Below are 115,343 nucleotides of genomic sequence, written 5' to 3'. Positions count from 1 at the left end.
CCAGCAGGTTAGTTTGGATAGTTGTCTCCCAATCCTGGTCTGTAAGTACGGCAAAGCCTCCACCAGGAGTTTCTGAAGCGCCCAGGTTGTTGATGAGGATATCCAGCCTGCCATATACGGATAAAACCGTTTCAACTACTTTTGCTGTTCCTTCCGGGGAGCTGAGATCCGCAGGAATGAAGTGTAATGACTGATCTGTTTCTTCCGGCCTATTGCGTGCAGTAACGATCACGGTTGCACCGGCCTGTAAGAGCCTCGCTGCAATTGCTTTTCCTGCTCCCCGGGTGCCGCCTGTTACCAGTGCTATTTTACCTGACAGTTCGTTGTTGAAATTAAACTCCTGTTTCATCGTTTTAAATTTTAGCACAAAATTCAGCAGTATAAGCAGCAGGAACAAGTACGGATAAAGGAATGGCAGGGGGATAAATTTATCCCTATTGTCCATTTTGGGACATAGGGTTAATTTTGACCATGTACCAGAAGAAAATACCGTTGAATTTAAATTGCGGTCTTGATCTGACCGGCGAAGTGCTATATGGGAAATGGAAGATACGCTTGCTGTGGTTTATCAACGAAGGGTATAAACGTCCGAGTGAACTGCAGCGTAAAATTCCAGATGCGTCGAGACGGGTGTTGAACGTACAGTTGAACGAACTCGAGGAGCATGAATTGGTATCAAAGGTGATATATCCGCAGACACCACCCAAGGTAGAATATAGCCTGACTGATTTCGGGAAGACATTAATGCCTGTTATTGCCGCATTAGGGCAGTGGGGCGACGTGCACGATGAGCGGCTTCGCAGAGTGATCACGAAGGGCGGAAACGGTGAAAAATGATCCGCAACTGCCTATTCTACGAAGTGCCAGCAAACTCCTGCCACATCAATAATATTCACTTCCTTGCCATAAGGCTGCTGGGTTACGTTGCCAATGCGTATACCAAACCGGTCCGAAAGCTTTTTACCGATCACATAATCCCTGAAGGCCTGCACATTCTCAACCCGTACCGTTAACATATAATTCTCGGCAAACCCCGGTTCATCGTAATCCTGCAAAATAAAGCGGCAGCCGTCCTTCTCGAAACCGGCATAGCCATGCGCTTCAAAGCTGATATTGAAGCCCAGTTCCAGGAATAATTGTTTTGATTGCTCAAAGTCGCTTCCTGAAGGGACGAATGGTTGTAAAGAGAGAAATTTCATGTTCTAAATATAAGATTTATTTGAGGGGATTATTTGTCCGTTTCCGGACGTTAAACGCCCAGCCCTGGACAGTTATACAAAAAACTCATACATAAGTGACGTTATTGCATATTGTTCAGATATGGCAATCTTCTTGTGGAAGCAGTTGCATAATAAAAGCGCTATGAGTCATATTGTCATTCCTATTCCCCCACTCCCGGGTAAGCAGGAGATCACCGTAGAGGTAACCATCAACAACCAGAAGCAGCAGCTGCACTACCGGGTGGAGCTGTTTTACTGGGATGAATGTTCCAATCCCATGGGTCATCGGGCAGATTGTATCAGTGAAATGCTGGCGCATCATGATCCGGAGTGGATGGTGTATTATATCGGGGCGCCAACAGAAAAGTTTGTGCCTATTACGTTTGTGAGCAAGGAGAGCAGGAAGCTGTTGCAGACAACGCGCACCTGAATTTTGGATGGCTTGTCTCATTTAGGTATCTTGTACTTTAACCCAAAAATAGCGCCTGGAAAATGAGACAAGGTATCAACCCGTTTATCTTTTTTGCTGCCGTTTTACTGATAACGCTTGTATCCTGCAAACCCCGGAAAGCAATTGAGCTCAAAGCAGCCATTGTTCAGAAAGAGCGTGTTGCCTTTAATATTCTGCTGGATAAGAACGGTCCGGGGCAGCAGAAACTGGTATCGCTTACAAAGGACGACTTTAAAAGCGCATTGGCTTTTTTAAACCAGGAGGAAAAGGCATTCGATCAACTGATCGGAGAGATCGCAGCATTGCCTGCAAACGGCATTAAACAGGGCAATGAATTGAAAACGGCTGCCCTGGATTATTATAACGCGTTGAAAGCATTGCACCTCTTTGACCGCCAGGAAATTGCTCAGCGGGAACTCAGCACACATACTGAAGGTGAGGCATTACGCGCAGCGCAGGACAGCATCCTCTCATTAAGCCGCCGGAAACAGGATATGTTTAACAAAGTATATGAAAAAGAAGGGGGATTTCACCGGGCACTGGAGAAATTCAGCGCTGTTAATGGTATATAAAATCAGTATATTCGTTATAACTTAAACAGGAAATAACGATATTATATGAAGGCATGTGCATTGTTTATTCTACTGCTATTATTCACGGTAGCTGCTTACTCACAAGCTAACATCAACAATTACAAGTATGTGCTTGTACCCGAAAAATACGATTTCCTGAAGGAAGATAACCAGTATGGCCTGAATATTACCACCAAGCTTTTATTGCAGCAGAAAGGATTTACCGCTTTTATGGATGAAGAGGCGCTGCCGGCAGAATTGCTTGCCAATAAATGCAATGCCCTCAGGGCTGAGGTAGTGCAGAAAAAAGGCTTATTTGTTACTAACCTTACCCTGCTGTTGAAAGACTGCCAGGGCAATGTGATCTTCAAAAGCAAAGAGGGTAAAAGCAGGGAGAAAGAGTTTATGGCGGCCTACAACCTGGCCTTAAGAGACGCCTTTACAACCTTGAACGATACAGAGTACAAATATGACGGCACGGTGTTCACGCAATCGCAACAGGCAACGGTGGCAGCTGCGCCATCGACGGCTCCGCCTGCTGCCGCTACGGCTCCTGCTTCCAGCCCGGTAACAACGCCTGCAGCTGCAACCACTACGGAAAGTGCAGGTACGTTATATGCGCAGGCAACTCCCAATGGATATCAGCTGATTGATACTACCCCTAAAAAAGTGCTAACGCTGCTGAAAACTTCCATGCAGGACTATTTTATAGCAGAGGATGGATCCTCGAATGGTGTTGTTTTCAGGAAGAACGGCGAATGGTATTTTGAGTGTTATAAAGATGGAAAGCTGGTATCGCAAAAGCTGCAGATCAAGTTCTGATGTCATCTTATCAGCAATACACTTCGCTGTTGTTGCAAGCGTTGCTGATTGCGATCTTTATAGATAATTACCCGTGTATAGCATTTACGGACCAGATCCAGCTGATCCAAATAAAAAAGTGAAGCCCTTAGACTTCACTTTTTTTTACTACTGGTGAACCGGATTGGATTCGAACCAATGGCCTGCTGCTTAGAAGGCAGCTGCTCTATCCAGCTGAGCTACCGGTCCTTTTAAATAAATCCCTATATTTATCTTTCATTTTGGGAGTGCAAATTTATAAATTTCCATCAATTAATCAAATTTAAACGTTTTTCTAATATTTTAGCCATGGATGTACAAATAGAAGCCAGTTGGAAAGAAGCACTGAAAGAAGAATTTGAAAAATCCTATTTTGGCGAGATCGCCATGTTCCTGAAACATGAAAAAGCCCTGGGTAAAACCATTTACCCTCCCGGCAATCTGATCTTTAACGCATTCAATACTACCCCATTTGATAAAGTGAAAGTAGTCATCCTCGGACAAGACCCCTACCACGGCCCCAAACAGGCACATGGACTATGCTTTTCCGTACAGGACGATGTACCGCCGCCTCCCTCGCTGATCAATATCTTTAAAGAACTGAAATCCGATCTGGGCCTTCCGACACCTAACAATGGCAACCTTATCAAATGGGCGGAACATGGTGTGCTGCTGCTCAATGCCATCCTTACAGTAAGGGCTTCAGAACCGACCTCTCATAGTAAAATCGGATGGGAAACCTTTACCGACGCAGTCATCCGTAATATATCCGAGAAGAAACAGAACGTGGTATTCCTGCTGTGGGGAAGATTTGCCCAGGATAAGCAGATCCTGATAGACGCTACCAAACATCATGTACTGAAGGCTGCCCACCCCTCTCCTTTCAGCGCCGACAAAGGATTCTTCGGATGCAGACATTTTTCCAAAGCCAATGAACTGCTGGCCAAGGCAGGGATTGAGCCGGTAGACTGGAGCCTGAGCTAACCCGCCTTTAGCGCCTGGCAGTTACCCGATATTAGTAGTAGTTACACGGATATAGCACAAAACATATTAACAAAATATATAAGTATGTCGTAAATTCGTCTTGTTGGTTTAACTGCAAATTGGACACTGCAACCGCAACTATTTTATGAGCTGGTTAAAGAATATTCTTGCCCGTTTATATGCCGTATATGGCTTACTGTTATTCCTCGTCACCCTTTTAATCATGTTTATACCGATGTGGCTCGTGTCACTACTGCCGGAGCCAAAAAGAATGCGCTGGTTCTTTTTACTGGCCAGGGGCTGGATGACGGTGTTTATGCCACTTGTTTTTTGTCCCGTACGCAGAAAGGGATTGCAATATTTTCAGCCTGGAGTGAACTACATTGTTGTCTGCAACCACAACTCCCTCATGGATGTGCCGGTAACCACCCCAGGCGTACCGGGATTAAATAAAACGCTGGCCAAAATTGAAATGTCGAGACTTCCCCTGTTCGGCATGATGTATAAAATAGGCAGCGTGCTGGTAGACCGTAAGCTTGAAGAAAGCCGGCACCAAAGCTATGAAGAGATGAAGGAGGTATTGAACATGGGCATGCATATGGTGCTCTATCCCGAAGGTACCCGTAACAAAACAGACCAACCCCTGAAAGCATTTTATGACGGCGCTTTTTCCCTTGCTATCGATACGCAGCGCCCCATCATGCCCGCAGTGCTGTTCCATACGCGGAAAATATTACCGCCAGGCCGCGTTTTTTATGCTCTGCCCCACCGGATCGACTTTCACTTCCTGCCGCCTGTATCTACCCAGGGCCTCAGCAAAGACGATATGCCAGCCCTGAAGGAAAAGATCTTCAGGATGATGTGGGACTACATTGAAGAACAAAACAGCCTGGCTAGAAATCATAGAACTGCCGCGTTCGGTTAATGCGGAGATCCCTCAGCAATCCTGATTTAGGACTGATAGTAATGCTGAATTGACGATAGGTACCGAAAGGTATCAGGTTGATCGACATCTGCCAGCAGTGCAGGTCACGGGAGATGTACATATTCGTATAGGCGATCTCCCGGTTAACGAAATCGTAACCGCTGTTCAAACCTATTTTCCACTTGGGCGTAAGGCTGAAATCACCATTGAAGTTCACATACTGGTTTAAATTGGTCACTACCCCGCCGGAATCCGGTATGATGGTTTTACTGTAGGTGAAGCTGTAAGAGAGGTCCAGGCGCCAGGGAATATCGAAATCCACGTATTCGCCGGGATTGTTGCGGATCATCTGCAACTGGCGTGCCTGGGCTTCCTGCTGGGCGTCCATATTCTGCTGGTTGAGCATGTCCTGTTGCTGCTGCTCTTTCTCCTTACTCTTCTTATCGCCCGATTGGAAAGAGGTGCTCATCGTGATATTGGCGTTGGTAAGCCGCCCCAGGCTCAGCTTACCTTGTTGCCACACATACTGGTTGTCCAGCCGGTGGCCGCGCGCGTCTACCTGGTAAGGATCCAGTGTACCGCTGGCAGAGATGTTCACTTTCTCAAACAGGTTAGTACGGGCATAGATGGCGAAGGTAGACAGCTTAAAAGAGTCCGCCATCAGGTTGTAGCTGCCGTTGATGCCGAAACCGTCCAGCAGCTTGATCTTCTTCTCCTTGGCAGCAGAAGTGTCCTTCTTCGAGGCCACTTTCATTTCCAGGTTATTATCCAATCCGAACGAGACCAGTCCCGCCTTCCCTTCCGCCGGCACGCCGATGACCGAGCCTTCGAAGTAGGACGCACGGGTTCTGTCTTCCGGACGAAAGCCATATTGCAGGTTGTAGTACGCCGAACTTGCCAGGTCTGGCTGGTAGCTCAATGCGATGGTGGGGCGCATCACGTGGCGGATCGCCTTTATCTTGGAAGTTTTCTTAAACACATACATGCCGTAAAGGGCCGTTGACAGCGAAACGCTGGCGCTGGCCTGGCGGGCGGCGAAATAACCGGTGGTATAGACAGTATCCAGGCCACCAAGGGTATCAGTAGCCGGATTAAATTTCCTGGCGTTCCACTTACGCTCCATCTTCCGGGTATACCAGTATTCTGAATAGCTGATACCCGGCGACAGGGTAAAGCTTCCGATCGGGATAGAAAATGATACCGGGATGGTATGCTGCATACCTGTCTGCAGGCGGTCAAACATCTCCTTTTTCAGGAACATGGTGTCCTTAAAATTCACGCTGTTACGCAGTACCGTACTGTAGGAAACCCCTATTTTCTGGTACCATTTAGGCGTGCCTACCATCTCTTTAGGCTGGAAGGGATAGATGGTGTTCACGTTGAACGACGCATCCGGGAAAGAGATAAAGATATCTTTGGTAGAAAGGTTCTGGTTGTGGTTGAGGCTGACGCTCAGGTTATAGGGCTTGCCCTGCCAGGTTTTGGAAAAACTGATGGACGAACCAATATTATTATTCACGCGCGTATAATAATCAAATACGTTATACGTATTATAAGAGGACGTACCAAAGTTTACGTTAGCGCCGAAATTCACCCCGGGTCGGGCCTTACTGTCCATACTGTGGTTCCAGGTCACCCTGAAGTCACGGGAACGGGTAAACTCTGATTTCACCGCAGGGTCTCCGAAGCGGGTGGTAGCGAAACTGAGGTTAAAGCCGCCGTTATAGCGGTACCTTTTCCGGTAGGTAGGACTGGCCGTGAGGCTCCAGCTGCCGTAAGAATACACATCACCCCTTAGTGTGAGGTCAAAGTACTCCCCCAGTCCTACGTAATACCCTCCCTGTTCCAGGCCCACCCCTTTCTGGGCGTTCACCACGTACTGCGGGGGCAGGATACCGGAGCGTTGGCCATGGGTAATGGGGAAGATGGCAAAAGGGATGAACAAGGGAGTCGGCACGCCTTCTATTTCCAGGTTGGCCGGGCCAGACACCACCAGTTTATCAGGCACCACCTTGATCTTCCGCGCACGGAACTGGAAGTGCGGGGTATCCAGGTTACAGGTGGTATAGCCGTTCTTGAAGCCGAAGATGGTGTTATCGTCCTCCCGTTTGGTTTGCTGGCTGTGTACAAAGCCTTCACCGTACTGGGAGCGGGTGTGATAGATCTTCGCCTTCTGGGTGTTAAAGTTGTATCGCAGGGTATCAGAATCAAAGGCCTGATCGCCATCTTTGAGCTGTGGGCGGCCAAAGGGCTTGCCGCTGGTATCTTTGGCAGTAGTGGCTTCCAGCACGCCGGTGGATTGGGTAAAATTCATCCGCTCCGCGGTAAGGTCTACTGTTTTATATTTGGTATTGGCATTGCCATACAAATAGAAGCGTTTATCGGGGATCACCAGGACGATTGAATCCTTAGCTTTGTAGTTCACGGGGGCGTCCAGGCTGTCTTTAGAAAGCTTTGGCATGGACATGGTATCTACCACGGTGCTATCTGAGGGCTGGGTAGTATCGGCCCGGAGCAGCGAAACGGTATCCGGTCTTTTGCTGGAATCGGGTACAGGGAGGCGTTTCAAAGGGACAGTGTCCTTTTTTACCGGTACCGTATCTGTGAAAATTTTGTTAAAAAAAAGCCTGGAATGTGGCGCAGGGCTGGCAAATGCATCTATAATAAGGAAAAAAGCGGCAAATGTACCTGCCACGAACAGGTACTGTCTTAAAAGCTTTTTATAATTATTTTTGTGGTCAGGGCTCATTGTGTCAAGCGGGCACAAACCTACATGATTTTGCACAAATAATTTTATATAATCATCTGTAAAACGAAAAAGAACTCCGGGTGATACAGGGCCCCGGTTGAATTAAGATATTATTAACTAATCCAATGGAGAATGATCAATTACGAATGATGAACGATGATGATTGGAAGTGGATCATACCCCAACATCTTACCTGGGTTTCACATTTCGCAATTGACTATCCTTAATTGAACATTTGACTAACTAAAGCCCATTAAAATTAGAAACATGCGCTGGAACCGACTTTGGATTTTAGGATGCGGAACGCTATTTATCTGTACCTTTTTTATTCAGGCCAAGAACCTGCCGGGTCCCCGGAAACAGGACAAACCACTGAGAACAATTGTTATTGATGCCGGACATGGAGGCTCCGACGTTGGAGCAAGAGGAGGCTATTCCACCGAAAAGGAGATCACACTCGACGTGGCCATGAAGCTGGGGAAGATCATCGAGGAGAACATGCCCGATGTAAAGGTGGTGTATACACGAAAAGTGGACCGTTTTGATGATCCCCGCCGCAAGGCAGAAATCGCCAATAATGCCCGGGGAGATCTCTTCATTTCCATTCACTGTAACTCTGCGCCTAAAGGCCGTAAGATAACCGGCTACAAAACAGTATACCGTAAAAAAGGCAAACGGAGAATCGCCGTTAAACAACCCATCTACAAATTCTATCCCAGCGAAGCCCAGGGCACCGAGACCTACGTATGGGCCACCAGCAAGAACAACGCTAAGATGGAATCGCTGAAGGAAAGCGCGGTGATGGTGCTGGACGCCAACTCCGAAGAGGCCAAGGAAGTGATGGATGCTGCAGACCCTGAGACCTTTATTATGCTCAATACCCTGCGCAACGCCTTTTTTGACCAGAGCCTTCGTTTATCCACCATGGTGGAAGATGAATTCACGAAAGTGGGCCGCATCAGCCGCGGCGCCCGCCAGCGTAATGAAAAAGGTATCTGGGTGCTGCAGGCTACTGCGATGCCCAGCGTGCTGGTAGAACTGGGCTTCATCAGCAACCCTGACGAAGAAGATTACCTGAACTCCGCCAGTGGCCAGGAAGAAGCCGCAAACTGCATCTATAAAGCTGTAAAACGCTATAAAGAGGAGCTGGAACGCTTCGGCAATTTTAAGGAAGAAGTAGCGCCTGCACCCCAGCCGGTAGTACCTGAACCTACCGTGCAGCCGGTGATAGAAACCGGCTACCGGGAGTCGGCAGCAAGACCTGCAAAGGTATCCTCCAATGTGCGGTACCGGGTGCAGCTGCTGGTAAGCGATAAGAAATACACAACCAAGTCCTCCATTTTTAAAAAACTGGGGGGCTCGGTTGAACAGGAGCAGGTGATCATCAACAGCAAACGATTCAATAAATATATCTGGGGAAATTATAAAACAGAGCCGGAAGCCGGGGCTGCTTTGCGTAAAGCAAAGCGAGTCGGCTTCCGTGATGCTTTCGTCGTTCCATACAAAAATGGCCTGCGCCTGGATGCGCAACTCTGATCCCCGCTAACGTTTCTGACTCCGAATACACCCCGTTTTTCAGACCTCTGCCAACCCCTTCACCTTATCCTAAGCCACCTTTAATATAAATTTAGCTTTTCTACAGAAGGCTGATCCTGATCGTTTTATCTTGTCCGGTACCCGGAAACCCGGTATACAACATGGGGTACCCCGGATTTGGAATTGGTATATCAGATTTTGGATTACTTTTGCACCGAACGTATTCGTATCTCATGCTGAAAGTATCTAATGAAACCAAGGTAGGCATTCTGACCGTTGTAGCTATCACACTCCTGGTGTTGGGCTTTAATCTACTGAAAGGCAAAAGCCTCTTTTCCTCCGATAAAACCATCTATGCCGTATACAAACAGGTAAACGGTCTGCAGCCTGCAAACTTTGTGCTGGTGAATGGCCTGAAGGTGGGCAGCGTATCCAACCTGGATGTCATGGATAACAATGCGGGCAAGATACTCGTAACACTGCGTATAACGAAAAAGAAAGTACGGATCCCGCGTAATTCGGTAGCGCGTATCACCAGCGACCTGCTGGGCATGAAAGCCGTACAGATCGACTTTGGTAACTCCAACGAATATCTGAATGACGGGGATACTGTATATGCTGCCGTAGATGGCTCTATTACAGACGCCCTGAAGGAGCAGCTGAGCCCCCTGGCCAAAAAGCTGGAGACCACCCTTTCTGCGGTAGATTCCGTACTGCTGACCGTTAACGCCCTGTTTGACACCACCACCAAGGGGAACCTGCGCAGCGCTATCGCAAACCTGAACCATACCATGGGCAGCTTTTCGCATACAGCAGCTTCATTGAACGGCATGATGGACCCGAACCGGGGCAATGTACAGGCTACCTTTAACAACCTGGCTTCTATTACTGACAACCTGAAGAAGAACAACGATAAGATATCCGCCATCCTGGACAATGCAGAAAAGACCACCGGCGCACTGGCCAATGGGAAACTGGACTCTTCCCTGCTTGACCTGCAGCAAACCGTTTCCAACCTGAATGGAATGATGGCCAAACTGAACAGCACAGACGGATCCCTGGGATTGCTCATGAACGATAAAAAGGTCTATAACAACCTCCAAAGCTCCCTGGGCAGCCTTAACAAACTGCTGGAAGACCTGCGCGTGAACCCAAAACGTTACGTGCACTTCTCCCTGTTCGGCAAAAAAGATAAAGTAAAGCCCATCCCGTCTGATACGACAGTGGCAGTGAAATAATATCCATAAGAAGAAGATGCAGCATTTAATAAGATATGGGCTTATCCTTGCAGGCATTTGGCTGCTGGGGATCAAACCGGCCATGGCGCAACGAGGAGACAGCTCATCGGTGATACACATCCTGCACGCAGATACCTTGAACAATATTACCCGGGATTCTGTGCAGCTGGCCCGCTTTATAGGACATGCTGCCTTCCGCCAGGGCAACACTACCATCTATTGCGACAGCGCTTTCAAGAACGGCCTGACCAACCAGCTGGACGCCTACGGTCACGTACATATTAACCAGGCAGACAGCGTACAGGTGTATGGCGATTACCTGCATTATGAGGGCAATACCAAAATGGCCACCCTGAACGGTAATGCCCGCCTTACAGATGGTAAAGTGACTATTACCGGCCCCGAGCTGCAATATGACATGAATGCCCGTATAGGTACCTATGAACAGGGCGGTAAGCTGGTGAACGGCGCCAGTGTACTCACCAGCCGGGAAGGCTTTTATTACGCTGACACCAAAGATGTGTACTTCAAGCATGATGTGCTGCTGGTAGATCCGCAATACACACTTACCACAGATACACTGCTGTATAATACCGATACCAAGATAGCCACCATGGTGGCCCCTACCACCATCAATGACGGCAAAACCCTGATGTATACCACCTCCGGTTACTACAATACAGAAACCGGGTATGGCAACTTCGGCAACCGCCCTACGATCGTAGACAGCGCCAGCACCATTACTGCAGACAATATTGAAACAGATAAGACCACCGGATACTCTTATGCTACCGGCAACATGGTATACCGGGATACTGCTAACAAAATGTCGCTGCTGGCCAATTATGGCAAGGTGAACCAGGCCAACAAAACAGTGCTGGCCACGCAGCACCCCTTGCTGATACTGGAAAGAAGCAAAGACACGTTGTACATGGTGGCCGATACCCTGTACTCAGGCATCATCAAACCTGACAGCGCTATCCGCCCGGTAGTGCTCCCCGGCAACGATATGGGCGAAGAGCTTGACACGGTCAGCGTCGAGATGGACACCAGCGCTATCGGAGATACCTTGCGAAAGCAGGTGCCGTTAAGGCCCGGCGACTCAACGCTACGGCGTATGCTGAAACAGGACTCCCTCGCCGTCCCGCCTGTTATGAAACCAGATACCACCAAACCGGCGATCGTCAAACCAGATACCACCGGCCTTGCTAAAGCAGACAGCAGCAAACGCAGGCCTGACAGCCTGAGAGCAGACAGCACCAAACGGGATACCGTTGAAAGACGCTTTATACTGGCCTATCACCATGTAAGGATCTTTTCAGATTCTTTGCAAGGCGTGGCCGATAGTGTGTACTACTCTTCCAGGGACTCTATCTTCCGTTTTTACCGCGACCCGGTGCTGTGGGCCAATAACAACCAGCTGTCAGGAGATACAATCTACCTGTATACCCGTAACCAGCAGGCAGACAAGCTGGTGCTGGAGCCCAATGGTTTGATAGTGAACGAGGCGGATTCGGGCAGGCCGATCTATAACCAGATCAAAGGCAATATCATTACCGGTTATTTTGCCGGACAGGCGATCGACTGGATGCATGTGGATGGTAACGCAGAAAGCATCTATTATGTAAAAGACGATGAAGGAGGTTTTATCAGCGTTAATAAATCATTGAGCGCTGTTATCAATATTCATTTTAACGCCGGTCAGCTTAACAAAGTGGTGTTCATCAAAGATCCGGAAGGCACGATGTATCCATTTACACAACGGCCCAAGGACGAACTGCTGCTGGAAAATTTCCGCTGGGAAATAAAGCGGAAGCCCAAAAGCAAATATGAGCTGATGGGCCGGTAAATAATTAATAATTCATAATTAATAATAGCCAGACGAGTGTTTAGACAGGCACTTGCGTGGTGTTTATTAATTATTAATTATTAATTATTAATTTTAATTATGACGACTGTTGTACGGAAGATCCGCCGGTTCCGGAAAAGACTGTTATCCCCCTTATATGAATTTTTAAGGGATAGCAGGGCGGTAGGTATAGTACTGATTGCCTGTACGGTGCTATCACTGGTGATAGCCAACTCCCCCTATCAACTCCCCTATCTGCATTTCTGGGAAACGGAAGTGCATGTTCCCGAAGAATGGCATTTGCCACATACACTGCTGCACTGGATCAATGATGGCCTGATGGCATTGTTCTTTTTCCTGGTGGGCATGGAAATAAAACGCGAGCTGCTGGTAGGCGAGCTATCGTCTGTCCGCAAATCGATGTTACCTGCGATGGCCGCATTGGGTGGTATGATCTGCCCGGCCCTTATATTTCTCGCCTTTAACATACATACCGGTCACCTGCGCGGATGGGGCATTCCAATGGCGACAGACATTGCTTTTTCACTGGGTATATTGTCATTACTGGGCGATCGCGTACCGGTGAACCTAAAGATCTTCCTGATGGCGCTGGCCATCATTGACGACCTGGGCGCCATACTGACCATTGCTGTTTTTTATACAGAAGAACTGCGGCTGGCTTACCTGCTTGCAGGAGCCGGTGCCCTGGCCTTACTTTTTGTGCTGAACCAGCTCAAGGTACAGCGGCTCATCTTCTATTACATACCCGGGATAGTGCTATGGTACTGTATCTTCAACTCAGGGATCCATGCTACTATTGCAGGGGTACTGGTAGCCTTCTGTATTCCGCTGACCAAAATAGCAGATCTGATCCATAACCTGCACGACCCTGTGAATTTTATTATCATGCCGGTGTTTGCGCTGGCCAATACTGCTATTGTTTTTCCACCGGATATATGGCAGGTGTTTACAGATACCGTGAGCTATGGTATCCTGGCCGGACTGATACTGGGCAAGCCCCTGGGGATCTTCCTGTTCTCTTATATGGCTGTCCGTTTCAAGCTGGCAACCTTACCCCATAAAACCACCTGGGCCCAGCTCACAGCAGCCGGTATCATTGCCGGTATAGGGTTTACCATGTCTATCTTTATTTCTACCCTGGCATATACAGACGCCCGTTTGCAGGTGATCTCAAAAATGTCTGTGATGGCGGCCTCCCTGGTCGCAGGTATAGCAGGCTACCTGTATCTGAGGATGTTGAAACGGGACGTCAAAGTATAAGACTAAAAATTGTACCTTGGCACTGTTATTGTGTTTTATCCTTGTACCACAATGAACAGATACATATTACTCATCATACCGCTGCTGGGATTCGTGCATGAATTGAGCGCACAGACAAAGGGGAATCCGCAGATAGGGATACGGCTTGGTCAGCCATTAGGTGCTACCGCACGTTATTTTTTCGACGATGCCAATGCGGTGGAGGGTATAGCCGGCATATACAATGAAACTTTTACGGTTACGGGCTTGTATGAACGTCATTTCGACCTGTCTGCCCTGACGGTAGCAGGCTTTGCCTGGTATGTAGGCGGTGGCGCACATATGGGCGTGCGTGAGATCCGTGATGAGACAAAGTTCATTGCAGGTTTTGACGGTATAATAGGGTTGGATTACACCTTTCAGACCATCCCACTGAACCTTAGCCTGGACTGGAAGCCCGCAGTGCATTTCAGCACACCGTCTGACCTGGCCTCTTTTGCAGTTTCCGTGAGATATACGCTAAATAAAAAGTAGGAATTATGGGTAAATGCTGAACGGAGCGTTATGTACCTGAAGAAAAAATCAAAACCATAAACAAGAAACCAATGAAACGAGCGGCATTACTTTTAGGCCTGGTTGCCCTGCTGGCAGTTCAGGCGAATGCACAAAAGTTAAGAGGCGGCGGATCTCCTGCCAATTACGAAACAGCGCTTGGCGCCCGTGTGAATCCATGGCTTATCGGCTTTACGATCAAACACTTCATCAAGGGGCCTCATGCAATCGAAGGCATCGCGCATACTAATGTCGACAAACGTGCGAATGCCACATTTACCGGTCTGTATGAATACCATTTCAATTTCATCCCCGAGCATCGTGAATGGGTGATGTATGGTGGCGGCGGCGCACACGTAGGCTTCTATGACCGTCGTGACTGGGACCATGACAGGTATATCAGGGACGGCGACGGTACTTATGTTACTGTTGGTTTGGATGGTATTTTTGGCGTGGAATATACTTTCAAGAACATTCCGCTGAACCTTAGCGCCGACGTTAAACCTTACGTGAACTTCACCGGAGGCCATAACTTCTTTGGGGAAGAGATCGGTGGTCTGTCAGCCAGGTATACGTTTTAGTAGAAAGTAAAGAGCAAAAGATAAAAAAGGATTGCTTCGTAGCGATACGGGGCAATCCTTTTTGTTTTTGCTATTCAGTTTTCCGTATTTTTATATACTACGGATATTATGAAAATATTTTCTGCCACACAGATACGTGAAGCAGATGCTTATACAATCGGGCATGAACCTGTTAGCAGTCTCCAGCTGATGGAGCGGGCGGCGGGCGCCTGTGCCCAATGGCTGATGCGGCACTTTGACCGCTCCCACCCTTTCTATGTTTTCTGCGGCATGGGCAATAACGGCGGCGATGGGCTGGCGATCACCCGCCTGCTACGAAATAACGGCTACCAGGCCACCGCATGTGTATTGCACCACAGTATCCGACCTTCGCCAGACCATACCGCTAACCGGCAAGCCCTTGAACAGGGATACCCCGAAAGCCTGTACGATATTCATGCCGTAGCAGAGCTCCCGGTACTGCCCGGGCATAGTATTATCATAGACGCCATTTTTGGTACCGGGCTTAGCAGGCCTCTTGAGGGCTGGATGGGCGGCATTATCCACCAGCTGAATGATCTGCAGGCGCGGCATACGATTGTAGCTATAGACCTTCCTTCAGGCATGCTGGCAGACGCTTCGTCGGTACGGATGCCGGTAGTGCGGGCCAATCATACCCTGAGCTTCGAAGTATACAAGCTGGCCCTGCTGCTGCCAGAGAATGCCCAGAGCAGCGGCCAGGTACATATACTGCCCATAGGACTGCATCCGGACTATATCAACCACACGCCTACACGGTTTCATGTAACAGACGCTCATATGATGCAGACCATCTACCAGCCGCGCCAGCCCTTTGCCCATAAAGGCACTTATGGCCATGCGCTGCTGATAGCGGGCAGCTATGGTAAAATGGGGGCCGCCGTACTGAGCGCCAGGGCCTGTTTGCATAGCGGAGTAGGTTTGCTGACCTGCCACGTTCCGCAGTGCGGGTACCAGATCATCCAGATCAGCGCGCCCAGCGCCATGTGCATTACTGACCCCGAGGAGGCTTACAGCAGCCATTTCCATGAAGGGCTCACGGCAGGAGGCGGACGACCATATAAAACGATCGGGATAGGTCCGGGCCTCGGCACCACCAAGGCAACGGCCAAAGCGCTGGAGCAGCTGCTGGCGCAGTACCAGCAGCCGATGGTAATAGATGCCGATGCGCTCAATATTATTGCGGAATATCCGTTCCTGTTACAGAGCGTGCCGGCGGGCAGCCTGCTGACGCCTCATCCCAAGGAGTTTGAACGTATCTTTGGTGGCAGTGAGAACGATTTTGAGCGGCTGGAGCTGCTGTCTCAACGGGCGGTGCAGCTGCGTTTGTACATATTGCTAAAGGGCAGGTATACTGCGATTGCCTGTCCGGACGGCTCAATATACTTTAATTCCACCGGCAACCCGGGGATGGCCACTGGCGGCAGCGGAGATGTGCTTACGGGCATATTGACCGGTATGCTGGCCCAGGGCTATACGCCGAAAGCCGCTGTACTGTTGGGCACTTACCTGCACGGGCTCGCCGGCGATATAGCTGCGGCCCGGATGTCGCAGGAGGCAATGACAGCCGAGAGCATCATTGATTGTTTGGGGCCCGCATTCCTGCAATTGTAGGGAAAGATCCAAATCCCCAAAGCTATATTCCAAAGTTCAAAACGGAGGAAAAACCGGTTTCGGGACGGGAAAGCCAGGCCCCGAGGGGAAATTACCGTTTTTCACTTCCTGTTCAGGGGCGGCAAACGGACATAGGAAAATAAGATTGGAAACACTATTTTTGTCAACCTTGTATATTTTAAAATCGCTTATATGAGTATCGTATACCTCGTTCCATGTTTTGGATTAATTGCGTTGCTGTTCACTGCCCTCAGAAGCGCCTGGGTTGTTCGCCAGGATGCCGGTAACGAAAGAATGACAGAAATAGCCAAACACATTGCCGAAGGTGCAATGGCCTTTCTGAAAGCTGAATACAAAATTCTCACCTACTTTGTGATCATTGCTGCACTGTTACTGGGTTTTATGGGAGCCTCCCATGCAAACTCCGACTGGACCATTGCACTTGCTTTCATTATAGGCGCGGTGTTTTCCGCTACTGCGGGCTTTATAGGTATGCGAATAGCCACTAAAGCGAATGTACGTACGGCGCAGGCTGCGCGTACCAGTCTTGCTAAAGCCTTACAGGTATCGTTTACGGGCGGTTCTGTAATGGGTATGGGTGTTGCCGGCCTCGCGGTGCTTGGCCTGGGCAGCCTGTTCATCATTCTCAAAAGCTGGTTTGGCGCTGAAGCCAATACACCGGAGATGATCAGGACCATCGAAGTACTGACCGGCTTTTCACTGGGTGCAGAAAGCATTGCGCTGTTTGCCCGTGTAGGCGGCGGTATCTATACCAAAGCAGCCGACGTAGGCGCTGACCTGGTAGGTAAAGTGGAAGCCGGCATCCCCGAGGATGACCCGCGCAACCCCGCCACCATTGCCGACAACGTAGGCGACAACGTGGGCGACGTAGCTGGTATGGGCGCCGACCTTTTCGGCTCTTATGTGGCTACTGTGCTGGCAACCATGGTATTGGGCAGCGAAATTGTTGCAAACGACAATTTTGGCGGCCTTTCTCCTATTTTGCTGCCGATGATGATTGCCGGAACCGGTATCATCTTTTCCATTATCAGCACCTTCTTCGTACGGATCAGCGAAAACGCCGGTCTTAAAACCGATTCCGTACAAAAAGCGCTGAACATGGGCAACTGGGGCTCCATCATCCTGACGGGTATCGCAGCAGGGATCCTGGTGTATTGGATCTTACCCGACACCAGCATCTACCTGAAGCGCGATTTTATACCGGGTACCACCACCCCGAGAGAAGATGCTATTGCGATCACACGGAACGGCGTACTGGGTGCTATCCTGGTTGGTTTAGCCGTTGGTACGCTGATGAGCATCATCACAGAATATTATACTGCCATGGGTAAAAGGCCCGTGTTATCCATCATCAAGCAATCTTCTACCGGCCACGCAACAAACGTGATCGGAGGCCTTGCAGTAGGCATGGAATCTACGTTCCTCCCTATCCTGGTGCTGGCCGGCGGTATCTATGGCTCTTACGTATGCGCAGGCCTTTACGGCGTAGCCATTGCGGCAGCCGGTATGATGGCCACTACTGCGATGCAGCTGGCCATTGATGCCTTTGGCCCTATTGCAGATAATGCAGGTGGTATTGCCGAAATGAGCGAGCTGCCCAAGGATGTGCGTGAAAAAACCGATATCCTGGATGCCGTGGGTAACACCACAGCGGCCACCGGTAAAGGCTTTGCCATTGCTTCCGCAGCTTTGACCGCCCTGGCGCTGTTTGCAGCCTTTGTAGGGGTAGCCGGGATCCATGGTATCGATATCTATAAGGCGAAAGTATTAGCCGGCCTGTTTGTAGGCGCTATGATACCTTTTGTATTCTCCTCCCTGGCTATCCGCGCGGTAGGTCAGGCAGCTATGAGCATGGTAGAGGAAGTACGCCGCCAGTTCAGGTCCATCCCTGGTATCATGGAAGGCACCGGAAAGCCGGAATATGATAAATGCGTAGCGATTTCCACGGAAGCGTCTATCAAAAAAATGATGCTGCCCGGGGCGATTGCTTTGATATCTCCCCTGCTGATGGGATTCATTTTCGGTCCTGAAGTGCTGGGCGGTTTCCTGGCAGGAGCTACCGTAAGCGGCGTGCTGATGGGTATGTTCCAGAACAATGCCGGCGGTGCATGGGATAATGCAAAGAAATCTTTTGAGAAAGGCGTAGAGATCAACGGCGAAACGTACTATAAGAAATCAGAGCCGCATAAAGCTTCTGTAACCGGCGATACCGTAGGTGATCCTTTTAAAGATACTTCCGGTCCGTCTATGAACATCCTGATCAAACTGATGTCTATTGTGTCACTGGTAATTGCCCCTACCCTGGCAGAAATCCACGGAACAATACAGACTACCGCTAAGAAACAGGAACAGAAAAACGAGCAGGTAAAGCAGATAGCAAAGGCAGAAAAAAAAGCACTGAGCTACTAGCATTTAACTGTTAGTGAAGAAATATATTTTTTTTAGAGCGGTCCCGGTTGCAAGCCGGGACCGCCTCTTTTGGGCAATTCAGCATTTACAGGTATCTTTGACTGTCAGGTAATTTATTACAGAATGGTAAAAAGTAAGTTCGCTATAGCGGTACATATTTTAACGCTGTTAAGCACAAGTGAGGAAGAGTGGACCTCTTCAGAGTACATTGCAGGGTCAATGAATGCCAATCCTGCACTGGTACGGAAAGAGCTGGGCGCCCTGCGGGAGGCCGGACTGGTAGAAAGTAAAGAGGGAAAGAGCGGCGGCAGCAGGCTGCGTAAGCCAGCCTCGCAGATACGGATGGCAGAAGTTTTCCAGGCAGTGAAGGAAGATCATGTGTTTGGGTTCTCTCCTAACCTGCCGAACCCCGAATGCCCGGTGGGAAGAGGGATCAATGACGCGCTGGACGGCTTATTTACAGAGATAGACGAAACGATATTTAATAAGCTGAAGAAGGTAACGCTGGCGGCATTCAGCAAACAGGTGATAGCATTAGGCTGATCAGTTATTTTAATCTTGTCTTACCCGGGCTTACCCCATACTTTTTGCGGAAAGCATTGCAGAAATGCTGCAAAGAAGAATACCCCAGCTCGTCCGCAATTTGTGCCAGCGAATGATCGTGCTGATCTAACAACTTTTGCCTGGCCTGCTCCAGGCGGTAATCATTCAGGTAGCCGAATACGGTGTTATCAAAAACTTTCTTAAAACCAGTTTTCAGTTTGAATTCGTTTAAGCCTGCCTGGCGCGAGAGCTCATGCAGGGAAGGCGGTTGCTGAACGGCGCCGAGCAACAGATCACGGGCATGATAGATCTTTTCACGCTCAGTGGCGGATATATTTACAGCGTTACCATTCCATCCTGCGCGTTCGTACTGCTCACATTGTAAAGCCAGCAGCTCAAATATTTTAGATTGCAGGAATAACTTTTTGATGCCTCCCTGGAACTGGCAGTTGCGGATCTCTGTCAGTATCCTGATCATATCAGTAGTGATGGGCTGATTATGATCTTTATTGAGGAATACAATGCGGTTGCCGGCTACCTGCTCGCCAAAGCGGCTCAGTACATCGCCGTTATTTTCTGCCAGTCCGAGAAAACGTTCTTTTGTAAAGCTGAGGCTTATGATCTCCATTCCCTCCTGCTTCCTGACGGCTGTTTTTTCGAAGAGATTGGGATTATACACCAGATTATGTTCCAGCGATGTATACTGGCAGGCATTCATGCCGGGGAGATGCGCAGTGATATCCCCATGCAGTACAAAAACCTGGGAAACCATGGTGGGCGTATCGGGCATGTCTACCGACATGTGCAGATTCTCGAAGACATTGGCATTGCCATAGGCGATGTGCAGGCCTTCAAAACATAGCTCCCGGAAATTGCCGACGCCAAAGTCGAATGCAAGATCCATTTTTTCGTCTATGATCGTAGGACTGGTTAACTCTTCCGCTGTCCGCATTTTATTCTCACGGAACAATACACGCTGGGAATCGTTGGTAATGACCAGGGCCATAAGAAAATCCGTTTAGTGTAACTTTTAATCCTTTAAATGCAACAGTATTTTTTTGAAACAGGCCACATTTGTACAAAAATATCCCGAAATACTTTAAAAAAAATTAATCATGATCGGAATATTTCGTACTAATATTAACACATTGCAAGATAAGAATAAGGTTATCGGGGAGATCCAGTCCAATTTTAGTGTAATGGCCTGCAGTGTGGATATTGAGGATTGCGACAGGGTTTTGAGGGTGGTAAGTCAGCAGCTGGGGGAAGATGCGATCATTGCATTTGTACAAAGAATGGGTTTTTACTGTGATCTGCTGGATTAAATGCTTGTTGCAACGATTGATATATTCGATGGAGCATTTAACCGGCAACAGGAAGCTGACTGCACTGTTGCCCCATCACTACCCGTAGAAAAGCGCCTTTTCGCCCTATGAAACCCCGGTGAAACTCCTATGAAACACCACCCCCCTATTCTATTCGTAAAAATACGATAAGTGTCTTTTAAGAGGGGCATACCCGCACTTGTTATATCATCAAAAAATTCCTGTGCACTTTAGGGGTGGCTCCATCATCCCCCGTCATATATTCGGAAACAAGAAAATAAAATGGTTTTCCTAAAATAAACTGCCGGTAAAACCGTCTTACAAAGCACATATATATAAATCTTATATGAGAAAACACCTGATTCTGCTGATGTCACTTGGATTTATCCTATTCCAGGTAAAGGCATTAAAAGCACAACAACGATTCACTGTTAGTGGTTATGTGAAAGACCAGCAAAATGGCGAAAGCCTGATCGGTATCTCTGTTTCAAAAGCAGGGACCAGCATTGGAACGGTAACCAATGAATACGGCTTCTATTCGCTTACCCTCCCTGCCGGAGAACATGAACTGCAGTTCTCCTATATCGGGTATACCACACTTAAAAAAGCGGTAACACTCAGCGGTGGCAACCAGCATATTGACATTAAGCTGGAAAAATCCAGCAGTCAGCTGAGTGAAATAGTGGTAAGCGGCAAACAGGAAAGAGCCGTGAACACATTGAACACGAGCATCAACCGCCTGGATATTGCCCAAATGAAGAAGATGCCTACTTTCCTGGGTGAAGTAGACGTACTGCGTGCTATCCAGACGCTTCCCGGCGTAACCACGGTAGGTGAAGGCGCTAACGGCTTTAACGTACGCGGCGGCGCTACCGATGAGAACCTCATCCTGCTGGATGAAGCGCCCTTGTACAATTCTACGCACATGCTGGGCTTCTTCTCCGTATTCAACCCGGACGCAGTAAAAAGCCTGAACCTGATTAAAGGCGGCTTCCCCGCAGAATACGGCGGACGTACCTCTTCTGTACTGGACATCCGTATGAAAGACGGTAACAACCAGAACCTTGGCCTGACGGGCGGTATAGGCAATATCTTCAGCCGCCTTGCAGTAGAAGGTCCTATCAAGAAAGACGAATCCTCCTTTATAGTAGCTGCCCGCAGGTCTTACATAGACGTACTGATGAAGCCATTCCTGAAAGGGGACATGAAAGATACCAAGCTGTATTTCTATGACGTGACTGCAAAGGCCAACTTCAAGCTGAACAAGAACAATACGCTGTTTGTGAGCGGTTATACCGGTCGCGATGTGTTTGGCTTTGGCGGCGATGTAGACATGAACTGGGGCAACACTACCGGTACTGTACGCTGGAACCATGTGTTCACCAACCGCCTGTTCCTGAACCTGACCACCTTTTACAGCAAGTACGATTACAGCCTGAAATTCACCAACAGCTCAGATAAAGAAGTAAACGAGCCTAGCCAGAATTCCAGCTGGACCTCCAACATCATCAACTACGGATTAAAACCGCAGTTCACTTATTATATTAGTTCCAAGAACAGCCTGCACTTTGGTTTACAGGGCATTTACTACACCTTTAAGCCCGGTAAGGGAGAAGGCAACCAGGAAGGCAACCAGAGCCTGGTTGTGCTGAAAGACCAGCACGCATTGGAGTCTGCCGCTTACCTGGATCATGAGTTCAAGCCGAGTGATAAATTCGGTATTCAGTATGGTGTGCGCTTCTCTGCTTACCAGTTGCTTGGCAAAGGCACCGCTTACTACTATGCAGATACAGTGCCTGGTATCCGCAAACGCCTGATCGGCTCACAGGACTATGAGAACAACAAATTGATCAAAGGCTATTATTACTTTGAACCAAGGATCAGCGCGAAATATAGTATCACGCCTAATCACGCAGTAAAAGTGGCTTATGCACGCACTACACAGTTCATGCATCAGCTGTCAAATACGGCCTCTCCCACCCCGCTGGATATATGGACGCCCAGTACCAATAATATAGAACCGCAGCTGGCAGACCAGTATACAGTAGGTTACTTCTACAGTGCGCCCTCCAACCTGTTCGAGCTGTCCGGCGAACTGTTTTACAAAAAGATGGATCACCAGGTGGATTATATTGACAACGCGAACCTTCAGCTGAACCAGTACATAGAAGCAGACCTGCTGCCTTCAGAAGGACGCGCCTGGGGCCTGGAGCTGCTGGCTAAAAAGAAGTAGGCGCCACCACCGGCTGGGTAAGCTATACTTTATCCCGCACTGAGCGCAAAACAACGGGCATCAGCCAGAATGAATGGTTCCTGAACCGTTATGACCGTACACATAACCTGAATGTTGTTGTATCACGTGAATTGTCCAAACGCAACTCTCTTTCCGCCAATTTCGTATATGCGTCAGGCACGCCTGCGACATTCGCAGACAGCCGCCTGGAATACCAGGACTGGGACCTTCCTTACAACAGTACGGATAAACGTAATAACTACCGCTTACCCGCTTTCCACCGCCTGGACCTTTCCTTTACACGTAAAGGCAAACAGCACAAACGCTGGCAGGGTGAATGGGTATTTTCACTGTACAACGTATATGCCCGCAAAAATGCCTATACGATCTACTTCCAGCAGAATGAAGACGACCGTACCAAACGGGAAGCCAAACGCCTGTCCATCATCGGTTCTATCATGCCTGGTATTACGTACAATTTCAAATGGTAATTTAAACTGAAACGGAAAAAAGCAGATACATGAAAAAGATACGCTTCACCATATTACTGGGTATTGTAGTAGCCGGCTTCAGCGCCTGCGAGGACACAATAGACCTGGATGTTCCTAACGGTAAATCCTACCCGGTGCTGGATGCCTGGCTGACAACAGAGAATGGCCCGCAAACCATCAGGTTCACCAACTCGGTAGTTTCTTACACCAACAATACACCGGCAACGGTGATCGCTGATGCAACCATCACAGTACAGGACCTTACTGCAGGCGTTACCTACCCCTTCACTTTCAGCAACGGTGCTTACCGTAATGATCCGGGAGGTGACAAGAGCATAGGCGTGCTGGGACACGTTTACAAACTGACGCTCACATATAACGGTGAAACATTTACAGCCATCGACAGCATCAAGAGAGTGCCGCACATCGATTCTATCTCTTATGAATACAAAACGAAAGAAGACGCGATGAGCAACAAGGAAGGTTACTATGCAAAGCTGCATGCAGCAGACCTTCCAGGTGGTAACGACTACTACTGGATCCGCTCCTACCGTAACGACCGCAATCATAGAAATACGGATGAATATGCCATCAACGGTGCTTTTAACGATGATGTGGCAGATGGCTGGAACTTCATAGACCCGCTCAAAGAAGGTATCACTGATGATGATAAACCTTACCAGCTGAACGAGAAAGTGATTGTAAGGATCGCATCACTGAGCAAGCCCAGTTATTATTTCATTCAGCAGGTAGTAGACCAGCAGGAAAGCTTCGGCCTCTTTGCTAAAGTACTGGAAAATATACGCCCCAATCTTACGAATACTACACCGGGCGGAAAGATCAAGATCTTAGGCTGGTTTGGCACCTCTGCGGTAACCTTCGCAGAAAGAACGATACATTGATGTTGACGATAGAAAACTGAAGTTGTGGCATTGCGGGATAATAACCCCGTAATGCTGCAACAGAAGTTGACACTTCACTTTTAAAAAACTTACACATTTATGAAAAGGATAATTGTAGCGCTGCTGGTGCTGATTACAGCACAGCAGGCCTGGGCGCAGCATGCCGAAATGGAAACGCTTTTCAGCCCGAAAAAAAATGAAACAAAGAAGAGGATCTCCGTAGGTGGATATGGTACGGCTGTCGGAAAATTAACACCCCTGAAAGGCGAACTGGGTGTATTGACCGGGATCGAAGGCGGCGTGCTGCTGAACCATAAACTGATGCTGGGAGCTGCTGGTTACGGGCTGACCAACAACATTGGCGCCCCCCACCCTACCAATCCCAGTGACCGCAAAGAGTACCTGCAATTCTGGTATACCGGTCTGATGGCAGAGTACACACATCATTCAAATAAACTGGTGCATTGGTCTGTTGGCGGCCTGCTGGGCGGCGGCGGTGTAGGTAGAAGGGAAGGTCGCTGGCGCGATGTATGGGATGATAATGATCATGACGGAAATGGCTGGTATGATGGCAGCGGCTTTTTTGTAGCAGAACCTTTTGCCGGCGTTGAAGTAAACCTTACCCACTGGTTACGCATCAATGCAGGAGGCAGCTACCGTTTGGTAGCAGGATCTGATACCCCCGGCATTAAAGACAGTGACCTGAGCGGACCGAGTTTTAAATTTGGCATCAAGGCAGGAAAGTTTTAGGAGTTATCAGTTGCCAGTTGTCAGTTGCGAAAGCGAAGATGATATATGACGCATCCACTGGCAACTGACAACTGTCAACTGTCAGCTTTTTCGTAACTTACAGGTATGTCCCCTAACCTGATACATTATGCCATTCCCGGGTTTGTGCTGCTCCTCCTGGCGGAAGTGATCTTTTCTGCTATTCAAAAAAAGGAATTGTATGAAACGAAAGATGCCGTCAGCAGCATTGCCATGGGGCTGGGGAATGTTTTCTTCGGACTGTTCACGAAGGCCATTATTTTCGGCGTATACAGCTTTGTTTATCAATTCCGTTTCTTTACCCTGGGCTTTGTATGGTGGGCCTGGATCCTGTGCTTCTTTGCGGATGACCTGAGCTACTACTGGTTTCACCGTACCAGTCATTCGGTACGTTTCTTCTGGGCCTCTCACGTGATCCACCACTCTTCCCGTAAATACAACCTCGCCACCGCCTTACGGCAGAACTGGACCGGCAATTTTACCGGCACATTTCTCTTCTGGACCTGGATGCCATTACTGGGCTTCCATCCCGCTATGGTGATGAGCATGCAGGCTATCAGCCTTATTTACCAGTTCTGGATCCATACAGAAGCGATCCACCGCCTGCCCCGATGGGTGGAATGGTTCTTCAATACGCCCTCTCATCACCGGGTACATCACGCGTCAGATATCAAATACCTGGACCGCAACCATGCCGGTGTATTGATTATCTGGGACCGGATGTTCGGCACTTTTACCGCGGAGGAAGAAAGGCCCGTTTACGGCCTCACCAAAAACATCTATACCTATAATCCCCTGCGCATCGCCGTCCACGAGTGGGTGGATATCTGGAAAGATCTCCGGCAGGCCCGTTCCCTGAAAGAAGCCTGGCATTATGTATTCGACGCTCCCGGCTGGAGCCACGACGGCAGCCGCAAGACCACCAAACAGCTGCGTAAAGAGCATCACCTGGACTAAACACCCAGCTCCCGCCATTCATACCGCTAAAAGACCGGTAAACCATTACTTGGAAATTTTATTTTGCCATTACGAAAACTGTCGTACATTTGTTTACGAAGATATTCGTATATTTATTGTAATCATTAGTAATCAAGTAATAATGGGCATATCAGGGAAACATATAAAACCGACCGAAAGTGAGCTGGAGATACTGCGTGTTCTCTGGGGAAAAGGCCCCAGTACGGTAAGGGAAGTGCATGAAATATTAGGACAAAGCAAGGATGCAGGTTATACCACTACCCTTAAGCTCATGCAGATCATGCATGAAAAAGGCTTACTGGAACGTGATACGAGCAACAAAACGCATGTTTATTCGTCTGCCGTATCCCAGGAAAACACCCAGCGCCAGTTACTGGATAAAATGATAGATACTGTATTCAATGGGTCTGCTTCGCAGCTGGTGCTGCAGGCATTGGGTAATCATAAATCCTCGAAAGAAGAACTGGAGAAGATAAAACAGTACCTGGACGAAATTGAAAAACAACAGAAATAATCAGGGATACAGTTAATCCCGGTTGTAAATCATTCTTATCATGGCTGCAACGTTCCTTCCATTCACTACTGACCTCGTAACCGCCCTGGGATGGGCCATCCTGCACTCTTTATGGCAGGCGCTGCTGGTATTCACCTGCCTGCGCATTGTGCTGAAGCTCTGGCCGGATGCTACCTCAAGCACGAAGTACAACCTGTCTTTCTTTTCGCTGGCGGGTATCTTTGGCTGGTTCGTTGCAACGCTTTATAAACAGCTGGAAGCAGTGAAAGCAGCACAGCTTACCGCCGGCCTGCCGGTAGCAGGCGAGCTAAACGCTCCCCTGGTATTGCACGCCCCGGCAGTATACCAGAGCCAGGAGGAACTGAATGTACTTTTTCCCAACCTGGAAATGGCATTCCCAGTGCTGGTAGCACTGTACATAGCCGGCGTAGCTGTTATGTGCATCAAGCTGGCTGCCGACCTGGCACAACTGCAGCAGATCAGGAAAAGGCAGGTGCTGCCTGCCGACAACGCCTGGGAACATTATCTTGACAGGCTCAAGCTGCAGCTGCGTATTCCGCGTAAGGTAAAGCTGCTGATCTCCCAGTACGTACAGGTACCTGTAATGATCGGTTTCCTGAAGCCCGTAATACTGGTGCCTGCAGCCATGTTCAATAACCTCAGCGCAGAACAGCTGGAGGCCATATTACTGCACGAGCTGGCACACATCAAACGCAATGATTACATACTGAATATCTTCCAATCCATTGTTGAAACAGCCCTTTTCTTTAATCCCTTTGTATGGTGGATCTCCAAATTCATCCGCCTGGAAAGGGAACACTGTTGCGATGATATGGTCTTAGCCCATACCACCCAACCCCTGCATTATGCCAAAGCCCTGGTAGCCTTGGAAGAATACCGGTTTACTACCAATCCCATGGTGATGGCAGCTGCAGATAACAAACAACATTTGTTTTACCGCATTAAACGAATCATGGAAATGAAGACCTCCCATCTTAACTATAGTCAAAAATTTATGGCCATGCTCATCATTGCTGTGGGCCTGACCGCCATCGCCTGGATCACTCCTTCCGCCAAACAGGAAAAGGATCAGACAACTGCGGGCGCGGATACCTTGCCTGCTGCTACTGCGAAAGCCCTGCAACTAAACCAGCTGCTGGCCGACACTGTTCCGCCAAAAGTAAACAGCACCAACAGCCAGAACAACAGCACCAGGCCTGAAAATGCCAATCCTGACAACGTAGGCAATACCGAGCAGGACGAACCAGACAATGAAGAAATTGAGCAGGACAGAAAGAAAGCGCATGAAAAAATGCGCGAAGTGAACGAGCAAATGAAGGCAGTACATGAACAGGTAAGAATAGCCCAGGAAAGTTCACAGAAAGCTATCCAGGAAGCCATGAAAAACATTGACTGGAAAGCCATCAATGCCCAGACACAAGAAGCGCTTAAATCTGTAGACTGGAAGAAGATCAATAAGGAAATAGAAAATTCCATGAAGTCTATCGACTGGAACAAGATCAACCAGGAGATAAATGAGTCTATGAAAGAAGGCCAGCAGTCTGTAGACCCGGAAATGATCCGGAAAAGCGTGGAAATGGGCATGAAAAGCGCCCAGATGGCCATGGCGAACATTGACCTGGAAAATATCATCAAACGCAGCATGGAAGCTGCCAATCGCGGAATGAGCGAAGCCAACCGCGCGATGATGCGCGCAAAAATGGGTGAGGCGCGCGAAAAACAACGCGATGCCATGCGTGAAACAAGAGAAAAAATGGCTGAATCCAGGGTAAAACAGCGCGAAGCAATGAACGCTGAAATGGGTGCAAAACGCGCGGAAATGAACGCAAAACGCGCCGAAGCCAACGCGCAGGCTGCACGCAAACAATACCAGGAGCTCATTTCAAAGATGACCTCCGATAACCTGATAGATCCTTCCAAAGGCTACACGATTGAAAAAAGAAACGATGGCCTGTATATCAACGGCAGCAAACAACCGTCCGCTGTAATGGATAAATACCGATCTTATCTTGGCTCAGGGAAAGTGACAATAAAGGGTGAGAAGGATAACATGAACGTGAATGTACAGGACTAAAAATCAGTAACTAACCTTTAGCGCTTATATACAACGCTACTGCCGTTCATACAGCAGTAGCGTTTATTTTTGGGCAGTTCCATTATCTTTAGGAATAAAATCCCACTTTTCGCATGCGTGTACTAGCGATACTGTTTGCCACCTGCCTTGTGGCGGTGGCCAACGCCCAGACCAATGAGATGACCATACTTAAGAAAAACGCGGCCACTCCCGTTAAAAACCAGGCCCAGACGGGGACCTGCTGGTGTTTTTCTACTACTTCCCTCGTGGAGTCGGAGTGTATCCGGAAAGGAGAACCGGGACCAGACCTGTCAGAGATGTTCACCGTCCGCAATATCTACATGGAAAAAGCGCTGAACTATATACGCCGTCAGGGATCCGCCCGTTTTGACGAAGGAGGCCTCGGCCATGATGTGATCCATGCCATGGCTACCTACGGTATTATGCCCGAAAGCGCTTACAGCGGGCTTATTAACGGGCGTACCCAACACAATCACTCACAGATGGTGAGTGAACTGCACGATTACCTGGATAGCCTGTTGAAGGCAAAGCGCCCTATACCCGACAACTGGCAGGAACATGTGACCGCTATACTGGATCAATACCTTGGCAAACCGCCAGCCACCTTTACCTATAACGGCCATAGTTATACGCCGCTGACCTTTGCAAAAGAGGTAGTAAAATTCAACCCCGACGATTATGCCTTTTTTACTTCGTTCAGCCACCATCCTTTTTACCAGTCCTTTGTTGTGGAAGTGCCGGATAATTTTTCTAACGGCGCTTACTATAATGTTCCCTTAAATGAGCTGATACAGCTGACCAAAACTGCCGTAAAAAGCGGTTATACCGTTATGTGGGACGCAGATGTGAGCAATGCCGGCTGGGCCGCGGCAAGAGGCTACGCCCTGTCCCTGCCTCCAGGAGCGTCTCCCGGTATTACTGCATACGATCCGGATCAGCCGGAAGAGAAAGTTAACCAGGACTACCGTCAGCGTTTATACGAGGAACTGGTGACCCAGGATGATCACCTGATGCATATTACCGGCCTTGCTAAAAGTAAAACCGGCAAGGAGTTCTTTATTGTAAAGAACTCCTGGGGCACCGGCGGGCCTTTTGAGGGATATGTAAATGTGTCTGAGCCTTATTTTGCCGTTAACACAATAACGATCATTGTGCCAAAAGCGGCATTGGACAAGGCTGTTAAAGATAAGTTGGCATTGGCTACGAAATAAGGCTGGTCTATCTTACTACTTCAAATCCTTTATAGTGTTGCAGGGGCGCTTCTACCAGCTGGAGGCCGGTTACTACTGCCTCCGGTGGCCCCTGGCGGCACCAGGCGATAAATGCTTCCATAGCGGGTTCTTCACTTTCGGCGGCAATCCATACGTTCCCGTCAGGTAAGTTCCTGACCTGCCCGTTGATTCCCAGTTTATCTGCTACCTGTTTGGTACTGGCCCGGAAAAAAACGCCCTGTACCCTACCCTTGACTGTGATCTCTTTGTGTACGATGGCCATTTTTGTCTGAAGATTTGAAAGTTTATGCATTTCAAAGCTACGAACATGAGGGCGGAATGTGAAATCCGGCCGGCTAATGGCTTCAGCAATACAGGCATTGCTATTGTACCTGTGACTGGCCGTACCCGCTGTGTCATACCAGGTAACCATTTTCAATACCCACGGTTGTGTCAACCACGTGTGGAACATGGGCAGGTATTGTAATGAATTACCTGGTATTGACCGATTGTGCAGCAGGCAGGGGTCAACTACAAAACGGGTTAACATGGGGACATTAATTTATTCTGGTTACACGTTAATGAAAGTCAAATACAAATGGTTGTCTATATAATGGTTATTCAATATCGGTTGTCTATTATGCGGCAAAATTGAACAAGGTGCCATCTGCCAGCTCTTCACCTCTGAAACGGAACTCTCTCACTAATTCATAGGCGCCGCCGGCCGCGGGTTTTCTCAGCAGGGAAAAGCTGCGGCAAACGAAACTACGTACAAACAGCTGGTTATCGAACTGCGGGTACACCTTCTCAAACTCGCCGGTGCTGATTGCCCTTGCCAGGGTGATATGCGGTTTAAAATCATTTGGCTTGAGTTCAAACAACTGCAGGATCTTTTTACGCAGCTCAGCGATCGGCTTCGGATTCGCTATATTCAAATAGATGGTTCGTTTAATTGCGCCATGATCAAAGTGATCAAACTTAGCAGTGTAAACCGTGAATCCGGATTGTTTGGCGGCTATTTCGTCCAGCAGATAGATGCAATCATCCTGGAACTTTTCCGGGAATACCGAGCGGAATAATGAGATATGCGCTCTTGAATAACGGCTGGTAAAGATGCCCAGCGTTTCGGCTATCCGCTCTTTAAATTTGCGCACTTCTCCGGATATCTGGGTGCCGGGGTTGATGACTACCAGGTAGTCATAAAGCGCTGTTTCTTGTTCTGTAAAAAGGGTTTCTCTTTGCATAACCAACAATTTTTTGCTTCCCGATTGTTGACAACACAAATATACAACCTTTTTCAGAAATACTAATTTTTTTAGCATTACCTACTAAAAAAATGCACAGCAAGGCTGCGCATTTTTTTATGATCAGGATAATTTTTCTGTGATTGCAACAAAATCAGCTGCCACCAGGGAGGCGCCGCCGATAAGGCCGCCGTCTACGTCCGGGCAGGCGAACAATTCGCCGGCGTTGCCAGGTTTGGCACTGCCACCGTAGAGGATACTAAGGTGCAGGGCTGCTTCCCTTCCGTATTTCTCAGCTATCTGCGCACGGATGAAAGCATGCATATCCTGCGCCTGCTGTGCGGATGCCGTTAAGCCGGTGCCGATGGCCCAGATAGGCTCATAAGCGATCACCACGTTCTTCAGCTGTTCAGCACTGAGATGATAAAGGCTTTCCTCCAGCTGTTTGGCCACATACTGGTTCTGTGTTTCAGCTTTCCTCACTTCCAGCGGCTCACCACAGCAAAAGATGGGTTTCAGTCCATTGGCCAGGGCGAGATCTATTTTCTTTGCCAGCATGGCATTACTTTCATTGAAATACTCCCTTCTTTCGGAGTGTCCCAGTATCACATAATCCACACCTACAGATTGCAGCATTTCTGCAGACACTTCCCCTGTGTAGGCGCCTGATTTTTCGGCATAACAATTCTGTGCAGCCAGGTAAAAACCGGGGTAATTCTTCAGTAAAGCTTTGGCCTTCAGCAAATACGGGAATGGGGTGGCGATCACCACTTCCTGTCCTTCCTTCAGTTTGAGACCTGCGTTGAGGATATCATTGATCAACTGTTCTCCCTGTGCGAGAGTAAGGTTCATTTTCCAGTTTGCCGCAGCAATTTTTTTTCTCATGATAATGCGTGCTTGTATTGAGTTTAGTTATTATTCACTTTTGGTGGCTTGTTCGTAAATGGCAGCCAGCATTCTGCGGTCTGCATCATTCATTTCCCTGCTTTTGAATGCCATCCAGGCAGTAGCGTCGCGCAGGGCCTCCTGTAAGCGGTAGCGTTCCTGCGGATCTTTTCCGCCCCACGAAAAGGAGGGCACGAACCTGGGCGGGAAATCCCCGCCAAAGATATTACAGGATACGCCTATTACGGTGCCTGTGTTCAACATTGTATTAATGCCGCAACGGCTATAATCGCCCATCAGGGTACCGCATTTTTGGCCGGCTGGCCAGGCCTCTTTACGCGCTTCCATCCAGATTTTAACCGTCCCTGCATTATTCTTCAGGTTCGAACAGGTGGTATTGGCGCCCAGGTTGCACCATTCCCCGATCACGGCATCGCCTAAGTAACCGTCGTGACCTTTATTGGAATAGCCAAACATGGTAACGTTCTTGATCTCTCCCCCGCCTGTACAACCAGGCCCCAGGGAAGTGGCTCCGTACACTTTGGTACCCATTTTCAGCACAGCGCCCTCACCCATGGCCAGCGGCCCGCGGATCAGGCAACCTTCCATAATATTGGCCTTAGCGCCTATATAGATAGGACCGGCAGAGGCGTTCAGTACACTGCATTCCACCACGGCTCCTGGCTCAATAAAAATTGCCTCCGGCGCTATTACCTGGTTAGTGGCTGAAACAGGAGCGGAAACCCTTCCGGCTGTAAGCAGCTGAAAATCGTCGCGGATGGCCTTGTCATTCATCATAAACAGGTGCCAGGGCAGCTCTATATGGCTCACCATTCCCTCATACTCCTTTCTGCGTTCGGCAGGCAGGCCCAGATCGTTGCCCGGCACTGCCTTTGCCAGGAGGCGATGCTCCAGGTACAGCTCCTCCCCCGGCTCAAGGGCCAGGATGGCTTCCACCAGTGCCCGATCAGGCAGCATATGACCACTGATAAGCACATGAACACTATCAGCGTCACCTACACGTAAGGGAAATTTTTCCTGGAGGTAGGATACAGTGAAATGACTTACGCCTGTCCCCAGCCAATGCTCCCATTTTTCCTGGATCGTCAGGATCCCTACCCTGCAGGCGGCTACAGGTCTGGTATAAGTGAAAGGATATAAGAGATCGCGGGCGGGCGTGTCAAAAAGAATGTAGTTACGCTCCATAGGGGGCTAAAAATAAAAAATCCCACCGACAAATGCCGGTGGGATGTGTAAATATTTTATTAATCGCTTATTTAGCTTTTTTCTCGTAGCGTTTCTTGAACTTGTCGATACGGCCTGCAGTATCAACCAATACGTTCTTACCGGTATAGAAAGGGTGAGAGGTATTGGAAATTTCCAGCTTGATCAGCGGATATTCGTTTCCGTCTTCCCATTTAGCCGTTTCCCTGGAAGGAGCAGTAGAACGGCTTAAGAAGCTAATACCGTTTGACATGTCCTTGAATATTACGAACCTGTAACTTTCTGGATGGATTCCCTGTTTCATTTTTTTGCTTTTATTGGTTGGATGGTCCACCGTCTGCCGGATTTCATCCCAAAATGCTTAATTAATCAAATACGGACGGCAAAGGTAAGGAGAAAATTCCAAAATCCAAATAGCAGTCCAAAAGAATGCCGGGCTTAGCTCTTCATATTCACATATTGCAGGGCGATACCAAAGTTAGCTTCCTTGCATTTCTGTATAACATCCTGTAAATCATCTATCTTCTTGCCAGTTACGCGGATAATGTCATCCATGATGGCAGCCTGTACCTTAAGACCGGAATCCTTGATCATTTTCACGATCTTTTTAGCGTCTTCCTGCTTGATGCCGTTACGTACAGGCACTTCCTTCTTTACTACCTTACCGCTCTGGTAATGCTCCTTGCTAAGGTCGTAAATAGCGGCATCCAGTCCCTGGCGCATGCTGCGGCTGATGAGCACATCCACCACCTGGTTAAGCTTCATGTCGCTGTCCACTTCCAGGTTCAGGACCAGGTCCTTCTTATTAAGGTCAATACCCACATGAGAGTCCTTAAAATCGAACCGGGTGGTGATCTCTTTCTTCACGGTGTTGATGGCATTGTCCAGCGTTTGCAAATCCACTTTGCTAACAATATCAAAGGATGGCATGATTGATATACTTTATTTAATGGTAATAAGTCAGGGGCAAATATAAATAAAATTCCCGCCCCAATTTCCGACCTGCGTCGGGGTGGGACGGGAGTAACCGTTAAATATTAAACTTGTTATCCAACTACTCCTGCGGTGAATACCGGTATGGAGATATATACGTTATCCTTCTTTGGCAATCTTTCCCATACCGGAAACTGACTGTTTGATCTCGGGATTGCCTTTGTATTTGATGTTGCCCATACCAGACACCGATATGTCAAGCTTCTTCTGTGCATTCACATTGGCGTTGCCGGAGCCGGAGATAGCGATCTCTACTTCCTCTGCCTGGAAATCGAAAGCCTGGATATCAGCCTTACCTGAAATGCTGTATTCTGCCTTGGATGCACCGCCTTTGAGCTTTACATTGCTGGCGCCGGACACCCCTACTTCCAGCTGTTGTGATGTTACATCCAGGTCTGCATCCGCAGAACCGCTCACGGCCAGTTCCAGCTTATCGGTCTTCAGCTTGCTTTTGCTATAGAATCCGCCTGATCCGCTGGCTGCCAGTTCATGCACATCCTGCAGGGTTACGTAAACGTTCACATCTTTGGTGGGTTTAATATTGTATCCTTTCTTTACGCGCACTTCCAGGTCGTCCCCATCTATTTTGGTTTCAATATAGGGTAAGAGATTACTTTCAGCTTCGACCCTGATGGAATGCGTATTACCCTGTGTAATATACACCTTGAAAGTACCGGAAGTGCCGATGTTCGTGAATTTAGTAGCCTGACGGTCCTCCTGCTTTACCTCGCCGTTGCCTGTTATCCTTTCGCTCTGGAGGAAGGAGGATAACAACAGGACGAAAGCCAGCAGCGGGATGGACAGGAGCAAGTTCTTCTTCATGACGCAAGATTTTAGTGATGAGTGATTGTAGTTTTTATTATAGAAGTTTTAGAATGGCCGTATGTACATGTACGTTAGTTCGCATCCAGTTGCACATCGCTGCGCACACCCCTGATCTGCAATACCGGAGAGCTCTCTCCCCCACTGGCAGTAGTGGCACTGTATGAAAGGCTCTGCGATTTCTTTATAGAGCTGATATTCTTCAGTGAAAGCCCTCCTGTTTCCAGGTCGCCGTAGGTAAGGTTCACATCCAGCTTAAGTGCCACCTTGCTGGAAAGCGACATTACCAGGTCGCTGTAGGTAAGATTCACGTTCCCGCCTTTAAATGCAGCGGATACATCTTTCATCTTCACATCGCTGTAAGTGAGCCTGAGATCTGCACGATCCTGCAGGCTGGCCACGCTGAAATCGCTATAGTTGCAGGTGGCATCGATGCTGCCCAGCTGTCTGATCTTATAATCGCTGTAATTAGCTTTTACAGTGAGAGAGCCGATGTCGCCGATAGTATAATCAGAATAATTTGATTTGGAATCCAGTTTATTCGCTGCATCGCAACGGATATCGGAGTAATTAGCCTTTATCACCAGGTCTCCTGCTTTATCGATCCGTCCTTTGCTGCAGTAGTTCATATCCATTTCCAGCGTTTTGCCGGCTTCCTTGATGGCGTAGAAACAGTAGTTAAGGCGCATCTTGGCGGCAAAAGGCAACTGGTCTGTTATCACATCTCCAAAGTTATTTTCCAGGGAAAGCATTCCCAGGCTTTTGGGAAGGTATATCTCGTAATCTATGTTTACGTAGTCTTTTGAGTTTTTGTTGTCACCCCAGAACCACTTTCCTCCTTTGTTGTTATAATTAGTCTGGAAGCTGACATTCCCAGGATCGCCGCTGGCTTGTATTTCCACCGCATTGGCTATCTCCTGCGCTTCTGAGGTGTTCTTACCGAAGCCGGTAATAACGATGGTGGCTTTTACCTGGTTTTGCGACCAGGTGTGTATGATCACTTTTCCGTACTTGTTGTACACATTCACCTGCGCGCCACTGTTAACATTGAACTCTTTTGACACGGTGCGTTTGAACTCGGTGTCGCCCTGGTGAGCGCAAGCTAGTACCGGCAATAATAAAAAGAGTAAAATTTTAAATTTCACGTTCATGATCTTTCAGAGTTTTAGTTTCGGGTTGTTTAGCCCGTAATTCTTCCAATATTTTATCCAGCAAATCAAGTTTCATCTGATAATAGCGGATCATTGCGGACCGGATGCGTTCATTGCCGGGGTTTTGCTGCAGCTCTGTTTCCAGCATCTGCCAGGTGTCGTTGCGCAATTCCAGCTCTTTACGTGCAGCGCTGTCGAGACCAAGGGCTTCGGGTGGGTATTTGCTGATATCCTCCAGCTTCTGTTCGATCTGGGAGGTGTAGTACATTTTAGCTTCCTGCAGTTCCGGCGCTATGGTACCAAGGTTCTGTTGCTGCTTCCTGAGCTGCAGGAACTGGTAGATCATCACACTGTTCACTACAAGTACCAGCACGGCGGCGGCCTTTAACCAGTGACGCTTCAGCAGGGAAACCACTTTAGGCGTTTGCTGGTCTTTCAGCTGCTTTTCCAGGGCCTTCCACACATGGGCGCCGGGGCCCGCTTCTTCAAATCCTGCCCTGTTACGGCGGATAAACTCTTCTAAATTGTTATCAGACATATATATAGCTAGATCCTTTGTTTTACAATTTGCCTCACCTTTTCCTTTGCCCGCATATACTGTGTTTTAACAGTAGATTCCGAAATATCCAGCATACCGGCTATCTCCTTATGGGAATATTCCTCGAAGAGATAAAGGTTCAACACCGTTTTATAGCCGGAGGGCAAAGCCTGAATGGCTTCTTTTACCGCGCTTACCGTCCAGGTAAAGCCGTCTTCATCCACTGGTTCTTCCTCTTCTACTTCCACCTGTTCCACTTCTTCGAAGTATACTTTTTTACGACGAAGGTGGCTCAGACACTGGTTCACCACTATTCTCTTGATCCAGGCGGTAACACTGCCTGCATTTTCCAGTCTGACAATGTTCCCGTACACCTGTATGAACGCCTCCTGGAGGATGTCTTCCGCATCGCTTACATTGCCTGTCATACGCAGACAGATGTTATACATAGCGGCGGAATAAGCATCGTAGAGCTCGCGAAAAGCCCGTACGTCACCCTTTTTACAACGGGCCACCAGTTGGTCTGTTACAGGAGTTGGATTCAAGTTGTTGGTTAATGCTTGCATTATAAAGACGATAAGCTGAGAAAAGGTTGCATGTAATCCAAAAAAATCCTGAAAAGGGAAACGCGGCCTACCGGGCCGCGCTTCCTCCATCCTTATATATACCTAAAAACCAAGCTTTTAACAACTAGCTGTTAGCTTTTAGTTGTTGGCTGTTAATTAGTTACCGCCCTGCTTTACGCGGTTCTGTTCGTCTTCCAGGCCGGTTTTACGTGAACGGGCGGCCTTTACATTGGTGTTACCAAAGCGGTAAGTGAAGTTCACCCTTACCTGCTGGCTTTCCCATTTACTCGTTACAGAGGTGTAGAAACCGGCGTTGTCGAAGGTACCGCGGAAACGCTGGTTATTGAAGACGTCGCTCATGCTCACCTTGATGGTACCTTTCTTCTTCAGTATTGACTTTTGAACACCCAGGTCCAGGGCATACATAGACTTCATTTTGAAAAGGCCTTCCTGTGAGATCTGGGGAGAGATATACATGAAAACCACTTCCGTGCTAAAGCCTTTTGGCAGGGTGAAGGTATGCTGCGTGCGGCCAAAGAAACCGGCGGCATCCAGGTCTACCAGGCTGTTGTTCACCATTGTCTGGTACATAGCGTAGTTCGCAGACAGGTTGGTGAAGGAGTTCCACCATTTGGTAATGGGGAAAGGAATAGAAATATTCAGGTTAAAGTTATCCGATTTGGCTACGTTCAGATATTTGTAGCGCAGTACAGTAGTGTCGCCTGTTACCGGGTCTTTGCCTGGCTCTACGATCTGGGTGATCATATTAGAGGTGTGCGCATAGCCGATGGAGGTGATCAGGAACTGTTTGAAAGTATGCGTCACCTCAAAGTTGTTGGAATACTGCGGTTTCAGGTAGGGGTTACCGGATGCGATAGTGTACCTGTCCAGGTAGTATTCAAACGGGTTGAGGTCTTCGTAGCTCGGGCGCTGGATCCTGCGGCTGTAAGAGACACCGAACTGGTGATTCTTACCGGCGGCATAGCTCAGAAATACGCTGGGGAACAGGTTAAAGTAGCTGGTATCATTCACTTTGTTTAAAGTAAGTGAATTACCTTTTACATTGGACTGTTCACCACGGAGCCCAACCTGGATACCAAACTTCTTGAACTGTTTGTGGAAGTTAACGTAAGCAGCATTCACATTCTCCTTATATAAGAAGTGGTTAGAACGGTTTACATCGTACACCCAGATATTCTTCCGGAGAGAGTCAAACTGGGCATTATTATCGGTTTCCACAAAGCTGAGTTTAAAACCGGCTTCGAACTTGGCCTGGTTCTTCAGCGGATGCGAATAGTCAGCTTTTACAGTTTTGATATTAATGGTAGAAGGTGTCCGGTTACGGGAGGTATCTCCGCGCAGGTAATCTTTACCGGTGCTGGTCCATGTATCCGCAAAGATATTAGCGGTTTGCTTGGACGAGTTACGGGCGTAGTCCAGGTCAATGTTCAGCTCTTTACCGGAGCTGTCCAACACTGCCTTATAGTTCAGGTTATAAGCCTGGCGGTTCCAGTCAGAGCTGTTCCGGGTATGTGTGCGGAGGGTGGAATCAACCATCTTGCCATTACCAATATAGGTGGTAGCATTGGCCGGGCCGCCCCAATCGCTCCATGACAGGTCTGCCATTACACCTATAGTGTGGTTCTTCGCCACGAAGAAGTCAGCGCCTACTTTACCTGCATGGTAATTAGACTCGTTCTTCATCAGGTTAAACTGATCAAACACATTAAACTGGCCATTGCTGGTGCCGGTGCGGTAGATGCCCAGGCGCTGGTCGTTTTCGCGGTGGTTATAGTTATAGGAACCGAACAGGTTCACTTTACCATTACGATGGTTCAGGTTCACGCCTCCATTATATTTAGGCGTACGGCCGTGAGCGAAGCCCAGTTGAACGCTACCATTGGTGCCGAAGTTCTTGTTCTTTTTCAGCTTTATGTTGATGATCCCGGCATTGCCAGCTGCATCGTACTTGGCGGAAGGATTGGCAATGAGCTCTATCTGCTCAATGTTGTTACTGGGCATATTTTTTAGCAGCTGGGCAATGTCCTGGGAACTCATATTCGTTTGTTTGCCATCGATCATTACGATGACCCCATTCTTGCCTTTCAGGGAAATATTATCGTCCTTATCTACAGTAACGCCGGGAGATTTTTCGAGCACCTCCAGGGCGGTACCACCGGCGGCAACGATGCTGTTTTCTACGTTCACCACCATTTTATCGGCCCTTTGCTCTACAAACGGCCTTTTCGCGGTAACGTTCACTTCTTTCAGGTTTTTGGCATCGGTGCTCAGGGTAATGGGGTCAATTTGTACGTTGGCCTTAGCCCCGGTGATCTCGAAGGGTTTGCCATATTCTTTGGTCATACCTACATAGGCGGCAGCCAGCAGGTAACGACCCTGTTTTACATTCTCGAATTCATAACGGCCATTGACATCTGCGATGGCTCCCTTTACCAGGGAGGAGTCTTTGGCTTTTAATAAAGTAACGGTGGCAAATTCAACCGGCTTGTTACCGGCCTGCATTACCTGCCCGTTGACCTTAACGGGTAAGGAATTTTGGGCGAGAGCTGGTTTTAGGGCGCTGCAGGTGATGCTACAAAAGGCCAGCAACGCGAAAAATTGTTTCATATAAGGGCGGATTTAGATTTATAAAATTTTTATCACCAATGATTTAATTCTATTTATAGAACCTTTGTTTATCAACTACAGTGCAAAGGTAGGTATTATGCATTGCATAGTACATAGTTTTACACAAACGGTAGCTAATTGGGGACGATTGGTAAAAAACAGCAGATAGCTTTTAGCCTTTAGCTGCTGGCGGTAAATGTTCATAACTGATCTTCCTAAAAGGCGGCGGCGTGATTAGTTTTTCTTACACAGATTGATTCCCGGGTATTGATTGCTATAGTTTAACTACCAGTCTACAGTGCACAAAATGCCTTTATGCATAGTATAATAATGATAACAGGTACGATAAGGAACATATAAAATAGCTTTAGGCTAAACAGTAATAAAGACGATTCAACTACAGAATTGTTACAAGGCCATTATTGAATAATCCGATTTTGTTGGTAGACCGGAGCACCGATTCGTTACAGTCATCCATCATTCTTTTTCCCGGTTGACAAGATCAAAGGTATTTCCGGAATGGGGTTAGGGCAATGCAATTTAGGTAAAATGTAGGTTTTAGCCGGTAAACGGCATTAAACCGGAGGGTTCCGGTAAAAATAAGGATCATACGCTTCTCAGCTTTTATCCCCAGCGGATACTATCCAGCAGAGCAGCCTGCTTTTCCTGCAGCTGTTCGAAGAATATACGTTCTTCCTTACGGATATGGGCCTCCAGGCTATGAGCCAGTTGGTCCATTGCGGTTTCAAGCTCAGTATTCTCGGTCAAGGCACTGTACATACGCGAGATCTGCTGGTGCTCTATCATCAGCTCCTCCATCAACTTATCCAGTTCGACATCTTTACCTTTGCAGGCTTCAAACAAATATTCTTCCTTCTGGATATGCGGCACCATTACTTCCTGGAAGACATTTACAATATAAGCCAGCTTTGCCTGTGTTTCCAGCGGAAACCCTTCGTATGGCGCAGCATCCTTTTTCAGGTAGCGGCATACAAATAACAGGCGCTTGTGCTCATGGGACAAGGGCACTAAAGTTTCGTGACGATGCATAATGATCAGGAAGTAGTTTTTGCTGAATAAGCCTTGCGGCAATACCAGATGAAGACAGCCCCTCCTACTACCATCAGGAAAGAGATGATCTCTGCCTGTGTGGGATGGAAACCGAAAATATTATATTTAGTGTTGACCCTTATCTTTTCGATGAAGAACCTTTCGATACCATTTAATATAAGGTAGATCCCGAAGATAACACCCGGTACGGTGATCCTTTTACGGATGCTCCATAATACAAGGAACAACAACAGGCAGGCAATGATCTCATATAACGGTGTAGGATATACGGGCAATTCAAGCATGCGGCAGTACTTCCCTTCACAGCCCGGAATGGGTATGCCTTCGTTCACTACGTTATGCGGATAATTATATGCCCATGCCCAATCCGGCAGCCAGGAGAAAGGATTGGGACGGGAATTTGTAATACCCCAGTCACCATCACCGGCAAAATGACAACCCATGCGGCCTACACCGTAAGCAAGCACTGAGGGCCGGCGCTGCACTGTCCACCAGGTGATAGGTATTGATATGCTTTTTGGCAGCGTATCTATAATAACAATAGCAGCTACGATAAGGCCTCCATAGAAAGTGAGGCCGCTGAAAGAAATAAGAGATCCCCAGGGATCCTGCACAAAATCATTCCAGTTCTCCAGGTTGTGAAATATCTTGGCCCCTATGAGACCAGCAACAGCTGCCATGACGGTGAAATCAGGCACACGCTGGTGCGGCATGACCATGACCGTTTTCTTTTCAGGAGCAGGCAAGGCCTTCTTCTTCGTCCCGGTATTTATACCAGACAAACAACGCTGCTACCACGATACCTAGCAGCCAGTTGCCCTGACCAGACAGCAGGAAGCCTTGCAGGTCCTGCGAAATGGTATTCCATGCCAGTATCGCTCCGCCTATTTTAAAACCCAGGAGAAAACCCAGTATGCCGTTCACCACCAGTTCTGAAGAAGAAGCAGGCTTACCGGTTTCCATCACCTCAGGCACTCCCTTTAACCAGCCCAGCTTCTCCCGTCTTCTCAGCTCAATGGTCAATACATAGGCTGCAGCCAGGAAGGCAATAGCTACGAAGAAACCGAATGTTTGAAAGATTTTCAGGAGGGGAAGTTCAGCGCCGAACAGGTCTTTAAAGGCATAATATAGATTAGGATACATAACAGCGTATAAAAAAATTTGGTGATCTGAGTTTTCCTATGAACAAAGCCGAATTAATCAAAAGGAAAATCAAACCACCAAAGTAACTCTATAAAATTCCAAAATCCAAATTCCAGCGGTTAAGCCCGGAGGAATTTTTTAGCAGTATTGCTCAAAAGCATCTGCCAGATTAGCGGCAATCATCTGAGCCGGACGGCCTTCGATCATATGACGCTCAATGAAAATGCACCAGTTGTCCGTCTTTGAACAGCGCAATAGAAGGAGAAGAAGGAGGATAAGGCAGCAAATGCGCACGCAGCTGTTTTACCGCATCCATGTCAAAACCTGCAAAACTGGTCGTCAGCCTGTCGGGTTTCTTTTCGCTGTGGGCAACTGCCATCAGCACACCCGGCCGGGCTGAACCTGCAGAACAGCCGCATACGGAATTGATCACTACCAGGGTGGTGCCTTCTTTTTTCAACGTTTCGTCTACTGACTGAGGGGTCAGCAGCTCTTCAAAGCCGTAATCTGTTAACTCTGCCTTCATTGGCAATACTAATTGCGGGATACATATCACTATAAGTTTTTTGTTTTAGTTTTTGTTTGCACAAAGTTACTTATAAGAGAATTATAAAAAAAATACTTGGAAAAAGACTTTATGGCAGCTAGAAACATGCGAATAAGACAATATGACATTACATTAAGGGTGAAATCTGGCAATATTTCCTTTTTAATGGCATGGTATCCCATTTGATTATGTAGCAGTGTCAAAACAAAAACTAAAAAGACAAAAACTTATAAGGCTATGACACTCGTAAAATTCAATCAGCACCCTGCACACAAAGCATTTGGCGGTATTATGGATGAAGTATTTAACAACACTGCCAGGTTATTGAAGGATGATATCCTGACCAACGATTTCTTTGGTACCTATCCCCCGGTAAACATCCGTGAGAACAAAGAAGCTTACCTGCTGGACGTAATGGTCCCCGGTTTGGCTAAAGAAGACTTTACTATCAACCTGGAGAAGAATGTGTTGACTATCAGCGCAGAAAAGAAAGCAGAACAAAAATCTGAAGATCAGAAACACATCCGCCGTGAATTCAGCTTCCGTTCCTTCAAGCGTTCCTTTACCCTTGACGAGAGCGTAGATGCTGAAAAGATCCAGGCCAAATATGAAAACGGTATCCTGCAGCTGCAGCTCCCCAAGAAACAGGAAGCACAGCCCAAAACCAAATCTATTGTGGTTGGATAATCAATATCAGATGATAATGGGCGTAGGTTTTTAATAGGTTTAGTGAGATTGGTGAAGCCCCCTGGTAGTACCGGGGGGCTTTTTTTATGGACCTGTCCTGTTCTAATGGATCTGTCTTATATAAATGACACAAACGTTTAACTGGTATGCTATTTTAATATGATAATTTGCCCTGGAACCACAGCAATATGCTATCAAGGGCCAAATACAGGTGGGGGCTGGCTGGTAAGCTCTATATCACTGCAGAAAAAGCTGTGATAGGGGCGGCATTGCGTAAAAACCAGGATAGCCGGGAACATTATAATATAAAGCTTGTATTTGACTATGTGCTCTTCCATATCCTGCTGATCTTGCCCGAGCTCTTCTTCACCCTATACTATCAAAATACCACGCAGCTACTACTTTATCCCTTTTTCCTGGCCATCGGCTGCTTATGTATGTGGATGCTGAAAAGGCGGGTATCGGCCAAGTCAACCGGCACCCTGGCGGCACTGAACGTACTGGTATTCGGCATGCTGTCCTCCTTCCTGAACAACCTGGACATATCACTGGTATACGCCATGATATGGATCCTGAGCATATTATTCTGTTACCTTACCACCAACCTGGCCACTACCCTTGTCCTTAGCAGCCTCTTATGCGGTTACCTGGTGCTGGTGGCTTATTTAAAGGCGCAGGGCATTATACTTTTCAATGCTCCCGGTTACTCGGCGCTCAATATCTTTGATGTGGCCCCGATATTCACCGCCCTTTTTATCCTGTTCATAGTGATCCGGGTATTGGGCCGGCACTATAATAATATTATGATCGTAGAGGAGCGGCGTACCCTGCAGCGGCAAAAACAGCATGCTGCCCTCATCAGGCAAAACCTCACCAAGCAGTTCATGCTGGTAAAAGGACTATCCCGCTCCGGTAAGACCAAATACCTGGAGGGTAACCTGGAATTACTGGAAGCCTGTCTCACGGAAATAGAAAAGCAATGTGAAACTGCTATCGACCTGTTACAGGACGTGCATAAAGTGGCTGGTGAAGCGCATAAAAAAAGCTCCCCAGTAGAGCTGAAGAGCCATTCCATGGCATAGGTTAAGGAATACTTCACTTCAAAAGGTAGGGGGAAAATAAGACGGATGAATTTTGGAGATCACAAAGATAGAATTCCCGCTATACGCTGCTAATACCAAAAAGTTGTAATTTTCTTCTCCATACCCTCACCTGTTCATTATCATCATATGATCCTACTTTCCTTACAACGTTTACTCGTTTTTATGATCTGCCTGACCGGTACACCCGGCCAGAATACAATACCAATGCAGAACGGCGAAGAAGAAGCCGTGAAAAAGACCATTGGGCTGCTGTTTGACGGCATGCGCAAGGGCGATAGCAGCATGGTAAAGACGGCCTTCGCACCAGACGCTACCTTACAGACCATTTCAGCTCCACCCGGCAGCGGTGTTAAAGTTAAGACGGAAGCCCTGCAGCGCTTCCTGGATGCGGTAGGTACCCCTCACACGGACGTGTGGGATGAGCGGATCGACTATGGTCGTATATCCATTGATGGGCCGCTGGCCTCGGTGTGGACACCGTACCAGTTTTACCTGGGCGGAAAGTACAGCCATTGCGGGGTGAATTCGTTTCAGCTGGTGAAGCTGGAGGGAACATGGAAGATCGTGTATCTGATCGATACCAGGCGGAAAGACTGTAAGTAGCCGGCCCCTGAAAAAAGCAAACCCCTCGAAAAGTCGAGGGGTTTTCAGGTGGATTACTAACCCATTTTTTTAATAACCCAAAATCTTTAACATACTCTGGGCGCTCTGTTCTTTGGCATAAAGCCAGCTCTTTAAGCTGCCCGTTTTTGTCGTATCCTACAATTACGTGTTTCGGTGAGGGGATCAGGCAGTGCTTAATACCGCCGTAACCGCTGAGCTGATCCTGGTAGGCTCCCGTATGGAAGAAGCCAATATACAGGGGCTCGCCGTTAGACAACTTGGGCAGGAACACCGCGTTGATATGCTCTTCCGACGTGTAGAAATCATATCCGTCGCAGGTAAGTCCGCCGAGGTGCACTTCCTGGTATTCCTGGTCCCATTTATTAATGGGCAGCATCAGGAACTTTCTCCGATGCCCCAGGTATCCGGCAGGGTGGTGATAAAGGAGCTGTCTATCATATACCAGTTCTCACGGTCGTTCTGCATCTTCTCTCCTATCACGCTGTAAATTACCGCGCCGCTTTCGCCTACTGTAAAAGAACCAAATTCTGTATAGATATCCGGTACGGGTACTTTGTTCTTTTTACAAACATTCTTGATGGTGGCTACGATCTCGTTAACAATGTAATTATAGTCGTAGTCAAAACCAAGTGAGTGTTTGATCGGGAAACCACCACCGATATTTATACTATCCAGTTCCGGGCAGATCTTCTTCAGCTGACAGTAGAGGTTCAGCACCCGGTTAAACTGGCTCCAGTAATAAATGTCGTCCTTGATACCTTTATTCATGAAGAAGTGCAGCATTTTCAGCTCGAACTTCTCATTTCCTTTCAGTTTATCCACATAGAACTCCAGGATGTCACGAGAACGTATTCCCAGCCTGGAGGTATAAAAATCAAAGGTAGGCTCTTCTTCTGCCGCAATACGCAAACCCAGCTTTACCGGATCCTTGGAGCGTACGTGCTTGTGGTAATCTTCAAACTCCTCTTTATTATCCAGGACCGGGACCACATTTTTGAACCCGTTATTGATCAGGCGGGTGATGGCCCTGGTATACCCCTTTGTTTTATAACCGTTGCAAATTATGAAGGTTTCTTTATTGATCTTCTTCCGCTCGTATAATTTATTGATAATATCAATATCGTATGCAAAGGAAGTTTCTATATGCACGCCATGCTTCAGGGTTTCCTCCATTATAAAGGAAAAGTGAGAGCTTTTTGTGCAATAACAGTAATAATAGTTGCCATCATACCTGTTCTTTTTAATGGCATCCTGGAACATTTTCTTAGCCTTGTTAATCTGCATCCCGATCTTAGGGAGGAAGGTCAACTTGAACGGGGTACCATACTTATCGATCAACGCCTTAATATTCAGCCCGTTAAATTCCAGGTAGTTGTCCTTCACCTCAAAACCTTCCTGAGGAAACTCAAAGGTTTGATTAACGAGGTCGGTGTAGGTGTTGTTCATCTAAAACTGCGAATGAATTTTAGGTTAGTAATAAAATTTAAACTCAGGTCTAGCTGGAAAACTCCTGGTTTACACACCTACGTCAGTTCGAAACCCAGCAAAATTGGTTGCAAAGCTAAATATTTTGTTCTATTGCCCGGATAAAAATTTCCACGTTTTTCCCCCAAAAGGTCATGTAAGAGTAAATAATTACGAATCAATGGATTAAGCGGCCAGTTGCCAGCTGTAAACTGCAGCTCAGGCGCGGGGCGCTGGCCTGCACCCAAATTTCCATCAACCTGTTTTTCAATCATTTACACTTTCAGCAATTCAAGGCTGTGTTTCCCCTCACAGAAGAGCAAGTCCAGGATGCTTAGGTTGGGAAGGAAACCTGCCCTGTCCTGGAACACCTGCGTATAGACCGGGGTGTCGCAGTCAGCTGCCCTGTCGCCCGGTTTCAGCAGGCCGCGGGCATCGGTAATACCGGCAGCGGGGTCATATTGCTTTTCATACTGGTCGGTAAAGCTGAGCTGGCAGGTATAATTGAGTGCCTTGTTAGCCCATTCAAAACAGGCCATGTTCCAGTCCATCAGGAAATTGAAAGATTGCTCATATAAGGACTGCAGATCTTCCTCGTAATATTCAAACCACGGTGAACGGCGGTAGGCAGACACCAAAGTCTTCCAATGAAGGGCCTGCCATTTTTCTTCATTGCTGATACGAACATCCTTAATAACAGTACGCTGGTTTTTTCCGCGGGCAAGGGGAACACTCAAAAGGATGGGACCATTAGGACCGGCGATGTAACAACGATTGCGATAACTGAGCTTTTGGTAGTGCTCATATCTCTCTATCTGTAATATGTGGTGTTTAATTAAAGTTTTATAGAAGCAAAGATTCGGAAAATATTGAGATTCAATAATCAGTATTTGGTTACTTGCCGGTTCTGTCATATTGTCAAAATTTGGTGCGATGTATGTAAAAATCGATGATTACGGTCCATGAGCTGTTTATGATTCACCACTTAATAATTAATTACAAGTGACTGTAAAGCAGTTCATAGAAAAATAAAAAATATGCTATTGCTTTTAGCAATTTGGCTGTTAAAGTGAAATTTTAGCTGAATGCAAAAATACTAAACTAATTAGTAGGTTTTCAAGGGATTTCAAGCCTTGTTTTTGCTTAAAGTAAAATGTGAGGTAAAGGGACTTGGATGGGGTAGACCGACGTAGGCTGATGAAGGTGAAAACCAGCTTCGCCCCTTTTCACCAGTCCACGTGCTCAACAGTATTTGTTTAGATTTTGTGAATTTAGCCGAACCCGGTTCCCCGCCCCGGTCAATTTTCCTATTTTTGACAAATGAAAAAAAGTATCCATCTTATTGTGCTGTTATTGGCGACCTGGGGTATGATGGCCAGCTCCTGTGAGAAAGTGAAGGACCTGCAATTTGTGCGGGTAGCCGGGGTGAACCTGCAAGGCCTGGGTTTTTCCAAAAGCATCGTAGAGATGACCCTGGCCTATTATAATCCCAATAATTTTAATCTTCAGCTGAAAGACGCATCTTTTGACGTCTTTTTTGATGACACCCAGGTAGGGCATTCCATGCAGGATACCACCATCAGGATCCCGGCAAAAGACACTTTTTACTTCCCGGTAAAACTTGAGGTAAGCATGGAGAATGTTTTCAAAAACGCCCTCACCATACTGGGCAATAAAGAAGTGACCATTAAAGCCACCGGTAATTGTAAAGTGGGTAAAGGAGGCATCTACCTGCCTTTCCCCATCAAATGCGAAACCAAACAGCCTTTAAATTTCTTCTAAACCGGAGCTCATCCCCTTAACATTCGTTTCGATTATCCCGATCATTTTGAGAATGGCGTGGCTTTCTGCCAGCGATTTTAAGGGAGGAAGTTCCAGCACCTCTTTCCGCACCCGCGCCAAGCTATCCTCATTCACTTCGCTGATCCATCCGTTTTTCAGATATGCCCATACAGCAATGGCGGTTTTCAGCACGGCAGCCTTTACACGGATACTTGCCGGGGAGTAACGGCCCGGGTGAAGGTGAATATACCGCTCGCCCTCATTTCCCAGGCGTAATATCCAGATAGAGCCGTCTGAAAGCGTGAGGCGCCGGTAATGCTCGTGTTGTTCCAGCCAATCCCGATACTGCGCTTCAGTATGTATGCCCAGCGTGCTCAGGGCCTGCAGCACTTCACGGCTGATATCCGTTTCTTCCAGGGCGCCCAGGTACAGGTCCATTTGTGAGGCGCCCAGCACCTTCAGGCGTTGGGGCAATTCAGGTAGGGGACAGTCTGCTATTAAACGGGTGATGGCCCTGATATGGTGCTTCAGGGCGTGGAGCTGGATACTATGTATGCCGGGGAGTCCCATTTCCAATAAAAAAGTCCCGTCGCTTTGGCGAACGGGACAATAAGATAGATCCGGAGTATTTACGGTTTCTTTTTAAGCTGATGAGTACCACCATCTTCCGGTTTCTTACAGGCGGTTGGCAGCCTGTTATAAGCCTCCGGGTTGGCAGTCACATTATCCGCATCATAACCAACATTGGCGATCGCCGCTTTGATATTTTCGATATTGGTACGGTCAGAATAGAATTTCACCACGGTGGTCTTTGTATGGAAGTTCACTTTGGCGGACTGTACCCCTTCTTCCCGGTCCAGGAATCGTTCAATACGGTCTTTACATTGGTCGCATAAAGCAGTCGGAGTGCTGATCTTTGCCGTTACAAGGGTAGTTTTTTTACTTTGTGCAAAGGCAGAACCAATGCAGGCCAGTAACATTACCATTACGAGCTTCAAAATACGCATAGGAATATTGTTTTACATTAAACGCTACTAAAGTAAAAAATAGTTCGTTAACGGCCCCATTTATCCGGAGCGCTTCTCCAGGCCTGCAGCGTGGCGCTGTCGGCCTCCGATACCAGGCCTTTTTCCAGGGCCAGCTCTATGAGCGTGCTGTAATTGCTCAAAGAATGGAAGGGCACACCTGCCGCACTGAAAGCTTCCACTGCCACATCGAAACCATAATTAAAGATAGATACCATCCCGATCACCTCCCCGCCTGCTTCACGGATGGCCTGTACGGCTTCAAGACTGCTTTTACCGGTGGAGATCAGGTCTTCCACCACTACCACCGGCTGCCCTGCCTGTAATACACCTTCAATACGGTTGCCCATCCCATGCTCTTTCGGCTTGGAGCGTACATATATAAAAGGCAGTTTAAGCTGATCGGCCACCAGGGCGCCATGCGGAATGCCCGCCGTGGCTACGCCCGCTATCACAGCCGCTTCGGGGAAGGTTTCGAAAACAACATTACATAGCTCTGATTTGATATAATCCCTAACGTAAGGATAAGATAACAACTTACGGTTATCGCAGTAAATGGGCGATCTCCAGCCGGAGGCCCAGGTAAAAGGCTCTGCAGGACGAAGTTTTACCGCCTGCACCTGCAGCAGCTTTTCGGCTACCTGTTTTGCACTGATGTTACTACTCATAAGGGGGCAAAGGTAGTAAAAAAGAGTTGGCAGAGATGTTCACAGATATTTCAAATAGTTGTCAGGAAGAATTAGGAAGCATCTCCATATTTTTGTTCCATGGAACAGATCTTTACTATATATCTGAACGAGCGGCCCCTGATCCTGTGCCCTCGTCAGCGGGACATACCAGCCAACTACAAGGATGCTCCGGTTTGCCCAAACCCGGATGCGGCTGCCATCAGCCAAACACTACAGGCACTGGAGAACGGCGAGATCGCTTCGGCCGTTTTTGTACAGGCAGACACCAACCGCCTGATGGAAGCTATCAAACGTCATTTTAAGGTATTGGTGGCAGCCGGGGGACTGATCACCAACCCCGCGGGGGAAATATTACTTATGTTCCGGCGGAACAAATGGGACCTGCCCAAAGGCAAGCAGGATGACGGGGAAAGCCTCGAGGAATGCGCCGTACGCGAAGTAAGGGAAGAAACCGGCCTCCGGCAGATCACCCTGACAGACAAGATCACGGAAACCTTCCATTATTATCCCCTGAAAGAGAAGAAAGTGTTGAAACATACCTACTGGTACCGCATGCAGTTCACCGGAACAGAACTGACCGTGCCCCAGATCGAAGAGGATATCATGGACATCCAGTGGATTAAGCCGGAAAACCTTGCCAGGTACCTCAAATTTTCCTACAAGAATATAGAAGAAGTGTTCCTGAAAGCAGGATATGCCCTGTAAGCTATTCGCCGTTGGCGTTCTCCCGTTTGGGTAGAACGGCCACGGTAAGGCGGCTCACACACACCAGTTTGTGTTGGTCGTCTGTAATACGGATATCCCATACATGGGTGGTGGATCCCAGGTGCAGGGGGCGGGCAATGCCATGCACATAACCTTCGCGCACACCGCGCAAATGGTTGGCATTGATCTCCAGGCCTACACAGATCTGCTTCTGCGGGTCTATGATAAGGGCAGATGCCACACTGCCCACGGTTTCTGCCAGGGCTGCGGACGCGCCACCATGTAACAAGCCGTAAGGCTGAACAGTACGGTGGTCCACCGGCATCATAATGCGGAGGTAGTCAGGGCCTATTTCAGTGAACTCCATACCCAGGCAGGTGCCCATCGTATTCTCCGTCATTTCGTTCAGCTGATCCAGTGAGATATTTAAAGAATGCCAGATCGGTTTCATAAATGAGCTGTTAGCAGTTAGCGGTCATTGTTTACTGGTAAAGCGTTTTTGATGCTGCGAAGCACAGCTTCAGGGAGGAACTGCGACACATCGCCTTCATTGCGGATGATATCCCTTACCAGTGTAGATGCAATACTGGTATACTGCGGCGTGCAGGTAAGGAAGATGGTCTCAATGTTACTGTCCATTGACCTGTTTACATCGGCAATCGCCTTTTCATATTCAAAGTCGCTCACATAGCGGATCCCTCTCAATATATAGCGGGCGTTCACCTTTTTACAGAAATCTACTGTTAATCCTTTGTAGGAGTCTGCTTTTATCCTTGGCTCATTCGGGTAAATGTCCCTTATCCACTGCAGGCGCTGTTCCAGCGGGAACATGGGCACCTTGCTGGAATTAACGCCTATGGCGATGATCAGCTGGTCGAACATATCCAGGGCCCTGTCTATGATGTCTTTGTGTCCTAGCGTGATCGGGTCAAAAGTGCCCGGAAAAACACATATACGCATGCTTTGTAGATTAAATGGAGTTCGCAGTGGGCAATTGACAGTGAGCAGTTAAAGGTAATTACCCCAGGACTGCCAATTGCGCCACTGCCTACTTTTTCAGCTCTTCTCTGTTAATAAAGATCGAGAATATGGTGGTGCCGTATTTCCGTTCACTACGGTAATAGGCATAATTTTTATAATTATTCCTGGGCGTATGTTCTAAAACGAACCAGCCTTCCGGGTTCAGCAGCTCTCTTTCGAAGATCAGCTTTGGCAGCTGGTCAATGGTATCAAGTGCATAAGGAGGTCCCGCAAAGATAAAGTCGAACTTTTCAGTGCACTGCTGGAGGAACTTGAAAACGTCCATGCGGAACAGGCGGAGCTTAATGTCCAGCGCTGCCGATGTTTTCTGGATAAATGCCGCCATTTCAGGATCTTTCTCCACGATGGTCTGGTCAGTAGCGCCACGGGAAGCCAGCTCGTAGCTGATGCTGCCGGTACCGCCAAAAATATCCAGCGTTCTCAGGGAAGCTATGTCCAGGTTATTTTCAATAACATTGAAAAGGCCGCCCTTGGCAATGTCGGTGGTAGGCCGGGTGTACGGCATATTAGCCGGCGGCTGAAAATGCCTTCCTCCATATGCCCCTCCTATTATACGCATAGGGCCAGTGCATACAGGTTATGAAAATAATATCCGGGAATTTCCTGCATTTTGCTGATATACTGGAATTCGGGCAGGCGTTGTACCCATTCCAGCTGGGGAATGAACTTGTGCAGCTCCTGGTATACCTGGGAATCATTGGCAATGGCGCCGCCCAGCTTCACTTTTACACGCTGTTCGTCCAGTCCGAGCAAGCGAAGGGCATTTACCAGGTGGTATACCACATCCAGGCCGGTTTCAAAATGCAGCTCCTGCTGGTTGATCAGTTTACCGCCGGCGTAAATAGTAAGGCAGAAGCGGTTGCGCTGTACGGTAATATAGGCTACGCCGTCAGCGTTACGGAAATCAAAATCGTAAGCATGGGCCTGCAACAGGGCAGAATGGGCATGCACTACACGGTCTGTTGAGAATTCCTTTCTCAGGAAGCCCACCAGGTCTTTATCTACGGCATATATATTCACGAGCGATAAAGGCGCCGGCAGCATATCTGCCAGTACCGCTTCCTGCAGCTTTTCCGGGTATACCAGGTGCAGGTAATCCTTCTTCAGCTGGGAATTATAATGTTTCTCCGGAACAAGTGTACTATCGGCGGTATCAAAGGCGATGAGCACGGAGCGGAAAGCGGTGAACAGGAGCTTGTCCGCATCAAACACCTGCTCGATCATTTCCAGGTCGGCTACTGCCAGCTTCTGTGGCTGAAAGTTATAGGATTTGAGCGCCAGAAAACGTTTGGCCAGCGGATCGAACACAACATAACTGAATGTGCCCTGGCCCACCATCACCAGGAGGTGGCAGGTGGTCAGATCCGTTTCCAGCAGCGTGGCATCGTCTACGGTAAATGCCGGGTGGATGTGAGATAACACGGACATAGTGATACTTGGAATAAAGCGGCAAGATAGGGAAAAAGCTGCAAGCTTCAAGCTGATCAGGCGGAGATCTTCGGGTAAATCGCTTGCGGCTTGCGGCTAAGGGCCTGAGGCTGCTACTGCATTTCTTCCAGCATTTTCTTACAGTCTGCCTTTATAGCTGTATCGTCCTGGTAAATACTTCTAAGGGTGACCGCTTTTTTCAGCACCTCCATGGCCTGTGTTTCCTGGTCGTTCTTTTTATAGGCGCGGGCCAGCTCGTAATAGTTGAGGATAAACGAGGGATCCAGGCGACGGCACTTTTCGTAGTTATCGATCGCCTGCTGGAGAGAGCCGTCGGGCAACCCACCGAACAGGGCTTTGGCGGCGTTCTTTTCCAGGAAGCTGAGGTTAGCCACTTCAAAATTCCATTTCCCGAGCACATGATAGGCCTGTGCGTAGTTAGGATTGAACTTAATGGCCAGTTCGGCGTATTTCTTCACCTCGCGGGAGGCGGCTACTTTTTCCTTTGCACCCGAGATCAGCGCCATACGGCCCATGGCTACAGACATGGCATAATTGGCGCCGGGATCGTTGGGGGCCACTTTAAGGGCCTCTTCTGCATAACCTTTCGCCTCGCCAAAAAAGCGGGCCTTGTCTTCCTTTTCCTTCTGGCGGTTGCCCTCCCGGGAGCTGAGCTCACTGGCCTCCACCAATGCAGTCACCTGGTCGGGTTGTAGTTTGAGGACCTCTTTGAAACGGACCAGCGCCTCTGCTTCTTTCATCTGTTTTTCCAGTTGTTTGGCCTGGTCCAGCATTTCATCTACGCTTTGCGCGTACAGGGCGTGAGTGCTTACGAGTAAAAACAGCACAGCCGCCAACAGTTTTTGTGCCATAGGATGGGTAAGTTAGTAGTGTAATATAGTGAAAAAGTTAAATATACTCTTTTTCAAGTGACACCATGGAGTTACGCACATCGGCTTCCATGGGCGGACTTACCTTACGGAGGGTGACAACCGTTTTCCTGACCCGGGGGTATCTTTCCCGGATAGTGGTGCTGATGTCTGTCACTACCTGCTCAAGAAGGGGCTGGGGAACAGACATAACGGTTTTCACCACGTCAAATAATTCCTGGTAGTTAACGGTATCGGAAAGATCGTCTACCGGAGTGATACCGGGAATAGTTACATATACATCCACGATGAAGTCGTTCCCGATCACCTGTTCTTCCGGGTAGAAGCCATGGAAGGCACGGAAACGGACTTGTTCAAGCGCGATAGTTAACATAAACAAGTTTGAGGTTTGAGGTTTGAAGTTGGAGGTTTGTTAAATGTTAGATGTTCCGGACAGCTGTGCCACATCAGAGCACTGGTACTGAACTTCAAACGTCTAACGAACTTCAAACCTCAAACTTCAAACCTCAGATTATGATTAGGCATGCGCCACCTGCTGTTGCTGCTGCTGTGCATGCTCCAGCGCAGAAAGATATCTTTCCGCATCCAGTGCCGCCATACAACCGCTACCTGCGGCAGTAACTGCCTGGCGATAGATCTTATCCTGTACGTCGCCGCAGGCAAACACGCCTTCCAGGTTGGTACAGGTGGTACCAGGGATGGTTTTGATATATCCCTGCTCATCCATATCCAGGAAACCGGTAAAGATGCCGGAATTTGGCTGGTGACCGATAGCTACGAAGAAAGCGCTCACGGGCACGATCGTTTCGGCATTCGTCTGATTATTGATCAGCTTCACCGCTTCCACTTTATTATCTCCCAGCACTTCGGCTGTTTCAGAGTTCCAGTAAATAATGATGTTGGATGTCCTCATCACCCTTTCCTGCATGATCTTGGAGGCGCGCATTTCATTGCGGCGCACCACCATATGCACGGTAGAGCACATTTTGGAAAGGTAGAGGGCTTCTTCAGCGGCCGTATCGCCGGCGCCCACAATAGCTACTTCCTTTCCACGGAAAAAGAAACCGTTGCAAACGGCACAGGCGCTAACGCCGCTACCGTTCAGGCGTTGTTCAGAGGGAAGGCCCAGCCATTTGGCAGAGGCGCCGGTGGCGATGATCACTGCATCGGCGGTGATCAGCTTTTCTTCTTCTATGACCACCCGGTAGGGACGAACGGAGAAGTCTACTGCGGTAGCCATACCGTAACGGATATCGGCGCCCATGCGGGTGGCCTGCTTTTCAAAGTCCACCATCATTTCCGGGCCCTGGATCCCTTCCGGGTAACCGGGATAGTTCTCCACTTCTGTAGTTATAGTGAGCTGTCCGCCAGGCTGGATACCCTGGTACAGCACCGGTTTAAGGTTTGCCCTTGCTGCATAGATAGCAGCGGTATAGCCGGCGGGACCTGAGCCGATGATCAGTACATGAACATGTTCTTGCTGTTGTGTGTTTTCCATATCTAAAAAAAAAGTCGTTAGTTATTAGTCGTTTGTCATTAGGTGTAAGCGGTTAGTACTAACGACTAACGACTTACAACTAATGACTATTTTCTCATTCGTACGCCCCGGTAGCTAACGCCGTAGCCGCCCCAGTAACCTAATGCACCTGGTATATTACCTCTTACCTGCAGCGGTGAAGAGAACACATTACCATTGGTTGCGTAGGCAAAATCTACGGTGCGCCAGAAATCGTAGGTGGCTTTATCAATGCTGCTGAACCAGATCCTGACGGTATCGCCCGGCTTGAAGTAACCATAGGTATCGTAGTTGATGTTCTGGTTCCTGTCCTGTCCGGATTCCAGCATAATATTGAAGGTGGTGCCGTTCACAATCTGGTCGTCTACGGTGGAGTTGACCCCTGACCGGAAGACGCCGCCGTTCCTGGCGGTCTTATAGCGAACATAGTTCCCCTTTGCAGCCGGATCGGTAATCCTTGCCATCAGTTTTACCAGGGTCGGATCTTTTTCATTCAGTTCGGACCAGGTGGAATCAATTACCATGCCTTGTCCGGGGATATTGGTGGTGGCCTGATAGGTCTTCCCTTCTGCGGCTATACGTAACGTATAGCTTTGTCCCTTTTTACCTTTAAAGACGTTTGCCTGAGTAGAATCTGCCGTGTAGTAGTACCATCGTACCCTGCTGGTAGTGTCCTTGTAGAATTCCCTGAGCTGCATGGTATTACTACCGTCTGAAACCGTGATGGTTGCATTGTGCACAAAGGCATTCTGCAGTTGATCAACACTGATATGGCTAAAATAATTCAGGCTACGCGTCAGTATCACTTCAGGATACTTATCTGTTTCTATCGTTCCTTCTACCACCAGTTGATCGTCTCCTGTGGGCAGACTTACGGTGACATCCTTTTCGCAGGCGATGAACGCACAGCAAAAAAGGAGAACAGCTTTTATACGCATATAGCTTACAAAAATACGGTTTACATTGGATATTGGATAGGTAACAAAAAACACCGGCCATAGAATATACAGCCGGTGTTCTCTATACGTTTAACGCCTGAGCGCTCATAAAATCGCCTTATCCCAGGTAAGATTTTAAAGAGCCGCTGTAGCGGGCTTTTTGCAGCCGTTTGATTGCGCGTTCCTTGATTTGGCGAATCCTTTCTTTTGTCAGATCGTATTTTTGACCGATCTGTTCAATTGTTGCTCCGTTTTCACCATCCAGACCAAAATAAGCATTAACGATCTCTGCTTCCCGCGGGCTCAAGGATTTCAGTACCCTGCGAATTTCTTCGCGCAGTGAATCTCGCATTACATCATCATCGGTAATATCTCCACCTTCCAGCAAATCACCCATGGCCACATCTTCTGCTTCGTGTACCGGCGCATCCAAAGACATATGGCGAGTATTGCTCTGAAAAATGTTGTTTATTTCCGATTCGGACATTTCCAGGATCTCTGCAAGCTCCTCTGTAGACGGTTCTCTCTCATTCTCCTGCTCAAATGCCATGTAAGCTTTGTTAGCTTTATTATAGGTGCCAATTTTGTTTTGAGGCAGGCGGACCAATCGTCCCTGCTCTGCCAACGCCTGTAAAATGGACTGGCGGATCCACCATACCGCGTATGAGATGAATTTGAAACCTTTTGTTTCATCGAAGCGCTGCGCAGCTTTGATCAAGCCTAAATTACCTTCATTGATAAGGTCGGAGAGGCTAAGCCCCTGGTGCTGATATTGCTTTGCAACGGAAACCACGAAACGGAGGTTTCCTGTTGTTAATCTTTCAAGAGCCTTCTGATCGCCCATTTTAATACGTTGCGCCAAAACGGTCTCTTCCTCAGGTGTTAACAAAGGGATCTTTGAAATTTCCTGCAGGTATTTTTCTACCGCCTGCGAATCACGGTTGGTGATCTGGGTGGCAATTTTAAGTTGCCTCATATTAAAAGTGAATTGGTTTACGAAATAATAACAGCTTAGTAATAATTTTGTTGCAAATAAGATTTTTTATATCTTACAAAATTTCTAACTGCCAAATTAGCCTGCAAAGATCGTGCTAATACTTCACTTCACCAAATCCTGGCAGGCCTACTTTACTGTTAAACAAAATACTCTTTTATAACGGATTTTAATAGGCTTTATTAGCTAATTTTCCTGAGTTTAAACAATTTTTAACAATTGATAATAAATCATCTTTAAATTAGCATCTTAACTAATTTATAGTGAACGGCGTTGCAAACTTTTTAACAAGATGACCATAGACTACAGAAGCGATACCTTCACCCGGCCCACCCCCGGAATGCTGGAAGCCATGTACAATGCAGAAACCGGCGATGATGTTTTCGGAGAAGATCCCAGCGTGAACAGATTGGAAGCCATGATGGCAGACTTTTTTGGCAAAGCGGCAGCCCTTTACTGCCCTTCCGGCACAATGAGCAACCAGGTTGGCATTAAAGTGCACACCCTCCCGGGAGACGAAGTGATCTGCAGCCAGCTCGCCCACGTGTACATTTACGAAGGCGGAGGCATTGCCTTTAACGCAGGCGCCCAGGTACGGCCCATCACCGGGGAAAGAGGAATGATCACCGCAGCAGAAGTAGCGGCCGCCATCAATCCGGACGACGTGCACAAGGCCCGTACCTCCCTGGTATGCCTGGAAAACACGGCCAACCGTGGAGGCGGCTGCTGTTACGACTGGGAAGAAGTACTGCGCATCAAAGCCGTTTGCCAGGAGCATAACCTGAAACTGCACCTGGACGGCGCCCGGCTCTTCAATGCCCTCGTAGCCACCAAACAGGACCCTAAAGCCTATGGGAATGTATTTGACAGCATCTCCGTATGCCTCAACAAAGGAATGGGCTGTCCCATGGGCTCCGTACTGATGGGCAGCGAAACATTCATCCGCGAAGCCAGGCGCATCCGCAAAAAGCTGGGCGGAGGCCTGCGCCAGGCAGGCTATATGGCTGCCACCGGTATTTATGCCATGGAAAACCACCTGCAAAGGCTGGAAGAAGATCATCTGCATGCCAAACAAATTGCCCATGCACTACTGGAAAAGAACTTTACAGGCCACATGCTGCCGGTGGAAACCAATATCCTGATATTTGAAGTGATTGGCGACTGGACACCGGTATCATTTGCAGAATACCTGCTGCGCGAAGGGATCAAAGTGATGCCAATTTCCACGAACCAGGTGAGAATGGTAACACATCTTGATATCACCCCGGAAATGGTAGAACGCACGTGCCAGGTAATCGCAGGCATGATTTAAAAAGTTTGAGGTTTGAAGTTTGAGGTTTGAGGTTCGTTGGAGGTTGAGGGTTCCGCACAGATGTACTTTCTACAATCAACTGTCTGGAACCTCAAACCTCAAACCTCAAACATTTCTTACCACCATCCCAGCTTGTGGTAGTTGAAATTATGTACATAGTTGGGGCTGATATACACCTGCGACAAGCTGGTGGTATTGGAACGCAGCATGCCAAACCAGCTGGTGTTGTAGATGAACAGGTCGTCGTAACCGGCGCCGCCATTGAAGTTGGTCACCGCCAGCTTATCCACGCTGCCCAGGTTCCAGCTGCCGATCCAGTCTTTCTGCCAGGAACCGCTAAGAGCGCTGCCCGAAGAAGTGAGGATACCCAGGTATTCCTTATCCCAGTTAGCCGTATTATAAATGTAGAGATCCTTCTTACCATCACCGTTCACATCAGCCAGGTAGAGCTTATCTGAAGGCGCCATTTCCCAGCCGGGGATCGTACCGTCGTAACGTTTTACAAAGGCCAGGTCGGTACCGGTAGATTTTACCATCAGCAGGTATTCCGGGTTCCAGTTTGTACCGTTGAAAACATACATATCGGCTTTACCATCGCCATCAAAATCACCTACCAGGTGCTGGTCATTATCGGCCATGGTCCAGCCGGGCAGGGTGTTGTTAAACACCTTGATACAGTTAAGGGTATTGCCGCCTGATTTTATCATGCCTACATAATTGGTGCTCCAGTCGCTCAGGTTGGCCATATACAGGTCATCCTTATTATCCCCGTCAAAATCTCCCACATAGAATTTATCATTCTTATTCATGATCCAGTAGCCGGGAGCGCCCAGGTTATTGTCATACCTTTTTACAAAGCTCATAGCGGCGCCGGTAGATTTCATCATGCCAACGTATTTGGTGCTCCAGGTGGTGGTGTTCACAATATAGAAATCATCCTTGCCGTCACCATCAAAATCGCCTACATAGAATTTATCACCTGCAGACATCTGCCAGCCTTCCAGCGTTTTGTCGTAACGTTTCACACAATCAAAGCCCGAACCATTGGAACGAAGCAGCGCAAAGTAAGGGCCATAGCTGCCCCAGTCTGTGCCATTGAACACAAAGAGGTCCTTTTTACCATCGCCGTCAAAATCGCCCACATAGAACTTATCCCCTGCCATGAACTGCCAGCTGGATCCGCCAGTGTTCACCCTTTCCGTAGCAGTGAAAAGGTGGTTCATCTTGCCGCCGTCTGAGTTGTACAACGACAGGCTGTTACCGAAGTGCAGCACCAGGTCGCCTTTACCATCGCCGGTAAAATCTCCTGCATAGGAATTGTTGAAATTATAGCTGCGGTAAGGTTTCACACGCAGCTGCATTTCGTTGTAGCACACGGGGCAGAACAGGGGAGAATTTCCTTTCATACGGCAGTTGTAAGCCGGGCGAAACTTTCCCTGTCCGGTATACTGGGCGCCTTCAAACACACCGGCGTCTTCATCCGTATCTGTACCGGAGGGTGCGGAACCGCTGCAACCGGATATAGTAGGCACCGGTCTTGAAAGGGGCACAAAATTCTTCCACTCGCCTTTCAGGGTATTGCGGTTAGTATTCTTTGTTACGTTCATCTGGCCCGGCTCATCACCACTGTACTGGTCGCAGTTTACGGTATACTCGTCTGCCAGCAGGCCTACCATATGTCCCATTTCGTGGGCGGCGGTAGACCAGCCGGGATTATCATCGCTCGTTCCGCGGGTAATGGCCAGCTTGCCGCCACCTGCGCAACCGCCGCCGCCGGTTTCATTGAGGATGATGAATACATAATTGTACTGAGGCACCAGGGAAGTCAGGATGGTGTTCAGTTTAGTTGCCGTGGTAGGACCAGGCTCCATCCAGCAGCGGTCCCATATGCCGCTGTAGCGGTAATCCAGGGCGGTATTCTTCGTAACGGTCACCGTTCCGCTGGCGTTCACCTTGGTAACACCGGATTGTGCAGAATTAGCGTTGATACGGTAGATGTTATACGCGTCCATAGTCTCGTCATAGAGGTCTTTGCTAAACAGGTTCTTGACCAGGTTGGCAACATGCGTATTATAAGCCGCCTGTTCTGCGGCGGTAAAACCATCGCCAATGATCACGAGATTGAGTTTAGCGCCGTTGGAGCCGTTGCGTAAAAGCTCAGTAACGGTTTGGGCCTTTAATGTGGTGGTAAAGAAGCAGGCCGATATCAGTAATATGCGGATAAATGAATGTTTCATGGTAGTAATGCTTTGGGGTTATTGTCTGGGCATGATCTTCTGTAATGCATCAGCATTGATCACACCTTTACGCTGGAGGGCGGAGGCCTGGATAGCCCTGACGCTGCGGCTTTCAGGCAGCGCGCCGCCACGGATCCTGGAGAATTCCAAGCTAGGCGTTTTCACGGCGTTTTTGTCCAGCACCTGCGGAGGCAGGGTGATATTGATATAAGCCTCTTTTGCCTGCAGCACTTCATGCTTGCCATCAGGCGAGTAAGAATGCAGGACCAGCGGATCTTCAAAAGAACCGGTATATACAGACCGGCTGTCGTCTTTGAGCTGGTAAATAAAATCGCCGCCGGTAGTGCTGTCTTCCACCAGGCGACCTTTCACCTTGGTATAGCTCACCGGTTCATAACCGTTGGGGGTTACTTTTACCACCACTTTAACAAAGTAGTCGTCTGTCTGCTGCATCAGTGGCTGGGCCATCTGCTGTGCGCGCACACTGGTGGCGGCCAGGCGCAGCGGCATAGTACCAGCGCTGGCGGGAACTGCTACGGCGGCAGGACGGGCAATCCGTTTAGCCGTGACCAGGGTAGGCACTACCTGTATGCCGGTAGCGGGGGGCTGCGCTTTCAGCCCGGATTTAACAGCGGCGGAAACCATCCGCGTACCTGCCTGCTTCATTTCAGGCCGGCGGTCTGCCACTTCCGTATCGCCTTTTTTGAAGCGGTAGAAGAAATGGCTGGAAGCGGGCAATGCTTCGCGAAGGGCATCGTCAATGAATTTGTCCTGCACATCGCAGGTCACTTTGGTGTCAAGGGCCGCATCTGTTACAAACAACAGGATCTGGTAGCCGGATTCGAGCTTGGCGGCCAGTTCTGCTATTGTGACATCTGTCGCCTTGATAGACATCTTGCCGCTGCGGGCCTCATAGCGGATGTCAATATCTGCTCTGATGAGGGGAAGCGCCTGTGCGGGATACAGGAAGACAAAGGATAACATCAGCAATAGCTGCGAGCGGATACTCCTCACCCTCGTGAGAAGATTTAGTGTACTCGGTTTCATGTGCTTTCTTTTGGGGTTTATGTAATTATTTGTTTCTTAGGATTTTAACCTCGGATAAAAGGGGATTAACCTCACAAATATTTCCGCAATACTAGTACATCCTGCCAAAGTGGCAAGTGGGAAGTTCCTAAGTGGCTAGAAAAGATGAGTAATCGGAGGATATGGAAAGATGAATGGAATATCTACTTAATACTGATATTATTTTAACAAAAACGCCTGAAGCATAGTGAAAGCATAGAGAAAGCTAGGAGAAAGCATAGAGGAAGCAAGGAGAAGACTGGTAAAATAGTATGCAAAGGAACCAGTCCGAATTTTCTTCTATGCCCAATCTCTGTTATTTTTGCAAACTTATTATATTTTACACGCATGGAACTTTCAAAGAACTATTTACCCGGAGAGACGGAGGAAAAGTGGTATCAACACTGGATGGACAAGGGCTATTTCAGGAGCCAGCCTGACGGCCGCCCTGCTTTTACGATCGTGATACCGCCGCCAAACGTCACCGGGGTCTTACACATGGGTCATACCCTGAATGAAACCGTCCAGGATATCCTGGTAAGGCGCGCCCGCATGAGCGGGTTCAATGCCTGCTGGGTACCGGGATCGGACCATGCTTCCATCGCCACCGAAGCCAAGGTGGTAGATATGCTGAAACGTGAAAAAGGCATTGAAAAGTCGCAGCTGAGCCGGGAGGAGTTCCTAAAGTATGCTTACGAATGGAAAGACAAATACGGCGGCATCATTTACTCCCAGATCAAAAAGCTGGGCTGCTCCTGCGATTGGGACCGGGTGAGCTTCACCATGGACGACCATTACTATCAGGCGGTGATCAAGGTGTTCGTAGACCTCTACCAGAAAGGGAAGATCTACCGCGGGGCCCGTATGATCAACTGGGACCCTAAAGCCAAGACCGCGCTGAGCGACGAAGAAGTAGACTACAAAGACGTACAGGGTAAACTGTATTATGTAAAATATGCCATCGTGGACAGTGAGAATAATCCCACGGGGGACTATATCACCATTGCCACCCAAAGGCCCGAAACGATTATGGGCGATACCGGTATCTGCGTAAACCCTTCAGACGAGCGCTATGCGCACCTGAAAGGCCGTTACGCCGTGGTACCCCTGGTAAACCGTAAGGTGCCCATCATCTTCGATGATTATGTAGATCCCGCATTCGGTACCGGCGCCCTGAAAGTAACACCTGCGCATGATATCAATGACTACAACCTGGGCCTGAAACATAACCTGGAAGTGGTAGATACGCTGAATGAAGACGGCACCCTGAGCGCCGCCGCCGGCGTATTTATCGGTGAAGACCGCTTCAGGGCACGTAAACTGGTAGTAGCCGCCCTGCAGGAACAAGGACTGCTGATCAAAGACCAGGAATACACCACCCGCCTGGGTTACAGCCAACGTAACCCTGATACCGTAGTAGAGCCGCGTATCAGCACCCAGTGGTTCGTAAAAATGGCAGAACTGGCGAAGCCCGCACTGGATGCCGTTGTGAACGGTGATGTTCGCATCCATCCCGGCGACCGCTTCCTGGCTACTTATAAATACTGGATGGAGAACGTGAAGGACTGGTGTATCTCCCGCCAATTGTGGTGGGGACAGCGCATCCCGGCTTTCTATGCTCCTGATGGCAGCTTTGAAGTAGCCGAAACGGCAGCAGAAGCCCTGGCGCAGTTCAAAGCGCAGAACGCCAGTTTCGCTTACCAGCTCAGTGACCTGAAACAGGATGAAGATGTGCTGGATACCTGGTTCTCTTCCTGGTTATGGCCGGTGGAAGTGTTCAACGGCATTACCCAACCCGGTAACCCGGACATCAAATACTACTACCCTACTTCCGTACTCGTAACCGGACAGGATATCATTTTCTTCTGGGTGGCCCGTATGATCATGGCCGGGCTGGAATATAAAGACGTAAAGCCTTTCAGCAACGTATACTTTACCGGTATGGTGCGTGACAAGCAGGGACGCAAGATGAGTAAATCACTTGGCAACTCGCCTGACCTGCTGGAACTGATCCATCGCTTTGGCGCAGACGCCGTTCGCTTTGGCATCATGATCTCCTCTCCTGCCGGTAACGATCTGCTGTTTGATGAGGCCAGCTGTGAACAGGGACGCAACTTCTCCAACAAAATATGGAACGCCCTGAAACTGGTGAAGATGTGGGAAGCCAGAACCGTTGACAATGAGCAGCTCGCAGCTGACAGCCAGTTTGCGGTACAATGGTTTGAAAGCAGGTTAGGTGAAGTACAGGAAGAGGTAAATAATCTCTTTAAAGATTTCCGCCTGAGCGAAGCGCTGAAAACCATTTACAGCCTGATATGGGATGATTTCTGCAGCTGGTACCTGGAATGGGTGAAACCTGGTTTTGAACAACCTATTGCAGCCAGCGTGTTCAATAAAACCATCACCTTCTTTGAACAGCTGATGCAGCTGCTGCATCCTTTCATGCCTTTTGTAACAGAAGAGCTGTATCACCAGCTGAAAACACGTGAGGCAGGCGATGACCTGATCATCAGGCAATTTGAGGCGCCCGCAGCACATCGCCACGCTACACTGGTAGAAGGCGCACTGGCGAAGGAAGTGATCAGCAGCATCCGCGATGCACGTAATAAGCACCAGATAAAACCGAAAGACCAGATCACCCTGCATATTGACACCCAGCATGATAACGCTTTCCACCAGATCGAAGGCATACTGGCCAAGCAGGTGAATGCTAAAGCAATCGTATATACGAAAACACCGGTACCCGGTAGCATCACCCTGGTAGTGCAGAAGGATAAGTTCTACATAGAAACAGAACATGTGATGGACACCGCTGCGCAAAAGACCCAGCTGGAGCAGGACCTGGCTTACCAGCGCGGGTTCCTGGAATCTGTAGAGAAAAAGCTGAGCAATGAGCGCTTTGTACAGAACGCCAAACCCGAGGTAGTAGCGGCAGAAAGGAAGAAGAAAGCAGACGCAGAGGAGAAGATAAGGGCGATAACAGAAAGCTTGAAACAGTTGTAAGATAAGGGGGGGCTTCAGTCCCCTCATTGCGAGATGTCGCGGGAGAGAGCGAACAGGTCTCCCTCCTGTCATTGCGAGAAGCAGCGGGAGAGAGCAAACAGGTCTCCCTTCCCGTCATTGCGAGACGTTGCGGGAGAGAGCAAACAGGTCTCCCTTCCCGTCATTGCGAGACGTTGCGGGAGAGAGCAAACAGGTCTCCCTTCCCGTCATTGCAAGACGTTGCGGGAGAGCAAAAGGTCTCCCCTCCCGTCATTGCAAGACGTTGCGGGAGAGAGCAAAAGGTCTCCCCTCCCGTCATTACGAGATGTTGCGGGAAAGAGCAAACAGGTCTCCCCTCCCGTCATTGCAAGACGTTGCGGGAGAGAGCAAACAGGTCTCCCTTCCCGTCATTGCGAGGGCCGGAGGGCCCTGTGAAGAGCCGGGCCGAAGCAATCTTTTAGTTAATCTTCGTGGAGGTTGTTAAAAGATTGCTTCGTCGCTCCACGCACAGGGCTTTACTGCTCCTCGCAATGACGACGGCTGAAGACCTTTCTAGTTCCTCTTCACTACCTCGCAATGACCGCGGCTGAAGACCTTCCTACTTCCTCTTCACTACCTCGTTATGACGCCGGAGAGACGCCTGTTTCGGCAATCCTATAAAATTTTTAGCGCAGCCAAACGTTAATAATAAAACCAAACACCGCCCGCTGCAAACATTTTTATCATGCTAAGATCCTTTTTGATTTACGGACTTTTACTGGCCGGTATCCCGGTATACGCTCAATCCAATAAAGGCAGAACCACGGAAAAAAAGCCTTTGAAGTTCCGGACCAGCTGGGGGATTTTTCTGAGCGATACCCTACCCCGCCCCGAGGTAATAAAACTGCTGGATTCTGCCTTAGTAGTACGTGATCAGCAGAACAACAAATACCCGGTGGTTTCCTTTGAATTTACCTATGAACAAAAACAAGCCTATGTAAACGACACCACCGGCAGAGCGGGTGTTTATACTGAATTTATAGGCGACAATTTTAAGTCCAACAAACTGTCGCCCCTATGGAGTTCCCGTTTAAAAGAGATGCTGGACAAAGGTGAAGTACTTTACTTCGACAATATCATCATCAAATATCCCGGCGATAAATACTACCGCGTACCGGAACTGCGGATCGTGATCCGCTAAGCCGCCCGTCATTCCTTATTTGCTTAATAACTAAATAATTGCTGCAGGGGAAGGATAAAATCTATCCTGTTCCTGGCTGCCCCCGCGGGGTCAGGATCAAGCAAATGACTGTATCTTACACCGAAAGTGAACGGAATAGTGTTCCCTATCTTGGTATCAAAAGACAGCTCCCCTCCTGTTGAGGCGTAACGCTTATCTTCCTTAGTGATCCAGTTATAGGCCTTACTATAATCATAGAATATATTGCCGCGCAGGCGCATCAGGTACAGCAGCTGTGCAAATCCCCAGTCAGGATAAGCGATTGGAAAATGATAATTCGCCCCCAGTTTATAGATGCGGTTGTAAAAAGGCTCATTATACCCTCTTGCATACACGAAATTATCCGTAAAGGAATATCGCCCCATGGTATCCTTCTTTTGATAAGCCGCCTGCAGCACCAGGTTGTGGTTAGGTAATAACCCTGGCAGGTACAGGTCAAAACGGCCATAGAACTGGTGCGCCGGTACATCAATGGCACGCGTATATTGCAGGTAGAGGTATTGCCCGAAATGCGTAAAGATATTTTGCGGCGCTTTTATACGCTGGTTATTAAAGACCAAGGTATTGTTCAGATACTGCACCCCTGCATCCCTAAACTTGAACCCATCAGGGAAAGTCTTCAGGTAGTGATAAGTAGATCCGAGCGACAGGCTTCTGCCATACTTACCGGAAGACAGCAACAGGGGCAGCGACACACCGCCATGCCAGTCCAGCTCATTCCAGTACAGCCGTCCATACTGGCGCGTCAGCACAGAGCGGTTAAAAGTATAATCCACACCCACCTGCAGCCAGGGAAACCATCCACCAAAAAGAAAATTACCTCCTACCATCGAGCTTCCTTCATTGCGGTTATAGGTGTAACCAATGGCCGTAGCAGCAGTATTGAGGATATTATTGCCATACAGCGTCAGGCTGTAATCAGGGTCGTCGAATGTAGGCACCCAGCTATGTAAATTAAAGAGCCCATGTGCCTGGGGATAAGGCCGTACCGGATAATGGTTGGCGGGTACAGCAGAGAGAATATTCCCTCCCTCTTTGAAATCAGGTTGCAGCCAGGCGCTGTGCGCATTAACAGTGGTGTCTACAGCCTGCCAGTGCTCCGGTTGCAGCGGCGCCTTGTACAGGGTATACCCATCGGCGCTGAATTCCGTGAACACCATTTGCTGCTGCTGTGGATTTACAGCGGCATGCAGCACACTGTTGGGACGGTCTGTTACCTGCCAGATCTTTTTATCTCCTAACGTAACCGCATATATGTTATTGACATCTTTCCAGGAGCCGGTAAAATACACCGTATCTCCCACCACTACAGGGGCGCCTATCACATTATAGCTGAAAGGCGCCAACAGTGTGCTTTCCCCGGAAGATACATCCTGCTGCACCAGCGCCATCTGGCCCAGGCGATTACGTACGGCGCTGATTACCGCTTTACCGGAGGCCGTGAACCGCGGAAAGGTATAGTACCAGTTTTCCTGGTTGGGCAAGGCCTTCAGCAAAGCGCCGCTATGGGCATCCAGCCAGTGAAGGCCGTAATGCTGCTCCGGACTGGTAAAAGCAGCGATGATATACCGGCCATCAGCCGTGATGTCGGGAGAAAAGTATTTGGTATGATGTGTTATCGTATACGTATGTCCGTTAGCACGGTCAAACATCCGGATCACGGAATAATCCTTCCACACCCAGCGCGGGTCAAAGCGCGCTTCTGTCCACAGTATGCGGCCGTTGCTATAGCTGTAGAAATCGTCAAAGCGGCTGCCCGGGCGCGTCAGCAGCGTTTCATGCCCGGTGCTGTCTACCAGGTAGAACCCGGGGATCTGCTGGTAGCTGCTTTTCAGCACGATCCACTGGCCGGGACCTGCATTGTATACGTAGCGGTAATTGGTCACAATGTTGGAAGGAGCGCTCAGCTGGGCAGCCGGCGTGATCTCCTTACGCGCAGCATACGCTTTCCAGTAGCTTTGGTATTCCTGCATGGTAGCCTGGTAAAAGCCGGTGATGTTATAGCCGGTGCGGCGGCGCAGGCTTTGGGATAGCGGGTAAAACAGGCCGCGGAAGCGAACGGCATCCGTGGTAACGTCGCGCCAGAAGGTGCGTCCGTAATGGTTACGGCCATAGCTGCTCATCAAATACCCCAGCTCATAGTGATCCGGTACAAAATCGCGGTAAGATCCGTTGCGGATCTTCATATACGAATAGTGCTTGTTATCCAGCGTAAGGCCACGAAAGCCATCGAAGAAGGCCGGGAGGCGTCCCCTGCCCTGCGGACTGAGAGCCGTTTCCATGGTCACTGCATCTCCCTCCCAGAACCAGTTGGGCACGGCGATGTTGGTAATAGCTGCCTGTCCCAGCTCTCCGCCCAGGTAAGAGAACACCTTGGAAATGCCCTGGCGGAAGTTCATATTCTGCAGCACGTGACGGTATTCATGGAGGGCCAGCTGCTCTTCCCAGTGCAGGGAGCCCAGTTCCAGCGAGGATGGCGGCGGCGCCAGGTAGAATTCAGATTTGAAAGGCCCCAGTTGTACGAAACCGTTAGACTCCAAAGTTTGGTTCTGGAGCACAATACTCACCTTTTGCTGACGGTTGCCGATAGAGCTGCGCGTGTAGCGGTTCAGATAATGTACGATATCCGATACGCGCTGTCCCTGCGGTTCCAGGCCTGCCGGAAATATGACGCGCACCGTGTCGGTGTTGATCTGTCGCCATTTCAGGGAAGGAGGATTACCGCCAAAATGCTGGGCGGAAATAGTAAGTGGCAATAGTAACAGGAGTAGGGCAAAAAGGCGTTTCATAATAAGTACGGAAGATAATTAACATTCCGGTAAACTGATCGGAATATTAACGGCAAGACCGCCGTCAGAAGTCTCCTTGTATTTGGAATTCATATCGAGGGCAGTCTCCCACATCGTTTTCACCACCGCATCGAGAGATACCTTCGCCAGTTCGGGATTGCTCTGGAGGGCCAGCTGCGAGGCGGTGATCGCCTTAATGGCGCCCATGGTGTTCCGTTCAATGCAGGGCACCTGCACCAGGCCGCCAATAGGATCGCAGGTAAGGCCCAGGTGGTGCTCCATCGCAATTTCGGCCGCCATCAGCACCTGGCGCTGAGAGCCGCCCAGGCATTCGGTAAGCGCGGCTGCGGCCATTGCAGAGGATACGCCTATTTCTGCCTGGCATCCGCCCATAGCGGCAGAGATAGTGGAGCGCTTTTTAAAGATGCTGCCGATCTCTGAGGCAGTGAGCAGGAACTGGATGATCTTAGCCGGCTGATAACCATCGCAGAAAGTAATATAGTATTGCAGTACGGCCGGGATCACGCCTGCTGCGCCGTTGGTAGGCGCCGTTACCACACGGCCGAAGGAGGCATTCTCCTCGTTCACGGCCAGGGCAAAACAGCTCACCCAGTCCAGCGTATAGGCGAAGTGGTTGCCCCCGCCACGGATGGCATCGATCCAGCTATCAAAATCCTGGTAAGTACGGCCCTGCAGCAATTTCTTATTCAGGGCGGCTGCGCGGCGCGCTACTTTGAGGCCGCCGGGCAATTCTCCCTTGGTATGGCAACCGCGGTAGATGCAGTCGCGCATTACCTGCCAGATCTGCAGCACGCCTTCTTTGGTAGCCGCTTCGGAGCGCCAGGCCTGTTCATTCTCCATCACCACTTCAGAGATGGAAAAACCTGTTTTGATGCACCATTGCAGCAGCTGGCGGGCAGTATCTATCGGGAAGGGAAGATCTACACCCGCATTGGCGCCGCCCCCTGCCTGTTCTCCTTCTTTTACCACAAAGCCGCCGCCGGTAGAGTAATAGGTAACGGCGTTCTGATCTCCTCCTGCAAAGCTCACAAGAAAGGTCAGTGCATTGGGGTGATAAGGCAATGTTTCATCGTAGAGGAACGCAATATCTTCAAGGGGATCAAAATCTATTTCGTGATGTTTGTTCAGATGCAGTTTCTTCATGCGCCGGATATCATCGACCTTGGCGTTGATGCGGTTCACATCGAAGGTAACAGGATCGTCGCCGGAGAGGCCCAGCTGAACGGCGATATCGGTTCCGTGACCGTGGCCGGTCTTAGCCAGTGAACCATACAGCAGCACGCCTACTTTTTCTACTTCATTCATCCGGCCGCCGGCTTCTAATTCCTGTAAAAAACGCAATGCGGCACGCCATGGGCCAAGGGTATGAGAGCTGGAGGGACCTACGCCGATCTTAAAAATATCAAAAACGGAGATGCATTCGTGTGCCACTGTTTTGGTGTTTAGTTCCCAAAGGTAGGGAAAAATAGTCCATAGCCGATGGTCCATGGTCCATAGTATGCAGCGGGTATTATTTAAAATCGACGAGTGTTAATTCGCAGACGAGGACGGAATTGGCCGGGATCTTATCATCCACTGCCACATTCCCGAAACCCAGGGTGGGCGGAACGATGAGCAGGATCTTACCGCCTTTGGCGATCTTCTGCAAGCCGATCTGCCAGCCGGCAATATGGTCTTTCAGCGGGCGGTTATTAAAATTGGTAGGAGAAAGAGAAACGTCTATCAGTTTATCATTCAGCAGGCGGCGGGTGTACATGATGGTGGGAATGTTATCCAGGGATAACATATAGTGAACGCTGTCTCCCTGGTCCAGGATCTGGTAATACAGCCCGGTAGGGTCTCGTATAGCGTCAATATTATGAGATTGTAGGTATTGTTCGATCTGGTTATCAGCAACTCCGCTTGCATCTTCAAGCAGCATAACATTATCCTTTTTGGCACAGCCACTGATTAGCATCAGGCCCAGGGATAAGGAAAAAATAGCTTGTAAAACCTGCTTCATGATTGTTAAACGCGGTAGTTCAGGAGAAAGTTACAATAAAAACTCCGGTCCCGAGAGGGGACCGGAGCTATAAAAATTATCCGGGAAGAGGATATTAATAATCCATACCCATACCGTGGCCGCCTGGCATAGCAGGAGCAGCAGATTTAGGTTCGGGTTTGTCGGCAACTACGCATTCTGTAGTCAGGAGCATACCGGCAATAGAAGCGGCATTTTCCAGTGCAATGCGGCTAACCTTAGTCGGGTCAATAACACCGGCAGCGATCAGGTTCTCGTAAGCTTCTGTGCGGGCATTGAAACCGAAGTCGGCTTTACCTTCTTTTACTTTCTGTACTACGATAGAACCTTCGATACCAGCGTTAGCGGTGATCTGACGCAGGGGCTCTTCGATAGCGCGTTTGATGATAGCAATACCGGTCTGTTCGTCGTTGTTGTCACCTTTCAGTGCTTCCAGGCCTTCGATAGCGCGGATGTAAGCCACACCACCACCAGCTACGATACCTTCTTCAACGGCAGCGCGGGTAGCATGCAGGGCGTCGTCAACGCGATCTTTCTTTTCTTTCATTTCTACTTCAGTAGCAGCACCAACGTACAGTACAGCTACACCACCGCTCAGTTTAGCCAGGCGTTCCTGTAATTTTTCGCGGTCGTAGTCAGAAGTGGTCACTTCTATCTGTGCTTTGATCTGGGCGATGCGGGCGTTGATATCTTTCTTATCGCCTTTACCACCAACAACAGTAGTGTTGTCTTTATCGATGGTTACAGACTCAGCTTTACCCAGGTAAGTCAGGTCAGCGTTTTCCAGTTTGTAACCCTGGTCTTCGCTGATCACGATACCACCAGTCAGGGTAGCAATGTCAGTCAGCATTTCTTTTCTTCTGTCGCCAAAGCCAGGAGCTTTTACAGCAGCTACTTTCAGGGTACCGCGCAGTTTGTTCACTACCAGGGTAGCCAGTGCTTCACCTTCCAGGTCTTCAGAGATGATCAGCAGGGGAGCGCCTTGCTGAGCTACTTTCTCCAGGATGTGCAGGATGTCCTTCATAGCGCTGATCTTCTTGTCGTAGATCAGGATGTAAGGGTTCTGCAGTTCAACCTGCATTTTTTCGCTGTTGGTGATAAAGTAAGCAGACAGGTAACCACGGTCAAACTGCATACCTTCTACTACTTCTACAGTAGTGTCGGTACCTTTAGCTTCTTCTACTGTGATAACACCATCTTTGGTCACTTTATTCATCGCTTCAGCGATCAGTTTACCGATCTCAGCGTCGTTGTTGGCAGAGATTGCAGCAACCTGCTCTATCTTCTTGGTATCGTTACCTACCTTTTCAGATTGTTTCTTCAGATTTTCCACTACGGCTTTTACGGCTTTGTCGATACCGCGTTTCAGATCCATAGGGTTAGCGCCGGCAGCTACGTTCTTTAAGCCTTCGCCGATGATAGACTGGGCCAGTACGGTAGCAGTGGTAGTACCATCACCTGCTACGTCAGCAGTTTTGGAAGCTACTTCTTTCACCATTTGAGCGCCCATGTTCTCGATGGGATCTTCCAGGTCTATTTCTTTAGCAACAGTAACACCATCCTTGGTAACACCAGGAGCGCCGAATTTCTTTTCGATAACAACGTTGCGGCCTTTAGGACCCAGGGTCACTTTCACTGCATCGGCCAGGATGTCAACGCCCTTCTTCATTTTGTTGCGGGCATCGGTGTTAAAGAATATTTGTTTTGCCATAATAGTTAATGATTTTTAAGATTTGAATGTGGAATGTTCGGGCTAGCTCTTAGCTATTGGCTGTTAGCTGTTAGCGGGGCTAATAGCTGGCAGCTAATGCCAGTGGCTGTTTTTAAACAATCGCTAAAATGTCTGATTCACGCATAATTAAGTAATCATCGCCTTCGAAGCTGATCTCGGTGCCGGAGTATTTACCATACAGTACGGTATCTCCTACCTTCACAGTCACAGGCTCGTCCTTTTTACCAGGACCAGCTGCTACGACAGTTCCTCTCTGTGGTTTTTCTTTTGCAGTGTCGGGAATAATGATGCCACCGGCGGTCTTTTCTTCAGCGGCTGCAGGTTTCACGATCACCCTGTCAGCTAAAGGTTTAATACTTAAATTCTTAGCCATAGTATTTAATTTTTAAAAATTGACAGCAATAAAAGGTAAGATAGAATTTTGACGCATGATCCGCCCACGAGAATTATGCCAATGGGTATTTCGGGTCAAATTTTCAGTCAGCCAGGACGGCAAAGATAGGGAGGACTGACATAAATGTCAATTTTTCAGTGTCCGGCCCGGAAAAATGGCAGAGTGGGGGTAATTTGACTTTTATTAACTAGCTTTGCGCCCTTATTAGTTCTTGTTATAGATAGATTTAGAAAGATGATCAGTAGAAGAAACATCCGGGTAAAGGTCATGCAAACCCTTTACGCCCTGGAAACAATGGAGCCAGGCAATATTAAACCAGGTACGGCCACCAGCCTGTTAAAAGATAAGCTGGACCAAACCTGTCAGATCTTTACTTACTTACTCTACTCCCTGGTACGGGTGGCGCAATATGCGGAGATAGACTCCCAGGCCCGTGCTTCCAAACATCTGCCCACTGCAGAAGACCTGAACGTAAATACTAAAATAGCAGGAAACGAGTTCCTGGAACAGATCAATACCGATAAAGGCTTCCAGGCCAACCTGGAACTGTGGAAAATGCGGCACCTGCCAGACCAGGAGCTGATCCGCAAAATATACAACAGCCTCGCCGCTACAGATACTTATAAAGCCTATATTAAAGAACCTTCCCGCTCCAAAGCTGCCGAAAAGGAGATCGTGGAATACCTCTATAAGCAGGTGCTCAGCACTAACGAATTATTTATCCAGCATATGGAAGACCACTTCCTGCACTGGGGCGATGATGCAGAGATGATGACCATCCTGATCAACAATTACCTGAACAAACCACACCTTTTCAATTTCCTGCAGCTGATCAGCCAGGAAAAGCTGGAATACTCCAGGGAGCTGCTGCTGACCGTGATCAATAAGAAAGAATACTGCCTTGAACTGATCAAGCCAAAGCTGCAGAACTGGGACCCGGAACGTATCGCAGCCGTAGATATGCTGCTGATGGAAATGGGCGTATGCGAATTCCTCTACTTCCCTACCATCCCTACCAAGGTGACCATCAACGAGTATATCGATCTGGCCAAGACTTACAGTACGCCGCAGAGCGGACAATTTGTCAACGGTATACTGGATAACATACTGAAGGACCTTGAACAGGCCCAGCAGATACAGAAGACCGACCGTACAAAAAAATAATATACTTTTGCGGGACGCACTATGAAACAATTTTTCTACATGCTGATCTGCACCGGTTTACTGGCAACCGCCTGTAACACAAAGGCTGCAAAGGAAAACCAGGAACATATCGCTGCCAGCACACCGGCCGATACCACACAGGGCTTCCCTGAAATGACCTTCGAACAAACCGTTCATAATTTCGGGGAGATCACCCAGGGAGAAAAAGTGGAATATGCCTTCAAGTTCACCAATACCGGCAAGAAGGACCTGCTGATTCAGAATGCGGTTTCCAGCTGCGGATGTACCGTACCGGAATGGCCCAAGGAACCGGTAAAGCCAGGTGAGAGCGGCTATCTCAAAGTAGTGTTTGACAGCCATGGAAAAGAAGGATATACAGAAAAGGAGATCAGTATCAAAGCAAACACAGATCCTCCCTTCCTGCAGGGACCCAAGATCCAGTGCACCATAAAAAAGCCGTAAACAGCCGGCGCTGACAACTAATAACTGACAACTGACAACTAACAACTATAATACGATTTACAACATGAACATGCTGAACATTTTATTGATGGCATCACCGCAGGGCGGCCAGGGTGGCGGTTCTCCCATGGTGTCTTTACTGTTCTTCGCCGGTATGATAGTAGTAATGTGGCTATTTATGATCCGTCCGCAGACTAAAAAGGCCAAACTGCAGAAGCAATTCGGCGAAGGCCTCCGCGAAGGCGATAAAATAGTGACTATTGCCGGTATCCACGGTAAAATAAAGAAGATCAACGCAGATAATACCCTGCAGCTGGAAGTAAGCCCCGGCACCTTCTTTACCATTGAGCGCTCTGCTGTTAGCATGGAGTATACCCAGGCGCATCAGAAACCAACAGAAGAGAAGAAATAAGAAAGTTTGAGGTTTGAGGTTTGAAGTTTGAAGTTCGTTAGAAGTTGAAGGTTTGAATCTCATCATCTGAAACTAAAGAAATAGTTGTCCCGTTCCGGTTAGCCGGCACGGGACTTTTTATTTCAGGCTGATGATTCTTTTTGAACTTCAAACATGTAACGAACCTCAAACCTCAAACTTCAAACCTCAGACCTCAAACCCCCAAACCTCAAACTTCAAACCTCAAACCTCAAACTTTTAGTAACTTGCCTGCATGTTAAAAGTAGGAATCACCGGCGGCATCGGTTCCGGGAAAACAACCGTTTGCCGCATATTTGAGCTACTGGGCATCCCTGTGTACTATGCAGACACAATGGCAAAAGACATCATGAACAGGGACCCTGATCTGAAAGAACAGGTGAAACATCATTTCGGATCTGACATCTATGACAGCAACGGACTGCTAAACCGTCAGCAATTAGGGAACATCGTATTCAATGACCAGGAAAAGCTGCAGCTCCTGAACTCCCTCGTACATCCGGCCACCATCCGCGATTCGGAAGCCTGGGCCTCCCGGCAGCAGGCGCCTTATGTACTCAAAGAAGCGGCACTGCTGTTTGAATCCGAAGCTTTTCACTACCTGGATAAGATCATCGGCGTATCTGCTCCCCAGCCATTGCGCCTGCAGCGCGCCATGCAGCGGGACCATGCCAGCCGTAACGACATACTGGCACGCATGTATAAACAGATGGATGAAACCATCAAAATGCGTTTATGTGATTACATAATTTATAATGATGAGCAGCAGATGGTGATACCGCAGGTGCTCAGCCTCCATGAAACGTTATTAGCTGCAAGCCACCAGCTGCAGGCTGCAAGAGATTAAGCGGAGACAGAAACAAAGACTATGGCTACAGGTAAAAAAGACCCTACAGGAAAAACCATTATCATTACAGAAGGCGCAGGCAAACAGGCCGTAACGCCGGTATTGCTGCTGGAGCTGGACAATGCCGCCGACCCGCCGCTAAAGATCAGCGCAGCGCTGATCAAGATGGTGAACGAAGAGCGGAAGTGCCAGCGCATGCCCCTGAACGATAAGAAATCACTTTCCATATTCAATACTTTACCCGCGGGCGTACAACACCTGCTGCTGCCCTGTACTCAGGAAGCCATGGTGCACCGCGAACTGCAGCTGAAAGAAAAATTCCTGGCCGCACCGGTAAAACATCAAACCCTGCAGCAGTATGTACAGGAAGGCATGCAACAATACCTGTATCATACCCTGCAACAGCTGCGGCCCCTTACGCCCCTCCTTCCCTGGTATTGCCAGGTAACGGAAAGCTCGCTGGAAAAGAAGATACGGCCCGTTACAGTTAACAACTACTCCCCCTTATTATCCTTTGAGCTGGTGCGTACAGAAAGCGGCCAGCTGCGGCTCCTGGCCTTTGTTACCGTGAACGGTCAGGCCTGGCCCCTCTCGGAATTTGAGCAATACAATTTTCTGCTCCGCAGCCGGGGCGAGCTGTTCATCCTTTCCCCTGCCGATGCACAAACACTGGAACAATTTCCATTGGGGCACCTGGATGTGCCGCGGGCACAGGAAGGCGCTTTCCTCCAGCACACTTTACCCGGACTGGCAGCACGCTATCCTGTTAATAAGAACATACTACTGACCAAAGAAGAGATAGATACACCACCACAGTGCAATATATGGCTGAGTGAGCTGAACAACGCTTTCCTCATGCTGCGCATACAGTGGCAATACGACCGCTTTACGCTGGACGCCACTACATCGCCCGTAGTATGGATCACAGAAGGCGATGTACAATATGAGATCAAACGGCACCAGGAAGCAGAAAAAGAGATGACAGCTTTTGTGCGGGGATTGCATGCCCGCTTTGCCCAACAGCGCAACGATTATTTCTACCTCTCCTTTGCAGAAGCAGAAAAGAGCCAGTGGCTGGTGAAATGCTACCGCAAGCTGATGGACCGCAATATCGGTGTGTACGGCATGGATGAGCTGAAACATTTCCGCTACAACACCAATATACCCGTAATGGATATACGCTGGCGCAGCGATGGCAAAGACTGGCTGGACCTTGACGTAAAAGTCAAATACGGCGAGCTGGAAGTAGCCCTTAGCGATATACAGAAAGCCTTGCTGCACCGCCAACCGCACCTCTTATTGAAAGACGGTACCATCGGCGTTATACCTGAAGACTGGCAGCAAAAATATGCCCTGCTCTGGAAACTGGGCCAGGTACAGAAAGACCAGCTGCGCCTGTCCAAACTGCACTTCACCTTACTGCAGGAAGTGCTGGACACACCCGGTACGGCTGCTAAAGAAACTGTCCGGCAGAAATGGGAACGCCTGCAACAACAACACTTCCCCGTGCCCGTTGCCATACAGGCACAGCTGCGCGATTATCAGAAGGCCGGCTTTGAGTGGATGTGCCTCCTCGACGAGATGCAATGGGGCGGCTGCCTGGCGGATGATATGGGTCTCGGTAAAACACTGCAGACCATCACCTTTCTACAACATGTAAGTGAAAAATATCCTGGTGAAACGCAGCTGGTGGTATGCCCCACCTCGCTGATCTACAACTGGGAAAGCGAGCTGCAGAAGTTCGCGCCGGGATTGCGCTATACCATCTATCACGGCCCTGGCAGAAGCTTTTCCGAACAGGAATGGAAGCAGCAACAGCTGATCATCACCAGCTATGGCACCGTGCGCAGCGATGCAGAGATCTTCTCGCGCTTCGTATTTGGCTATGTGGTGCTGGATGAAAGCCAGGTGATCAAGAATCCCACTTCACTCACCACCCGCGCCTTACAGGTGCTGCAATGCCGCAACCGGCTGATCCTGAGCGGTACGCCTATCCAGAACAATACGATGGACCTGTACGCACAGATGAACTTTGCCAACCCCGGGCTCCTGGGTAACCAAAACTTCTTCAGAACAGAGTTTGCCATGCCCATCGATAAATATGCCGATGGCAGTAAAGCAGCAGATCTGCGGAAAATGATCTATCCCTTTATGCTGCGGCGCACCAAAGAGCAGATCGCCAAAGACCTGCCGGATAAAACAGAGATCATCATGTGGTGCGAAATGGGCGATGAGCAAAGGCAGGTATATAACCAGGTAAAAGCGCTCTACAAAGAGAAGCTGATGAACAGGATCCGGGAAGATGGCCTGGCAGCCAGCGCCATCTACATCCTGGAAGGCCTTACACGGCTACGGCAGGTATGTAATGCCCCGCAGCTGATAGGCGAACAATCCGGCGGCATTACCAGCTCTGTGAAACTGGATGAGCTGATGCGCGAGATCGTTGACAACACCGGCACCCATAAAGTGCTGGTATTCTCTCAGTTCACCGGCATGCTGCAACTGATCTCACAGGCCATGGACACAGCAGGCATTCCCTTCCTTTACCTGGATGGCAGTACCAAAGCGGAGACCCGCCAGGACCTGGTGAAACAATTCCAGCAGGACGACAGCCAGCGGGTGTTCCTGATCAGTCTTAAAGCCGGTGGCGTAGGCCTTACCCTCACCGCCGCCGATTATGTATACCTGGTAGATCCCTGGTGGAACCCGGCTGCCGAACAGCAGGCCATTGACCGTACTCACCGCATCGGGCAGCAGAACAAAGTATTTGCTTACAAGATGATCTGCAAAGACTCCGTAGAAGAAAAGATCCTTGCCCTGCAGCAACGGAAGCAGATGATCGCCGATGACCTGATCAGCGAGGAGACCGGCTTCATGAAAAAGCTGACAGAAGAGGATATTGCATTCCTGTTTAGCTAATTTGCAGTAAATTTTAAGAACAAAATATTCCCTATGTTACCCGGAAAAGTGGTCATTTACTTTGCTATGTTCGTGCTGGCAACAGGCGCTGCCTTGCCTCACGCCCTATTGGCGCAGGAAAAGGACAGTCAGCCTGCCAGCTTCCATCTTAAGCGCGGCACGAATATCAGTCACTGGCTATCACAGAGCACGCGGCGGGGAAAGAACCGGGCCGCTTTCTTTACGGAAAAGGATGTGACCTTTATTGCATCACATGGCTTCGATCATATCCGCATACCGGTGGATGAAGAACAGCTGTGGACGGAAAAGAATGAACCCATACCAGAGGCCTTCCAGCTGCTGCACCAGGCCTTACAATGGTGCTATCTTCACCATCTGAATGCAGTAGTAGATCTGCATATCTTACGAAGCCATCATTTTAATGCCCAGGAAAAACCGCTGTGGACAAAGCCCGAAGCACAGGAACGTTTCCTGCAATGCTGGCGCGAGCTCAGCGCAGAACTGAAAAGATATCCCGTCACCATGCTGGCCTATGAGCTGATGAACGAGCCGGTAGCCGACAGCGCAGCACAATGGAACGAGCTGCTGGCCCGCGGCATCCAGGTGATCCGGGAAAAAGAACCGGAGCGGGTGATCATCATCGGGAGCAACAAATGGCAGTCTGTCAGCACCTTCGCCGAGCTCAAAGTACCGGAGAATGACAAGCATATCATGCTCAGTTTTCATTACTACAACCCTTTCTATCTCACGCATCACATGGCCAGCTGGACGAACATACAAAGCTATGATGGGCCGGTACATTACCCCGGACCTACCATCACTAAAAAAGAACTGGAAAGCCTGCCGGCCTCTATCCGGAATTTGCTGCCCGGAAGTGATCAACCGTATGACACAGATGTCATGGAAGCACAGATGCAACCGGCTATACAGCTGGCGAAAAGATTACAGTTACCCTTGTATTGCGGAGAATGGGGATGTTTAAACACAACGCCAAGAAAGGATAGATTGCGATGGTACAGGGATGTAAGGAAGGTGTTAGAGAAGAATGGAATTGGGTGGAGCAACTGGGATTATAAAGGTAAAGGATTTGGATTTGTAGGAGAAGATGAAGAAGTGGATAAGGGCTTGTTGAAGGTGTTGGTGAAGTGAGGCATACTTGCTAAAGAGGTACTTGAGGAAAGCCCAACTGTCAAGGAATTCTTGACAGTTCAACTATAAAGAAAAGGTCCGGAACGAAGCCGGACCTTTTTTCTTATCAAACATTTAATTGAACACTATTTCTTAACCGTCGTTGTTGCAGCAGTAGGCGTTACCTTTTTAGCAGGAATCGCTTCGCCTTCATCAGACAGCTGGTTCTTCCTGTCGAAGTCCACCAGTACCGGTGCAGCTACGAAGATGGAAGAGTAAGTACCGGTGAGCACACCTATCAGCATCGCGAAAGCGAAACCGCGGGTTACTTCTCCACCGAATACAAAGAGGATCAGGATGGTCAGGAACACAGTCAGGGAGGTCATGATCGTACGGCTCAGCGTATCATTGATCGCTCTGTTGATAGTAGTATTCCTGTCAGCGCCTTTATTATCACGGAAGTATTCACGGATACGGTCAAACACGATCACGGTATCGTTCATCGAGAAGCCTATCACGGTAAGGATGGCCGCAATGAAGTGCTGGTCGATCTCCAAAGTGAAGGGCACAATATCCTTACAGAAGGAGAACACCGCCAGTGTAACCAATACGTCGTGCAACAGTGAGAAGATCGTACCGATAGAATACTGCCATTTGCTGAAGCGGATCAGTATGTACAGGAAGATCACTACCAGGGAGAGCACAGTAGCCTTGATAGCGCCCGCACGAAGGTCGTCAGAGATGGTAGGCGACACAGTTTGTGAACCCACGATATAGCGGGATACAAATCCATCGTAGTTCACCCCTGCCTCATAATATTTCTTCAGGCCGGTGTACAGTTTCTCTGTTACTTCTTTATCTACTTCTATACCTTGTTCATCTATCTTATAAGCAGTGGTGATGTTCAGCTGGTTGGCGCTGCCACCGATGGTTTTAACATACGGCTCGGAACCAAATACCTGCTGCAGCTCTTCACGCACTACGTTCTCGTCCACGGGCTTTTCAAAGCGGATGGTAAAGCTACGGCCACCGGAGAAGTCAATACCGTGGTTGAAGCCATGGAAGAAAGAAGCTACACCCATGATCATTACCACAGCAGAGATACCGTAAGCGATCTTTCTTTTTCCTACGAAATCGAAATTCGCGTGCTTGAATATCCTGCGGGAAACAGGTGTAAAGTATTCGAAGTGCCTTTTCTTGTTAGTCCACCAATCGGTTACCATACGGGATACCAGGATACCGCAGAACAGGGACAGTAACAGACCGATGATCTGGGTAGTGGCAAAACCCAGTACCGGGCCTAAACCGAAGTAGAACAGGATAATGGCGGTCAGCAGCGAGGTTACGTGACCATCCAGCACAGGCGCATAAGATCGCTTGTAACCGTCTTCGATGGCCTGCTGGTAAGATTTACCCCTACTTAGCTCATCCTTGATCCTTTCAAATATGATCACGTTCGTATCCACAGCCATACCGATGGTCAATACCAGGCCGGCGATACCAGGCATGGTGAGCGTAGCGCCCAGGGAAGCCAGGATACCTACGGTGAAGAGCAGGTTGAGGATCAATGCGATATTGGCTACCCAACCACCTGTGTTGTAGTATACCAGCATCAATATGAATATGATAGCAAAGGAGATAGCAAATGATTTGGCGCCGGCAGCGATAGATTCAGCACCGAGGGTGGGACCTACGATCTGTTCCTGTACGATCCGGGCAGGAGCAGGCATTTTACCTGATTTCAGGATATTAGCCAGGTCAGTCGCCTCTTCTACGGTAAAGCTACCGCTGATAGAAGAACGTCCGCCGGGGATCTCGCCGCGGATAGAGGGAGCGGAATATACGATACCGTCCAGTACAACCGCTACGAAATTCAGTGTGCGCTCGTCGCTGGGATTGGTGGGCGCCAGCCTGCCGGTCATTTTCCTCCATTTACGGGCGCCTTCGTTGTCCATGGTCATGCTCACTTCAGGCGTACCGTTCTGCTGATCGTAATCCTGGCGGGCGTCTACCACAGTAGTACCGCTCACTTCGGGATCGGGATTGGTCGGGTTTACCTTGATGGCATACACCGGAACGGCCGCATTCCTGTCTTCCTTGTTTTCCTGTCCGTATGCAAACACCACATCTTTAGGCAGTACGCTTCTTACAGAAGGTATACGCAGGTAACGGTGGAAGGTGGCGGTATCTTTAGGCTGTATGAACCCAACCACGGGGCCGATCTGAAGCTGGCCATCCCTGGAGATGTTCGGGTACAGTACCGTGAAAAGCGGGTTTGTTTTAGCAAATTCGGCCTGGAGCTCCTCCTTGGTTTTGGCAGAATCGGCTTTTTTGCCTTTAGTGCTGTCTGACAGGTAGCTGGCCAGACTGCCGGTTTTGGTGGTGTCTGATTTAGCTTTGGCGCCAGTAGTATCGGCAGCTGCAGCGGCAAGAGCGGCAGAATCCGTTGCATTGGCAGTATCTGCAGCAGCGGTTTTACCACCCAGGGCGGCCTTGAGGGCCTCGTTCATGGGCTGGAGCACAGTGCCTGCAAATTCCTGGTTCCGGTAGGTTTCACGGAATTCGAGGTTAGCGCTGGCCTGCAGGTATCTTCTTACCCTGTCCGGGTTGTCAACACCTGCCAGTTCCACGGAGATGATCCCCTTGTTGGCGTCCAGGCTGATATTAGGCTGCGCAACACCGAACTTGTCGATACGTTTCTGCAGCACCAGGTAAGTATTCTTGATAGCAGCACCGGCCTCGCGACGGATCACGTTGAGTACCTGCTGGTTAGTTGAATTAAAGGTGATATCTTTCTGGTTGGCGTTACCGAAGATCGTAGCCAAACGGCCGCTGGGCTGTACTTCTTCATAAGCCGTTCCGAAAAGGGACACGAAATCGGACTGGCTGGTTTTTTTACGCTGTTTAGCCAGCTCCAGGGCCTTGTTAAAGGCGGGATCCTTGGAGTTGCCGCTCAGCGCACGGATAACGTCTTCCACACTCACTTCCAGCACCACGTTCATACCTCCCTGGAGGTCAAGACCCAGGTTCAGCTCCTTTTCCTTTGCTTTGGTATAGGTGGTATACCAGGGAAAGCCGGCAATCTGCTTATTGCCAACGCTGTCCAGGATTTCCTGCTTTCTTAACTTAATGAGGTCGTTCAGTGTATCCTGGTAAAAAGCCTGTAGCTCTTTACTGCCCGGATATTTTTGCTCAGGTGTAGGATTTTGCTTGGTCACATCGATTTTTGCCTGCAATGCCACCTTCTTATCGTAGTTACGTACCAAGAACGTAAAGGACAATTGGTACAGCGATATCAGGATAAGCGCGCCCGCAAAAAGTCTAACCAGTCCCTTTAATTGCATATACTTTCGGGTTTATAAATTTTTTTTAAGAGTTGCAAAGATAGAATTTAAATTGATATATTAAAGCCTTGCCAAGAATGGGCCTTTTGTGCTATTTTTTTTATCCAATCTGACGACTATGCGCTATTTCGTTCTTTGGTTGATATTGCTATCCGCGTGCAACACCGACAAATATATGCAAACCCGCCATCCTGTTACAGATAATTTTCTGGATACCTTCCTGAAGGCCCGCGCGGCCATGCTGGGGCCCGTATTCGCAGCCCCGGAAGCTTATCGCTTGCAGATCATCTATACCAGGATAGACCGGGACGCCCATAACCGGCCCCATTTCCGGGATTATTACTACCGGGTAGACAGCCGGCAGTACTTCTACCCCGCCTCCACCGTAAAGCTGGCAGGCGCCGCCCTCGCCCTGGAGAAGCTGAACGACCTGCAGATACCGGGGCTTACCCGCTTTACCCCCATGTTCTCCGACAGCCTGCCCGGCATCACCCGTGCCGTACAGCGCGATACCACTGCAGCAAACGGACTGCCCAGCATTGGCCATTATATTAAAAAGATCCTCCTCGTAAGCGATAATGATGCCTTTAACCGTTTATATGAGTTTGTGGGCCAGGAAGAATTCAACCAGCGTTTGTGGCAGAAGGGGTACCGGCGGGTACAGATCAGGCACAGAACCGGTATACGGCTGGATGCGATAAAAGAGCGGAACACCAATGCCGTCAGGTTTGTGGACCAGGGCCGGGTACTCTATGAACAGCCGGCCCGCTACAGTCACCTGGCTTTTAGCCCCCGGTACGACAGCGTAGGCAGGGCCTATTATAACAGGCGGCGGGAGCTCGTGAACAAGCCAATGGATTTTTCGCTGCGCAACCGGCTGCCCCTGGCCGATGCGCATATGCTGCTGCGCAGCATAATTTTTCCGGAAAGTGTAACAAAAGAACGGCGTTTCCGTTTAACGGACGGCGACTATGAATTTCTGTACAGGTGCATGTCGCAACTGCCTACAGAAGCAGCTTATCCCGCTTATGACACAACAGAATTTTACCCGGCATATGTAAAATTCCTGTTGTTCGGAGGCGACAGGCGCCTGCAGATACCGCCCAACATCCGCATTTTCAATAAACCAGGATGGGCTTATGGATTTTTAACGGATGTGGCATATATTGCGGACTTCGCTAACCAGGTGGAATTCATGGTATCGGCAACGGTACATGTAAATAAAAGCGGCATCATAGGCGACCGGTATGAATACAATGAGATTGGGAAACCTTTTATGAAAGCATTGGGAACGTTATTGTACGAATATGAATTGCAGCGAAAGAGAAAACACAGGCCAGACCTTTCACGTTATAAACTGATATATACAGAAGGTCCTGTAACAAACAAACTTGCTAACACTTATAATCAAATCAAATAAAAAACCGTGTGATGAGGACTAAAAAGTACCGCTTATGGGCAGCAGCCGCCCTTGCTTTAACTGTTACCGGGTTTAGCGCCTGTCTGAAATCAGACAATCCTACACCTTCAAGACCGAAAGTGAACTATGTGTTTTTAAATGCTTCTACCTTTGCCCCCGGCATTGATATCTACAACAATGGTACGAAGCTGACCACCACTGCACCTTTTAAGATCGGTCAGTACTCTGATTATTACACGTACCGTGGCACACAGGACTTTACCTTCAAAAAAGGTGGTGCTGACAGCACTTTAGGATCTATTGTCGCAACCTTTGATTCACTGCAGATCTATACTATCGTGATGTATGGTGAGCAGCCCCAGTTCAGGGCCGTGAGGAATGATTTTACCAATGCCGATGGCTCCAAGATCAATGTGCGCTTCTATCAGCTGAGCCCCAACTCAGGCCCGGTAGACTTCTACCTGGACGGCAAGAAAGTAGACAGCACCCACTATTATGATGGCAGCCAATTGAGGAGCGATTTTACAGCACTGAGCCCCAATGGTATCGGCTCTTCCAAGCTGACCGTGAAAGTAGCCGGCAAAGACTCCGTACTGGCTGAAACCACCAGCCCCAAATGGAGCTTCCAGACCGGCGGCGTATACACGATATACTACATCGGCCTGAAAGGCGTAACCGGCGACAACGCACCTCAGGTGAACAACGTGATCAGCTACTTCTAAGCAACGCAACAGGTAACAAATCATACAAAAAGATCGGGTTGAACAGCTGTTCAGCCCGATCTTTTTTATTCCGGCAATAAAATACATTCTGCTATCCACTTTCAGTTTTTTACTGTAGGTTTGCCCAGGTCAATCCTTCTTATTCTATGACACAACTCGCAGAAAGATTATCTCGCATATCCGAGCCGGAAACGATCAAAATGGCTAAACTGAGCCGGGAACTGAAAGCACAGGGCATTGATATTGTAGACCTGAGCATAGGTGAACCTGACTTTGATACGCCCGCCCATATTAAAGATGCAGCCAAGAAGGCGATAGACGAGGGCTATACACATTATACCCCGGTAGCCGGTTATGCAGATCTGCGACAGGCAGTAACACAGAAACTGAAAAGGGATAATAACCTGGATTATGCGCCCGACCAGATCATCGTATCTACCGGCGCCAAGCAAAGCATCGCCAACGCAGTGCTGAGCATCGTAGACCCGGGCGATGAGGTGATCATTCCCACACCCTACTGGGTCACCTACTCAGAACTGGTGAAACTTTGCCAGGGAGAAATTGTATTTATACCCTGCAGCATCCAGAACAAATACAAGATCACACCGGAGCAGCTGGAAGCGGCCATCACACCTAAAACCAGGCTGTTCATGTTCTCCAGCCCCTGTAACCCTACCGGGGCGGTGTATTCCAAAGCTGAACTGGAGGCACTGGCAGCCGTGTTCATGAAACACCCGGAGATCTATATTATCGCAGACGAGATCTACGAATATATCAACTACGTAGGCAAACATGAAAGCATTGCCCAATTCGGAGACCTGAAAGAACGTACCATCATCATCAACGGTTTGAGCAAAGGCTTTGCCATGACCGGCTGGCGCCTGGGCTACCTGGCGGCTCCTGCCACAGTGGCCAAAGCGGCAGATAAGATACAAAGCCAGTTCACTTCCGCTACCTGCTCTATCACCCAGCGCGCGGCCATCACGGCACTGACCGGAGACCTGGCCCCTTCCCTGGCCATGGTAGATGAGTTCAGGAAAAGACGCAGCTTTATCTACAAAGCCCTTTCCGATATCCCCGGCCTTAAGGTGATCGAACCGGAAGGTGCCTTCTACATGTTCCCGGATGTCAGCGCATTTTTCGGCAAATCAGCGGATGGCATGACAGTGAACAATGCGGATGACCTGTGCAGCTACCTCCTGCATAAGGCCCATGTGACCATGGTAACCGGCAGCGCTTTCAAACAGGATAACTGTATCCGGATCTCTTACGCCAATTCTATGGAAAAGCTGGAAGAAGGAATGAAGAGAATGAGAAAAGGATTGGAGGCGCTGAAATAAGTTCCCAGTTGTCAGTCGTTAGTCGTCAGTGATTGGCGGGGAGATTGTTATCGTGAAAATTATCTGTTATAATTATTGAATATATTCCATATATATTTGCGTGAAAATTATTGAGCAAAGATGCCTTCCAGTCAAACACTCCTGTACATTGTAATTACGATAGGCGCTATTGCGCTGGTATATATGACCATTAAAGACCTGATCAAAAAGCCGGGCAAACAGGGCGGAGCCGGTGATGAAGGCCAGCAGAGCGTGAATACAGGCGCCAGCGCCGCCGTACTGCCCTTACAGTTACAGGCTTATGAAAGGCTGGTGTTGCTGATAGACCGCATCAACCCGCAAAACCTGATCAGCCGCATCTATCAGCCCGAGCTGACCGTGGTAGACATGCAGATCGCCATGGTACAAACCATCAAAGCGGAATTTGATCATAATATCGCCCAGCAGATCTATGTATCTCCTACTGCATGGGAAACCGTAAAAACCTTCAAGGAACAGAGCATTACCATCATTAACCAGATCGCTGCCCAGATGCCGCAGGATGCACCTGCCAAGGAACTGAATAAGCAGATCCTGGAAGCTTACCTGCAAACAGCAGAATCACCGGCAGAAGTGGCAGCACAGATATTGAATGCAGAAGCGAAGAAGATCATGAAATAATAAAAAAGTCGTAAGTCATTAGTCGTTAGTCGTTAGTCGTAAGTTATCAGTGATCGAAGCGGGTATCAATCCTGACGACTTACGACTAACGACTTACGACTTACGACTTACGACTTTTATCCTTAATCTACCATATTCACCCGTTTAGGACGGATCACTTCATACAACAGGTAGCTTTTTCCATTGAATGAAATATACAGCGGCTGTCCCATGTACCAGGGCGTACCGGGAGAGGCTTTGGCATGCGCCTGGATATGCAGATGCGGTTCAGAGCTGAAACCGGAATTGCCCACACAACCCAGGGCCTGACCCTGTACCACCCACTGCCCTTCATGCACCACCACACTGCCTTTTTTCATGTGCGCCAGGAATACATAGCCCGCATCGGTTTCCAGCAACACCTGGTTGGTGTTCTGCGGGCCTCTGTCCATATTGGGCGGAATGTTATCTGGATTATCGCTGTAAGCCCGTAGCACACGGCCACTGGCAGGGCTGTAAATCGTATCATTGAAGATCTCGTAATCTTCCAGCCGGCTGCTGAACACTTTGTTAGCCCTCCCACCCCACTTGTTCAGCTTCACAATATCCATGGCGTAGATGGCGCCACGCAGGCTGTAATGAAAAAGGTTGGTCGGCAGGCCCTTACCGCCCTGCAACACAAAATAGCGGCCTGTTTTCAAGGGGAAAGCCAATTCTATTTTTTGTTGTTTCAGCCCGGTAGTACCGGTGAAGTAACCAATACAGAGACAAATGAGAATGCCCGTCCACACAAAGGAGAGCCCCCGTTGCCAGGGCCGCGGCGCTTTGGCGGCCTTACTCTTTTTGCGGAAAAAACCGCTCAGCAAACATAACAGCAAACAAATGCCAAAAGCATATTTAGCATTCACCGTGAGGTACACCCAGGTACCGTACAGGTATATGAAAACGCCCAAAGCCAGGGCCAGCAACAAGCGAGACCAGCTATACCGGAGCGGTTTACCGGAAGCTGTGAACATAAAATACAGGCTGAGCAACGCCAATGCTAATGTGACTAATAATATTCCGTAAATAAACATATCTTATCAGCTGTTAAGCAAATATCTGTTTTCATCTGCAAATTCGTATAACCCCGTTTAAAAGACCAAAATTATGTAACATTGTTTATGGAAAAACATGTAACAGATGCCGGGATCAGGATACAAGCGGTATATACGCAAGCGGTACCGATGACAGAACTGCCGGGCCAGTTTCCTTATACGCGGGGCATACATGCCACTATGTACCGTGACAAACTTTGGACCATGCGGCAATATGCGGGCTTCAGCACCGCAGAAGCATCCAACCAGCGCTACCATTATCTTTTAAAACAGGGCGTGATGGGCTTAAGCGTAGCCTTTGACCTGCCCACCCAGATAGGTTATGATTCTGATCACGCCATGGCAGAGGGCGAAGTGGGTAAAGTAGGCGTAGCCATCGACTCACTGGAAGATATGGAACGCCTCTTTGCAGGTATCCGCCTGGAAGATATTTCCACCTCCATGACTATCAACGCTACGGCATTTATATTGCTGGCCCTCTATATAGCACTTGCAAAAAAACAGGGCGCAGACCTGAAAAAACTATCCGGCACCATCCAGAACGATATACTGAAGGAGTACGCCGCCCGGGGCACTTTTATCTACCCGCCGCAACCTTCCATGCGCCTGATCACTGATATATTCGCCTATTGCAGCCGGGAAGTGCCGAAGTGGAACACCATCTCCATCAGCGGTTATCATATACGGGAAGCAGGAGCCAATGCCGTACAGGAGCTGGCATTTACCCTGGCTAACGGCAAGGCCTATCTGAAGGCGGCCCTGGAACAGGGCCTGGATATCAACGTGTTTGCCCAGCGCCTCTCCTTTTTCTTCAATGCCCATAACCACCTGTTTGAGGAAGTGGCCAAGTTCCGGGCAGCCCGCCGCATGTGGGCGCAGATCACCCGCTCACTGGGCGCCACAGATGCAAAGGCACAAATGTTGCGTTTCCATACGCAAACAGGGGGTAGCACACTCACCGCACAGCAGCCGCATAACAATATTGTAAGGGTGGCGGTGCAAACGCTGGCAGCCACCATGGGCGGCACACAATCATTGCACACCAACGGTTTTGATGAAGCATTATCGCTGCCCACCGAGGAAGCTGCCCGCATCGCCCTGCGCACCCAGCAGATCATCGGCTATGAGAGCGGTGTTGCAGATACGGTAGACCCGCTGGCCGGTTCTTTCTATGTGGAAGCGCTGACCAATGAAGTGGAAGCCAAAGCCTGGGAGCTGATCAACCGGATAGACGCCATGGGCGGCGCCGTAAGCGCTATAGAACAGGGCTTTATACAGGACGAGATCGCGCGCAGCGCCTATAAATACCAGCAACAGGTGGAGAACGGGGAAAAGATCATTGTAGGAGTGAACAAGTTTGCCATGGAGGAACACGCCGCACCGGAAATATTCCGTATAGACGACAGCATCCGCAAGGTACAGACAGAGCGCCTGCAGGCATTGCGGGCAAAGCGCGACGGGCAGCAGGTACAGGCCATCCTGCAGCAGCTGGAAGCGCAGGCCCGCACCACAGAAAACCTGATGCCATTAGTGGTAACAGCCGTAGAAAATCTTTGCACACTTGGGGAGATAGCGGACACATTGAGGAAGGTGTGGGGAGAGCATAGATAATTAAAAATTCGTAATTACATTTGTTGCATGCGCCTGATCTACTATAACAGTTGCCCGTTATGCGGGTCATCCACCATAAGAAAAGTACTTACAGCAAAGGATCATACAGTATCCGGTGAAGAATTTGAGATCTGGCATTGCGGCCATTGTACGGGGCGTTTTACGCAGAATGTACCCAGCAGCAGCCGCATTGGCCGTTATTATCAATCGCAGGAATACATCAGCCATACGGAAACGAAAAAAGGGCTCATCAACCGTTTATACCATAGCGTTAGGAAGATCACCATGCGCTCAAAACAGAACTGGGTGAGGTCGGCAACCGGCCTCAAAACAGGAACACTGCTGGATATCGGTTCAGGTACAGGCGCTTTCCTGCATTATGTGCAGCAGAACGGCTGGCAGGCCACCGGCCTGGAGCCAGACGAGCAGGCGCGCGATAATGCAAAGAAGATCTACAATGTGGATGCGCAGCCTGTGGAGCAGCTCTTCTCCCTGCCGGCCGCCTCTTTTGATGCCATCACCATGTGGCATGTATTGGAGCATGTACATGAAGTGCACGCCTATCTGCAGCAGATCCGTACTTTACTGAAACCAGCAGGCGCCCTGCTGATCGCAGTGCCCAACTATACTTCGCCGGATGCAGAACATTACGGCCCCTTCTGGGCTGCCTATGATGTGCCCCGGCATCTCTACCACTTCTCTCCCGCTGCCATGGAGCAGCTACTGCAACAACACCAGCTTAAGATCGTAAAGAAACACCCGATGGTGTTCGATGCCTTTTACGTAAGCCTGCTCAGCGAAAAATGCAAAACCGGCCGTAGCCGCATGCTGGCCGGCGCCTGGAGCGGCTTCTGCTCTTATCGTAAAGCATTGAAAGAAACGGATAGGTGTAGTTCGATAGTCTACGAATGTAAGTTAGTTTGAGGTTTGAGGTTTGAGGTTTGAGGTTTGAGGTTTGAGGTTTGAGGTTTGAGGTTTGAGGTTCGTTGGATGTTAGAAGTTCAGGACAGTATACTTGTCGGGAACTTGTAACCTTTAACGAACCTCAAACCTCAAACTTCAAACCTCAAACTTTTTAATACAGGTAGTTCAACGCAATTATATCATTCGCATTAAACGTCCTGTTGCCACCGTTAGAACAAGCCAGCATCCAGGAACCTGCATCCGGGCCAGTGGGCGTACCGGGAATATGCACGGCGCCTACACCGGATGAACCTTCGTTACCACCGCTGCCGCAGCTGTATGCGCGGTTCATGTAGTCTGTATGACGCATGCCAATACAGTGCCCTATTTCGTGCTGGATCACAGAACCTACATAATTTACATTGGGATTGCTGCCATAGGCCTGCGGGTGAGTGTTCATACGAACAGTGCTATACGGGTTACCGCTGGCAGTGGGAAAGCCGGAAGAGCCCAGCGTAATGAAACCACCACTGGGCGCTTCATAAAAGCCCTGGATAGTGATGTTGGCAGTGCCGCTGGTAACACGCTGGAAATGCAGGCTCAGGTTCAGGGCGTTGTAGCGCTGAATGGCCAGGTCAGTACCATCAATGAAGGCCTGCGTAAGACCACTCACCCTTACCGTAATAGTGCGGGGCAGGCCTGTTACCAGGTTATTGGTGCGGTACTGTTCCACATCTGCGATGCGCAGGTTGGGAGAAGTGGAAGTGGCAGCCAGTTCCTTTTCATCCAGCAGGATATCTCCTTCTACGAGATAACCGCCGGCTACTTTTCTTACATCGGCAGTGCTGAAACCTTTGTCGCTGATCCGTTGCAGCACATCCTGCGAGATCTTTGGCGCTTCCTGTTTTGCGGCTTCATTGTTGTCTTTCTGACAGGCAGTAAATAAAGCGCCAAGCAGGGCGCAGGCTGCCAGTGTACGGGTTACTTTTGTGATCATAGATGTGGTTTTTGGGTTTTGAAATGCTGATCTGATTTGCTCGTGCATAGTATATATGTGTTTAAATAGGATACAACAGGGTATACGACCGCTCACCGCGCCGGGTAATACACGCGCAGCAATAGGAACCGGGAAACGGTAGAATAAATAACAGGGCTGAAATAAAAAGGATTATAACGTGAAATAAGTTACTTCACCTTTCATTCATTTTTCACCTTTTTCCCTAAGTAAATACAGGAATTAAAACTCGACTTTAATGCTCTTTAGTGCTCTGCTAAAACGGTTCAGATTTAGTTGTTGTTTTGCTTTTTCAATTCAGATTTTGGCGTTTATTCGTTCGTTCTTCTACAGTTTTCAATATTACAACATTCGCATAATTTAAAAAAAACATTTTTTAATCCCTGAATAAAAAATTGGGATGTCCGTCTAATTGCAGTAGCTTTATTATTGCGCATTTTAATCATATTTCCCGCATGAGAGCCAACGTCGCAAAATCTTTATGGGCGCTGCTGTTCCTGTTTGTTCACCTGCAGCTCAATGCCCGGCAACAGCCGGGTAAGGATACCATATTACAACGATATGGCATCGTAACAGATAGCGGCAACGTATCAGGCAACCGCAATAAAACCGGATTTTACCTGGTGAAATTCCGCGTATATCCCGGTCAGTCTGTCTTACAGCAACACGGCAGCAGAAAGGCATTAACCGCCCTGCATTATATCCTGCAGCAGCCGGTTACAGATACTGCATTATTACGCAATGTAGTGTATACGTATGCTGCTAACAGTAACTGGAAAAGCAGTACGCCTTTATTGCAACAGCTGGAAAGACTGAAAGATAAAGACAGCATCACCCTGCAGGCCAGCACAGATCCTACCCTGGGACCACCGGGCTGGTGCCATGTGCGCAGACAAGCCACCCGCAGCATCGCCATTCTCACCGTAAGAAAACACGACTGGCCGCAGTTCATCGCACAAGCTGCCGTTCTTTTTGCAGATCGTTTAAGACCGGCGCGCACGGAGACGATCGTCAGCAACAATGATATGACACTGAACCGCATCAGCACCGTACAACAGCTGTATCCTCAGTTACAGGGCAGGCAGATGACGGTATCCATTAAAGAGAATTTGTTTGACACCACCGATGCAGACTTACAGGGAAGATACCGGCCTTCCGGCATCAGCTCCGGCACCGTAGACGCGCATGCCACTATCATGGCCACACTCATTGCCGGCGGCGGGAATACAGGACCGGAAGGAAAGGGCGCCGCTCCCGGCGCGATGCTGAGCTCATCTGATTTTAACAGCACTACTACCGATAACAAACTACTGCCCGACGATCCTGCCAATTACCGGCAGCTGGGCATCCGCCTGCAGAACCACTCTTATGGCACCGGTATAGAGAACTATTATGGCACAGAAGCCGCTGCCTATGATGAACAGGCACAGGAGCTCGATACCCTGCTGCATGTGTTCTCATCCGGTAATGATGGAAACGATACGCCCACCAGCGGCACCTATAACGGCATTGCAGGATTTGCAAATCTATCCGGCACTTATAAACATGCCAAGAACGTACTGGTAGCAGGCGCTACCAACGGCCTGAACGGCGTGCTGGCATTGAGCGCCAAGGGCCCTGCCTATGACGGCCGCGTAAAGCCGGAACTGGTAGCCTACGGCGTAGACGGCACTTCCAATGCCGCCGCCCTTACCAGCGGCATCGCCACACTGGTGCAGGATGCGTATATACAGCAGATAGGCAAAGCTCCTGCTGCGACCTTACTAAAAACAGTACTTATCAACAGCGCAGATGATGTAGGCAACCTGCACGTGGATTACAGCAGCGGCTTCGGCGCTATCAATGCCCTGAAAGCTGTAAAGACTATCGCAGAAGACCGCTTCTTTGGCGGCAGCGCCACCAATGGCAGCAGCCAGGTCTTTCCTATCAGCGTACCAGTGGCCAGCGGACAAGTGAAAGTAACATTGGGCTGGAGCGACCCTGCCGCTGCAGTGGATGCACCCAAAGCCCTGGTGAACGATCTTGACCTCTGGGTAGAAGATGCAGGCGGCAGGCGTTACGATCCCTGGCTCTTAAGCAGCTACCCTGCGGCAGACTCGTTGCGGGCAGCGGCCCGCCGCGGCAGAGATACCCTGAATAATACAGAACAGGTAACAATAGACAATCCTTCCGGTACCATTCGTATACACGTAAACGGTAGGGCGGTTTCCGGCGCTTCGCAGCCCTTCTTTGTGGCCTATGAGTTTACCCCTTCCCGTTACTTTAACTGGGAATACCCGGCGCCGCAGAATATGCTCAGCACCAATGCCTCAGCGCCTTTGCGCTGGAGCACCGGCTATACCGGTACGGGAACCATCCAGTATAGCCTGGACAGTGTCAACTGGCAAACCATCGTACAGGATATTCCCCTGGAAAGCGGCACCATCAGCTGGACAGTACCGGATTTTTTTTCCAAAGCCTGGCTGCGTATGCAAACCAATAACGGCACTTTTACCAGCGGCGCCTTCTTTATCTCCAAAGCACCCGAGCCGCAGGTAGGCTTTAACTGTACTGACTCCGTACTCTTATACTGGCCTCCGCTTCCCGGCGCCGCCAGTTATGAAGTATATGTACTCAACGGTCCCTATCTCAGCACTTATACCCGCACAACCGATACTTTTGTGGTCATCCAGAAACAAAACATCAGCGGCACCTGGCTGGCAGTAAGCGGCGTGCATGCCAACGGCTGGGCAGGCGTAAAAAGCTATTCACTGGATTACGAGAACCAGGGCGTCAGCTGTTATGTAGCCAGCCTGCTGGCAGACCCGGAGAACGACGCCTCCGTAAGGCTCACCCTCAGCCTGGGCAGCCTGTATAAGCTGCGCAGGATCTGGTGGGAAACACTTACATCCAATGGGTTTGCCACCCTGCAATCCACCACCATCGATGGCAATACCAGCTATACGATCATCGATAATACCCCCCACTCCGGCCTGAACTATTACCGGGTACGGATGGAGACCACAGACGGCCATATGATCCTTTCTAATACCGTATTTGCCGCCATTGTAGGCGCCGGCAACACCTTTGTGCTGTTTCCCAACCCCGTCACCAATACCCTGCAATTGCTGACCAAAGCGGCGCAGGAACGGGAAATGCGGGTGTACGACATCGGCGGACGCCTGGTACGCGCCTACCTGCTGACCAATATGCAGGAAAGTATTGACATCACTGACCTGACGCCTGGCGTATATGTGGTAGCGATATATGAAGAGGGCAAACGCGTGTTTGTACAAAAAGTAGTGAAAGTGGGCTACTAGCTGAAGGCCCTCGCCAGGGTAGCGCTTATTTTCTTAGCAATCGTACTGTCTATGTCGAGCAAAGGATTAAAGATCGTCACGCTCATACCCGCCAGTTTACCCGTCTGCAGCAGCTGACGAATAAAGTGCTCTACCTGCTCAAAACGGAGGCCTCCTGGCAGGCGATAATCCACGGCAGGGTTAATATCGTCAGATAATACATCGGTGTCAAAATGGAGCCAGCAACCGCTGGTATCCCATTGGTTGATCTGCGCTATCACCGAAGCCGTTATTTTCTCCATGCCGCTTTGCTCAATAGCAGCCAGATCGAACACCTTAATGGCAGTATTACGGATATCCTGAGAACCGTATTGCGCTGCTTCTGCAGCATCCCGCTGCCCTACCTGGATCACATGCTCGTCTCTTACATAAGGCCGCAACCCGTTCATGTTGGTAAGCTTATCCGGACCACGGCCGGTAACGATGGCCAGGTCCATATCCGCCACTTCACCCGTCAGCGATCTTTCCGGCTCGTAGAAATCAGCGTGTGCGTCAAGGAAAATAAGGCCATAGGAGCCGGCTGATTTAAGCCCGGACATAATACCCAGCAAAATGCTGCAATCGCCGCCAAGGACCATGGCAAAGCGCTGCAAGCGTACGGTGGATGCAACGATATCTGCCAGGTGCTGGGAGAAGTCAATAATAGCAGCTGTATTGAGGCAGTTAGTGTCCGCATCACGCAGGGCGCTGTATTGGGCGTTAATGGTGGGCAAATGCAGTATTGGGTGTTGCAATCGCAGCTGCTTATCAAGACCGGTGGAAAGCAGGCGGCCGGCAAGGTGCTCAACGCCGGAAGGTTTCAGGCCCAGGATGGATGGCGCCGTGATCAGTTCAATGTCCACTTTCGGTGCTCCCATATCGCAAGGTTTCCATTTACACAGCAAAAAAAAGACCGTAAAAGCTATATGCAGCCTTTACGGTCCTTAAAATATTTGCAATGCCGATGCTTACAGGTGGATAGCCTCGCCGTAAGCCGCTTCTATAGCGTCTTTTATAGCTTCGCTCATCGTGGGGTGCGGGTGGATGGAATCCAGCACTTCCTGGTAAGTAGTTTCCAGCTTACGGGCAGTTACGGTCTGCACGATGAATTCAGTTACGTTGTAACCGATCGCGTGCGTACCCAGCCATTCGCCGTATTTGGCATCAAAGATCACTTTTACGAAGCCTTCGGTGGCGCCGGCGCCAACCGCCTTACCGGATGCAGAGAAGGGGAATTTACCCACTTTTACTTCATAACCGGCTTCCTTGGCTGCTTTCTCAGTATAACCTACAGAAGCAACTTCCGGAGCACAATAGGTACAGCCGGGGATGTTCATGTAGTCGATCGTAGCAGGTTTGTGCGCGTATTTCTTCTCGTTGTAGGCGATGGCTTCCACGCAAACGATACCTTCTTTGGAAGCAACGTGCGCCAGGGCCTGACCAGGCACCATATCGCCGATGGCATAAACGCCCGGTACATTGGTCTGGTAGTATTTATCTACTAATACTTTTCCTTTGTCGGTCTTCACACCCAGTGCTTCCAGGCCCAGGTTCTCGATGTTGGCGCTGATACCTACAGCGCTCAGCACCACTTCCGCTTCGAGGGTTACCTCGCCGGTCTGGGTCTTTACTTTGGCTTTAACGCCTTCACCACTGATATCTACGCTTTCTACGGTAGCGTTGGTCATGATCTCCAGGCCTTTCTTCTTGTAGATCTTTTCCAGTTCTTTGGAGATATCTTCATCTTCTACCGGAACGATACGCGGCATAAACTCAACGATGGTCACTTTCGTGCCCAGGGTATGATAGAAATAGGCAAATTCCACGCCGATAGCGCCAGAACCTACTACGATCATGGACTTGGGCTGTTTAGGCAGCACCATTGCATCGCGGTAGCCAATTACTTTCTTGCCATCTATTTTCAGGTTAGGCAGCTCGCGGGAGCGGGCGCCTGTTGCCAGGATGATATGTTTTGCATCGTGCACGGTAGCTTTGCCGTCTTTGTCGGTCACTTCCACCTGGCCTTTGCCTTTCAGCTTGCCGTTGCCCACGAGCACGTCGATCTTGTTCTTCTTCATCAGGAACTGCACGCCTTTGCTCATTTTATCAGCAGCGCCACGGCTACGTTTGATCACTGCATCAAATTCGACCTTGGCATCGCCTACGGTGAAGCCGTAATCTTTTGAGTGTTGTATATTTTCGTATACCTGTGCCGATTTCAGTAATGCCTTGGTTGGGATACAGCCCCAGTTCAAACAGATACCGCCTAAGCTTTCCCGCTCTACAACGGCTGTCTTAAATCCCAGCTGAGCAGCCCGGATAGCGGCCACATATCCGCCGGGGCCACTACCAATTACGATTACGTCGTATGCCATAATGCTTGATTTTAATTAAAAACTTGCCAAAGGTAGTAAAAAAGAGCTACAAGCTACAAGCAACAAGCTGCAAGAAAAGGCCATTTTTTTTAATATGCTCCTCCTTGCAGCTTGTAGCCTGAAGCTTATAGCTTTATCTCAGGTCCACTACTTCTACGCCGGGATATTTTTTCGGATCGAAAGTAAATGTGGCATCTGTCACATTGGCATTCGGCGTAAAATTGGTGATCTCATAAGTGTATTGGTTGCCGTTCTTCTCGAAGATCTTCATCCTGGCGATATTCTGGTTCTTTTTATCAACAGAAAGCAGCACTTTGAAAACGGTCTTCGATTTGTCGGTCGGCGTCATTTCTATGTTCTGAAGCGTTTTACCTTTTTCGGTGGTCTCCGGGTTCAGGCGGTACAGGAAGTCCTTATCATAGAAATTGGTGAACAGTTTAGCCGGTGTAATGGCGGTGGCATTTGGATCTACGTTATTGATCGTTACCTCGTTCACATCTTTTGCATAGGTCCAGGAGGTCTTGTTATCGCTGATGATCTCCTGTCCGTCCATGGTTACTTTATATTTATTTCCTTTCAGGTATACCGTACCTTTCTTGGAATCATTCACACTATTGTTCCCGCCCTGCACTTTCAGCACGAAGCTGGCCATCGCAGATTTGAGGGACTGAAATTTCTTGCTCATATTATCCAGTACGGTCTTAGCTTTCGGATCATTCTGGCCTGCTTTGGACTGAGCCGTCCCACTAAATACCAAGCCCCCCATCAACATTCCCATTAATACAATTTTCTTCATCATTAAGACATTTTAATTTTTGAAAGCTATTGGCTATTAGCTTTTAGCTGTTAGCAAATGTTAGAGAATTACAAGCAATAAGCGTGCAAATTGTGGCTCATGGCTAATAGCTAAAAGCTAGTAGCTTATTTTATAACAAATCATTAAGAATTTCTTCCAGATCAGATTCAGTTTTCACCATGACATCACGGGCCTTACTACCCATGTTAGGCCCTACGATACCAGCAGCTTCCAGCTGGTCCATTAAACGGCCTGCCCGGTTGTATCCCAGCTTCATACGGCGCTGCAGCAGCGAGGTAGAGCCTTGCTGGTTCTGTACGATCACGCGGGCAGCTTCCTCGAACAAAGGATCACGGTCCTGCAGGCTGATCTCCTTGCCTTCCAGCTCTTTTTCATCCACATATTCCGGCAACAGGAAGGCTTCCGGGTAACCGCGCTGACCGCCAATGAATTCTGCCACTTTTTCCACTTCGGGCGTATCCACGAATGCGCATTGCAGGCGCACCAGCTCACCGTTGAAGGACACCAGCATATCCCCCTGCCCTATTAGCTGTTCGGCGCCGCCGATGTCGAGAATGGTGCGGGAGTCTATTTTGGACGATACTTTAAAGGCGATACGGGCCGGGAAGTTGGCCTTGATGGTACCGGTGATGATATTTACAGAAGGACGCTGCGTAGCGATGATCAGGTGGATCCCCACGGCACGGGCCAGCTGGGCCAGGCGCGCGATCGGCATTTCCACCTCCTTGCCCGCGGTCATGATCAGGTCGGCAAACTCGTCTATCACCAGCACAATAAAGGGCAGGTAGCGGTGACCCTTCTGCGGGTTGAGCCTACGCTGGATGAACTTGGCGTTGTACTCGCGGATATTACGGGTGCCGGCTTCCTTCAGGAGGTCGTAGCGCACATCCATCTCAATACACAGCGCATTGAGGGTATGGATCACCTTCTTGGTATCGGTGATGATGGCGTCTTCCTCCCCGGGCAGCTTTGCCAGGAAATGTTTCTCTATGAGCTTATAGAGGCTCAGCTCCACTTTTTTCGGGTCTACCAGCACAAATTTGAGCTGGGAAGGATGTTTCTTGTACAGCAGGGACACCAGCAAGGTGTTGATACCCACTGATTTACCCTGACCGGTAGCACCTGCCATCAGGAGGTGAGGCATCTTTGCCAGGTCGGCAATGAAGTTCTCATTATCGATCTTCTTACCGATGGCAATGGGCAGGTCCATATTATTATGCTGGAACTTTTCAGATGCCAGCAGGGCCTTCAGTGAAACGATGCTCTTCTTCACATTCGGTACTTCTATACCGATGGTGCCTTTGCCTGGGATGGGCGCAATGATACGAATACCGAGGGCCGACAAGCTCAGGGCAATATCATCTTCCAGGTTCTTGATACGGGAGATCCTCACACCGGCGGCAGGCACAATTTCGTATAAGGTAACGGTAGGTCCTACGGTAGCGCTGATCTTCTGTATGGAGATATCGTAATTCTTGAGCGTGTCAATGATCTGGTTCTTGTTCTTGTCCAGCTCTGCGGCATCCTGTACGATCTTCTCGGTATTATGGGTATCCAGGAGGTCGAGGCCGGGATACTGGTAATCCCGCAGGTCCAGCATGGGATCGTAAGGATCCGTATGGACAGGTTCCCTTACCAGCTGAATATCTTCCTCGATCTCTTCCGGCTCTTCCTCCGGCATGCTCTTTATTTCAAACGCCACTTCTTCGGGTGGCTGGTTACGCTTTTTCTTCGTGGCGGCTTCGATCGTTTCCTCTATGTACAGGAGGGGTTCCACTTCTGCTTCGTCTTCCGCCTCTTCGGGCCCGGCTTCTTCCTCTTCCAGTTCTGCTGCTTCTGCTGCAAAGGGCGGGTTCATTGCTGCCGGGGGTATAAAAGTAACACCGGGCGTTTCGTCGCGCTCTACCAGCTGCATATCCTCCTCTTCGGCTGCGGTGGCCGCCGGGGGAATCACTACTACCCCGCTATCGTTATTTTTCAGGCCGTTCTTACGTTTCCCGGTGGCCGGTTTTTCAACAGGCGCGGCTACCACAGGCGCCGGTTCCGGAACTGGTTTGGGCGGGCGCGGCTTACGCTCGGGCAATTTAAAGTCGAAATTGAACTTCCATATCAGCCAGGACAGGCCCGTCACCAGCAGCAACAGGGCGGTGCCTGTTGTACCGATAAAGCCGCTGGTCCATTTAACAATGGCGTCGCCCAGGGCGCCTCCCCAGGCAAAGCCGTCGCGGATGGCGATAAAAGACATCGTGGCGCTGATGAACAGCAAGCCGAATAAAATATGCTTGATATTGCGCCAGATGCGGAATACCCGGCGGCCTACAATAAAGTTAATGCCCAGTATAAAGCAGAGGTAACAAAAGAAGTAGGATGCGATCCCGAAACCGCTGTAGAAGAACCAATGGGAAACAAAGGCGCCCAACCGGCCCAGCAGGTTGTCCACCTTTACATCGGTATTGAACAGGATGCGGCCTGAATACCGGAATACCTTATCCTGGTCTTCCTGCCAGGTGAACAGGTAGGAGGTAAAAGCAATGAAGAAGTAAACTGACAGCAGCAGGCATATCATCCCCAACACCTTATGCGTACGCTCGTCCCTGACCAGTTCTTTTACCTTTACTTCGGCTTCTTTGTCCTTTTTCAACACGTTTGCATCGGTATCATTACTGTGTGGCTTCTTAGTGTCCGGTTTTTCTGATTTTAATTTATTCTTCGACATAGATTAATTCAGGGCCAAAAATAGGAAAGTTTTGGTTAGCCGATAGTCGTAAGTCATTAGTCGTTAGTAAATGCTGCGAATATAATCTTCACATTAATCACTAACGACTAATAACTAACGACTAACGACTTTTTATAAAGTACTCACGCCCAATATCCATTTTGTAATAAACTCCAAAGCCACCGGATCTATTGTCTGGTCAAGCGAACTATATTCTTCCACCCGGCAGGTATTACAGCGCTGGAAGAGGTGGTTCAGGCCCTCGAAATTGCGGGTAGTTACCTGCTGGTTGCCACCTTTAAGCAGACCGTCCTGGATCAGCTGCAGGTTGCTGCCCGCCTCCACCTGGAGGTCCATGCTGCCGTTCACGGCCAGGACGGGGCAGCTGATCTTTGCCAGGTAATCCGCCGGGGCAAAGCGCACGGCTGAAAGGGTATGCGGCGTATTACGGGCCAGGGAGGCTTCTACAAAGCGCTCTTCGCTGGCAAAAACGTACATATTGGGCATACGGCGGTAAAGATCTTTGAGGTAGCCCGTTCCTTTGGCCCGTATGACGGCGCTGTCTGTTTCTGTAGCCAGGAGATCGAACCAGGGCTGCGCATGCTGCATGATCTCGCGGGAAACGGAATCCGGGTTAGGCCCTTTCAGGGATTTCAGCTGCTGCAGCACCTGCGCCAGCTGGGCTTCCTGCTGCTGGCGGCCGGAGAGGCCGGGACCTGCCATAGATACCACAAAAGCTACTTCCTGGTTGCCTGCGGCGGCCATCATGGCAAGGGCGGCGCCTTCGCCATGACCGATGAGGCCAATATGCTGTGTATCAACGTCCTTACGCGTACGCAGGTACGCAATGGCGGCCCGGAGGTCAGCTGCCTGGTCTTCCAGGGTAGCGCTGTTATAGTCGCCGGTGCTGCGGCCCGCGCCGCGGTCATCATATCTTAATACGGCCAGCCCGTTCTTTGTAAGATGGTCTGCTATCACGGCGAAGGGCTGGTGGCCTACCATTTCCTCGTTCCGGTCCTGGGGGCCCGCATCACTTACCAGGATCACGGCCGGGTAGCGGTTGGCACTGTCTGCCGGGCGGGAAAAAGCGCCTGCCAGGGCAATATCTGCATCCTGGCCGCTGAAGATTACCTCTTCCTGGCGGTAGCCGTAGGGCGGTTGTGGGTCTTGCGGACGGCGGTACAGCTCTTCTTTGCGGATCTCGTTCTGGGAAATATTGAGCGGGAACTGGTTGCCGCTTTGCTGCAGGAAACCGTTAAAGCGGTGGTTGGCAAAATCCCAGCCGCCTTTATAGCCCACCCCGATCTGGTTCACACGGAAGCGAAGCACGCCGGCGGTATAGTCTACACTATCCATGGGCAGGGCCACATTGGTTTTGTCAGGGCTTTCCAGCCGGCCTTTATAGCCGTGCTTATTTTTCTCCAGCACGATGAGCAGGCGTTGTTTTTCGCCCATATAGTTGCTGAAGATGCCGTACCAGGTACCGGAAATGTCGTGGGTTTCCTGTGCGCAAAGCGTTCCCACCTGGCTTATGCCCAGGAGCATAGCCAGCAGATATTTAACTTTGATCATTACTTAAGCTTTAGTACTCCCAATAAGAGGTTGATCCATCCCACTATAAAAACAAGCCCGCCGATGGGGGTAATGATGCCTATTCCGCGGAGCCCTACGTTGTTGGTCATTTTGAGCGCCGTTAACAGGTAGAGCGAGCCCGAGAAGAGCAGGATGCCGATGATGAAACACCTGCCCGCCCATAATAGTTGAGATCCGGGTATATAAGCATATAGAATTCCTGCTGCGAGGAGGGCGAATACGTGATAGAACTGGTAGGTAACACCGGTTTGGAAAGTACCAACGGTTTCGGGGGGCACCAGCTCTTTCAGCTTATGTGCGCCAAATGCACCTAAGATAACCGCCAGCGCGCCCAGTGCGGCTGCCCATACTAAAAAACCCTTATGCATTCTTTACAATTTCAAATGTATCCAAGGAAATATGATCCGATTCGATGATATGCTGTGACTGCTGGTAAAAGGGCAGGCGTTCCGCCAGTTTCTTTTCGATAAAGGCGGTCAGGTCTTCATCGGCAAGGTCTTGTATGAGCGGGCGCTTGTACTTTTTGCGCTGCAGGCGTTCCACCATAATGGCCACGGAAGGGTTCAGCCAGATGGTAATGCCGTTTTCATTCATGAAGTCCATATTATCCTGGAAGCAGGGGGTGCCGCCGCCGCAGGAGATCAGGAAATTGTCTTGTTTGACCAGTCCGCGCAGGATGGCGCTTTCCCTTTCGCGGAAGTAATCTTCCCCTTTGGTAGCGAAGATATCGCTCACTGCCATTTCTTCCTCGGCCACGATCACTTCGTCCAGGTCGTAATAGGGTAAATTCCAGTGCTCGGCCAGCTGCTTTCCCCAGTATGTTTTGCCGGCTCCCATGAAGCCGATTAAGAAGATTTTCAAGTTCTCAGTTGTTTTTGTTCAGTTGATAGTAGTGGTCCATGCCAGGCACATGCCTTCCTCACCTTCTATTATATAATATTGCAAATATAACCGTGCAATTGTATCCAACCTGTTAAAATTACAGGATATAAAACCGGCCGGTTGAAAAAGGAAGGGTTCCAGCTGTATATTTTCTTTAAAATCAATGCTTCCGAGGCCGTACCACTTGTAAACGGCCTCCTTGGCGCTCCAGCACACGGTTTTGTGCGCCAGGGGCTGAAGGGGGTCCATAAAAGCCTGTTCTTCCGGCCCCAGGAACTTATGGGCTACCTTCTCTATTTTAGGTTGCATGGCTTCAATATCGATGCCAACCGAGCACTTTTTACTCACAATGGCTGCCACATAATCCCGGCAATGGGAGATGGAGAAGTGGAAGCTGTTATATTGCAGAACGGGTTTGCGGCTGCTCATTACGCGGATATCCTGTATCGGGAATTCGGGGAAAAGCTCCAGCAAAAGGTAGCGGCCTGCAAAATGCTGCAGACGTTTATGCGGGTGGTGTATTTCGGGCGAGATATTGACGCGCGACCGGAAGAAGCTTTCATTCTCTTGTTCACCAATTTTCCACACTCCCAGGCGGGTGCCCTGATCCATTTGTATCGTACGTATTAATGGCATATCTTGCCAAATTAATACAAAAATACTTGTTAGTCGTTAGTCGTCAGTCGTTAGTGATCTATGCGAAGTAAAATTCGTATTTACTAACGGCCAGCTGCTAAGACTAACGACTGACGACTAACCACTAACGACTTGTTTATGATCTTATCTGATACCCGCATCCTGGAAGAAATTGAAAAAGGGACCATCGTCATCTCCCCCTACGACCGGAAATACCTTGGCACCAATTCTTACGACGTGCACCTGGGCAAATACCTGGCGACGTACAAAGACCGGGTACTGGATGCGCGTAAACATAACGAGATCGAACATTTCGAGATCCCTGAAGAGGGATATGTACTGCAGCCCGGCACCCTCTACCTGGGCGTAACACAAGAGTATACAGAAACACATGCCCATGTGCCTTTCCTGGAAGGCAAGAGCAGCACCGGCCGCCTCGGCATAGACATCCACGCTACCGCCGGTAAAGGCGACGTAGGATTTTGCAACACCTGGACCCTGGAGATCTCCTGCGCACAACCGGTAAGAATCTACGCTGGTATGCCGATTGGTCAGTTGATCTATTTTGTGGTGGAAGGAGAAGTAGCCACCTTCTATAACAAGAAAGGCAATGCCAAGTACAACAACCGCACAGTGAAGCCCGTCGAGAGCATGATGTGGCGGAACGAGTTTTAATGTAACCTGCGAATTTTTATTATCCTTTCCTGTCGAAACTGGCCAGGCACAGGTTTCCTGTAGCATCTGCCAGCGAAATCTCATGCACATATAGCAGCCGGATAGTATATGATCGGGGTGCCCCGAAAGGCGCTCTGGTACCTGTCTAACTGCTGGATGTCCGGTATATGACCGGTATTTGACCGGTATCTGACCGGTATATGTTCGGTATCTTTTAAAGGTACCGCTCATCTACCTTTCAACTACTGCGATCATACCAGAAAAATATCGGTTTCCGTAGAACCTTCCGGGGGTTTCGGCTGTTAATTCATGCAACAAAATCCTATCTTATGGCAACTCTTGAAGAAGGCATCGAGTTTACCGGCAGTATTGGTAAACTGTCGGCCTACAGAATGAAAGGATCGAACAAGATCATCCTCCGTAAAAAAGCGGGGCCTACCAAGAAACAGTTGATGACGGCCACAAGCTTTGAGCGCACCCGGGAGAACATGGCAGAATTTCCTGGCGTAGGCCAGGCCGTTAGTGCTATCAGGCATTCGTTCGCGGAGGTCTGGCAGCTGTCTGATCATAATTTTACATCATCGCTAACCAGCATCTGTAAGAAGATCCAGCAGCTGGATCCTTCGGGAAACAGGGGTGAGCGCAGCATTTTCCTGTCGCAGCACCATTATATGCTGGCCGGTTTCAGGCTGCATAAAAAGCACCCTTTCCAGGGCATCATTACCGGTCCGGTAAACTGTACCATTAAACGGAAAACGAAAACGGCGATCATTGAGCTACCCAGGCTGTTACAGGGTATCAATCTGCACCTGCCCTGGAAGCAGCCGCTATACCGTTTTATCCTGACACTGGGAGTGGTGGATGATATTATTTACGAGAAGGGAGATTATACCGGCTATATCGGCGGACAAGTGCGCAGCAGCATGATTACGGCCTGGCATGTGGCAGCGGAACCTTTTCAGCCGCAAACCGTGGAGCTGAAGCTGGATCTGGATGGTACCATTAAAGATTCCCAGACCCTGGTATTTGCCATCGGCATAGAAATGGGGGTGCCCGGTCCTTACGGGGTAATAGAACCAGTAAAGTACGCCGGTTCGGCCTGCATACTGGCGGTAGGCTAGGCTATCCGCTACTTCCCGGAAGAAGCGTTCTTCTCCATCTGTTTAATGATCTTGTTCACCTCTGCTTCTGTAGACCGAAGCTTTTGCTGACAGAATTCTATCAGCAGGGAGGCTCTTTTAACTTTCTCGGCCAGGATATCTACCGGAACAGATTCATTTTCGATCTCTTCTGCGATTGTTTTCAGCTCTTCGTAAGCGGCTTCATATGTCAAGTCCTTTTGTTCCATTGCTTTTGTTTTTTGCTGTTACGGTTGCATTCAATTCGGTATCAGACAGCAGTACCTTGATATCACTGCCTGGGCCGATGTTCTCGGGCTTCGTGGTGATATGACCGTTATGGTATACCAGGGCAAAGCCGCGCTTCAGGATATTTGCAGGGCTCACCAGTTTAAAGATGGTTTCATGATGGGTGATGCCTGTCTGCTTATGCTGAAAATAGTTCTTGCTGCAAGACCTGATATTGGTGATAAGGTTAGACAGCTCATTTCTTTTATTCGCTACCATTATCTGCGGTTTCGAGAGCATGTGCCCGGAGATACCGATCAGTGCACGTTGTTTGCTGAGCAGGACGTCCCTGGCGGTGTTGATCACCCTCTGATTATAGTAGGCAAGGAAATCTTTGTGTGCAGAAAGCAGGTCCCTGGATGTATTGGTGATGGTGCTATTGATGGCTGCCAGCGCCTGGAAATGGGTAGAGAACAATTGCTGTGACCTGATCAGGATCAGCTTTTGCATAGCGGCCATTTCATCTTCAAATGCCTTGTTGTGGGCGATGATAAACTCAGCGGCCTTGGTAGGCGTTTTAGTGGGCGTGTGCGCCATCATATCAACGATGGTTTCGTTCTTCTGGTGGCCGATACCTGTAATAACGGGTATGGGAAAGCGGGCGATGGTTCTGCCCAGGCGGTAGGTATCGAAGATCAGGAAATCTGTTTGCGCCCCTCCTCCCCTGATCAGCACCACGGCATCGTATGTTTTGCCGGAATTGAAGATGTCAATGAAGCGTTGCTGTACCTGTTCGGCATTGGCTTCACCCTGTACAACGGTGAAGTAGTTATCTACTGCAAAACGATAGCCGAAACGGTTATTGTCCAGCGTATGCTTAAAGTCCTGGTAGCCCGCGGAATTACTGGAAGTTACCACTGCAATCTGTTGCAGCACCGGTTTTAAGGCCAGCAGGTTGTTCCTGGTAAGGTAACGTTCGCCCGCCTTCGTAATAAAGTCGGGGTTCTCTGCCAGCAGCCGGTGCAGCGTTTCCTGCTTTTGTTGTTCCAGCAGCCCGATGGTGAAATTAGCGTCAATATCCAGGAGTGTGATCTGCAGGCCGTATACGTGATGATAGTTTACGGCTACTTTTACCAAAACGTTGATGTCGTTCTTAAACAGCTGGCCGGTGATCCGTTCGAAGTCTTTTATTTTATTGGCGCCGGCGCCCCAGGCCACAGCAGACACTTTGGCGATGATATCGCCTGCATGGTCCTGTTTTTCCACCAGGTCAAAATAGTGATAGCCCCTTTGCTGGTAGAAGGAGTAGTTGGTCACATCGGCAACGATCCAATAGCTTTGATTGGCAAATGCATTGGATATTACCTGCTGGATCCTGGCGGTAAGGTCAGACAGCTTTATGTAAGGTGTTGCAGACATCAGGGCGGAAAGTTACAAAATACTATTTACGCAGGTCTACAATGACGTGTGTGACTACACCCAGCACCTGGAAGTCCATATCATCTGTGATCATCACCGGTTTGTGAAAGGCATTTTCAGGGTGCAGCACCCAATTACGGCCTGCTTTTACCAGGCGTTTAACCGTGCACTCATTATCCAGTATGGCTGCTACGATAGCGCCGGAAGCAGGTTTAATAGCGCTGTCCACAATAGCCAGGCATCCATCGGGCATGCTGGCTTCCAGCATACTGTCGCCTTTAATCAGGATCACAAAGCAAGAGTTGGGATGCGGTTGAAGGATACGGGCGAGATCAATGGGCGCCTCGTTATTGTTGAAGTATGGCATTGCCATGCTGGTATCAGCCAGCTTTCCTATCGTCTCCATAAAGTACCAAAATTTATAGCAATGTATACTAAAATTTTTAGCAAATCAAGTCCGTTAACAAAGGCAAAAGGAAGGTATATCTGTAATGTGCTGATTGTCATCCGGCAGGTGGGCGAAAAAGAAAGACTCTTTTTTGCAGTCAATATAGCTGCTTAACAAAAAACCGGGAAACTTGGGGAAATAGCTAAAATGGACAAGTACGTTTTTATATTAAAAACGATATTGCATGCGAAAGGTACTACTATCGTTTATCATTTTTTTATCATCTTTTATAGTGGTGGATAATTTCTGATAATGAGCATGTTAGAATGACAATTTACCCCTAATTTTGGGCATTCTTTGAGAGTCATTAGCTAAGTAATTTAATAACAGTGTTCAACCAAAAATGGAAACGCCGGGGGGCGTGGATATTATAGTGTACCCATATTCTAAAAAAGCCGATTACCACGTTCCGGAATGCCTTAAAGACCATCGTAAAAACTGAGATTACTATGAACAATTTCACGATAACTGTTCCGCCTGTAAAGATCAAAGTAACCGTGGCAGGGTAATACCTATTTTACTCGCTGAATAATTTCCAGGCGATGACATTTGCTTAAAAGCCTTATAAATTCATGAGTAAGACATTGTACCCAAAAAAACATGCAGATATGGTTTACTTCGATCCTGACGAGTTCATCGAATTACTGGTAAAGTACCATGATGGCGAAGCAAGCAAACAGGAAGCACGTTATGTTAGACAACAGCTAAAAGTGAATGAACGGGCCCGCAGTTTATGGGAGGATGTATTGTACACATTCGCAGATGAAAAGAACGGGCACACCACTGAAAAACGACTCAAACGCCCCCTGCCCCACTGGCTGGCCGCCGCAGCTATTCTCCTGCTGCTGGTTGCCGGGGATACGCTTTACCACCTTTTACATAAACAACAGCCTACCTTTGGCGCGGCGCACTATAAAAAGTCGATCATCCTGCAGCTGGCAGATGACCGTATCATCCAGCTGGGTAATCAACCTTCTGACGCCTTCCCTCACCTGGCGAAGCTGCCGGCTATCCGGCTGCAGGAAAGATATGCCAGGGAACTTAATACGCTCACCGTACCCCGCGGGCTTAGCTACGCCTTTAAACTACCGGATAGTACTACTGTTTACATCAATGCAGCTACGGAGCTTAAATTTCCTTTTGTCTTTAATGCCACCGAGCGGGAAGTGGAAGTAGAAGGAGAAGCGTACTTTGACGTGGCGCCGGATCCGGGACGGCCTTTTGTGGTGCATACCAAACATGCGGACGTCATTGCGCTGGGCACTTCTTTTAACGTGAGCACTTATGACAACCAGTTCCGGACTACCTTACTGACAGGCGCGGTGATGGTGATGGAAAAGAACAAGATGATACAGTTGTCACCGGGTCAGCTGGCGTACAAAGATCAGCGCAGCGGGGAGATGATAGTGAATAACTTTATGAAAGACAGTGTACCCGGCTGGGTAAATGGCCGGTATGACTTCCATAAGAAGACATTGGAAGAGGTATGCAGGACCATTGAACGACTGTATGATGTAGAGATCGTGTTTGACAGGCCGGAGATCGCCAGGCAGCGATATAACGGCGCTGTGTATAAGAAAGATAAAGTAGAGGTGTTTTTGGATAATGTGGCTAAGATCCTGCGGATAAAGTGGTATTGGGATGAGGATAAGAAGGTGCATTTGAAATAAGATCCCGCTGCTTTTCCGGGATGGCTAACCAGTTGGTGACCGCGCCACGCTTTTCGCGTATGATTCCCTTAAATAGTTTGCTATGGCGGTTCGTGGACCTTTGCAGGAAGTATTGCAGGCTTACACGTAAAACACCTAATCCATAGATCATACTGCGCCTGAAATTGATAGAGGATGCTTCTTTAAAATATTTAGTGGGACAGGTAACTTCAGCAATTTCATATCCCCGGTAGAAAATTTGTGCCAGCAGTTCGTTGTCAAAAATGAAATCGTCCGAATTATCCTGGAAGGGTATCGACCGTAGCACGCTGCTATGGTAGGCGCGGTAGCCGGTATGATACTCGGATAGCTTTTGGCGCATGAGGATATTCTGGCTGACGGTGAGCAGGCGGTTGAAGAGGTATTTATACAGCGGCATCCCTCCTTTAAGGGCGCCCATGCCTAAGATGCGGGAGCCTAACACCACGGGGTATACGCCATTGGCGATAATAGAGGCCATGGGAGCGATGAGGGAGGGCGTGTATTGATAATCGGGGTGTAGCATGATGATGATATCGGCGCCCAGTTCCAGCGCTTTGGTATAACAGGATTTCTGGTTACCGCCGTAGCCTTTATTCTTTTCGTGGCAGACGATATAGTGGATACCCAGGTCTTTGGCAACAGCAACAGTGTTGTCTTTACTGGCATCGTCTACGAGTATGACAAAGTCGACCAGGGTTCTGTCGATTTCATTGTAAGTTACCTGGAGGGTTTTGGCAGCGTTATAGGCAGGGAGTACCACTGCTATTTTCTGGCTGTTTAGCATGTGAATGGTTTTTGAGGGTTGGGACTACTTATGCGGCAGGGATTGAGATTGTGGCGTGCTGCATAGGTGATAACGTTGACTCTAGGCTGAATGATCCGTTCCGGGCTGTCGTGCGATGAGGGATTTGTCTTTTGCTTGTTTAAAGTTCGGTGATGGCACTGCAATGCGCATGCAGGAAAATAGTTTTTCGGGGGAAGGTTAACTTTAAGTTAACCATAAATCAGAAATATTTTTATAGAATGCGATATTTTACGTTTCTGAACTAAGTATGATCTCAATGCTTTCATTTACCAGGTACCTGTTCGCCTTTATATTCCTGTTTGCTACTATTACGAATGCACAATCGCCTATATGGAACAGTAAAGCTGCGTGGATCGGTGTGGGTTATACGGAGGATACGGTGATGCGGCCAGCTCCTGTTTTCAGGAAGGAATTTACGGTCAGTAAGCAATTACGGTCTGCTACGGCTTATGTTACTGCCTTGGGCATTTATGAGGCAAAGGCCAATGGCAAGCGCATAGGGGATGCTTATTTTGCCCCGGGATGGACGAGCTATGATAAGCGGCTGCAGTACCAGGTGTATGATGTAAAGGAGCTGTTAAAGAAGGGGGTGAACGAGATAAGGGTTACCATTGGAGAAGGCTGGTATAGAGGGGCCTTTGGTGGGTTTATGAACAGGGATAATTATGGGAAGGAAGCGGCGCTGCTTTTCCAGTTGGATATGGTGTATGAGGATGGCAGCCGGGAGCAGGTAGTATCGGATGCCAGCTGGCAGTCTGCTACCGGGCCTATACTACACTCGGATATTTATGGGGGGGAGGTATATGATGCGCGGGTTAAAATTCAAAAATGGTTTGGGGTAAGTGTCAAGGATCAGCCGGCGGCGGCTTTGGTTCCTGGTGTTAGTGAGCCGGTAAGAAAACAGCAGGCATTAAAGCCTGCGCGCGTGTTTACTACTCCTCAGGAAGATCAGGTAATAGACTTTGGACAGAACATGGCGGGTTGGGTACGATTTAAAGTACACGGTAAAGCGGGCGACACCGTTAAGTTATATCATGCGGAGATGCTGGATAAAGCAGGGAACTTCTATACGGGCAATCTTAGAGAGGCTAAAGCAACGGACGTATATATACTGAATGGCCAGGGAAAGGAAGTATTTGAGCCACATTTTACCTGGCATGGGTTCCGGTATGTAAAGGTAGAAGGATGTAAAGTGAATACGGGTGATTTTGAAGCGATACCATTACATTCGGATCTGCCGGTTACGGGGAGCTTTTCTTGTTCTAATCCGCAGTTGAACCGGTTGCAGCAAAATATTGTATGGAGCTTGCGGAGCAATTTTGTCGATATACCGGCTGATTGTCCGCAGCGTAGTGAGCGATTAGGCTGGACAGGTGATGCGCAGGTGTTTTGCCGGACGGCGAGCTTTAATTACAATGTGGATCATTTCTTTGCTAAGTGGCTGCAGGATTTGAAAGCGGATCAGTTTAGTAATGGATCGGTGCCTAATATCATTCCTAACCTGTACAGGCACCTGGGTGTGCGCAAAGGTGTAGCCGGCTGGGGGGATGCCAGTACTATTATTCCATGGCAGCTATATTGGGTATATGGTGATACAGCTGTTTTACGCGAACAGTATAGCAGCATGAAGGCGTGGGTAGATTATATTACCACTACAAGCAAGGATGGCCTGTGGACGAATAATGGGTATGGGGATTGGTATGCACCGGGGGATTCAACTTCGTTGCCATACATTGACCAATGTTTTTGGGCGCATTCAACTCAGTTGCTGGTGCAGACAGCGGAAGTATTGGGAAATGCGGATGATGCAAAGCAGTATAGTGATTTGCTGAAAAGAATAAAGGCGGCGTTTTTACAACATTATATAGACGCAGACGCTAAAGCGGTTACAAACACGCAAACAGCTTATGTACTAGCGTTGCAGTTTAATATGCTGCCGGATGGTTTGCGGTCTAAAGCCGCGGAGAGGCTGGCAGGGCTTATCAAGGCTAATAACAATCATCTGAGCACGGGTTTTCTCGGAACGCCTTATTTATTACATGTATTGAGCAATAACGGGTATACGGATCTTGCTTTTAGTGTGCTCAACCAGGATACCTGGCCTTCCTGGCTGTACCCGGTAAAAATGGGCGCGACTACTATATGGGAGAAATGGGATGCGATTAAGCCGGATAGTACGGTGCAGGCTACTTCTTATAATCATTATGCATATGGGGCGGTGGGTGATTGGCTGTACAGCGTAGTGGCGGGGATTGATGCGACAGAGCCAGGGTATAAAAAAAATTATTATCAAGCCACATGTGGGTGGAGGATTGAGCTGGGTGAAGGCGGGGTATGAGTGTCAGTTTGGGAAGATTGTGTCGGAGTGGAAGGTGGAAGGTGGCAAGGTGGTTATGAAGGTGGAGATGTACCGGAAGGTGCTACTGCAAAAGTATATGTGCCAGGGAAGGAGAAAATTTGGAAGTGCCTGGGGGCAAGCATCATTTGAAGGAAACGTACGTTAACTTATTCTTTTTTATTGGCCGGGTTCTTGAAAAAATATGAAAAACTGAGCATAAAGAAGCGTTGGAGCGCAATTGTTCGCGTATCTTCTATAAAATTCTGACCTACACTCCTACTAATACCGGCATTCCTGTTAAGCAGATCAAATCCCTGCAGCCGTACTAAGCCTCGCTGGCCTTTTAATAACTTTTTGGATACCACAGCATTGAGCATGGCTACACTCTGGTTATAACCGGCTGTCCGGCCAGCGTTGATCATGTAATCCAGGTTGCCGCCCACGACGAATCCTGCGGGGAGCAGGATGTTCAAATCAAAGGCAAAAGCATAGCTTAGATAGTGCGTATACTCCCATTTTGAATGGAGTACCGCAACCTATTGTAGTTAATATTGGCATTAGTATTAATGTGGATCAGCTCCTTAAAGGCATAGTGAAAATTCAGATACTGCGTAAAAGTAGTGTTCTCGGTATTACCTTTCATCCCATTAACATAACCTACTTCCCTATTGAACCCGACCGTTGTTCCGGTATTCAATGAAGTTCGCAGCCGTTTTATCGGAAAGCTTTTACTTATGTTCACTCCAACATTAAAGGAGCCATTGACGTTCAGCGGTTGGCTTACTGCCTGCCCAGGGAATCAAACCAATTAGCATCTATAATTTTGTTAGTAGTAAATCCGCCATTTGCATTGATGTTAAAGTTACTGAAGGTAACAGGGTTAATCGAGTTATACTGTAAATTGAAACTATTGATAAAAGCTGGCTTCAACGCTGGATTGCCCATTTGAATATACAGAGGATTGTTATTGGTGGGCACAGGTTGCAACTGATTAGCACCGGGAGGCTGGGTATTTCCGGCATAATTGAAGCGTAGACGTTTATCCCTTGAAAAGGCATAGCCAAAACTTGCAGTTGAGAAATATTTACTGTATGCTGTAAAATTCTGTCTTGTTTTGATATGTTATCATTATCTAACTCATTAAACTGTATATTCAATCCTATACTATAGTCATACGTCTTCCTTTGCCCACGAAAATTACGCGTACCGTTCTCTGAAGTGTCGATGCATTCTTAAAGCTGTTTGTCAAACTATCATTGAGTTTGTCGTATGCATTCTTCTGGCCATCAAAATCAAAAGTAAATTTATCTGCTAATTTATGAGTACGGTAATAGCCATATCCCAGCTCCAGGTAATGTTCTTTAAAAAGGGGCTCCAAATAGGTCAATGATATGCTAATTGCATTACCTCTGTTATCAGTCGTATTCTTTTGGTTGATGGTATCCCTGAGAATGTTGTTATCAGGTTCCACAAATAAGTTCTGAGATATATTGTAACCTACCTCGTCATTATTATTATACGCAATGGAAAGGCTTAGGCTAAGCGCTCTACCGAGCTTCCTGAATTTCCTGCCTAAAAAAATGGATGTAGAAAAATTCGGCGCGGTGGCAACGCTGGAAAGGCGGGTATTACCACCGTTGATCAGACTGCTTCGATTCGTTTAGACGATGTGTATTGGTTTTCCTGTATATTATTGGATCTGGCAAAGCTGAAAATTAGATGATATATTTACCATATACATGGTGTCAGGCTTGTACTCGACCCACATATCAAACGCATGGTTCGTATTCTTATGACGGACGCGGGCATCCCGGTTATAATACCAGGTAGTATCAGGCGACCAAATTCTGCCGGCTGGTCGTATTTATATTCCCG

General features: G+C 48.9%; 109 protein-coding genes, 1 tRNA gene and 1 pseudogene (1 of these 111 running past the window's edge). 50 read left to right on the top strand and 61 right to left on the bottom strand.

The features are described from left to right. Positions 1-349 carry the beginning of an SDR family oxidoreductase gene (locus ACR9Y8_RS26690; RefSeq protein ID WP_481216350.1) on the bottom strand. The gene continues 446 nt to the left of window position 1, outside the view, so 349 of the gene's 795 nt are visible here — the first part of the coding sequence; the start codon lies at positions 347-349; its stop codon lies beyond the left edge, outside the window. A gap of 122 nt (positions 350-471) precedes the next feature. Here ACR9Y8_RS26690 and ACR9Y8_RS26685 point away from each other — a divergent pair, with 122 nt between their 5' ends. Beyond that, positions 472-837, top strand: a complete 366-nt coding sequence (locus ACR9Y8_RS26685) for a winged helix-turn-helix transcriptional regulator (protein ID WP_481216349.1) — start codon at positions 472-474, stop codon at positions 835-837. 11 nt (positions 838-848) lie between these two features. Here the strand turns inward: ACR9Y8_RS26685 and ACR9Y8_RS26680 are convergent, their stop codons facing one another. Beyond that, entirely contained in the window at positions 849-1,199 is a 351-nt protein-coding gene (locus ACR9Y8_RS26680) for a VOC family protein (RefSeq protein WP_481216348.1), read from the bottom strand. Positions 1,200-1,362: 163 nt separating this feature from the next. On the opposite strand from ACR9Y8_RS26680, the gene ACR9Y8_RS26675 reads away from it, so the two are divergent. The 3 genes from ACR9Y8_RS26675 to ACR9Y8_RS26665 all read left to right on the top strand — a co-directional run bounded on the left by ACR9Y8_RS26675 (position 1,363) and on the right by ACR9Y8_RS26665 (position 3,065). Continuing rightward, on the top strand, positions 1,363-1,650 hold the full coding sequence (locus ACR9Y8_RS26675) for a hypothetical protein (RefSeq protein ID WP_481216347.1): 288 nt from the start codon (positions 1,363-1,365) through the stop codon (positions 1,648-1,650). Positions 1,651-1,712: 62 nt separating this feature from the next. Continuing rightward, entirely contained in the window at positions 1,713-2,243 is a 531-nt protein-coding gene (locus ACR9Y8_RS26670; RefSeq protein ID WP_481216346.1) for a hypothetical protein, read from the top strand. A 45-nt stretch (positions 2,244-2,288) separates the two neighbouring features. Next, positions 2,289-3,065 carry a hypothetical protein gene (locus tag ACR9Y8_RS26665; protein WP_481216345.1) on the top strand — a complete coding sequence of 259 codons (777 nt, stop codon included), beginning with the start codon at positions 2,289-2,291 and terminating at the stop codon, positions 3,063-3,065. Positions 3,066-3,216: 151 nt separating this feature from the next. Here ACR9Y8_RS26665 and ACR9Y8_RS26660 read toward each other — a convergent pair. Continuing rightward, positions 3,217-3,293 (bottom strand) — tRNA-Arg (locus ACR9Y8_RS26660). Positions 3,294-3,392: 99 nt separating this feature from the next. On the opposite strand from ACR9Y8_RS26660, the gene ung reads away from it, so the two are divergent. Continuing rightward, the gene (gene ung, locus ACR9Y8_RS26655) at positions 3,393-4,067 is read left to right on the top strand and encodes a uracil-DNA glycosylase (RefSeq protein ID WP_481216344.1); all 675 of its coding nucleotides are present in this window, start codon (positions 3,393-3,395) and stop codon (positions 4,065-4,067) included. A gap of 145 nt (positions 4,068-4,212) precedes the next feature. Further along, positions 4,213-4,992, top strand: coding sequence for a lysophospholipid acyltransferase family protein (locus ACR9Y8_RS26650; protein ID WP_481216343.1), 780 nt, complete (start codon positions 4,213-4,215; stop codon positions 4,990-4,992). Here ACR9Y8_RS26650 and ACR9Y8_RS26645 read toward each other — a convergent pair. Beyond that, complete coding sequence (locus tag ACR9Y8_RS26645) at positions 4,961-7,777, bottom strand: putative LPS assembly protein LptD (RefSeq protein ID WP_481216342.1); 2,817 nt, start codon at positions 7,775-7,777, stop codon at positions 4,961-4,963. The genes ACR9Y8_RS26650 and ACR9Y8_RS26645 overlap by 32 nt on opposite strands. A gap of 231 nt (positions 7,778-8,008) precedes the next feature. On the opposite strand from ACR9Y8_RS26645, the gene ACR9Y8_RS26640 reads away from it, so the two are divergent. The 9 genes from ACR9Y8_RS26640 to ACR9Y8_RS26600 all read left to right on the top strand — a co-directional run bounded on the left by ACR9Y8_RS26640 (position 8,009) and on the right by ACR9Y8_RS26600 (position 19,362). After that, a complete protein-coding gene (locus ACR9Y8_RS26640) occupies positions 8,009-9,277 on the top strand; it encodes an N-acetylmuramoyl-L-alanine amidase family protein (protein ID WP_481216341.1) in 1,269 nt (422 codons plus the stop codon). A 233-nt stretch (positions 9,278-9,510) separates the two neighbouring features. After that, positions 9,511-10,515, top strand: a complete 1,005-nt coding sequence (locus tag ACR9Y8_RS26635) for an MlaD family protein (protein ID WP_481216340.1) — start codon at positions 9,511-9,513, stop codon at positions 10,513-10,515. A gap of 16 nt (positions 10,516-10,531) precedes the next feature. Next, on the top strand, positions 10,532-12,364 hold the full coding sequence (locus ACR9Y8_RS26630; RefSeq protein ID WP_481216339.1) for an OstA-like protein: 1,833 nt from the start codon (positions 10,532-10,534) through the stop codon (positions 12,362-12,364). Between the two features lie 99 nt (positions 12,365-12,463). Beyond that, entirely contained in the window at positions 12,464-13,645 is a 1,182-nt protein-coding gene (gene nhaA / locus ACR9Y8_RS26625) for a Na+/H+ antiporter NhaA (RefSeq protein WP_481216338.1), read from the top strand. A 51-nt stretch (positions 13,646-13,696) separates the two neighbouring features. Further along, complete coding sequence (locus tag ACR9Y8_RS26620; RefSeq protein WP_481216337.1) at positions 13,697-14,158, top strand: hypothetical protein; 462 nt, start codon at positions 13,697-13,699, stop codon at positions 14,156-14,158. A 71-nt stretch (positions 14,159-14,229) separates the two neighbouring features. Continuing rightward, the gene (locus ACR9Y8_RS26615; RefSeq protein WP_481216336.1) at positions 14,230-14,757 is read left to right on the top strand and encodes a hypothetical protein; all 528 of its coding nucleotides are present in this window, start codon (positions 14,230-14,232) and stop codon (positions 14,755-14,757) included. A 108-nt stretch (positions 14,758-14,865) separates the two neighbouring features. After that, positions 14,866-16,389: an NAD(P)H-hydrate dehydratase gene (locus ACR9Y8_RS26610; RefSeq protein ID WP_481216335.1), complete on the top strand. Its 1,524-nt coding sequence runs from the start codon at positions 14,866-14,868 to the stop codon at positions 16,387-16,389. 192 nt (positions 16,390-16,581) lie between these two features. Further along, positions 16,582-18,819: a sodium-translocating pyrophosphatase gene (locus tag ACR9Y8_RS26605; protein WP_481216334.1), complete on the top strand. Its 2,238-nt coding sequence runs from the start codon at positions 16,582-16,584 to the stop codon at positions 18,817-18,819. Positions 18,820-18,942: 123 nt separating this feature from the next. Continuing rightward, complete coding sequence (locus tag ACR9Y8_RS26600; RefSeq protein WP_481216333.1) at positions 18,943-19,362, top strand: Rrf2 family transcriptional regulator; 420 nt, start codon at positions 18,943-18,945, stop codon at positions 19,360-19,362. A 4-nt stretch (positions 19,363-19,366) separates the two neighbouring features. Here ACR9Y8_RS26600 and ACR9Y8_RS26595 read toward each other — a convergent pair whose 3' ends face one another. Continuing rightward, positions 19,367-20,368, bottom strand: a complete 1,002-nt coding sequence (locus ACR9Y8_RS26595) for a helix-turn-helix transcriptional regulator (protein WP_481216332.1) — start codon at positions 20,366-20,368, stop codon at positions 19,367-19,369. Between the two features lie 109 nt (positions 20,369-20,477). Here ACR9Y8_RS26595 and ACR9Y8_RS26590 point away from each other — a divergent pair, with 109 nt between their 5' ends. The 9 genes from ACR9Y8_RS26590 (at position 20,478) to ACR9Y8_RS26550 (ending at position 29,900) form a co-directional block, all read left to right on the top strand. Further along, positions 20,478-20,687, top strand: a complete 210-nt coding sequence (locus ACR9Y8_RS26590) for a hypothetical protein (RefSeq protein ID WP_481216331.1) — start codon at positions 20,478-20,480, stop codon at positions 20,685-20,687. A 346-nt stretch (positions 20,688-21,033) separates the two neighbouring features. Next, a complete protein-coding gene (locus tag ACR9Y8_RS26585) occupies positions 21,034-22,920 on the top strand; it encodes a TonB-dependent receptor (protein WP_481216330.1) in 1,887 nt (628 codons plus the stop codon). 131 nt (positions 22,921-23,051) lie between these two features. Next, entirely contained in the window at positions 23,052-23,411 is a 360-nt protein-coding gene (locus tag ACR9Y8_RS26580; RefSeq protein ID WP_481216329.1) for a hypothetical protein, read from the top strand. 29 nt (positions 23,412-23,440) lie between these two features. Then, positions 23,441-24,313 carry a DUF4249 family protein gene (locus ACR9Y8_RS26575; protein WP_481216328.1) on the top strand — a complete coding sequence of 291 codons (873 nt, stop codon included), beginning with the start codon at positions 23,441-23,443 and terminating at the stop codon, positions 24,311-24,313. 99 nt (positions 24,314-24,412) lie between these two features. After that, on the top strand, positions 24,413-25,063 hold the full coding sequence (locus ACR9Y8_RS26570) for a hypothetical protein (protein ID WP_481216327.1): 651 nt from the start codon (positions 24,413-24,415) through the stop codon (positions 25,061-25,063). 105 nt (positions 25,064-25,168) lie between these two features. After that, positions 25,169-26,038, top strand: a complete 870-nt coding sequence (locus tag ACR9Y8_RS26565) for a sterol desaturase family protein (RefSeq protein ID WP_481216326.1) — start codon at positions 25,169-25,171, stop codon at positions 26,036-26,038. A gap of 142 nt (positions 26,039-26,180) precedes the next feature. Continuing rightward, positions 26,181-26,573 carry a BlaI/MecI/CopY family transcriptional regulator gene (locus ACR9Y8_RS26560; RefSeq protein ID WP_481216325.1) on the top strand — a complete coding sequence of 131 codons (393 nt, stop codon included), beginning with the start codon at positions 26,181-26,183 and terminating at the stop codon, positions 26,571-26,573. Between the two features lie 40 nt (positions 26,574-26,613). Then, positions 26,614-28,668 (top strand): M56 family metallopeptidase, encoded by a 2,055-nt coding sequence (locus ACR9Y8_RS26555; protein WP_481216324.1) that lies wholly within the window; start codon positions 26,614-26,616, stop codon positions 28,666-28,668. A 113-nt stretch (positions 28,669-28,781) separates the two neighbouring features. Further along, on the top strand, positions 28,782-29,900 hold the full coding sequence (locus ACR9Y8_RS26550) for a C1 family peptidase (RefSeq protein ID WP_481216323.1): 1,119 nt from the start codon (positions 28,782-28,784) through the stop codon (positions 29,898-29,900). 7 nt (positions 29,901-29,907) lie between these two features. Here the strand turns inward: ACR9Y8_RS26550 and ACR9Y8_RS26545 are convergent, their stop codons facing one another. From ACR9Y8_RS26545 to ACR9Y8_RS26470, 16 genes are all read right to left on the bottom strand, one after another. Then, a complete protein-coding gene (locus tag ACR9Y8_RS26545; RefSeq protein ID WP_481216322.1) occupies positions 29,908-30,183 on the bottom strand; it encodes an acylphosphatase in 276 nt (91 codons plus the stop codon). Positions 30,184-30,538: 355 nt separating this feature from the next. Beyond that, on the bottom strand, positions 30,539-31,144 hold the full coding sequence (locus tag ACR9Y8_RS26540) for a 2'-5' RNA ligase family protein (RefSeq protein WP_481216321.1): 606 nt from the start codon (positions 31,142-31,144) through the stop codon (positions 30,539-30,541). Positions 31,145-31,267: 123 nt separating this feature from the next. Next, positions 31,268-32,029 (bottom strand): triose-phosphate isomerase, encoded by a 762-nt coding sequence (gene tpiA / locus ACR9Y8_RS26535; RefSeq protein ID WP_481216320.1) that lies wholly within the window; start codon positions 32,027-32,029, stop codon positions 31,268-31,270. Between the two features lie 30 nt (positions 32,030-32,059). Next, positions 32,060-33,235 (bottom strand): putative sugar nucleotidyl transferase, encoded by a 1,176-nt coding sequence (locus ACR9Y8_RS26530; protein ID WP_481216319.1) that lies wholly within the window; start codon positions 33,233-33,235, stop codon positions 32,060-32,062. 67 nt (positions 33,236-33,302) lie between these two features. After that, positions 33,303-33,557 carry a type B 50S ribosomal protein L31 gene (locus ACR9Y8_RS26525; RefSeq protein WP_481216318.1) on the bottom strand — a complete coding sequence of 85 codons (255 nt, stop codon included), beginning with the start codon at positions 33,555-33,557 and terminating at the stop codon, positions 33,303-33,305. A 134-nt stretch (positions 33,558-33,691) separates the two neighbouring features. Then, positions 33,692-34,183: a YajQ family cyclic di-GMP-binding protein gene (locus ACR9Y8_RS26520; RefSeq protein ID WP_481216317.1), complete on the bottom strand. Its 492-nt coding sequence runs from the start codon at positions 34,181-34,183 to the stop codon at positions 33,692-33,694. 162 nt (positions 34,184-34,345) lie between these two features. Next, positions 34,346-35,068 (bottom strand): head GIN domain-containing protein, encoded by a 723-nt coding sequence (locus tag ACR9Y8_RS26515; RefSeq protein WP_481216316.1) that lies wholly within the window; start codon positions 35,066-35,068, stop codon positions 34,346-34,348. A 74-nt stretch (positions 35,069-35,142) separates the two neighbouring features. Beyond that, positions 35,143-36,219 (bottom strand): hypothetical protein, encoded by a 1,077-nt coding sequence (locus ACR9Y8_RS26510; RefSeq protein WP_481216315.1) that lies wholly within the window; start codon positions 36,217-36,219, stop codon positions 35,143-35,145. Beyond that, positions 36,203-36,757, bottom strand: a complete 555-nt coding sequence (locus ACR9Y8_RS26505; protein WP_481216314.1) for a hypothetical protein — start codon at positions 36,755-36,757, stop codon at positions 36,203-36,205. The genes ACR9Y8_RS26510 and ACR9Y8_RS26505 overlap by 17 nt, the downstream gene beginning before the upstream one ends. Before the next feature lie 8 nt (positions 36,758-36,765). Then, positions 36,766-37,323 carry an RNA polymerase sigma factor gene (locus ACR9Y8_RS26500; protein ID WP_481216313.1) on the bottom strand — a complete coding sequence of 186 codons (558 nt, stop codon included), beginning with the start codon at positions 37,321-37,323 and terminating at the stop codon, positions 36,766-36,768. A 156-nt stretch (positions 37,324-37,479) separates the two neighbouring features. Beyond that, entirely contained in the window at positions 37,480-39,951 is a 2,472-nt protein-coding gene (locus ACR9Y8_RS26495) for a TonB-dependent receptor (protein ID WP_481216312.1), read from the bottom strand. Positions 39,952-40,575: 624 nt separating this feature from the next. Further along, positions 40,576-41,001: a hemerythrin domain-containing protein gene (locus ACR9Y8_RS26490; RefSeq protein ID WP_481216311.1), complete on the bottom strand. Its 426-nt coding sequence runs from the start codon at positions 40,999-41,001 to the stop codon at positions 40,576-40,578. 5 nt (positions 41,002-41,006) lie between these two features. After that, positions 41,007-41,735 carry a prolipoprotein diacylglyceryl transferase gene (locus tag ACR9Y8_RS26485; protein WP_481216310.1) on the bottom strand — a complete coding sequence of 243 codons (729 nt, stop codon included), beginning with the start codon at positions 41,733-41,735 and terminating at the stop codon, positions 41,007-41,009. A 19-nt stretch (positions 41,736-41,754) separates the two neighbouring features. Continuing rightward, complete coding sequence (locus ACR9Y8_RS26480) at positions 41,755-42,165, bottom strand: hypothetical protein (protein WP_481216309.1); 411 nt, start codon at positions 42,163-42,165, stop codon at positions 41,755-41,757. A 138-nt stretch (positions 42,166-42,303) separates the two neighbouring features. Beyond that, positions 42,304-42,372, bottom strand: a complete 69-nt coding sequence (locus tag ACR9Y8_RS26475) for a hypothetical protein (RefSeq protein WP_481217213.1) — start codon at positions 42,370-42,372, stop codon at positions 42,304-42,306. A gap of 7 nt (positions 42,373-42,379) precedes the next feature. After that, positions 42,380-42,691, bottom strand: a complete 312-nt coding sequence (locus tag ACR9Y8_RS26470) for a BrxA/BrxB family bacilliredoxin (protein ID WP_481216308.1) — start codon at positions 42,689-42,691, stop codon at positions 42,380-42,382. 258 nt (positions 42,692-42,949) lie between these two features. Between ACR9Y8_RS26470 and ACR9Y8_RS26465 the strand changes: the two genes are divergently transcribed. The 3 genes from ACR9Y8_RS26465 (at position 42,950) to ACR9Y8_RS26455 (ending at position 45,105) form a co-directional block, all read left to right on the top strand. After that, positions 42,950-43,399 (top strand): Hsp20/alpha crystallin family protein, encoded by a 450-nt coding sequence (locus ACR9Y8_RS26465; RefSeq protein WP_481216307.1) that lies wholly within the window; start codon positions 42,950-42,952, stop codon positions 43,397-43,399. Positions 43,400-43,587: 188 nt separating this feature from the next. After that, positions 43,588-44,481: a hypothetical protein gene (locus ACR9Y8_RS26460; RefSeq protein WP_481216306.1), complete on the top strand. Its 894-nt coding sequence runs from the start codon at positions 43,588-43,590 to the stop codon at positions 44,479-44,481. Between the two features lie 147 nt (positions 44,482-44,628). Further along, positions 44,629-45,105 carry a nuclear transport factor 2 family protein gene (locus ACR9Y8_RS26455; RefSeq protein WP_481216305.1) on the top strand — a complete coding sequence of 159 codons (477 nt, stop codon included), beginning with the start codon at positions 44,629-44,631 and terminating at the stop codon, positions 45,103-45,105. Between the two features lie 396 nt (positions 45,106-45,501). On the opposite strand, the gene ACR9Y8_RS26450 is transcribed toward ACR9Y8_RS26455, so the two are convergent. The 3 genes from ACR9Y8_RS26450 to ACR9Y8_RS26440 all read right to left on the bottom strand — a co-directional run bounded on the left by ACR9Y8_RS26450 (position 45,502) and on the right by ACR9Y8_RS26440 (position 47,504). Continuing rightward, a complete protein-coding gene (locus tag ACR9Y8_RS26450; protein ID WP_481216304.1) occupies positions 45,502-46,572 on the bottom strand; it encodes a type III PLP-dependent enzyme domain-containing protein in 1,071 nt (356 codons plus the stop codon). 77 nt (positions 46,573-46,649) lie between these two features. Further along, positions 46,650-46,865, bottom strand: coding sequence for a hypothetical protein (locus tag ACR9Y8_RS26445; RefSeq protein WP_481216303.1), 216 nt, complete (start codon positions 46,863-46,865; stop codon positions 46,650-46,652). Continuing rightward, the gene (locus tag ACR9Y8_RS26440) at positions 46,866-47,504 is read right to left on the bottom strand and encodes a WbqC family protein (RefSeq protein ID WP_481216302.1); all 639 of its coding nucleotides are present in this window, start codon (positions 47,502-47,504) and stop codon (positions 46,866-46,868) included. Between the two features lie 406 nt (positions 47,505-47,910). Between ACR9Y8_RS26440 and ACR9Y8_RS26435 the strand changes: the two genes are divergently transcribed. Further along, entirely contained in the window at positions 47,911-48,372 is a 462-nt protein-coding gene (locus ACR9Y8_RS26435) for an LEA/WHy family protein (RefSeq protein ID WP_481216301.1), read from the top strand. Here the strand turns inward: ACR9Y8_RS26435 and ACR9Y8_RS26430 are convergent. The 3 genes from ACR9Y8_RS26430 to pyrE are packed head-to-tail and all read right to left on the bottom strand — an operon-like array spanning position 48,358 to position 50,065. Next, positions 48,358-48,942 (bottom strand): hypothetical protein, encoded by a 585-nt coding sequence (locus ACR9Y8_RS26430; RefSeq protein WP_481216300.1) that lies wholly within the window; start codon positions 48,940-48,942, stop codon positions 48,358-48,360. The genes ACR9Y8_RS26435 and ACR9Y8_RS26430 overlap by 15 nt on opposite strands. Positions 48,943-49,001: 59 nt before the next feature. Beyond that, on the bottom strand, positions 49,002-49,379 hold the full coding sequence (locus ACR9Y8_RS26425; RefSeq protein ID WP_481216299.1) for a heavy-metal-associated domain-containing protein: 378 nt from the start codon (positions 49,377-49,379) through the stop codon (positions 49,002-49,004). A gap of 47 nt (positions 49,380-49,426) precedes the next feature. Then, the gene (pyrE, locus tag ACR9Y8_RS26420) at positions 49,427-50,065 is read right to left on the bottom strand and encodes an orotate phosphoribosyltransferase (protein WP_481216298.1); all 639 of its coding nucleotides are present in this window, start codon (positions 50,063-50,065) and stop codon (positions 49,427-49,429) included. Between the two features lie 99 nt (positions 50,066-50,164). Between pyrE and ACR9Y8_RS26415 the strand changes: the two genes are divergently transcribed. Next, positions 50,165-50,791, top strand: a complete 627-nt coding sequence (locus ACR9Y8_RS26415) for an NUDIX hydrolase (protein WP_481216297.1) — start codon at positions 50,165-50,167, stop codon at positions 50,789-50,791. Between the two features lies 1 nt (position 50,792). Here the strand turns inward: ACR9Y8_RS26415 and ACR9Y8_RS26410 are convergent, their stop codons facing one another. The 9 genes from ACR9Y8_RS26410 to ACR9Y8_RS26370 all read right to left on the bottom strand — a co-directional run bounded on the left by ACR9Y8_RS26410 (position 50,793) and on the right by ACR9Y8_RS26370 (position 57,580). After that, positions 50,793-51,242 carry a hotdog fold thioesterase gene (locus tag ACR9Y8_RS26410; protein WP_481216296.1) on the bottom strand — a complete coding sequence of 150 codons (450 nt, stop codon included), beginning with the start codon at positions 51,240-51,242 and terminating at the stop codon, positions 50,793-50,795. A 17-nt stretch (positions 51,243-51,259) separates the two neighbouring features. Next, positions 51,260-51,751, bottom strand: a complete 492-nt coding sequence (gene coaD, locus ACR9Y8_RS26405) for a pantetheine-phosphate adenylyltransferase (RefSeq protein WP_481216295.1) — start codon at positions 51,749-51,751, stop codon at positions 51,260-51,262. Between the two features lie 88 nt (positions 51,752-51,839). Continuing rightward, positions 51,840-52,391: an RsmD family RNA methyltransferase gene (locus tag ACR9Y8_RS26400; protein ID WP_481216294.1), complete on the bottom strand. Its 552-nt coding sequence runs from the start codon at positions 52,389-52,391 to the stop codon at positions 51,840-51,842. Next, positions 52,382-53,260, bottom strand: a complete 879-nt coding sequence (locus ACR9Y8_RS26395; RefSeq protein ID WP_481216293.1) for a DUF3822 family protein — start codon at positions 53,258-53,260, stop codon at positions 52,382-52,384. The genes ACR9Y8_RS26400 and ACR9Y8_RS26395 overlap by 10 nt, the downstream gene beginning before the upstream one ends. 113 nt (positions 53,261-53,373) lie before the next feature. Continuing rightward, the gene (locus ACR9Y8_RS26390; protein ID WP_481216292.1) at positions 53,374-54,132 is read right to left on the bottom strand and encodes a hypothetical protein; all 759 of its coding nucleotides are present in this window, start codon (positions 54,130-54,132) and stop codon (positions 53,374-53,376) included. A 37-nt stretch (positions 54,133-54,169) separates the two neighbouring features. Next, entirely contained in the window at positions 54,170-54,523 is a 354-nt protein-coding gene (locus ACR9Y8_RS26385; protein WP_481216291.1) for a dihydroneopterin aldolase, read from the bottom strand. 144 nt (positions 54,524-54,667) lie between these two features. After that, complete coding sequence (trxB, locus tag ACR9Y8_RS26380; protein ID WP_481216290.1) at positions 54,668-55,648, bottom strand: thioredoxin-disulfide reductase; 981 nt, start codon at positions 55,646-55,648, stop codon at positions 54,668-54,670. 86 nt (positions 55,649-55,734) lie between these two features. Then, the gene (locus ACR9Y8_RS26375; protein WP_481216289.1) at positions 55,735-56,604 is read right to left on the bottom strand and encodes a DUF4249 domain-containing protein; all 870 of its coding nucleotides are present in this window, start codon (positions 56,602-56,604) and stop codon (positions 55,735-55,737) included. A gap of 118 nt (positions 56,605-56,722) precedes the next feature. After that, positions 56,723-57,580, bottom strand: a complete 858-nt coding sequence (locus ACR9Y8_RS26370; protein ID WP_089914758.1) for a sigma-70 family RNA polymerase sigma factor — start codon at positions 57,578-57,580, stop codon at positions 56,723-56,725. A gap of 310 nt (positions 57,581-57,890) precedes the next feature. On the opposite strand from ACR9Y8_RS26370, the gene ACR9Y8_RS26365 reads away from it, so the two are divergent. After that, complete coding sequence (locus ACR9Y8_RS26365; protein ID WP_481216288.1) at positions 57,891-58,910, top strand: threonine aldolase family protein; 1,020 nt, start codon at positions 57,891-57,893, stop codon at positions 58,908-58,910. A 116-nt stretch (positions 58,911-59,026) separates the two neighbouring features. Here ACR9Y8_RS26365 and ACR9Y8_RS26360 read toward each other — a convergent pair whose 3' ends face one another. Both ACR9Y8_RS26360 and ACR9Y8_RS26355 read right to left on the bottom strand, forming a co-directional pair. Further along, positions 59,027-61,147 carry a M64 family metallopeptidase gene (locus tag ACR9Y8_RS26360; protein WP_481216287.1) on the bottom strand — a complete coding sequence of 707 codons (2,121 nt, stop codon included), beginning with the start codon at positions 61,145-61,147 and terminating at the stop codon, positions 59,027-59,029. A gap of 18 nt (positions 61,148-61,165) precedes the next feature. Further along, a complete protein-coding gene (locus ACR9Y8_RS26355) occupies positions 61,166-62,194 on the bottom strand; it encodes a hypothetical protein (protein ID WP_481216286.1) in 1,029 nt (342 codons plus the stop codon). Positions 62,195-62,560: 366 nt separating this feature from the next. Between ACR9Y8_RS26355 and ACR9Y8_RS26350 the strand changes: the two genes are divergently transcribed. Further along, entirely contained in the window at positions 62,561-65,215 is a 2,655-nt protein-coding gene (locus ACR9Y8_RS26350; RefSeq protein WP_481216285.1) for a valine--tRNA ligase, read from the top strand. A 703-nt stretch (positions 65,216-65,918) separates the two neighbouring features. Then, positions 65,919-66,374: a hypothetical protein gene (locus ACR9Y8_RS26345; RefSeq protein WP_481216284.1), complete on the top strand. Its 456-nt coding sequence runs from the start codon at positions 65,919-65,921 to the stop codon at positions 66,372-66,374. Positions 66,375-66,397: 23 nt separating this feature from the next. Here the strand turns inward: ACR9Y8_RS26345 and ACR9Y8_RS26340 are convergent, their stop codons facing one another. The 5 genes from ACR9Y8_RS26340 to ACR9Y8_RS26320 form a co-directional block, all read right to left on the bottom strand. Next, positions 66,398-69,202: a TolB-like translocation protein gene (locus ACR9Y8_RS26340; RefSeq protein ID WP_481216283.1), complete on the bottom strand. Its 2,805-nt coding sequence runs from the start codon at positions 69,200-69,202 to the stop codon at positions 66,398-66,400. Positions 69,203-69,220: 18 nt separating this feature from the next. Then, positions 69,221-70,654 carry an L-serine ammonia-lyase gene (locus ACR9Y8_RS26335; RefSeq protein WP_481216282.1) on the bottom strand — a complete coding sequence of 478 codons (1,434 nt, stop codon included), beginning with the start codon at positions 70,652-70,654 and terminating at the stop codon, positions 69,221-69,223. A gap of 79 nt (positions 70,655-70,733) precedes the next feature. Continuing rightward, a complete protein-coding gene (locus tag ACR9Y8_RS26330; protein WP_481216281.1) occupies positions 70,734-71,144 on the bottom strand; it encodes an FKBP-type peptidyl-prolyl cis-trans isomerase in 411 nt (136 codons plus the stop codon). 175 nt (positions 71,145-71,319) lie between these two features. After that, entirely contained in the window at positions 71,320-72,954 is a 1,635-nt protein-coding gene (groL, locus tag ACR9Y8_RS26325; RefSeq protein ID WP_481216280.1) for a chaperonin GroEL, read from the bottom strand. A gap of 112 nt (positions 72,955-73,066) precedes the next feature. Further along, positions 73,067-73,348: a co-chaperone GroES gene (locus ACR9Y8_RS26320; protein ID WP_029464748.1), complete on the bottom strand. Its 282-nt coding sequence runs from the start codon at positions 73,346-73,348 to the stop codon at positions 73,067-73,069. A 255-nt stretch (positions 73,349-73,603) separates the two neighbouring features. Between ACR9Y8_RS26320 and nusB the strand changes: the two genes are divergently transcribed. The 6 genes from nusB to ACR9Y8_RS26290 all read left to right on the top strand — a co-directional run bounded on the left by nusB (position 73,604) and on the right by ACR9Y8_RS26290 (position 80,340). After that, positions 73,604-74,533 (top strand): transcription antitermination factor NusB, encoded by a 930-nt coding sequence (gene nusB / locus ACR9Y8_RS26315; protein ID WP_481216279.1) that lies wholly within the window; start codon positions 73,604-73,606, stop codon positions 74,531-74,533. 21 nt (positions 74,534-74,554) lie between these two features. Next, the gene (locus tag ACR9Y8_RS26310; protein ID WP_481216278.1) at positions 74,555-74,995 is read left to right on the top strand and encodes a DUF1573 domain-containing protein; all 441 of its coding nucleotides are present in this window, start codon (positions 74,555-74,557) and stop codon (positions 74,993-74,995) included. A 64-nt stretch (positions 74,996-75,059) separates the two neighbouring features. Next, entirely contained in the window at positions 75,060-75,407 is a 348-nt protein-coding gene (gene yajC, locus ACR9Y8_RS26305; protein WP_481216277.1) for a preprotein translocase subunit YajC, read from the top strand. Positions 75,408-75,660: 253 nt separating this feature from the next. Next, positions 75,661-76,272 (top strand): dephospho-CoA kinase, encoded by a 612-nt coding sequence (gene coaE / locus ACR9Y8_RS26300; RefSeq protein WP_481216276.1) that lies wholly within the window; start codon positions 75,661-75,663, stop codon positions 76,270-76,272. Between the two features lie 21 nt (positions 76,273-76,293). After that, positions 76,294-79,191 (top strand): DEAD/DEAH box helicase, encoded by a 2,898-nt coding sequence (locus ACR9Y8_RS26295; RefSeq protein WP_481216275.1) that lies wholly within the window; start codon positions 76,294-76,296, stop codon positions 79,189-79,191. Positions 79,192-79,224: 33 nt separating this feature from the next. Next, complete coding sequence (locus ACR9Y8_RS26290) at positions 79,225-80,340, top strand: glycoside hydrolase family 5 protein (protein WP_481216274.1); 1,116 nt, start codon at positions 79,225-79,227, stop codon at positions 80,338-80,340. 125 nt (positions 80,341-80,465) lie between these two features. On the opposite strand, the gene secDF is transcribed toward ACR9Y8_RS26290, so the two are convergent. Further along, entirely contained in the window at positions 80,466-83,663 is a 3,198-nt protein-coding gene (gene secDF / locus ACR9Y8_RS26285) for a protein translocase subunit SecDF (RefSeq protein WP_481216273.1), read from the bottom strand. Between the two features lie 175 nt (positions 83,664-83,838). Here secDF and ACR9Y8_RS26280 point away from each other — a divergent pair, with 175 nt between their 5' ends. From ACR9Y8_RS26280 to ACR9Y8_RS26265, 4 genes are all read left to right on the top strand, one after another. Then, on the top strand, positions 83,839-85,083 hold the full coding sequence (locus ACR9Y8_RS26280; RefSeq protein WP_481216272.1) for a serine hydrolase: 1,245 nt from the start codon (positions 83,839-83,841) through the stop codon (positions 85,081-85,083). An 11-nt stretch (positions 85,084-85,094) separates the two neighbouring features. Continuing rightward, a complete protein-coding gene (locus ACR9Y8_RS26275; RefSeq protein ID WP_481216271.1) occupies positions 85,095-85,805 on the top strand; it encodes a DUF4397 domain-containing protein in 711 nt (236 codons plus the stop codon). A gap of 146 nt (positions 85,806-85,951) precedes the next feature. Continuing rightward, the gene (locus ACR9Y8_RS26270; RefSeq protein ID WP_481216270.1) at positions 85,952-87,145 is read left to right on the top strand and encodes a pyridoxal phosphate-dependent aminotransferase; all 1,194 of its coding nucleotides are present in this window, start codon (positions 85,952-85,954) and stop codon (positions 87,143-87,145) included. A gap of 120 nt (positions 87,146-87,265) precedes the next feature. Next, positions 87,266-87,805, top strand: a complete 540-nt coding sequence (locus ACR9Y8_RS26265; protein ID WP_481216269.1) for a DUF7935 family protein — start codon at positions 87,266-87,268, stop codon at positions 87,803-87,805. 122 nt (positions 87,806-87,927) lie between these two features. Here the strand turns inward: ACR9Y8_RS26265 and ACR9Y8_RS26260 are convergent, their stop codons facing one another. Further along, positions 87,928-88,800 (bottom strand): M23 family metallopeptidase, encoded by an 873-nt coding sequence (locus ACR9Y8_RS26260; RefSeq protein WP_481216268.1) that lies wholly within the window; start codon positions 88,798-88,800, stop codon positions 87,928-87,930. Positions 88,801-88,947: 147 nt separating this feature from the next. On the opposite strand from ACR9Y8_RS26260, the gene ACR9Y8_RS26255 reads away from it, so the two are divergent. Both ACR9Y8_RS26255 and ACR9Y8_RS26250 read left to right on the top strand, forming a co-directional pair. Beyond that, a complete protein-coding gene (locus tag ACR9Y8_RS26255; protein ID WP_481216267.1) occupies positions 88,948-90,492 on the top strand; it encodes an acyl-CoA mutase large subunit family protein in 1,545 nt (514 codons plus the stop codon). 27 nt (positions 90,493-90,519) lie between these two features. Further along, positions 90,520-91,416, top strand: coding sequence for a class I SAM-dependent methyltransferase (locus ACR9Y8_RS26250; protein ID WP_481216266.1), 897 nt, complete (start codon positions 90,520-90,522; stop codon positions 91,414-91,416). A gap of 151 nt (positions 91,417-91,567) precedes the next feature. On the opposite strand, the gene ACR9Y8_RS26245 is transcribed toward ACR9Y8_RS26250, so the two are convergent. Next, positions 91,568-92,392 carry a M57 family metalloprotease gene (locus tag ACR9Y8_RS26245; RefSeq protein WP_481216265.1) on the bottom strand — a complete coding sequence of 275 codons (825 nt, stop codon included), beginning with the start codon at positions 92,390-92,392 and terminating at the stop codon, positions 91,568-91,570. Between the two features lie 473 nt (positions 92,393-92,865). On the opposite strand from ACR9Y8_RS26245, the gene ACR9Y8_RS26240 reads away from it, so the two are divergent. Next, positions 92,866-95,709 (top strand): S8 family serine peptidase, encoded by a 2,844-nt coding sequence (locus ACR9Y8_RS26240; RefSeq protein WP_481216264.1) that lies wholly within the window; start codon positions 92,866-92,868, stop codon positions 95,707-95,709. Here ACR9Y8_RS26240 and ACR9Y8_RS26235 read toward each other — a convergent pair. From ACR9Y8_RS26235 to ACR9Y8_RS26200, 8 genes are all read right to left on the bottom strand, one after another. Beyond that, positions 95,706-96,605, bottom strand: coding sequence for an arginase family protein (locus tag ACR9Y8_RS26235; RefSeq protein WP_481216263.1), 900 nt, complete (start codon positions 96,603-96,605; stop codon positions 95,706-95,708). The two genes, ACR9Y8_RS26240 and ACR9Y8_RS26235, sit on opposite strands and share 4 nt — an antisense overlap. 90 nt (positions 96,606-96,695) lie before the next feature. Further along, positions 96,696-98,102, bottom strand: a complete 1,407-nt coding sequence (lpdA, locus tag ACR9Y8_RS26230; protein WP_481216262.1) for a dihydrolipoyl dehydrogenase — start codon at positions 98,100-98,102, stop codon at positions 96,696-96,698. A gap of 133 nt (positions 98,103-98,235) precedes the next feature. Next, a complete protein-coding gene (gene lolA1 / locus ACR9Y8_RS26225; protein WP_481216261.1) occupies positions 98,236-98,901 on the bottom strand; it encodes an outer membrane lipoprotein periplasmic chaperone LolA1 in 666 nt (221 codons plus the stop codon). Between the two features lie 127 nt (positions 98,902-99,028). Further along, the gene (locus ACR9Y8_RS26220) at positions 99,029-101,635 is read right to left on the bottom strand and encodes an FtsK/SpoIIIE family DNA translocase (RefSeq protein ID WP_481216260.1); all 2,607 of its coding nucleotides are present in this window, start codon (positions 101,633-101,635) and stop codon (positions 99,029-99,031) included. A 132-nt stretch (positions 101,636-101,767) separates the two neighbouring features. Beyond that, positions 101,768-103,207 carry an alpha/beta hydrolase family protein gene (locus ACR9Y8_RS26215; protein WP_481216259.1) on the bottom strand — a complete coding sequence of 480 codons (1,440 nt, stop codon included), beginning with the start codon at positions 103,205-103,207 and terminating at the stop codon, positions 101,768-101,770. Beyond that, complete coding sequence (locus ACR9Y8_RS26210; protein WP_481216258.1) at positions 103,207-103,596, bottom strand: DUF423 domain-containing protein; 390 nt, start codon at positions 103,594-103,596, stop codon at positions 103,207-103,209. The genes ACR9Y8_RS26215 and ACR9Y8_RS26210 overlap by 1 nt, the downstream gene beginning before the upstream one ends. After that, entirely contained in the window at positions 103,589-104,089 is a 501-nt protein-coding gene (locus tag ACR9Y8_RS26205) for a shikimate kinase (protein ID WP_481216257.1), read from the bottom strand. The genes ACR9Y8_RS26210 and ACR9Y8_RS26205 overlap by 8 nt, the downstream gene beginning before the upstream one ends. Positions 104,090-104,107: 18 nt before the next feature. Continuing rightward, complete coding sequence (locus ACR9Y8_RS26200) at positions 104,108-104,746, bottom strand: 4'-phosphopantetheinyl transferase family protein (protein ID WP_481216256.1); 639 nt, start codon at positions 104,744-104,746, stop codon at positions 104,108-104,110. Between the two features lie 138 nt (positions 104,747-104,884). Here ACR9Y8_RS26200 and dcd point away from each other — a divergent pair, with 138 nt between their 5' ends. Both dcd and ACR9Y8_RS26190 read left to right on the top strand, forming a co-directional pair. Then, the gene (dcd, locus tag ACR9Y8_RS26195) at positions 104,885-105,421 is read left to right on the top strand and encodes a dCTP deaminase (RefSeq protein ID WP_481216255.1); all 537 of its coding nucleotides are present in this window, start codon (positions 104,885-104,887) and stop codon (positions 105,419-105,421) included. A gap of 329 nt (positions 105,422-105,750) precedes the next feature. Further along, positions 105,751-106,542, top strand: coding sequence for a hypothetical protein (locus ACR9Y8_RS26190; protein ID WP_481216254.1), 792 nt, complete (start codon positions 105,751-105,753; stop codon positions 106,540-106,542). A gap of 8 nt (positions 106,543-106,550) precedes the next feature. On the opposite strand, the gene xseB is transcribed toward ACR9Y8_RS26190, so the two are convergent. The 3 genes from xseB to ACR9Y8_RS26175 are packed head-to-tail and all read right to left on the bottom strand — an operon-like array spanning position 106,551 to position 108,592. Next, the gene (gene xseB / locus ACR9Y8_RS26185) at positions 106,551-106,769 is read right to left on the bottom strand and encodes an exodeoxyribonuclease VII small subunit (RefSeq protein ID WP_481216253.1); all 219 of its coding nucleotides are present in this window, start codon (positions 106,767-106,769) and stop codon (positions 106,551-106,553) included. Beyond that, positions 106,744-108,186, bottom strand: coding sequence for an exodeoxyribonuclease VII large subunit (xseA, locus tag ACR9Y8_RS26180; protein WP_481216252.1), 1,443 nt, complete (start codon positions 108,184-108,186; stop codon positions 106,744-106,746). The genes xseB and xseA overlap by 26 nt, the downstream gene beginning before the upstream one ends. Positions 108,187-108,208: 22 nt before the next feature. Continuing rightward, positions 108,209-108,592, bottom strand: coding sequence for a LexA family protein (locus ACR9Y8_RS26175; RefSeq protein ID WP_481216251.1), 384 nt, complete (start codon positions 108,590-108,592; stop codon positions 108,209-108,211). Between the two features lie 614 nt (positions 108,593-109,206). Between ACR9Y8_RS26175 and ACR9Y8_RS26170 the strand changes: the two genes are divergently transcribed. Then, positions 109,207-110,304, top strand: coding sequence for a FecR family protein (locus ACR9Y8_RS26170; RefSeq protein WP_481216250.1), 1,098 nt, complete (start codon positions 109,207-109,209; stop codon positions 110,302-110,304). On the opposite strand, the gene ACR9Y8_RS26165 is transcribed toward ACR9Y8_RS26170, so the two are convergent. Beyond that, a complete protein-coding gene (locus ACR9Y8_RS26165; protein ID WP_481216249.1) occupies positions 110,246-111,109 on the bottom strand; it encodes a glycosyltransferase family 2 protein in 864 nt (287 codons plus the stop codon). The two genes, ACR9Y8_RS26170 and ACR9Y8_RS26165, sit on opposite strands and share 59 nt — an antisense overlap. A gap of 277 nt (positions 111,110-111,386) precedes the next feature. Between ACR9Y8_RS26165 and ACR9Y8_RS26160 the strand changes: the two genes are divergently transcribed. Together ACR9Y8_RS26160 and ACR9Y8_RS26155 are read left to right on the top strand one after the other, a co-directional pair. Beyond that, the gene (locus ACR9Y8_RS26160; RefSeq protein WP_481216248.1) at positions 111,387-113,468 is read left to right on the top strand and encodes a family 78 glycoside hydrolase catalytic domain; all 2,082 of its coding nucleotides are present in this window, start codon (positions 111,387-111,389) and stop codon (positions 113,466-113,468) included. Next, positions 113,386-113,634, top strand: a complete 249-nt coding sequence (locus ACR9Y8_RS26155; RefSeq protein WP_481216247.1) for an alpha-L-rhamnosidase C-terminal domain-containing protein — start codon at positions 113,386-113,388, stop codon at positions 113,632-113,634. Before ACR9Y8_RS26160 ends, ACR9Y8_RS26155 begins: the two co-directional genes overlap by 83 nt. A 1-nt stretch (position 113,635) precedes the next feature. Here the strand turns inward: ACR9Y8_RS26155 and ACR9Y8_RS26150 are convergent. From ACR9Y8_RS26150 to ACR9Y8_RS26140, 3 genes and pseudogenes are all read right to left on the bottom strand, one after another. After that, positions 113,636-113,947 (bottom strand): annotated as a pseudogene (locus tag ACR9Y8_RS26150) (outer membrane beta-barrel protein); the annotation flags it as partial. Between the two features lie 301 nt (positions 113,948-114,248). Continuing rightward, positions 114,249-114,587: an outer membrane beta-barrel protein gene (locus ACR9Y8_RS26145; RefSeq protein ID WP_481217212.1), complete on the bottom strand. Its 339-nt coding sequence runs from the start codon at positions 114,585-114,587 to the stop codon at positions 114,249-114,251. Positions 114,588-114,627: 40 nt separating this feature from the next. Next, positions 114,628-115,050 (bottom strand): outer membrane beta-barrel protein, encoded by a 423-nt coding sequence (locus ACR9Y8_RS26140; protein ID WP_481217211.1) that lies wholly within the window; start codon positions 115,048-115,050, stop codon positions 114,628-114,630. Positions 115,051-115,343 lie beyond the last annotated feature (293 nt).

The organism is Chitinophaga sp. SVR4-12A, from assembly GCF_056754765.1.
The sequence above is the reverse complement of the archived record's forward strand: the minus strand, read 5'-3'. Positions and strand labels throughout refer to the sequence as shown.

Excerpts from the sequence above, each read along its gene's own strand:
- ACR9Y8_RS26685 (WP_481216349.1), top strand. The coding sequence starts at position 472 with ATGTACCAGAAGAAAATACCGTTGAATTTAAATTGCGGTCTTGATCTG.
- ACR9Y8_RS26680 (WP_481216348.1), bottom strand. The coding sequence starts at position 1,199 with ATGAAATTTCTCTCTTTACAACCATTCGTCCCTTCAGGAAGCGACTTT.
- ACR9Y8_RS26675 (WP_481216347.1), top strand. The coding sequence starts at position 1,363 with ATGAGTCATATTGTCATTCCTATTCCCCCACTCCCGGGTAAGCAGGAG.
- ACR9Y8_RS26670 (WP_481216346.1), top strand. The coding sequence starts at position 1,713 with ATGAGACAAGGTATCAACCCGTTTATCTTTTTTGCTGCCGTTTTACTG.
- ACR9Y8_RS26665 (WP_481216345.1), top strand. The coding sequence starts at position 2,289 with ATGAAGGCATGTGCATTGTTTATTCTACTGCTATTATTCACGGTAGCT.
- ung (WP_481216344.1), top strand. The coding sequence starts at position 3,393 with ATGGATGTACAAATAGAAGCCAGTTGGAAAGAAGCACTGAAAGAAGAA.
- ACR9Y8_RS26650 (WP_481216343.1), top strand. The coding sequence starts at position 4,213 with ATGAGCTGGTTAAAGAATATTCTTGCCCGTTTATATGCCGTATATGGC.
- ACR9Y8_RS26640 (WP_481216341.1), top strand. The coding sequence starts at position 8,009 with ATGCGCTGGAACCGACTTTGGATTTTAGGATGCGGAACGCTATTTATC.
- ACR9Y8_RS26635 (WP_481216340.1), top strand. The coding sequence starts at position 9,511 with ATGCTGAAAGTATCTAATGAAACCAAGGTAGGCATTCTGACCGTTGTA.
- ACR9Y8_RS26630 (WP_481216339.1), top strand. The coding sequence starts at position 10,532 with ATGCAGCATTTAATAAGATATGGGCTTATCCTTGCAGGCATTTGGCTG.
- nhaA (WP_481216338.1), top strand. The coding sequence starts at position 12,464 with ATGACGACTGTTGTACGGAAGATCCGCCGGTTCCGGAAAAGACTGTTA.
- ACR9Y8_RS26620 (WP_481216337.1), top strand. The coding sequence starts at position 13,697 with ATGAACAGATACATATTACTCATCATACCGCTGCTGGGATTCGTGCAT.
- ACR9Y8_RS26615 (WP_481216336.1), top strand. The coding sequence starts at position 14,230 with ATGAAACGAGCGGCATTACTTTTAGGCCTGGTTGCCCTGCTGGCAGTT.
- ACR9Y8_RS26610 (WP_481216335.1), top strand. The coding sequence starts at position 14,866 with ATGAAAATATTTTCTGCCACACAGATACGTGAAGCAGATGCTTATACA.
- ACR9Y8_RS26605 (WP_481216334.1), top strand. The coding sequence starts at position 16,582 with ATGAGTATCGTATACCTCGTTCCATGTTTTGGATTAATTGCGTTGCTG.
- ACR9Y8_RS26600 (WP_481216333.1), top strand. The coding sequence starts at position 18,943 with ATGGTAAAAAGTAAGTTCGCTATAGCGGTACATATTTTAACGCTGTTA.
- ACR9Y8_RS26595 (WP_481216332.1), bottom strand. The coding sequence starts at position 20,368 with ATGGCCCTGGTCATTACCAACGATTCCCAGCGTGTATTGTTCCGTGAG.
- ACR9Y8_RS26590 (WP_481216331.1), top strand. The coding sequence starts at position 20,478 with ATGATCGGAATATTTCGTACTAATATTAACACATTGCAAGATAAGAAT.
- ACR9Y8_RS26585 (WP_481216330.1), top strand. The coding sequence starts at position 21,034 with ATGAGAAAACACCTGATTCTGCTGATGTCACTTGGATTTATCCTATTC.
- ACR9Y8_RS26575 (WP_481216328.1), top strand. The coding sequence starts at position 23,441 with ATGAAAAAGATACGCTTCACCATATTACTGGGTATTGTAGTAGCCGGC.
- ACR9Y8_RS26570 (WP_481216327.1), top strand. The coding sequence starts at position 24,413 with ATGAAAAGGATAATTGTAGCGCTGCTGGTGCTGATTACAGCACAGCAG.
- ACR9Y8_RS26565 (WP_481216326.1), top strand. The coding sequence starts at position 25,169 with ATGTCCCCTAACCTGATACATTATGCCATTCCCGGGTTTGTGCTGCTC.
- ACR9Y8_RS26560 (WP_481216325.1), top strand. The coding sequence starts at position 26,181 with ATGGGCATATCAGGGAAACATATAAAACCGACCGAAAGTGAGCTGGAG.
- ACR9Y8_RS26555 (WP_481216324.1), top strand. The coding sequence starts at position 26,614 with ATGGCTGCAACGTTCCTTCCATTCACTACTGACCTCGTAACCGCCCTG.
- ACR9Y8_RS26550 (WP_481216323.1), top strand. The coding sequence starts at position 28,782 with ATGCGTGTACTAGCGATACTGTTTGCCACCTGCCTTGTGGCGGTGGCC.
- ACR9Y8_RS26545 (WP_481216322.1), bottom strand. The coding sequence starts at position 30,183 with ATGGCCATCGTACACAAAGAGATCACAGTCAAGGGTAGGGTACAGGGC.
- ACR9Y8_RS26540 (WP_481216321.1), bottom strand. The coding sequence starts at position 31,144 with ATGCAAAGAGAAACCCTTTTTACAGAACAAGAAACAGCGCTTTATGAC.
- tpiA (WP_481216320.1), bottom strand. The coding sequence starts at position 32,029 with ATGAGAAAAAAAATTGCTGCGGCAAACTGGAAAATGAACCTTACTCTC.
- ACR9Y8_RS26530 (WP_481216319.1), bottom strand. The coding sequence starts at position 33,235 with ATGGAGCGTAACTACATTCTTTTTGACACGCCCGCCCGCGATCTCTTA.
- ACR9Y8_RS26525 (WP_481216318.1), bottom strand. The coding sequence starts at position 33,557 with ATGAAACAGGGAATCCATCCAGAAAGTTACAGGTTCGTAATATTCAAG.
- ACR9Y8_RS26520 (WP_481216317.1), bottom strand. The coding sequence starts at position 34,183 with ATGCCATCCTTTGATATTGTTAGCAAAGTGGATTTGCAAACGCTGGAC.
- ACR9Y8_RS26515 (WP_481216316.1), bottom strand. The coding sequence starts at position 35,068 with ATGAAGAAGAACTTGCTCCTGTCCATCCCGCTGCTGGCTTTCGTCCTG.
- ACR9Y8_RS26510 (WP_481216315.1), bottom strand. The coding sequence starts at position 36,219 with ATGAACGTGAAATTTAAAATTTTACTCTTTTTATTATTGCCGGTACTA.
- ACR9Y8_RS26505 (WP_481216314.1), bottom strand. The coding sequence starts at position 36,757 with ATGTCTGATAACAATTTAGAAGAGTTTATCCGCCGTAACAGGGCAGGA.
- ACR9Y8_RS26500 (WP_481216313.1), bottom strand. The coding sequence starts at position 37,323 with ATGCAAGCATTAACCAACAACTTGAATCCAACTCCTGTAACAGACCAA.
- ACR9Y8_RS26495 (WP_481216312.1), bottom strand. The coding sequence starts at position 39,951 with ATGAAACAATTTTTCGCGTTGCTGGCCTTTTGTAGCATCACCTGCAGC.
- ACR9Y8_RS26490 (WP_481216311.1), bottom strand. The coding sequence starts at position 41,001 with ATGCATCGTCACGAAACTTTAGTGCCCTTGTCCCATGAGCACAAGCGC.
- ACR9Y8_RS26485 (WP_481216310.1), bottom strand. The coding sequence starts at position 41,735 with ATGCCGCACCAGCGTGTGCCTGATTTCACCGTCATGGCAGCTGTTGCT.
- ACR9Y8_RS26480 (WP_481216309.1), bottom strand. The coding sequence starts at position 42,165 with ATGTATCCTAATCTATATTATGCCTTTAAAGACCTGTTCGGCGCTGAA.
- ACR9Y8_RS26470 (WP_481216308.1), bottom strand. The coding sequence starts at position 42,691 with ATGAAGGCAGAGTTAACAGATTACGGCTTTGAAGAGCTGCTGACCCCT.
- ACR9Y8_RS26465 (WP_481216307.1), top strand. The coding sequence starts at position 42,950 with ATGACACTCGTAAAATTCAATCAGCACCCTGCACACAAAGCATTTGGC.
- ACR9Y8_RS26460 (WP_481216306.1), top strand. The coding sequence starts at position 43,588 with ATGCTATCAAGGGCCAAATACAGGTGGGGGCTGGCTGGTAAGCTCTAT.
- ACR9Y8_RS26455 (WP_481216305.1), top strand. The coding sequence starts at position 44,629 with ATGATCCTACTTTCCTTACAACGTTTACTCGTTTTTATGATCTGCCTG.
- ACR9Y8_RS26450 (WP_481216304.1), bottom strand. The coding sequence starts at position 46,572 with ATGAACAACACCTACACCGACCTCGTTAATCAAACCTTTGAGTTTCCT.
- ACR9Y8_RS26445 (WP_481216303.1), bottom strand. The coding sequence starts at position 46,865 with ATGATTGAAAAACAGGTTGATGGAAATTTGGGTGCAGGCCAGCGCCCC.
- ACR9Y8_RS26440 (WP_481216302.1), bottom strand. The coding sequence starts at position 47,504 with ATGACAGAACCGGCAAGTAACCAAATACTGATTATTGAATCTCAATAT.
- ACR9Y8_RS26435 (WP_481216301.1), top strand. The coding sequence starts at position 47,911 with ATGAAAAAAAGTATCCATCTTATTGTGCTGTTATTGGCGACCTGGGGT.
- ACR9Y8_RS26430 (WP_481216300.1), bottom strand. The coding sequence starts at position 48,942 with ATGGGACTCCCCGGCATACATAGTATCCAGCTCCACGCCCTGAAGCAC.
- ACR9Y8_RS26425 (WP_481216299.1), bottom strand. The coding sequence starts at position 49,379 with ATGCGTATTTTGAAGCTCGTAATGGTAATGTTACTGGCCTGCATTGGT.
- pyrE (WP_481216298.1), bottom strand. The coding sequence starts at position 50,065 with ATGAGTAGTAACATCAGTGCAAAACAGGTAGCCGAAAAGCTGCTGCAG.
- ACR9Y8_RS26415 (WP_481216297.1), top strand. The coding sequence starts at position 50,165 with ATGGAACAGATCTTTACTATATATCTGAACGAGCGGCCCCTGATCCTG.
- ACR9Y8_RS26410 (WP_481216296.1), bottom strand. The coding sequence starts at position 51,242 with ATGAAACCGATCTGGCATTCTTTAAATATCTCACTGGATCAGCTGAAC.
- coaD (WP_481216295.1), bottom strand. The coding sequence starts at position 51,751 with ATGCGTATATGTGTTTTTCCGGGCACTTTTGACCCGATCACGCTAGGA.
- ACR9Y8_RS26400 (WP_481216294.1), bottom strand. The coding sequence starts at position 52,391 with ATGCGTATAATAGGAGGGGCATATGGAGGAAGGCATTTTCAGCCGCCG.
- ACR9Y8_RS26395 (WP_481216293.1), bottom strand. The coding sequence starts at position 53,260 with ATGTCCGTGTTATCTCACATCCACCCGGCATTTACCGTAGACGATGCC.
- ACR9Y8_RS26390 (WP_481216292.1), bottom strand. The coding sequence starts at position 54,132 with ATGGCACAAAAACTGTTGGCGGCTGTGCTGTTTTTACTCGTAAGCACT.
- ACR9Y8_RS26385 (WP_481216291.1), bottom strand. The coding sequence starts at position 54,523 with ATGTTAACTATCGCGCTTGAACAAGTCCGTTTCCGTGCCTTCCATGGC.
- trxB (WP_481216290.1), bottom strand. The coding sequence starts at position 55,648 with ATGGAAAACACACAACAGCAAGAACATGTTCATGTACTGATCATCGGC.
- ACR9Y8_RS26375 (WP_481216289.1), bottom strand. The coding sequence starts at position 56,604 with ATGCGTATAAAAGCTGTTCTCCTTTTTTGCTGTGCGTTCATCGCCTGC.
- ACR9Y8_RS26370 (WP_089914758.1), bottom strand. The coding sequence starts at position 57,580 with ATGAGGCAACTTAAAATTGCCACCCAGATCACCAACCGTGATTCGCAG.
- ACR9Y8_RS26365 (WP_481216288.1), top strand. The coding sequence starts at position 57,891 with ATGACCATAGACTACAGAAGCGATACCTTCACCCGGCCCACCCCCGGA.
- ACR9Y8_RS26360 (WP_481216287.1), bottom strand. The coding sequence starts at position 61,147 with ATGAAACATTCATTTATCCGCATATTACTGATATCGGCCTGCTTCTTT.
- ACR9Y8_RS26355 (WP_481216286.1), bottom strand. The coding sequence starts at position 62,194 with ATGAAACCGAGTACACTAAATCTTCTCACGAGGGTGAGGAGTATCCGC.
- ACR9Y8_RS26350 (WP_481216285.1), top strand. The coding sequence starts at position 62,561 with ATGGAACTTTCAAAGAACTATTTACCCGGAGAGACGGAGGAAAAGTGG.
- ACR9Y8_RS26345 (WP_481216284.1), top strand. The coding sequence starts at position 65,919 with ATGCTAAGATCCTTTTTGATTTACGGACTTTTACTGGCCGGTATCCCG.
- ACR9Y8_RS26340 (WP_481216283.1), bottom strand. The coding sequence starts at position 69,202 with ATGAAACGCCTTTTTGCCCTACTCCTGTTACTATTGCCACTTACTATT.
- ACR9Y8_RS26330 (WP_481216281.1), bottom strand. The coding sequence starts at position 71,144 with ATGCTGCTTGAAGATGCAAGCGGAGTTGCTGATAACCAGATCGAACAA.
- groL (WP_481216280.1), bottom strand. The coding sequence starts at position 72,954 with ATGGCAAAACAAATATTCTTTAACACCGATGCCCGCAACAAAATGAAG.
- ACR9Y8_RS26320 (WP_029464748.1), bottom strand. The coding sequence starts at position 73,348 with ATGGCTAAGAATTTAAGTATTAAACCTTTAGCTGACAGGGTGATCGTG.
- nusB (WP_481216279.1), top strand. The coding sequence starts at position 73,604 with ATGATCAGTAGAAGAAACATCCGGGTAAAGGTCATGCAAACCCTTTAC.
- ACR9Y8_RS26310 (WP_481216278.1), top strand. The coding sequence starts at position 74,555 with ATGAAACAATTTTTCTACATGCTGATCTGCACCGGTTTACTGGCAACC.
- yajC (WP_481216277.1), top strand. The coding sequence starts at position 75,060 with ATGAACATGCTGAACATTTTATTGATGGCATCACCGCAGGGCGGCCAG.
- coaE (WP_481216276.1), top strand. The coding sequence starts at position 75,661 with ATGTTAAAAGTAGGAATCACCGGCGGCATCGGTTCCGGGAAAACAACC.
- ACR9Y8_RS26295 (WP_481216275.1), top strand. The coding sequence starts at position 76,294 with ATGGCTACAGGTAAAAAAGACCCTACAGGAAAAACCATTATCATTACA.
- ACR9Y8_RS26290 (WP_481216274.1), top strand. The coding sequence starts at position 79,225 with ATGTTACCCGGAAAAGTGGTCATTTACTTTGCTATGTTCGTGCTGGCA.
- secDF (WP_481216273.1), bottom strand. The coding sequence starts at position 83,663 with ATGCAATTAAAGGGACTGGTTAGACTTTTTGCGGGCGCGCTTATCCTG.
- ACR9Y8_RS26280 (WP_481216272.1), top strand. The coding sequence starts at position 83,839 with ATGCAAACCCGCCATCCTGTTACAGATAATTTTCTGGATACCTTCCTG.
- ACR9Y8_RS26275 (WP_481216271.1), top strand. The coding sequence starts at position 85,095 with ATGAGGACTAAAAAGTACCGCTTATGGGCAGCAGCCGCCCTTGCTTTA.
- ACR9Y8_RS26270 (WP_481216270.1), top strand. The coding sequence starts at position 85,952 with ATGACACAACTCGCAGAAAGATTATCTCGCATATCCGAGCCGGAAACG.
- ACR9Y8_RS26265 (WP_481216269.1), top strand. The coding sequence starts at position 87,266 with ATGCCTTCCAGTCAAACACTCCTGTACATTGTAATTACGATAGGCGCT.
- ACR9Y8_RS26260 (WP_481216268.1), bottom strand. The coding sequence starts at position 88,800 with ATGTTCACAGCTTCCGGTAAACCGCTCCGGTATAGCTGGTCTCGCTTG.
- ACR9Y8_RS26255 (WP_481216267.1), top strand. The coding sequence starts at position 88,948 with ATGGAAAAACATGTAACAGATGCCGGGATCAGGATACAAGCGGTATAT.
- ACR9Y8_RS26250 (WP_481216266.1), top strand. The coding sequence starts at position 90,520 with ATGCGCCTGATCTACTATAACAGTTGCCCGTTATGCGGGTCATCCACC.
- ACR9Y8_RS26245 (WP_481216265.1), bottom strand. The coding sequence starts at position 92,392 with ATGATCACAAAAGTAACCCGTACACTGGCAGCCTGCGCCCTGCTTGGC.
- ACR9Y8_RS26240 (WP_481216264.1), top strand. The coding sequence starts at position 92,866 with ATGAGAGCCAACGTCGCAAAATCTTTATGGGCGCTGCTGTTCCTGTTT.
- ACR9Y8_RS26235 (WP_481216263.1), bottom strand. The coding sequence starts at position 96,605 with ATGGGAGCACCGAAAGTGGACATTGAACTGATCACGGCGCCATCCATC.
- lpdA (WP_481216262.1), bottom strand. The coding sequence starts at position 98,102 with ATGGCATACGACGTAATCGTAATTGGTAGTGGCCCCGGCGGATATGTG.
- lolA1 (WP_481216261.1), bottom strand. The coding sequence starts at position 98,901 with ATGATGAAGAAAATTGTATTAATGGGAATGTTGATGGGGGGCTTGGTA.
- ACR9Y8_RS26220 (WP_481216260.1), bottom strand. The coding sequence starts at position 101,635 with ATGTCGAAGAATAAATTAAAATCAGAAAAACCGGACACTAAGAAGCCA.
- ACR9Y8_RS26215 (WP_481216259.1), bottom strand. The coding sequence starts at position 103,207 with ATGATCAAAGTTAAATATCTGCTGGCTATGCTCCTGGGCATAAGCCAG.
- ACR9Y8_RS26210 (WP_481216258.1), bottom strand. The coding sequence starts at position 103,596 with ATGCATAAGGGTTTTTTAGTATGGGCAGCCGCACTGGGCGCGCTGGCG.
- ACR9Y8_RS26200 (WP_481216256.1), bottom strand. The coding sequence starts at position 104,746 with ATGCCATTAATACGTACGATACAAATGGATCAGGGCACCCGCCTGGGA.
- dcd (WP_481216255.1), top strand. The coding sequence starts at position 104,885 with ATGATCTTATCTGATACCCGCATCCTGGAAGAAATTGAAAAAGGGACC.
- ACR9Y8_RS26190 (WP_481216254.1), top strand. The coding sequence starts at position 105,751 with ATGGCAACTCTTGAAGAAGGCATCGAGTTTACCGGCAGTATTGGTAAA.
- xseB (WP_481216253.1), bottom strand. The coding sequence starts at position 106,769 with ATGGAACAAAAGGACTTGACATATGAAGCCGCTTACGAAGAGCTGAAA.
- xseA (WP_481216252.1), bottom strand. The coding sequence starts at position 108,186 with ATGTCTGCAACACCTTACATAAAGCTGTCTGACCTTACCGCCAGGATC.
- ACR9Y8_RS26175 (WP_481216251.1), bottom strand. The coding sequence starts at position 108,592 with ATGGAGACGATAGGAAAGCTGGCTGATACCAGCATGGCAATGCCATAC.
- ACR9Y8_RS26170 (WP_481216250.1), top strand. The coding sequence starts at position 109,207 with ATGAGTAAGACATTGTACCCAAAAAAACATGCAGATATGGTTTACTTC.
- ACR9Y8_RS26165 (WP_481216249.1), bottom strand. The coding sequence starts at position 111,109 with ATGCTAAACAGCCAGAAAATAGCAGTGGTACTCCCTGCCTATAACGCT.
- ACR9Y8_RS26160 (WP_481216248.1), top strand. The coding sequence starts at position 111,387 with ATGCTTTCATTTACCAGGTACCTGTTCGCCTTTATATTCCTGTTTGCT.
- ACR9Y8_RS26155 (WP_481216247.1), top strand. The coding sequence starts at position 113,386 with ATGCGACAGAGCCAGGGTATAAAAAAAATTATTATCAAGCCACATGTG.